Source organism: Amycolatopsis sp. NPDC114478, from assembly GCF_055633805.1.
Genome location: NZ_JBVKDO010000003.1, coordinates 553259 through 661450 on the forward strand (window position 1 = coordinate 553259; position 108192 = coordinate 661450).

Annotated in this window: 113 protein-coding genes and 3 tRNA genes (2 of these 116 only partly in view); 57 read left to right on the top strand and 59 right to left on the bottom strand. The window is 70.5% G+C overall.

Annotated features, from left to right (window positions below):
• The 5 genes from ACZ7OH_RS11660 to ACZ7OH_RS11680 all read right to left on the bottom strand — a co-directional run.
• Window positions 1-429 carry the 5' end (the start) of an ATP-NAD kinase family protein gene (locus ACZ7OH_RS11660; protein WP_470280740.1) on the bottom strand. The gene continues 606 nt to the left of window position 1, outside the view, so 429 of the gene's 1035 nt are visible here — the first part of the coding sequence; it begins with the start codon at window positions 427-429; its stop codon lies beyond the left edge, outside the window.
• Between the two features lie 390 nt (window positions 430-819).
• Window positions 820-1044, bottom strand: coding sequence for a heavy-metal-associated domain-containing protein (locus ACZ7OH_RS11665; protein ID WP_400901236.1), 225 nt, complete (start codon window positions 1042-1044; stop codon window positions 820-822).
• Window positions 1045-1108: 64 nt separating this feature from the next.
• The gene (locus tag ACZ7OH_RS11670) at window positions 1109-1312 is read right to left on the bottom strand and encodes a cold-shock protein (RefSeq protein WP_013222289.1); all 204 of its coding nucleotides are present in this window, start codon (window positions 1310-1312) and stop codon (window positions 1109-1111) included.
• A gap of 206 nt (window positions 1313-1518) precedes the next feature.
• Window positions 1519-1692, bottom strand: coding sequence for a hypothetical protein (locus ACZ7OH_RS11675; RefSeq protein ID WP_400901238.1), 174 nt, complete (start codon window positions 1690-1692; stop codon window positions 1519-1521).
• Between the two features lie 214 nt (window positions 1693-1906).
• Window positions 1907-3565, bottom strand: coding sequence for a thiamine pyrophosphate-binding protein (locus ACZ7OH_RS11680; protein ID WP_470280878.1), 1659 nt, complete (start codon window positions 3563-3565; stop codon window positions 1907-1909).
• 183 nt (window positions 3566-3748) lie between these two features.
• Here ACZ7OH_RS11680 and ACZ7OH_RS11685 point away from each other — a divergent pair, with 183 nt between their 5' ends.
• Both ACZ7OH_RS11685 and ACZ7OH_RS11690 read left to right on the top strand, forming a co-directional pair.
• A complete protein-coding gene (locus tag ACZ7OH_RS11685) occupies window positions 3749-4981 on the top strand; it encodes a hydroxyacid-oxoacid transhydrogenase (RefSeq protein ID WP_470280741.1) in 1233 nt (410 codons plus the stop codon).
• Window positions 4975-5388 carry an acyl-CoA thioesterase gene (locus ACZ7OH_RS11690; protein ID WP_470280742.1) on the top strand — a complete coding sequence of 138 codons (414 nt, stop codon included), beginning with the start codon at window positions 4975-4977 and terminating at the stop codon, window positions 5386-5388. The genes ACZ7OH_RS11685 and ACZ7OH_RS11690 overlap by 7 nt, the downstream gene beginning before the upstream one ends.
• A 234-nt stretch (window positions 5389-5622) precedes the next feature.
• On the opposite strand, the gene ACZ7OH_RS11695 is transcribed toward ACZ7OH_RS11690, so the two are convergent.
• The 4 genes from ACZ7OH_RS11695 to lanKC all read right to left on the bottom strand — a co-directional run bounded on the left by ACZ7OH_RS11695 (window position 5623) and on the right by lanKC (window position 11946).
• Entirely contained in the window at window positions 5623-7428 is a 1806-nt protein-coding gene (locus tag ACZ7OH_RS11695) for an ATP-binding cassette domain-containing protein (RefSeq protein ID WP_470280743.1), read from the bottom strand.
• Window positions 7425-9107 (bottom strand): ABC transporter ATP-binding protein, encoded by a 1683-nt coding sequence (locus tag ACZ7OH_RS11700; protein WP_470280744.1) that lies wholly within the window; start codon window positions 9105-9107, stop codon window positions 7425-7427. The genes ACZ7OH_RS11695 and ACZ7OH_RS11700 overlap by 4 nt, the downstream gene beginning before the upstream one ends.
• 104 nt (window positions 9108-9211) lie before the next feature.
• Window positions 9212-9352 carry a SapB/AmfS family lanthipeptide gene (locus ACZ7OH_RS11705; protein WP_329052875.1) on the bottom strand — a complete coding sequence of 47 codons (141 nt, stop codon included), beginning with the start codon at window positions 9350-9352 and terminating at the stop codon, window positions 9212-9214.
• A 32-nt stretch (window positions 9353-9384) separates the two neighbouring features.
• Complete coding sequence (gene lanKC, locus ACZ7OH_RS11710) at window positions 9385-11946, bottom strand: class III lanthionine synthetase LanKC (protein WP_470280745.1); 2562 nt, start codon at window positions 11944-11946, stop codon at window positions 9385-9387.
• Window positions 11947-12397: 451 nt separating this feature from the next.
• Between lanKC and ACZ7OH_RS11715 the strand changes: the two genes are divergently transcribed.
• Window positions 12398-12763, top strand: coding sequence for a hypothetical protein (locus tag ACZ7OH_RS11715; protein WP_400901252.1), 366 nt, complete (start codon window positions 12398-12400; stop codon window positions 12761-12763).
• A 22-nt stretch (window positions 12764-12785) separates the two neighbouring features.
• Entirely contained in the window at window positions 12786-13157 is a 372-nt protein-coding gene (locus ACZ7OH_RS11720; protein WP_470280879.1) for a hypothetical protein, read from the top strand.
• On the opposite strand, the gene ACZ7OH_RS11725 is transcribed toward ACZ7OH_RS11720, so the two are convergent.
• Entirely contained in the window at window positions 13147-15015 is a 1869-nt protein-coding gene (locus tag ACZ7OH_RS11725; RefSeq protein ID WP_470280746.1) for an ArnT family glycosyltransferase, read from the bottom strand. The genes ACZ7OH_RS11720 and ACZ7OH_RS11725 overlap by 11 nt on opposite strands.
• Before the next feature lie 257 nt (window positions 15016-15272).
• Between ACZ7OH_RS11725 and ACZ7OH_RS11730 the strand changes: the two genes are divergently transcribed.
• The gene (locus tag ACZ7OH_RS11730) at window positions 15273-15989 is read left to right on the top strand and encodes a S1 family peptidase (protein WP_470280747.1); all 717 of its coding nucleotides are present in this window, start codon (window positions 15273-15275) and stop codon (window positions 15987-15989) included.
• Window positions 15990-16034: 45 nt separating this feature from the next.
• On the opposite strand, the gene ACZ7OH_RS11735 is transcribed toward ACZ7OH_RS11730, so the two are convergent.
• The 4 genes from ACZ7OH_RS11735 to ACZ7OH_RS11750 form a co-directional block, all read right to left on the bottom strand.
• On the bottom strand, window positions 16035-17327 hold the full coding sequence (locus tag ACZ7OH_RS11735; RefSeq protein WP_470280748.1) for an alginate lyase family protein: 1293 nt from the start codon (window positions 17325-17327) through the stop codon (window positions 16035-16037).
• A gap of 88 nt (window positions 17328-17415) precedes the next feature.
• Entirely contained in the window at window positions 17416-17916 is a 501-nt protein-coding gene (locus ACZ7OH_RS11740) for a SixA phosphatase family protein (RefSeq protein ID WP_470280749.1), read from the bottom strand.
• A 38-nt stretch (window positions 17917-17954) separates the two neighbouring features.
• Window positions 17955-18030: transfer RNA gene (locus tag ACZ7OH_RS11745), tRNA-Lys, on the bottom strand.
• A 200-nt stretch (window positions 18031-18230) separates the two neighbouring features.
• Window positions 18231-19073, bottom strand: coding sequence for a COG1361 family protein (locus ACZ7OH_RS11750; RefSeq protein WP_470280750.1), 843 nt, complete (start codon window positions 19071-19073; stop codon window positions 18231-18233).
• Between the two features lie 213 nt (window positions 19074-19286).
• Between ACZ7OH_RS11750 and ACZ7OH_RS11755 the strand changes: the two genes are divergently transcribed.
• Window positions 19287-19829: a DinB family protein gene (locus ACZ7OH_RS11755; protein WP_470280751.1), complete on the top strand. Its 543-nt coding sequence runs from the start codon at window positions 19287-19289 to the stop codon at window positions 19827-19829.
• Between the two features lie 4 nt (window positions 19830-19833).
• On the opposite strand, the gene ACZ7OH_RS11760 is transcribed toward ACZ7OH_RS11755, so the two are convergent.
• Window positions 19834-20475, bottom strand: a complete 642-nt coding sequence (locus ACZ7OH_RS11760) for a TMEM175 family protein (protein ID WP_470280752.1) — start codon at window positions 20473-20475, stop codon at window positions 19834-19836.
• A 68-nt stretch (window positions 20476-20543) separates the two neighbouring features.
• On the opposite strand from ACZ7OH_RS11760, the gene ACZ7OH_RS11765 reads away from it, so the two are divergent.
• Window positions 20544-22058, top strand: coding sequence for a lyase family protein (locus ACZ7OH_RS11765; protein ID WP_470280753.1), 1515 nt, complete (start codon window positions 20544-20546; stop codon window positions 22056-22058).
• Between the two features lie 117 nt (window positions 22059-22175).
• Complete coding sequence (locus tag ACZ7OH_RS11770; protein ID WP_470280754.1) at window positions 22176-23168, top strand: SCO0930 family lipoprotein; 993 nt, start codon at window positions 22176-22178, stop codon at window positions 23166-23168.
• Between the two features lie 12 nt (window positions 23169-23180).
• Here ACZ7OH_RS11770 and ACZ7OH_RS11775 read toward each other — a convergent pair whose 3' ends face one another.
• Window positions 23181-23816: a DUF4383 domain-containing protein gene (locus ACZ7OH_RS11775; RefSeq protein ID WP_470280755.1), complete on the bottom strand. Its 636-nt coding sequence runs from the start codon at window positions 23814-23816 to the stop codon at window positions 23181-23183.
• 190 nt (window positions 23817-24006) lie between these two features.
• Between ACZ7OH_RS11775 and ACZ7OH_RS11780 the strand changes: the two genes are divergently transcribed.
• Window positions 24007-24891: a serine hydrolase gene (locus ACZ7OH_RS11780; protein ID WP_470280756.1), complete on the top strand. Its 885-nt coding sequence runs from the start codon at window positions 24007-24009 to the stop codon at window positions 24889-24891.
• Window positions 24892-25083: 192 nt separating this feature from the next.
• On the opposite strand, the gene ACZ7OH_RS11785 is transcribed toward ACZ7OH_RS11780, so the two are convergent.
• Together ACZ7OH_RS11785 and ACZ7OH_RS11790 are read right to left on the bottom strand one after the other, a co-directional pair.
• Window positions 25084-26292, bottom strand: a complete 1209-nt coding sequence (locus tag ACZ7OH_RS11785) for an alpha/beta hydrolase (RefSeq protein ID WP_470280757.1) — start codon at window positions 26290-26292, stop codon at window positions 25084-25086.
• Window positions 26293-26440: 148 nt separating this feature from the next.
• Window positions 26441-27403 (bottom strand): alpha/beta hydrolase, encoded by a 963-nt coding sequence (locus tag ACZ7OH_RS11790; protein WP_470280758.1) that lies wholly within the window; start codon window positions 27401-27403, stop codon window positions 26441-26443.
• Between the two features lie 155 nt (window positions 27404-27558).
• Here ACZ7OH_RS11790 and ACZ7OH_RS11795 point away from each other — a divergent pair, with 155 nt between their 5' ends.
• Together ACZ7OH_RS11795 and ACZ7OH_RS11800 are read left to right on the top strand one after the other, a co-directional pair.
• Entirely contained in the window at window positions 27559-28008 is a 450-nt protein-coding gene (locus ACZ7OH_RS11795; RefSeq protein ID WP_400901290.1) for a MarR family winged helix-turn-helix transcriptional regulator, read from the top strand.
• Window positions 28005-28847, top strand: a complete 843-nt coding sequence (locus tag ACZ7OH_RS11800) for an SAM-dependent methyltransferase (protein WP_470280759.1) — start codon at window positions 28005-28007, stop codon at window positions 28845-28847. Before ACZ7OH_RS11795 ends, ACZ7OH_RS11800 begins: the two co-directional genes overlap by 4 nt.
• Here ACZ7OH_RS11800 and ACZ7OH_RS11805 read toward each other — a convergent pair.
• A complete protein-coding gene (locus ACZ7OH_RS11805) occupies window positions 28844-29782 on the bottom strand; it encodes a patatin-like phospholipase family protein (RefSeq protein WP_470280760.1) in 939 nt (312 codons plus the stop codon). The two genes, ACZ7OH_RS11800 and ACZ7OH_RS11805, sit on opposite strands and share 4 nt — an antisense overlap.
• A 103-nt stretch (window positions 29783-29885) precedes the next feature.
• On the opposite strand from ACZ7OH_RS11805, the gene ACZ7OH_RS11810 reads away from it, so the two are divergent.
• From ACZ7OH_RS11810 to ACZ7OH_RS11820, 3 genes are read left to right on the top strand one after another with little or no spacing between them, the layout of a single operon-like run.
• A complete protein-coding gene (locus ACZ7OH_RS11810; RefSeq protein WP_470280761.1) occupies window positions 29886-30428 on the top strand; it encodes a PadR family transcriptional regulator in 543 nt (180 codons plus the stop codon).
• Window positions 30428-32440 (top strand): FAD-dependent oxidoreductase, encoded by a 2013-nt coding sequence (locus ACZ7OH_RS11815; protein ID WP_470280762.1) that lies wholly within the window; start codon window positions 30428-30430, stop codon window positions 32438-32440. Before ACZ7OH_RS11810 ends, ACZ7OH_RS11815 begins: the two co-directional genes overlap by 1 nt.
• 26 nt (window positions 32441-32466) lie before the next feature.
• A complete protein-coding gene (locus ACZ7OH_RS11820; RefSeq protein WP_470280763.1) occupies window positions 32467-33444 on the top strand; it encodes a prephenate dehydrogenase in 978 nt (325 codons plus the stop codon).
• 3 nt (window positions 33445-33447) lie between these two features.
• Here the strand turns inward: ACZ7OH_RS11820 and ACZ7OH_RS11825 are convergent, their stop codons facing one another.
• Together ACZ7OH_RS11825 and ACZ7OH_RS11830 are read right to left on the bottom strand one after the other, a co-directional pair.
• Window positions 33448-33657, bottom strand: a complete 210-nt coding sequence (locus ACZ7OH_RS11825; protein WP_400901300.1) for an antitoxin — start codon at window positions 33655-33657, stop codon at window positions 33448-33450.
• A gap of 23 nt (window positions 33658-33680) precedes the next feature.
• Window positions 33681-35648, bottom strand: a complete 1968-nt coding sequence (locus ACZ7OH_RS11830; protein ID WP_470280764.1) for an FUSC family protein — start codon at window positions 35646-35648, stop codon at window positions 33681-33683.
• A 68-nt stretch (window positions 35649-35716) separates the two neighbouring features.
• On the opposite strand from ACZ7OH_RS11830, the gene ACZ7OH_RS11835 reads away from it, so the two are divergent.
• Together ACZ7OH_RS11835 and ACZ7OH_RS11840 are read left to right on the top strand one after the other, a co-directional pair.
• Window positions 35717-36154: an SRPBCC family protein gene (locus ACZ7OH_RS11835; RefSeq protein ID WP_372667865.1), complete on the top strand. Its 438-nt coding sequence runs from the start codon at window positions 35717-35719 to the stop codon at window positions 36152-36154.
• A 120-nt stretch (window positions 36155-36274) separates the two neighbouring features.
• The gene (locus tag ACZ7OH_RS11840) at window positions 36275-37021 is read left to right on the top strand and encodes a polysaccharide deacetylase family protein (protein WP_470280880.1); all 747 of its coding nucleotides are present in this window, start codon (window positions 36275-36277) and stop codon (window positions 37019-37021) included.
• On the opposite strand, the gene ACZ7OH_RS11845 is transcribed toward ACZ7OH_RS11840, so the two are convergent.
• The 4 genes from ACZ7OH_RS11845 to ACZ7OH_RS11860 form a co-directional block, all read right to left on the bottom strand.
• Complete coding sequence (locus tag ACZ7OH_RS11845) at window positions 37018-37491, bottom strand: carboxypeptidase regulatory-like domain-containing protein (RefSeq protein WP_470280765.1); 474 nt, start codon at window positions 37489-37491, stop codon at window positions 37018-37020. The two genes, ACZ7OH_RS11840 and ACZ7OH_RS11845, sit on opposite strands and share 4 nt — an antisense overlap.
• Window positions 37488-38093 (bottom strand): RNA polymerase sigma factor, encoded by a 606-nt coding sequence (locus ACZ7OH_RS11850; protein ID WP_086673579.1) that lies wholly within the window; start codon window positions 38091-38093, stop codon window positions 37488-37490. Before ACZ7OH_RS11850 ends, ACZ7OH_RS11845 begins: the two co-directional genes overlap by 4 nt.
• 420 nt (window positions 38094-38513) lie before the next feature.
• A complete protein-coding gene (locus tag ACZ7OH_RS11855; RefSeq protein WP_470280766.1) occupies window positions 38514-39179 on the bottom strand; it encodes an SGNH/GDSL hydrolase family protein in 666 nt (221 codons plus the stop codon).
• A 9-nt stretch (window positions 39180-39188) separates the two neighbouring features.
• Window positions 39189-39797, bottom strand: a complete 609-nt coding sequence (locus ACZ7OH_RS11860) for an NAD(P)-dependent oxidoreductase (protein WP_470280767.1) — start codon at window positions 39795-39797, stop codon at window positions 39189-39191.
• 83 nt (window positions 39798-39880) lie between these two features.
• On the opposite strand from ACZ7OH_RS11860, the gene ACZ7OH_RS11865 reads away from it, so the two are divergent.
• On the top strand, window positions 39881-40444 hold the full coding sequence (locus tag ACZ7OH_RS11865; protein WP_470280768.1) for a TetR/AcrR family transcriptional regulator: 564 nt from the start codon (window positions 39881-39883) through the stop codon (window positions 40442-40444).
• On the opposite strand, the gene ACZ7OH_RS11870 is transcribed toward ACZ7OH_RS11865, so the two are convergent.
• On the bottom strand, window positions 40441-40929 hold the full coding sequence (locus tag ACZ7OH_RS11870; protein WP_400901312.1) for a GbsR/MarR family transcriptional regulator: 489 nt from the start codon (window positions 40927-40929) through the stop codon (window positions 40441-40443). The two genes, ACZ7OH_RS11865 and ACZ7OH_RS11870, sit on opposite strands and share 4 nt — an antisense overlap.
• Window positions 40930-41022: 93 nt before the next feature.
• Between ACZ7OH_RS11870 and ACZ7OH_RS11875 the strand changes: the two genes are divergently transcribed.
• Together ACZ7OH_RS11875 and ACZ7OH_RS11880 are read left to right on the top strand one after the other, a co-directional pair.
• Entirely contained in the window at window positions 41023-41919 is an 897-nt protein-coding gene (locus tag ACZ7OH_RS11875) for an ABC transporter ATP-binding protein (RefSeq protein ID WP_470280769.1), read from the top strand.
• Window positions 41916-43553: an ABC transporter permease gene (locus tag ACZ7OH_RS11880; RefSeq protein WP_470280770.1), complete on the top strand. Its 1638-nt coding sequence runs from the start codon at window positions 41916-41918 to the stop codon at window positions 43551-43553. The genes ACZ7OH_RS11875 and ACZ7OH_RS11880 overlap by 4 nt, the downstream gene beginning before the upstream one ends.
• Here the strand turns inward: ACZ7OH_RS11880 and ACZ7OH_RS11885 are convergent.
• Window positions 43550-43999: a hypothetical protein gene (locus tag ACZ7OH_RS11885; RefSeq protein WP_470280771.1), complete on the bottom strand. Its 450-nt coding sequence runs from the start codon at window positions 43997-43999 to the stop codon at window positions 43550-43552. The two genes, ACZ7OH_RS11880 and ACZ7OH_RS11885, sit on opposite strands and share 4 nt — an antisense overlap.
• A 63-nt stretch (window positions 44000-44062) precedes the next feature.
• Window positions 44063-44392 (bottom strand): hypothetical protein, encoded by a 330-nt coding sequence (locus tag ACZ7OH_RS11890; RefSeq protein ID WP_470280772.1) that lies wholly within the window; start codon window positions 44390-44392, stop codon window positions 44063-44065.
• A 127-nt stretch (window positions 44393-44519) separates the two neighbouring features.
• Here ACZ7OH_RS11890 and ACZ7OH_RS11895 point away from each other — a divergent pair, with 127 nt between their 5' ends.
• Together ACZ7OH_RS11895 and ACZ7OH_RS11900 are read left to right on the top strand one after the other, a co-directional pair.
• Entirely contained in the window at window positions 44520-45752 is a 1233-nt protein-coding gene (locus ACZ7OH_RS11895) for an MFS transporter (protein WP_470280773.1), read from the top strand.
• A 9-nt stretch (window positions 45753-45761) separates the two neighbouring features.
• Complete coding sequence (locus ACZ7OH_RS11900) at window positions 45762-47066, top strand: LuxR C-terminal-related transcriptional regulator (RefSeq protein WP_470280774.1); 1305 nt, start codon at window positions 45762-45764, stop codon at window positions 47064-47066.
• Here ACZ7OH_RS11900 and ACZ7OH_RS11905 read toward each other — a convergent pair.
• A complete protein-coding gene (locus tag ACZ7OH_RS11905; protein WP_470280775.1) occupies window positions 47040-47600 on the bottom strand; it encodes a TetR/AcrR family transcriptional regulator in 561 nt (186 codons plus the stop codon). The two genes, ACZ7OH_RS11900 and ACZ7OH_RS11905, sit on opposite strands and share 27 nt — an antisense overlap.
• Window positions 47601-47696: 96 nt before the next feature.
• On the opposite strand from ACZ7OH_RS11905, the gene ACZ7OH_RS11910 reads away from it, so the two are divergent.
• A complete protein-coding gene (locus ACZ7OH_RS11910; RefSeq protein ID WP_470280776.1) occupies window positions 47697-48467 on the top strand; it encodes a nuclear transport factor 2 family protein in 771 nt (256 codons plus the stop codon).
• On the opposite strand, the gene ACZ7OH_RS11915 is transcribed toward ACZ7OH_RS11910, so the two are convergent.
• From ACZ7OH_RS11915 to ACZ7OH_RS11925, 3 genes are all read right to left on the bottom strand, one after another.
• A complete protein-coding gene (locus ACZ7OH_RS11915; RefSeq protein WP_470280881.1) occupies window positions 48430-49218 on the bottom strand; it encodes a metal-dependent hydrolase in 789 nt (262 codons plus the stop codon). The two genes, ACZ7OH_RS11910 and ACZ7OH_RS11915, sit on opposite strands and share 38 nt — an antisense overlap.
• A 54-nt stretch (window positions 49219-49272) precedes the next feature.
• On the bottom strand, window positions 49273-49626 hold the full coding sequence (locus ACZ7OH_RS11920) for an STAS domain-containing protein (protein ID WP_086673555.1): 354 nt from the start codon (window positions 49624-49626) through the stop codon (window positions 49273-49275).
• A 206-nt stretch (window positions 49627-49832) separates the two neighbouring features.
• A complete protein-coding gene (locus ACZ7OH_RS11925; protein ID WP_372667850.1) occupies window positions 49833-50141 on the bottom strand; it encodes a WhiB family transcriptional regulator in 309 nt (102 codons plus the stop codon).
• 165 nt (window positions 50142-50306) lie between these two features.
• On the opposite strand from ACZ7OH_RS11925, the gene ACZ7OH_RS11930 reads away from it, so the two are divergent.
• The 3 genes from ACZ7OH_RS11930 (at window position 50307) to ACZ7OH_RS11940 (ending at window position 51981) form a co-directional block, all read left to right on the top strand.
• Window positions 50307-50723 (top strand): anti-sigma factor, encoded by a 417-nt coding sequence (locus tag ACZ7OH_RS11930; protein WP_364520680.1) that lies wholly within the window; start codon window positions 50307-50309, stop codon window positions 50721-50723.
• The gene (locus tag ACZ7OH_RS11935; protein ID WP_470280777.1) at window positions 50720-51499 is read left to right on the top strand and encodes a SigB/SigF/SigG family RNA polymerase sigma factor; all 780 of its coding nucleotides are present in this window, start codon (window positions 50720-50722) and stop codon (window positions 51497-51499) included. The genes ACZ7OH_RS11930 and ACZ7OH_RS11935 overlap by 4 nt, the downstream gene beginning before the upstream one ends.
• A 62-nt stretch (window positions 51500-51561) precedes the next feature.
• A complete protein-coding gene (locus ACZ7OH_RS11940) occupies window positions 51562-51981 on the top strand; it encodes an ATP-binding protein (protein ID WP_470280778.1) in 420 nt (139 codons plus the stop codon).
• Here ACZ7OH_RS11940 and ACZ7OH_RS11945 read toward each other — a convergent pair whose 3' ends face one another.
• On the bottom strand, window positions 51982-52467 hold the full coding sequence (locus tag ACZ7OH_RS11945) for a MarR family winged helix-turn-helix transcriptional regulator (protein WP_470280882.1): 486 nt from the start codon (window positions 52465-52467) through the stop codon (window positions 51982-51984).
• 47 nt (window positions 52468-52514) lie between these two features.
• On the opposite strand from ACZ7OH_RS11945, the gene ACZ7OH_RS11950 reads away from it, so the two are divergent.
• Genes ACZ7OH_RS11950 through ACZ7OH_RS11960 form a run of 3 tightly spaced genes read left to right on the top strand, consistent with a single transcriptional unit; the run spans window position 52515 to window position 54694 of the window.
• On the top strand, window positions 52515-53492 hold the full coding sequence (locus ACZ7OH_RS11950; protein ID WP_470280779.1) for an aldo/keto reductase: 978 nt from the start codon (window positions 52515-52517) through the stop codon (window positions 53490-53492).
• Window positions 53493-53510: 18 nt separating this feature from the next.
• On the top strand, window positions 53511-54149 hold the full coding sequence (locus ACZ7OH_RS11955) for a nitroreductase family protein (RefSeq protein WP_470280780.1): 639 nt from the start codon (window positions 53511-53513) through the stop codon (window positions 54147-54149).
• Window positions 54146-54694, top strand: coding sequence for an SMI1/KNR4 family protein (locus ACZ7OH_RS11960; protein WP_470280781.1), 549 nt, complete (start codon window positions 54146-54148; stop codon window positions 54692-54694). Before ACZ7OH_RS11955 ends, ACZ7OH_RS11960 begins: the two co-directional genes overlap by 4 nt.
• A gap of 70 nt (window positions 54695-54764) precedes the next feature.
• Here the strand turns inward: ACZ7OH_RS11960 and ACZ7OH_RS11965 are convergent, their stop codons facing one another.
• The 4 genes from ACZ7OH_RS11965 to ACZ7OH_RS11980 form a co-directional block, all read right to left on the bottom strand.
• Complete coding sequence (locus tag ACZ7OH_RS11965; RefSeq protein ID WP_470280782.1) at window positions 54765-56090, bottom strand: cellulose binding domain-containing protein; 1326 nt, start codon at window positions 56088-56090, stop codon at window positions 54765-54767.
• Window positions 56091-56101: 11 nt separating this feature from the next.
• A complete protein-coding gene (locus ACZ7OH_RS11970) occupies window positions 56102-56845 on the bottom strand; it encodes a 3D domain-containing protein (protein WP_470280783.1) in 744 nt (247 codons plus the stop codon).
• A gap of 149 nt (window positions 56846-56994) precedes the next feature.
• Window positions 56995-57633: an alpha/beta fold hydrolase gene (locus ACZ7OH_RS11975; RefSeq protein WP_470280784.1), complete on the bottom strand. Its 639-nt coding sequence runs from the start codon at window positions 57631-57633 to the stop codon at window positions 56995-56997.
• 10 nt (window positions 57634-57643) lie between these two features.
• Window positions 57644-58324, bottom strand: coding sequence for an HNH endonuclease family protein (locus ACZ7OH_RS11980; protein WP_470280785.1), 681 nt, complete (start codon window positions 58322-58324; stop codon window positions 57644-57646).
• 178 nt (window positions 58325-58502) lie between these two features.
• Here ACZ7OH_RS11980 and ACZ7OH_RS11985 point away from each other — a divergent pair, with 178 nt between their 5' ends.
• The 17 genes from ACZ7OH_RS11985 to hypB all read left to right on the top strand — a co-directional run bounded on the left by ACZ7OH_RS11985 (window position 58503) and on the right by hypB (window position 71009).
• Window positions 58503-59546, top strand: a complete 1044-nt coding sequence (locus ACZ7OH_RS11985; protein ID WP_470280786.1) for a tetratricopeptide repeat protein — start codon at window positions 58503-58505, stop codon at window positions 59544-59546.
• Between the two features lie 79 nt (window positions 59547-59625).
• Window positions 59626-60246: a D-sedoheptulose-7-phosphate isomerase gene (locus ACZ7OH_RS11990; RefSeq protein ID WP_470280787.1), complete on the top strand. Its 621-nt coding sequence runs from the start codon at window positions 59626-59628 to the stop codon at window positions 60244-60246.
• Window positions 60243-60479, top strand: coding sequence for a HypC/HybG/HupF family hydrogenase formation chaperone (locus ACZ7OH_RS11995; protein WP_470280788.1), 237 nt, complete (start codon window positions 60243-60245; stop codon window positions 60477-60479). Before ACZ7OH_RS11990 ends, ACZ7OH_RS11995 begins: the two co-directional genes overlap by 4 nt.
• A 17-nt stretch (window positions 60480-60496) precedes the next feature.
• A complete protein-coding gene (locus ACZ7OH_RS12000; RefSeq protein ID WP_470280789.1) occupies window positions 60497-61183 on the top strand; it encodes a D-sedoheptulose-7-phosphate isomerase in 687 nt (228 codons plus the stop codon).
• Window positions 61180-62235, top strand: coding sequence for an NADH-quinone oxidoreductase subunit B family protein (locus tag ACZ7OH_RS12005; RefSeq protein WP_470280790.1), 1056 nt, complete (start codon window positions 61180-61182; stop codon window positions 62233-62235). Before ACZ7OH_RS12000 ends, ACZ7OH_RS12005 begins: the two co-directional genes overlap by 4 nt.
• Entirely contained in the window at window positions 62232-64004 is a 1773-nt protein-coding gene (locus ACZ7OH_RS12010) for a nickel-dependent hydrogenase large subunit (RefSeq protein ID WP_470280791.1), read from the top strand. The genes ACZ7OH_RS12005 and ACZ7OH_RS12010 overlap by 4 nt, the downstream gene beginning before the upstream one ends.
• On the top strand, window positions 64004-64522 hold the full coding sequence (locus ACZ7OH_RS12015) for a NifU family protein (protein ID WP_470280792.1): 519 nt from the start codon (window positions 64004-64006) through the stop codon (window positions 64520-64522). The genes ACZ7OH_RS12010 and ACZ7OH_RS12015 overlap by 1 nt, the downstream gene beginning before the upstream one ends.
• On the top strand, window positions 64519-65136 hold the full coding sequence (locus ACZ7OH_RS12020) for a DUF5947 family protein (RefSeq protein WP_470280793.1): 618 nt from the start codon (window positions 64519-64521) through the stop codon (window positions 65134-65136). The genes ACZ7OH_RS12015 and ACZ7OH_RS12020 overlap by 4 nt, the downstream gene beginning before the upstream one ends.
• On the top strand, window positions 65129-65758 hold the full coding sequence (locus tag ACZ7OH_RS12025; RefSeq protein ID WP_470280794.1) for a DUF6084 family protein: 630 nt from the start codon (window positions 65129-65131) through the stop codon (window positions 65756-65758). The genes ACZ7OH_RS12020 and ACZ7OH_RS12025 overlap by 8 nt, the downstream gene beginning before the upstream one ends.
• Window positions 65755-66894, top strand: a complete 1140-nt coding sequence (locus ACZ7OH_RS12030) for a hypothetical protein (RefSeq protein ID WP_470280795.1) — start codon at window positions 65755-65757, stop codon at window positions 66892-66894. The genes ACZ7OH_RS12025 and ACZ7OH_RS12030 overlap by 4 nt, the downstream gene beginning before the upstream one ends.
• The gene (locus tag ACZ7OH_RS12035; RefSeq protein WP_470280796.1) at window positions 66891-67388 is read left to right on the top strand and encodes a hydrogenase maturation protease; all 498 of its coding nucleotides are present in this window, start codon (window positions 66891-66893) and stop codon (window positions 67386-67388) included. Before ACZ7OH_RS12030 ends, ACZ7OH_RS12035 begins: the two co-directional genes overlap by 4 nt.
• A 1-nt stretch (window position 67389) precedes the next feature.
• Window positions 67390-67494: a DUF6893 family small protein gene (locus ACZ7OH_RS12040; RefSeq protein WP_470280797.1), complete on the top strand. Its 105-nt coding sequence runs from the start codon at window positions 67390-67392 to the stop codon at window positions 67492-67494.
• A gap of 5 nt (window positions 67495-67499) precedes the next feature.
• On the top strand, window positions 67500-67772 hold the full coding sequence (locus tag ACZ7OH_RS12045) for a HypC/HybG/HupF family hydrogenase formation chaperone (protein WP_400901369.1): 273 nt from the start codon (window positions 67500-67502) through the stop codon (window positions 67770-67772).
• A gap of 8 nt (window positions 67773-67780) precedes the next feature.
• The gene (gene hypD / locus ACZ7OH_RS12050; protein WP_470280798.1) at window positions 67781-68908 is read left to right on the top strand and encodes a hydrogenase formation protein HypD; all 1128 of its coding nucleotides are present in this window, start codon (window positions 67781-67783) and stop codon (window positions 68906-68908) included.
• Window positions 68905-69981: a hydrogenase expression/formation protein HypE gene (hypE, locus tag ACZ7OH_RS12055; protein ID WP_470280799.1), complete on the top strand. Its 1077-nt coding sequence runs from the start codon at window positions 68905-68907 to the stop codon at window positions 69979-69981. Before hypD ends, hypE begins: the two co-directional genes overlap by 4 nt.
• Entirely contained in the window at window positions 69982-70311 is a 330-nt protein-coding gene (locus ACZ7OH_RS12060; protein WP_470280800.1) for a hydrogenase maturation nickel metallochaperone HypA/HybF, read from the top strand.
• A gap of 2 nt (window positions 70312-70313) precedes the next feature.
• Window positions 70314-71009 carry a hydrogenase nickel incorporation protein HypB gene (gene hypB / locus ACZ7OH_RS12065; RefSeq protein ID WP_470280801.1) on the top strand — a complete coding sequence of 232 codons (696 nt, stop codon included), beginning with the start codon at window positions 70314-70316 and terminating at the stop codon, window positions 71007-71009.
• Here hypB and hypF read toward each other — a convergent pair.
• Genes hypF through ACZ7OH_RS12080 form a run of 3 tightly spaced genes read right to left on the bottom strand, consistent with a single transcriptional unit; the run spans window position 70966 to window position 75834 of the window.
• Complete coding sequence (gene hypF, locus ACZ7OH_RS12070; protein ID WP_470280802.1) at window positions 70966-73104, bottom strand: carbamoyltransferase HypF; 2139 nt, start codon at window positions 73102-73104, stop codon at window positions 70966-70968. The two genes, hypB and hypF, sit on opposite strands and share 44 nt — an antisense overlap.
• 49 nt (window positions 73105-73153) lie before the next feature.
• The gene (locus ACZ7OH_RS12075; RefSeq protein WP_470280803.1) at window positions 73154-74317 is read right to left on the bottom strand and encodes a hypothetical protein; all 1164 of its coding nucleotides are present in this window, start codon (window positions 74315-74317) and stop codon (window positions 73154-73156) included.
• 53 nt (window positions 74318-74370) lie between these two features.
• A complete protein-coding gene (locus ACZ7OH_RS12080) occupies window positions 74371-75834 on the bottom strand; it encodes an AAA family ATPase (protein WP_470280804.1) in 1464 nt (487 codons plus the stop codon).
• Window positions 75835-75997: 163 nt separating this feature from the next.
• Between ACZ7OH_RS12080 and ACZ7OH_RS12085 the strand changes: the two genes are divergently transcribed.
• Window positions 75998-77074, top strand: coding sequence for a phosphorothioated DNA-binding restriction endonuclease family protein (locus tag ACZ7OH_RS12085; RefSeq protein ID WP_470280805.1), 1077 nt, complete (start codon window positions 75998-76000; stop codon window positions 77072-77074).
• Window positions 77075-77096: 22 nt separating this feature from the next.
• On the opposite strand, the gene ACZ7OH_RS12090 is transcribed toward ACZ7OH_RS12085, so the two are convergent.
• Window positions 77097-78020 (bottom strand): LysR family transcriptional regulator, encoded by a 924-nt coding sequence (locus ACZ7OH_RS12090; RefSeq protein ID WP_470280806.1) that lies wholly within the window; start codon window positions 78018-78020, stop codon window positions 77097-77099.
• Between the two features lie 87 nt (window positions 78021-78107).
• On the opposite strand from ACZ7OH_RS12090, the gene ACZ7OH_RS12095 reads away from it, so the two are divergent.
• From ACZ7OH_RS12095 to ACZ7OH_RS12105, 3 genes are all read left to right on the top strand, one after another.
• The gene (locus tag ACZ7OH_RS12095; RefSeq protein ID WP_470280807.1) at window positions 78108-79409 is read left to right on the top strand and encodes an aspartate aminotransferase family protein; all 1302 of its coding nucleotides are present in this window, start codon (window positions 78108-78110) and stop codon (window positions 79407-79409) included.
• Between the two features lie 73 nt (window positions 79410-79482).
• On the top strand, window positions 79483-80052 hold the full coding sequence (locus tag ACZ7OH_RS12100; protein ID WP_470280808.1) for a hypothetical protein: 570 nt from the start codon (window positions 79483-79485) through the stop codon (window positions 80050-80052).
• The gene (locus ACZ7OH_RS12105) at window positions 80049-80252 is read left to right on the top strand and encodes a DUF6186 family protein (protein ID WP_400901385.1); all 204 of its coding nucleotides are present in this window, start codon (window positions 80049-80051) and stop codon (window positions 80250-80252) included. Before ACZ7OH_RS12100 ends, ACZ7OH_RS12105 begins: the two co-directional genes overlap by 4 nt.
• A 55-nt stretch (window positions 80253-80307) precedes the next feature.
• Here the strand turns inward: ACZ7OH_RS12105 and ACZ7OH_RS12110 are convergent, their stop codons facing one another.
• The 8 genes from ACZ7OH_RS12110 to ACZ7OH_RS12145 all read right to left on the bottom strand — a co-directional run bounded on the left by ACZ7OH_RS12110 (window position 80308) and on the right by ACZ7OH_RS12145 (window position 89782).
• Window positions 80308-81666 carry a cellulose binding domain-containing protein gene (locus tag ACZ7OH_RS12110; protein WP_470280809.1) on the bottom strand — a complete coding sequence of 453 codons (1359 nt, stop codon included), beginning with the start codon at window positions 81664-81666 and terminating at the stop codon, window positions 80308-80310.
• Window positions 81663-83291, bottom strand: coding sequence for a glycosyl hydrolase family 18 protein (locus tag ACZ7OH_RS12115; RefSeq protein ID WP_470280810.1), 1629 nt, complete (start codon window positions 83289-83291; stop codon window positions 81663-81665). Before ACZ7OH_RS12115 ends, ACZ7OH_RS12110 begins: the two co-directional genes overlap by 4 nt.
• Window positions 83292-83507: 216 nt before the next feature.
• Complete coding sequence (locus ACZ7OH_RS12120) at window positions 83508-84788, bottom strand: T3SS effector HopA1 family protein (protein ID WP_470280811.1); 1281 nt, start codon at window positions 84786-84788, stop codon at window positions 83508-83510.
• A 337-nt stretch (window positions 84789-85125) separates the two neighbouring features.
• Window positions 85126-85199, bottom strand: a tRNA-Arg gene (locus ACZ7OH_RS12125).
• 46 nt (window positions 85200-85245) lie between these two features.
• Window positions 85246-85335 (bottom strand) — tRNA-Ser (locus ACZ7OH_RS12130).
• 65 nt (window positions 85336-85400) lie between these two features.
• The gene (locus tag ACZ7OH_RS12135) at window positions 85401-87116 is read right to left on the bottom strand and encodes a phosphatidylglycerol lysyltransferase domain-containing protein (protein ID WP_470280812.1); all 1716 of its coding nucleotides are present in this window, start codon (window positions 87114-87116) and stop codon (window positions 85401-85403) included.
• Between the two features lie 37 nt (window positions 87117-87153).
• Window positions 87154-89133 carry an acetoacetate--CoA ligase gene (locus tag ACZ7OH_RS12140; RefSeq protein ID WP_470280813.1) on the bottom strand — a complete coding sequence of 660 codons (1980 nt, stop codon included), beginning with the start codon at window positions 89131-89133 and terminating at the stop codon, window positions 87154-87156.
• A gap of 19 nt (window positions 89134-89152) precedes the next feature.
• The gene (locus tag ACZ7OH_RS12145) at window positions 89153-89782 is read right to left on the bottom strand and encodes a dienelactone hydrolase family protein (RefSeq protein WP_470280814.1); all 630 of its coding nucleotides are present in this window, start codon (window positions 89780-89782) and stop codon (window positions 89153-89155) included.
• 146 nt (window positions 89783-89928) lie between these two features.
• Here ACZ7OH_RS12145 and hisC point away from each other — a divergent pair, with 146 nt between their 5' ends.
• A complete protein-coding gene (hisC, locus tag ACZ7OH_RS12150) occupies window positions 89929-90984 on the top strand; it encodes a histidinol-phosphate transaminase (protein WP_470280815.1) in 1056 nt (351 codons plus the stop codon).
• Here hisC and ACZ7OH_RS12155 read toward each other — a convergent pair.
• The 3 genes from ACZ7OH_RS12155 to ACZ7OH_RS12165 all read right to left on the bottom strand — a co-directional run bounded on the left by ACZ7OH_RS12155 (window position 90974) and on the right by ACZ7OH_RS12165 (window position 92800).
• Window positions 90974-91747, bottom strand: coding sequence for a sulfite exporter TauE/SafE family protein (locus ACZ7OH_RS12155; protein WP_400901399.1), 774 nt, complete (start codon window positions 91745-91747; stop codon window positions 90974-90976). The two genes, hisC and ACZ7OH_RS12155, sit on opposite strands and share 11 nt — an antisense overlap.
• 79 nt (window positions 91748-91826) lie before the next feature.
• The gene (locus tag ACZ7OH_RS12160) at window positions 91827-92180 is read right to left on the bottom strand and encodes a VOC family protein (protein ID WP_470280816.1); all 354 of its coding nucleotides are present in this window, start codon (window positions 92178-92180) and stop codon (window positions 91827-91829) included.
• Window positions 92177-92800, bottom strand: coding sequence for a GNAT family N-acetyltransferase (locus tag ACZ7OH_RS12165; RefSeq protein ID WP_470280817.1), 624 nt, complete (start codon window positions 92798-92800; stop codon window positions 92177-92179). Before ACZ7OH_RS12165 ends, ACZ7OH_RS12160 begins: the two co-directional genes overlap by 4 nt.
• A 43-nt stretch (window positions 92801-92843) precedes the next feature.
• Between ACZ7OH_RS12165 and ACZ7OH_RS12170 the strand changes: the two genes are divergently transcribed.
• Window positions 92844-93527 carry a FadR/GntR family transcriptional regulator gene (locus ACZ7OH_RS12170; protein WP_470280818.1) on the top strand — a complete coding sequence of 228 codons (684 nt, stop codon included), beginning with the start codon at window positions 92844-92846 and terminating at the stop codon, window positions 93525-93527.
• Between the two features lie 240 nt (window positions 93528-93767).
• Here the strand turns inward: ACZ7OH_RS12170 and ACZ7OH_RS12175 are convergent, their stop codons facing one another.
• A complete protein-coding gene (locus ACZ7OH_RS12175) occupies window positions 93768-93950 on the bottom strand; it encodes an FBP domain-containing protein (protein ID WP_470280819.1) in 183 nt (60 codons plus the stop codon).
• 39 nt (window positions 93951-93989) lie between these two features.
• Between ACZ7OH_RS12175 and ACZ7OH_RS12180 the strand changes: the two genes are divergently transcribed.
• Window positions 93990-95489 carry an adenylate/guanylate cyclase domain-containing protein gene (locus tag ACZ7OH_RS12180; protein WP_470280820.1) on the top strand — a complete coding sequence of 500 codons (1500 nt, stop codon included), beginning with the start codon at window positions 93990-93992 and terminating at the stop codon, window positions 95487-95489.
• On the opposite strand, the gene ACZ7OH_RS12185 is transcribed toward ACZ7OH_RS12180, so the two are convergent.
• Window positions 95477-96466, bottom strand: a complete 990-nt coding sequence (locus ACZ7OH_RS12185; protein ID WP_400901411.1) for a beta-ketoacyl-ACP synthase III — start codon at window positions 96464-96466, stop codon at window positions 95477-95479. The genes ACZ7OH_RS12180 and ACZ7OH_RS12185 overlap by 13 nt on opposite strands.
• Before the next feature lie 213 nt (window positions 96467-96679).
• Here ACZ7OH_RS12185 and ACZ7OH_RS12190 point away from each other — a divergent pair, with 213 nt between their 5' ends.
• Together ACZ7OH_RS12190 and ACZ7OH_RS12195 are read left to right on the top strand one after the other, a co-directional pair.
• Window positions 96680-97153: an Lrp/AsnC family transcriptional regulator gene (locus ACZ7OH_RS12190; RefSeq protein WP_400901413.1), complete on the top strand. Its 474-nt coding sequence runs from the start codon at window positions 96680-96682 to the stop codon at window positions 97151-97153.
• A 179-nt stretch (window positions 97154-97332) separates the two neighbouring features.
• Entirely contained in the window at window positions 97333-97737 is a 405-nt protein-coding gene (locus ACZ7OH_RS12195; protein ID WP_400901415.1) for an SsgA family sporulation/cell division regulator, read from the top strand.
• Between the two features lie 95 nt (window positions 97738-97832).
• Here the strand turns inward: ACZ7OH_RS12195 and ACZ7OH_RS12200 are convergent, their stop codons facing one another.
• Window positions 97833-98936: a S1 family peptidase gene (locus ACZ7OH_RS12200; protein WP_470280821.1), complete on the bottom strand. Its 1104-nt coding sequence runs from the start codon at window positions 98934-98936 to the stop codon at window positions 97833-97835.
• Between the two features lie 446 nt (window positions 98937-99382).
• Between ACZ7OH_RS12200 and ACZ7OH_RS12205 the strand changes: the two genes are divergently transcribed.
• Both ACZ7OH_RS12205 and ACZ7OH_RS12210 read left to right on the top strand, forming a co-directional pair.
• Window positions 99383-102292, top strand: a complete 2910-nt coding sequence (locus tag ACZ7OH_RS12205; RefSeq protein WP_470280822.1) for an ATP-binding protein — start codon at window positions 99383-99385, stop codon at window positions 102290-102292.
• Between the two features lie 119 nt (window positions 102293-102411).
• Window positions 102412-103020, top strand: coding sequence for a hypothetical protein (locus ACZ7OH_RS12210; RefSeq protein ID WP_470280883.1), 609 nt, complete (start codon window positions 102412-102414; stop codon window positions 103018-103020).
• Window position 103021: 1 nt separating this feature from the next.
• Here the strand turns inward: ACZ7OH_RS12210 and ACZ7OH_RS12215 are convergent, their stop codons facing one another.
• The 4 genes from ACZ7OH_RS12215 to ACZ7OH_RS12230 form a co-directional block, all read right to left on the bottom strand.
• The gene (locus tag ACZ7OH_RS12215) at window positions 103022-103732 is read right to left on the bottom strand and encodes a G1 family glutamic endopeptidase (RefSeq protein WP_470280823.1); all 711 of its coding nucleotides are present in this window, start codon (window positions 103730-103732) and stop codon (window positions 103022-103024) included.
• A 231-nt stretch (window positions 103733-103963) separates the two neighbouring features.
• Entirely contained in the window at window positions 103964-105013 is a 1050-nt protein-coding gene (locus ACZ7OH_RS12220; protein WP_470280824.1) for an ABC transporter substrate-binding protein, read from the bottom strand.
• A 13-nt stretch (window positions 105014-105026) separates the two neighbouring features.
• The gene (locus ACZ7OH_RS12225) at window positions 105027-105911 is read right to left on the bottom strand and encodes an ABC transporter permease (protein ID WP_470280825.1); all 885 of its coding nucleotides are present in this window, start codon (window positions 105909-105911) and stop codon (window positions 105027-105029) included.
• Complete coding sequence (locus ACZ7OH_RS12230; protein WP_470280826.1) at window positions 105901-106707, bottom strand: ABC transporter ATP-binding protein; 807 nt, start codon at window positions 106705-106707, stop codon at window positions 105901-105903. The genes ACZ7OH_RS12225 and ACZ7OH_RS12230 overlap by 11 nt, the downstream gene beginning before the upstream one ends.
• Window positions 106708-106898: 191 nt before the next feature.
• Between ACZ7OH_RS12230 and ACZ7OH_RS12235 the strand changes: the two genes are divergently transcribed.
• Window positions 106899-108192, top strand: the 5' portion of a protein-coding gene (locus ACZ7OH_RS12235; protein ID WP_470280884.1) for a sensor histidine kinase. 290 nt of this gene lie beyond the right edge of the window; only the first 1294 of its 1584 coding nucleotides appear in the window; its start codon is at window positions 106899-106901; its stop codon lies beyond the right edge, outside the window.

Consider the following 108192-nt stretch of genomic DNA (forward strand, 5'->3'; position numbering starts at 1 on the left):
CATCTGCGGGAAGGCGTTGTTGGTCCCGGTGGACAGGGCGAGGATCGGGACGTCCTCGCAGGCAGCGGCGGCAACGCGGGCAGTGCCATCCCCACCGAGGACGACGATGACCCCGGCCCCGGCATCGACCATCCGCCGCACGGCATTGGTCGTATCGGCGGCGGTCCCGGTGAGGGGGTAGTCGTCGCAGAAGTCGACTTCGGGCCAGGTCCCACCCCGCCCGAGCGCCTTGAGGACGGAGGCGGAAATGCCCCCGAGATCGGTGGAGACGAGGACGCGGTCGAGCCCGGTGACGGCGAAGGCGGCCAGCAGCCGCTGCACCATGTTCGCCTTTTCCGCGGTGGGGAACACGGAAGCCTGCGCGACCAGCCGGCGGATGTCCCGCCCCGAAGCCGGATTCGCGACGATCCCCGCCACCTTTTCGCCCACCTGACCTCCTGAGACCGCACGCAGGAGAACAGGAGATCCCGAGACCGGGCGGTAGCGGAAGGGTTGCAGGGCGTTGCAGTGTGCAGGATGAGGAAGCGACCGGGCAGCTCGCGGCGGTCCAGCGCTGGTCGCGCTGAGATCGGAACCACCGCGCCGGTCAAGCCGCGCAGCCACCGCGCCCGGCGCTAGCCACGATGTCCTGCCGCGGCGCCGATGTCAGCCGCACCGCAAACCTCGCGGCAGCGCCCACCATGAGCGCGCTGCGGAGCCAGGTGCGTCTCGCTCGACAGAGCCGAAGGTCACACCGGCGTTTCGCTCTCCATTGGACTGTCCAACCCGGAGCCCAGACGGCCGGAGAACAACCAACCGAGGCCAAGTCCCGGTGAAACGCTACGAGACGAGACTCGCCGTGCCCGCGTAGGTGAAGCCGGCCTCTTCGACCGCACCGCGGACGTCGTCCTCCGCCAGCGCCGCCTCGGCGCGAACGACCACGCGGCCGGTCGCGACGTCGACGTCCACTTCGGTCACTCCCGGCAGGCCGGTGAGTTCTTCGGTGACCGACTGGGCGCAGTGTCCGCAGCTCATCCCGGAGACGGTGTAACCGTGCTCGATCATGGTGCGCAGCATACGAAAAGGGCCGCCACCCCGAACGGGTGACGGCCCTTCCCCAAGATCAAAGTCAGATCACGGTGACCGACGTGGCCTGCGGACCCTTCTGGCCCTGGCCGATCTCGAACTCGACGCGAGCGTTCTCCTCGAGGCTCTTGAAGCCGTTACCCTGGATCTCGCTGTAGTGAACGAAGACGTCGCCGCCACCGTTGTCGGGGGTGATGAAGCCGAACCCCTTCTCGGAGTTGAACCACTTCACAGTGCCCTGAGTCATTAAAAATCTCCATATGCAACACCAAAACAGGAAGCCACTTCGGCGCCCCGGGTCAACACCCGGACGGTTTGCTTCCTCGGCGAGGAGACACTACGCCCGCTGAGTTCTGCGAGCGTGACTCAACACGAACACAAAAATCGAGACCTTCAGTAGTAAAGCACACCTCGAGCGGAGCGGACAAGCCGTCTTCACCCGTGCGGGGTGAGCTATTCGCCACTCGCCGGGCGCAGCCCCTCCGCGCTGAACGGCGACCGCCACGCGGTGTCGTGCTCCGCGGCGACCACGGCGTCGTCGTGGGCCTCGGCACTGGCGCTGAACAGCACCGGCACGACGCCGGAGGACTTCCGCGCTGCTTCGGATGCGTGCTGGTGATCGGTCACGTCGAAACTCCCCTCGTTCCCTACCCGCTTACCTGCGGGTGATGACCGCGATGGTGCCATGCGGCACCGACAGAAACCGGTTGTTTCCCGCCGGGACCCGGCCGGGAACGTTCAGCGGCGAACCACCACCGGAACACCGTCAGATTACCCGAGCCATGGCTGTGCTACCACACAACTTTCCCGGCGTTTCCCGAAGTGAAACCGAGCAAAACCCTTACTGGGCGGGAGGTTGCGGACGCCCCTGCCCGAGCAGGGCCGAAAGCCGCACGTCCGGGGTCACGACGTCCGGGTCCGTGCGCACGTCGATGACGCACGGCCGTTGCCGCACCAGCGCGCTGGCGATGATCGGCTCGAGCTCCTCCCGGTCGTCCACCGTGTACCCCGCCGCGCCGAGTCCACGCGCCCAGGACGCGAAGTCGGTCAGCGGGATGGACACCCCGGACAGCCGCCCGTGCGTGCGGGCCTGGTGCATGGCGAGCGCGCCGTGCACGCCGTTCTGGAAGACGACGACCATCACCGGCGCCCGGTACCGGACGGCCGTTTCGATTTCCTGCCCCGTCATCAACGTACCCGCATCACCGACCATGGCGACGACGGTCCGCCGCGGCTCGGCAAGCTTCGCCGCCACGGCGGCCGGCACGGCGTAGCCCATCGCGGCGTTGCTCGGCCCGAGCTGGCTGCGCGGCGCGGTGAAGCACCAGTACCGGTGCATGAACTGCGCGAAGTTGCCCGCGTCGCTGGTCACGATGGTGTCTTCGGGCGCCAGCTTCCGCAGCGCGCGGACGACGTCGACGGGGTGCACCCGCGTGTTGGCGCTGGTGTCCGGCGGCGTCATGAAGGTGTGGACCGCGGCGTTCGCCGCCGAGGCCCGCCGCGTCCGCGGGGACGCGACTTCCCGCAGCTCCCGCAGGAACGGCTCGACCTCCGAGTCGACCCGGAAGGTGAGGCCGCGCCGTTTCGGGCTGACGTCGATCCCGGTGCCGACCATGACCAGCGTCTGCTGGGCGGTCGGGTAGCGGTAGGCCTGGGTGGTCACCTCGTCGAGCTGCGTGCCGAGCGCGAGCACCAGGTCCGCACGTTCCAAGGCGTCCAGCTGCCGCGCGGGGATGCCGAGCCCGAGGTGACCGGCGTACCGGGCGTGGTTCTCCGGGAAAGCGTCCTGCCGCCGGAAGGCGTTGTAGACGGGCAGCGCGAGCTCGTCGGCGACCGCGATCAGCTCGTCACGCGCGGACCGCGCCCGCCCACCGACGATGACCACGGGGTACTTCGCCTCATCCACCAACTGCGCGACGGCGTCCGCCGAACGGCCCAGCGTCCCCGAAGCAGGCGGCCGCACCCGCGCCATCGGCTTGGCCGCGTCGTAGGGCATGCCCCAGACGTCGCAGGGCACGCCGAGCACGACCGGCCCCGGCCGTCCTTCCTGCGACGTCGTCAGCGCGTGCGCGAGCAGTCCCGGCAGGCTGTCCGGGTCGGTCACCCGCAAAGTCGACTTGGCGATCGACTCGAACATCGCCGTCAGGTCCGACGTCGGCAGCTCCCCGGACCACGACGGCACCGGTTCGGTCGCCGGCGTCTCCAGCAGCACGACCATCGGCGTCTCGTCCTGGTACGCCGTTTGGACGCCGATCGCCAGGCTCGCCGCGCTCGGCCCCCGGCTGGCGAGCAACACGGCGGGCCGTTCGGTGAGCTTGCCTTCGGCTTCTGCCATGAACGCCGCGCCCGCGTCGTGGCGCGCCGAGACCACCGTGATCTCCCGCTCGCGCTGCAGCGCGTCGAGCAGCTCGAGGAAAGACTCACCGACCACCGCGTACACACGGCGGACACGCGCCTCGGTCAGGATCCGCACGGCCGTCTGGGCGACGGTCGCTCCCAGTTGGTATCTAATGAGGAGAGCTTAGGCGGGCACCGTTCAGTGCAGTCAAGTGATCTTCGCCGAAACCCGGTAAGGATGGACTGAATGTCCGCTTTGACCGACTGCTAGCCGATCAAGGGAGCGAGGAACGCAGTCTTGGCCGCGACCGAACATGAAACCGTTTTTACTTATGGCGCACCGGCGTTGAAGTACGGCACCGGCGCCAGCGACGAGATCGGCTACGACCTGACCCAGTACGGCGCGCACCGCGTGCTCGTCGTGACGGATCCGCAAGTCGCCGCGACCGGCTGGCCGCGCCGCATCGCCGACGGCATCGCGGGTTACGGCATCGAGACCGAGATCTTCGACGGCGTACACGTCGAGCCCACCGATGTCAGCATGCAGAAGGCGGTTGACTTCGCGCGCGGAACCGGCCCGTACGACGCCTTCGTCGCCGTCGGCGGCGGATCGGCCATCGACACCGCGAAAGCAGCGAACCTGCTGACCAGCAACGACGGCGAGCTGATGGACTACGTCAACGCGCCGGTCGGCGGCGGCCGCGCGCCGGACCGCCCGCTGAAGCCGCTGGTCGCGGTCCCCACCACCACCGGCACCGGTTCGGAGAGCACCACGGTCTGCGTCCTGGACGTGCTTTCCCTGCGCGTCAAGAGCGGGATCAGCCACCTGCGGCTGCGCCCCACCCTCGCCGTCGTCGACCCGCGGCTCACCGTCAGCCAGCCGGCCGGGGTGACGGCCGCCAGCGGCATGGACATCCTCTGCCACGCCGCGGAGAGCTACACCGCGAAGCCGTACACCGAGTTCGAGCGCAAGCGCCCGGAGCAGCGCGTGCCCTACTGCGGCTCGAACCCGCTGGCCGACATGTTCGCCGAGCAGTCGCTGCGGCTGCTGTCGTGGGCCCTCCCCGCCGCCGTGCGCGACGGCGAAGACCTCAAGGCCCGCGAAGCCATGGCTTTGGCCGCGACGTTCGCCGGGCTCGGCTTCGGCAACGCCGGCGTGCACATCCCGCACGCCAACGCGTACCCGATCGCCGGCCAGGTCCGCGATTTCCACCCGGACGGTTATCCGGGCGAAGAACCCATGGTGCCGCACGGCATGGCCGTGTCGCTGACCGCGCCCGCAGCGTTCCGGTTCACCTTCACCGCGGCGCCGGACCGCCACCTGCGCGTCGCCCGCCTGCTGGCGCCCGACTTCGAGTGGCCCGGCGACTTCGCCGACCACCTGCCCGCGGTGCTGATCGACCTGATGCGGCAGATCGGCATCCCGGACGGCATCGGCGCCGTCGGTTACGCGGAGTCCGATGTGGACTCGCTGGTCGAGGGAACGCTGAAGCAGCAGCGGTTGCTGGCGACCGCACCCCGCGAGGCGTCCGCGGACGACCTGTCCGGCATCCTGCGCGAGTCGGTTTCGCTGTGGTGAACGGGTACCCGCACTGGCAGACGGTTCCGTTGCGCTGGAAGGACAACGACGTATACGGGCACGTCAACAACGTGGTGCACTACTCGCTGATGGACACCGTGATCAACACGTGGCTCATCGAACAGGGCGGCCTCGACATCGAAGCCGGGGAGGTGATCGGGCTGTGCGTCGAGTCGCACTGCGGGTATCACTCATCGGTTTCCTTTCCTGGTGCGTTGCGGGTGGGATTGCGGGTGGCGAATCTGGGGAAGTCCAGCGTGCGCTACGAGATCGGCATGTACGCCGCCGACGAGTCCCTGGTCGCGGAAGGGCACTTCGTGCACGTCTTCGTGGACCGCGAGTCCCGCCGGCCGACGCCGGTCTCCGGCAAACTGCGTGAGGCGCTGGAAGCACTGCGACCCGAATGACGTCCGACCGCCGTCGGTTCACCTCCTCTCTGACGGTGCCGGTTCCGGGGCGGAACTCCCGGTGCCTCCGATGATGCACGACCGCACCGGCAACTCGGGCCGATCGGCCCGAGTTGTCCACAGGGGCCGTGCGGATCGGCGAGTTGTCCACAGATTCGCGGACGGGGCTTCCCCTCGCCGCGGGCGGCGATAATCTGGAACAGCGGTCGAGCACGGTCCACAGTGGACCAGCGATCAGCTCGCCCGCGTGGTCCGGGAAATCCGGCGCCGGCGCACCACGTCGGCGCCGACCGGCACCGCCTCGCCCGCGGGCAACGGTACTTCGGTGGCTGCTTCCCCAGTCACCGGCGCCCACGCCTGCATCAGCTCGGCGTACCGGGCCGACCGGGCGAGCAGCTCGGTATGGCTGCCGAGCACGGTCTCGCGGCCGTCCATGACCAGTACCCGGTGGGCGCGCAGGGCGGAGGACAACCGGTGCGCGATCACCACGAGAACACCGTCCCGTGCGGCGAAGGCCCGCTCCGCACGGGCTTCCGAGGGCGGGTCGAGATGGGAGGTGGCTTCATCGAGGATCACCACGCGCGCCGAAGTCGCGTACACCCGCGCGAGGGCCAGCTGCTGCGCTTCACCGGCGGAGACGCCTTCGCCACCGTGGCCGATCGTGCCGTCCAGCCCGCCGAGCCGGCGGAGCAGGTCGTCGGCGCCGATGGCCGTCACCGCGGCCAGTAGCACGGCGTCGGACGCGCCGGGGGCGAACAGGGCGAGGTTGTCCCGCACGGTGCCGGCGAAGACGTAGGCCTCCTGCGGGATCAGTGCCACCAGCTCGTGCCGGAGCGCCGGGGGCACGTCCCGCACCGGCACCCCGCCGAGCAGCACGCGGCCGTCCTGGGGGGTGAGCATGCCGGTCACCAGCCCGGCGAGTGTCGACTTGCCGATCCCGCTCGGGCCGACCACTGCCAGGTGGTCACCCGGCCGGAGGTCGAGGTCCAGGTCGCGCAGGACGGGCTCGGCCGCGGCACCCCAGCCGAAGGTCAGGCCGCGGAGCCGGACGTCCGCGCCGTCCGGCCGGGCGATGCCGTCCTGGGCCGCCGGGACCCGGGCGGTCTCGGACAGGCGGCGCAGCGCCACGAGGAGGCGGAGGACGACCGTGCTGGCGGTGGCGGCCAGGCCGCGCAGCGCCGGTTGCATGGTGGTGGCGAGGTAGACCAGCGCGCCCAGTGCCGCGCCGGCGGTGAGCTCGCCGCGCGCGACCATGCCGGGTGCCAGCACCAGGGCCAGCAGCAGCGGCACGAACGCGCCGATGGCGATCACCAGCGACCGGAGCGCGCCCGAGCGGGCCACCTGGATCGCGGCGCGAGCCTGGGCGTCGACGGCCTCGTACACGGCCAGCGTCGCGATCGGCTCGCCACCGCAGGCGACGACGTCACGCAGGCCGGACAGCGACGCGCCCGCGGTCGCCGCCATGTGCTCGTCGGCGATGGCCGCCGTGCGCTGGCGGCGGGCCAGTGAGGGCAGGAGGCACGCGAACGCGGTTACCGCGACGACGACCGGGATCGCGACCGGCACAACCAGTCCGCCGGCCACGGTCACCAGGCCGGCGAGCGCGCCGATCGTCGTCACGAGCATGCCGCGGGCCTGGACGAGCAGGCCGCCGGTGGCGTCGCGGACGACCTCGACGTGCTGGGTGATGCGGGCCACGCCGCTGGCGTCCGGCTGGTTGCGGGGCGGCGACTCGTCGTGGAGCACCCCGCGGACCACGGCGGTCACCAGCTCGTCGCGCAGCGGCTCGACGACCTGGCCGAGCTGGTGCCACACCAGGCGCGAGCCCAGCGCGCCGAGCAGGGCGGCGAGGCCGAACAGGCCGAGCCACACCAGCCCGGCCGCGGGGTTCCCGGCCGCGAACCCGCGGTCGACGGCCAGCTCGACCAGGCGTCCCGAGAAGAACGCGGGCACGCCTTCGAGCGCCGAGCACAGCAGCAGGACGAGGCCGCCGCGCCACTGGCCGGCGAGCTTCGCCCAGTACAGCCGTCGCAAGCTCACGGGCTGCCTGCCGTGACGCTGTCCTCGGTGAAGACCGCGCGGTAGGCGGGCTCGCGCCACAGTGCCGCGTGGGGCGCCGTCGCGCGGATCCGGCCGTCCTCGAGCCAGACCACGAGGTCGGCGCGGGCGGCCGTGCTCGCGCGGTGGGTGACGACGATCCGGGTGCGGCCGGGCAACGCCGTCGCCATCGCCTGCTCGACCGCCGCCTCGGTGATCGTGTCGAGGCTGGCGGTTGCGTCGTCGAAGATGAGCACGCGTGGGTTGTGCACGATCGCGCGGGCGAGCCCGAGGCGTTGCGCTTCGCCGCCGGACAGCGGGGTCTCGGCCAGCAGCGTGTGGTAGCCGTGGGGAAGGCGGACGACGACGTCGTCGACCTGCGCGGTCCGGCAGGCGGCGCGCACCGCGGAGTCGCCCGCCCAAGAGCCGTAGCCGACGGCTTCCGCGACCGTCGTGCCCAGCAGCGCCGGGCGTTCGAACGCGTACCCGACGACCGCGCGCAGCTCCTCCGGGCGCAGCCGGTCGAGCGGCCGGCCGTCGAGCAGGACGCTGCCCTCGTCCGGCGTCACCAGCCCGCCGAGGACGCCGGCCAGCGCGGACTTCCCCGAACCGGACCGGCCGACGACGGCGGCGAACGTCCCGCCCACCACCGTCAGGTCGATGTTCTCCAGCGCGCCGGCCACGCGGGCGTGCCGGACGACGAGGGTGCCGTCGCCCGGCAGCAGCCCGAGCCTGCCCGGCTCGGGCACGGGCAGGTCGAGGACCTCGGTCAGGCGCTCGGCGCACGACCGCGCCTTCGAGACCGCGGTGAGCAGCGGGATCTGGGAGACGAGCCGCATGCCGAGGGCGACGTAGCCGAGGGCGGCGAGGACGTCGCCGATGCTGAGCCGGCCCGCCTGCACGCCGAACCCGGCGGCCATCAGCACGGCGAGCTCGACGGCCGGGAAGAGCAGCGCGGCGCGCCAGACCATCCGGGCCTGAGTGCGCCACATGCCGCGGCCCGCCCGGTTGAGCCGGGGCAACGGCCGCAGCACTCGGATGGCTTCGCGGTCCGCGATGCCCGACGCCGCGATGGTGCGGAGGCCGGTGACCGCGTCGACCATGCGGGCCGCCAGCTCGCCCGAGACGCGCTGGTAGGTGAGGACGTCGTCGGCGGTGCGGCGGAGGTGGGCCCGGGCGATGAGCAGTGCGAACGGGACGCTGACGAGGAAGACGACGGCGAGCCGCCAGTCGAGGAGCGCGAGCAGGGCGATCGAACCGGTGGAGATCAGGACGATCGCGACGAGCTGGACCGCCAGCGTGCCGATGGCGCCGGCGCCGGTGCAGTCACCGCTGAGCCGGCTGATCGCGTCGCCTTCGGCGAGGGGTGACCGCGCGCCCAGCGCGAAGAGCCGGCCGGCGAGCTCACGCCGCAGCCAGGCCGTGGCGGAGCTGATCAGCCGGACGGTGAGCAGGCTGCCCGCGATGTCGGCCGCGATCTCGGCCGCGCCGACGGCGAGCAGCCAGAGGACGGCGGGCAGGGCCGGGCGGCCGGAGACCGCCGCGTCGACGGCGGCGGCGAGCGCGCCGGGCAGCAACAGGGCCGCCCCCGTGGCGACGAGCGCGGTGACGCCCAGCGCACAGAGACGGCCTCGGTCCAGCCGGAGCGTCGCGACGAGCAGCCGGTCCGCGGACGCCGTCATCTCACTCCTTCGAACGAGTTCCCGCAGCGACGTGCGGGAGCGCAGAATGAAGGTGCGGGAGCGGCGCACTTGGCCTGTGCCGCTCCCGCACCTTCCTCACCCGACTACGGGCAGGCGACCACGCTGAGGGTGCTGTTGTGGCAGTTGGCCAGCAGGCTCAGGTTCGACTGGCCGCCGCCACCGCCGCCGCCACCCTCGTGACCGTCGAGGGCCTCGAGCGACTGCAACTCCAGAACGAATTCCATGATCTTCCCTTCTTCGTTTCTTCACGCCCCGGTCAGCGACCGGAGATCTGGGGGGACGGCGTTCCGTCGAGGAAGGGCAGCAACGCCCTGCCGTCCAGTACCGCGGCGAGGCCGAGCAGGATGCCCGCGCCGCCGGTGGTGACGTCCATCGACAACCGCAGGAGCAGGTTGCCGGGGAACGCGAGGCCGTCCTTGTAGGGCACGGCGTGCCAAGCCAGCCGGGCCAGGTGCATGTCGACCGCGGCGCGGACGACTTCGTCCGGTTCCGGGTCCATGGCGAGCGCGGCCAGCAGGCCGGTCCGGCCGAAGAGCAGGCCCGGGAAGACGACGAACTCGCCTCGGCAGGCTTCGCGCAGGCCCGGACGGCTCTTCAGCGACTCGGCCTCCGGACGGTGCCGTGCGAGCTGCTCGGCGACCATCAGGATCCCGGCGCTGCCGACGCCGACGTAGGGCAGCGTCCGGCTCTCGCCGTCGCGGACCTGCAGCGATCCGTCGTCCGTGGTGACGCATTCTTCGAGGTCGCGCTGCAGCGCCTGGTCGGCCAGGGAGAGCCACAGCTCCTCGTGGGTCTGCTCGTACAGGCGGACGAACAGCAGTGCGGGCCCGGACCAGCCGTTGAGCAGCCCGGCGCGGCCGGCCTTCCCCGGCGGCGTGGCGGTGTCGAGCGCTTCCGCCAGGCGGACCGCGGTGGCGAGCGCCAGGCGGCCGTACTCGTTGTCGTGCCGTCGCGCCGCGAAGTGCAGCTGCGTCAGCGCGATGCCGGAAAGGCCGCCTTCGAGCGCGTGGTCGGTGGTTTGCGCGACCAGTTGCGCCGACGAGGCCAGCAGCCGGGTCGCGGCGTCGTGGTGGCCGAAGTTCTCCAGCACGTACGCGATGCCGTGCGTGCCGTCGAAGAATCCGGGCCGCGGCGGCGGCTCGCGGCGGACCGAGTCGAGCAGCCACCGCTCGTACTCGGGGAACCGCCCCGCGCCGGACACGTCCAGCGCGTGCAGGACGCCCGCCGCGCCGTTGCCGAAGCACGCGCCGCCCAGCCGGAACTGCTCGATGTCGCCGGGGAACAGCCGGTCGGTCCGCTGCGGGGTCGCCGACGCCAGGATCGCGGCGGTGACCTGCTTGCGGACGAGGGCCCAGTCCGGCCGCGAGGTGTCCAGCTCGGTGGTGGTGATCGCCGGACCCGCCGGCTCCGGGCGCGGAGCGAGTCCGGCGACGATCGCGTCGGCGTACCCCTCGGGGACGTCGAACGTGCGCTGCACGAAGTCGGCGTAGCCGCGCAGCTTCGCCGGCGACAGCTCGAGCAGTGTCGTGAGCGGCAGAAAGAACCACAGCCGGAACGCGGCGAGGGCGTACTCGTCGACCTCGGTGCCCGACCGGTCGGCCGGCGCCCGGAAGCCCGGTGCCCCGAGCGCGGGCCGGTCGCCGCCGTCGGCGTCCGCCGCCAGCTCGAAGTCGATCAGCGAGAGCTCGTCGGTCTCCGGGTCGATCAGGACGTTCTGCGGGTGCAGGTCACCGAAGACGAGCCCGCGGTCGTGCACCGCGGCGAGGATCCGCTCGAGCTTGCCGAGCAGGCCGAGGGCGCGTTCGGTGTAGGCGGTCAGGTCGCCGTCGGTGCGGTTGCGCCGGGTCAGCGGGTAGTTCAGCGCGAGCCAGCCGCCCAGCGGCGTGCCCGGCATGTGCTCCATGGCCAGGTAGTGGTGCTCCCAGACGGTGAACCGCTCGAACGCGCGCGGCACGCCGGGGATGCCGTCCAGCCGCTCCAGGACCTCGTGCTCGCGGCGCAGGCGCTCGACGGCGTCGGTGCGCGTCCGGTCGAGGCCGGCGTGCGGCCTGGCCTCCTTGAGGACGACCTCCTTGCCGTCGCTCTTGCGGGTGGCCAGGTAGACGCCGCCGCCGTTGGAGAAGTGCAGGGAGCTCGTCACCCGGTAGGGGAACTGCGCCGGGTCGCCGGCCTTTCGCGCTGCGATGCTGGCGCTCAGGCAGGCCGGGACCTTCACCCAGTCGGGCACCGAGAACCGGGGCTCCCGATTATCGGGTACGAGCGTTCCGTCCGGTTTGCTGATCGCCAGGACGCGCGTGCCGCCGTGCTCCACCCACCGCTCCGCGAAGCCGCCGTAACGGACATACAATGGACCGCTTCCGTAGCGCAGGTCGCTCAGGATATAAGCGCCGTGCTCACCTTCGAGCCGGTCCGCCAGATCTTCCAGAACACGCTCCAGCTCGTCCTCGTCAGCCGGGTAAATGGTGATCAGCTTGGCGCTGCCGTCACGGGGAGCGTATTTCGAATTCCGGGCGAGCAGGATCATCGGTGAGCGGAGGTGCTTGTAGGAGATCAGGTGCTCGATACAGTACTCGTGCACCTGCACGAGCACGCGCCGCGCGTTGTCCAGGCCGGCGGAGATGTGGATTTTCCACCCCTGGCCGGGAAGTTGACGGCCTTCGGGGCGCAGTGCCCGCCAGACCCCGCGGTCGGCGGTGACCCAGCCCTCGGCCGGCGCCGGCAGCGCTTGGGCGAAAACGTCGACCGGCGCACCGATTTCCTGTTGTTCGTCGTAGAACAACGGGTCGGCGAAGCAAAATGCTTCGTAGCGCAGGTCCATCGGAAGATACCCCTTCGTGTGTTCTCCCGGGGCACCGCGGCTCCGGGACGAGGAATATTCCCCCATGCCGGACGGCCTCGTGCCTATCCGCCAACCCGGGGGTTCAACTGGGCTATCCGAGGTAGGCAAAAAGGTCACTTACCAGTCGGGAGTCGAACCCAGCGTGATTCTTGACTGGTCGCCAACCACCCTGTCGGGGTGTAACACGAAGCTTTTTACGACATTCCCCCAGGTCCGCACAAGGATTACGCGGAATAAACCGGCGAATTGGCAGAATGCCATCAAGCCGATCCGGTGATCAACTTTCGAGGCACTGGCCCACCTCGTCGACGCGGAGGTGTCCATTGTGGAGCAGCCCGGGTGGCCCACACCACGCCCCGGGCACCTCGGCGATCGGACCCACCGGTACCACGGAGTAAGTTGGCGGCCGGCGGACCGGAAGGAGGAACGGGTGATCTTCGGATTCGCCGTGACGGTCGCCGTGGCGGCCACGCTCGTCGCGCTCTGGAGCTTCGTCCAGTCGGCCCGCAACCGGCTGCCGGACAACCCGCTCCTGATCGGGATCGCCGTCGTCGAGGCGCTGCTGGTCGTCCAGCTGGTGATCGGGATCGTGCTGCTCGCCGGCGGCGACCGGCCGGGCAGCCTGGCGACCTACCTGGCCTACCTGATCGGCTGCCTGGTCGTGCTGCCCGTCGGCGCCGCCTGGGCGCTGGCCGAGCGGAGCCGGTCGAGCACCGCCGTGCTCGGTATCGCCTGCCTGGCCATCCCGGTGATGGTGCTGCGACTGAACGAGGTGTGGAGTGGAGCAACAGCGTAGGACGGCCTCCGGCCCCGGACGGGTGCTCGTCGCCGTGTACGCGATCTTCGCGCTGGCCGCGACGTCGCGCGCCGGCGTCCAGATCAGCACGAAGTTCCACGAAGCACCACTGGCCTACCTGCTCTCGGCGTTCGCCGCGGTCGTCTACATCGTCGCGACGATCGCGCTGGCCAAGCGCGGCGACACCTGGTGGCGCGTCGCCCTCACCGCGTGCTCCATCGAGCTGCTCGGCGTGCTGACCATCGGCACGCTCAGCCTGGTCGACGCGGCCGCGTTCCGGCACCCGACCGTCTGGTCGGTCTACGGCGAGGGCTACCTGTTCATCCCGCTGGTGCTGCCGGTGATCGGCCTGTACTGGCTGCGCCGCACCGCCCCGGCCCAGGTCACGGCCTGACCCCGCAGTCGAACAGCACCCCCGCCCCGGCGGCGTCCGGGCCGATCAGCGCCGGCGGCACCGGACGGCAGTGCTTCGCCTCCCACCCGACCCGACGGGGGAGCTCGCCGGCGTCGGTCGCGGCGGCCACCGCCGTCCGCTGCCTCGAGGCGCCGCGGCCGATGTCGACGAAGACCTGCGGCAACAGCACGAACCGCAGCCGTCCGGCCGACACCCACCGCGGCAGGTCGGCCGCCGACGGCGCCGGATCGAAGCCGAGGTAACCGCCCAACGGCGCCACTCGGGCGTCGGTGTTCAGCAGGAACGGGTCCGCGCCGTACGTCCCGCCTTCGACGGCCAGGGTGACCTCCGCGGTGGACGCCTGCGCGTACGCCAGTACCTCCCGCTGCCCCGCGCTGAGCTGGTACGCGCTGTCGATGAACCGGACATATCCCGCCGCCGCGCCCTGGCCGGTGTTGAGGCCGACGATCGTGTGCAACGCGGCCGTCGACGGCGGGCCGGCCTCCGGATCGGCGGTCTCCAGCACGCTGACCGGCCGCACCGCGGTGTCGACGACGAAGGCGGCTGGGCCGGCGACGATGGCCAGCAACCCGAGCATCGCCGTCACGCGCGGAGTCCGCAGAAGCGCCGCGATGACGGTGAGCAGAGCCAGCGCGAGAACGGCGTACCCCAGCCACGGCAGCCAGTCCGGCGTCCGGTCGAGGAGGACATACGCGAGCACCGCCGTCCCGGTTACGGCAGCCGGCAGGAGCAACCGCGGAGACCAGCGATACGCCGTGACCAGCCCGGACGCGGCGAGCGCCGCGATCGCCGGGGCGAGCTCGGCGGTGTAGTACGCGTGGAAGATGCCGCCGGTGAACGAGAAGACCGCGGCGACGACGACCAGCCAGCCACCCCACAACGCCCAGCCGGCCCGCACGCGCGGCGCGGCACCCCGGGCGCGGCACGCGGCGACGACCAGGGACACCAGCGCGAGCGGCAGCAGCCACGCGATCTGCCCGCCGACCTCGGCGTCGAACAGCCGCAGCGGACCCGGGCCGCCGCCGAGCGCCGCGCCGACCGTGGCGCCGTAGCCACCGCCGATCCCGGTCGACCCGCCGACTAGCCGCGTCACGCCGTTGTAGCCGAAGGCGAGCTGCCACACCGAGCCGTCCGTGGTGCTGCCGACGAACGGCTTCGCGCCCGGCCACAGCGTGACGGCGACGGGCCAGGCCAGCGACACGACGAGCGTCACCACGCCGGCCAGACCGATCCACGCGAGCCGTCGGCCTCGCGAGCCGGGCGCCGCGACGAAGTAGGCCAGCGCGAGAGCGGGCAGCACGATCCACGCGGCGAGCATCTTCGTGAGGAATCCGAGCCCGACGAACACCCCGGCCCACACCAGCCACCGCGGGTTCTCGAGCGCGCGGGTGACGCAGTAGGCGGCGAGCAGCAGCAGGAGCACCAGGAGGGTGTCCGGCAGGTTGTCGCGGTTGATCGCCGCGGTGATCGGCGTCAGCGCGAACAGCGCCGCGGCCAGCAGGGCGGTCTGCGGACCGGCCCAGCGGCGCACCACCCGGTGCAGCACGAACACCGCGGCCACACCCTCGATTACCTGGACCAACGCGATCGCCCACGGGTGGAAGCCGAACACGACCGTTCCGAGCGTCTGGGTCCAGAACGCGAGCGGCGGCTTGTCGACCGTGACGACGCCAACCGGGTCGAAGCCCGCGAAGAAGAACGCCGAGACGTCGCGGGACATCGAGTGCACCGCGGCGGCGTAGTACGGCTGAAGCGGCCTCGCCAGCGCCCAGCCCCACAACGCGGCCGCGACCCCCAGCACCATCCCCAGCGCGACCCGCTCGGCCTTCACACTCATGTCTCCCCCTCCGGCTTCCCTCGGAAACGCTAGGGCGGCGCGCCGCCGGAGTCCTCAAGCCGCGGATTGAAGTGGGTGTCCACCCGTGGGTTGAGCGCGGAACAGTACGGGAACAGCACGTAGTCCATTCGGCGAAATAAATACGGACGCCACCGGACTTTCGTCGGTTCCGGACATTCCCCGAAAACTCGGACACTCTTCTCGTTCGGTCCCCACCGGCTTTCCCGTGCGGGTTCTCCGCACGAAAAGGAGTGAGCGTGAAATTCGGCAAGTTCGTGCTGCTGGCCGCGAGTACCGCGCTGGCCGTCGTCGGCCTCGGCGGCCCGGCGGCGGCCCAGACCACCCCGCAGGCCCAGCCGTCGATCATCGGTGGCAGCACCGCCTCGAGCGGTCCTTGGGCGGCCCGGTTGTTCGTCAACGGCCAGCAGAACTGCACCGCGACGATCATCGCGCCGCAGTACATCCTGACCGCGAAGCACTGCGTCAGCAGCTCCGGGACGTACACGTTCCGGATCGGCAGCCTCGACCAGACCAGCGGCGGGACGACGGCCACCGGCTCCACCATCACGCGGTACCCGGGCAGCGCCGACCTGGCGATCGTCCGGCTCACGACCTCGGTGAACGCCACCTATTCGCCGCTCGGCAGCGTCGGTGACGTCTCGGTCGGCCAGAACGTCTCGGTGTACGGCTGGGGTGCGACCAGCCAGTGCGGCTCCGAGATCAACTGCCAGTCGCGGTACCTGAAGGTCGCGACGGTCCGCGTCAATTCGATCAGCTGCAGCGACTACACCGGCGGCGTCGCGGTGTGCGCGAACCGCGTCAACGGCATCACCGCCGGCGGCGACTCGGGCGGCCCGATGTTCGCTTCCGGCCGCCAGGTCGGCGTCGCGTCGACGAGCGACCGGTCGACCAACACGGCGTACACGAACATCACGCGTTATCGCAGCTGGATTTCACAGGTCGCGGGCGTCTGATTCTTTTGGATGAGGGCCCGGCCTGCTGGCCGGGCCCTCACTTGTTCAGGACGTCGAAATGTCGTCGAGCTGTTCCGCGGCGGGCCGGATCGGGTAGAGGTCGCCTCCGGGTTCGACGGGCACGCGCGGCAACGCCGTCCGCGCCGCTTTGTCACCGGCGTCGGCCGCCGCGTGCAGGACGTCGAGCGCGGCGTACGGCCGGAAGTCCAGTTCGGGGTACGGCCACTGCCCGGTCGTCGCGGCCGGGATCAGGAAGTCGACCGCCTTGAAGAGCGTCGCGCCGCTGGGTGCGGTGTAGTGCCACAGGTCCACGCCGACGTGCTTGCCGATCTGGGCGAGCCGCGTCAGCGCGACGAGGTTGAAGTTGGAGTAGTGCCAGCTGCGCGTCCGGCTCGCTTCCGCGGGCTGGTAGCCGTCGGCGTTGACCTGCGGCGCGATGCGGTTCGGCCCGGCGGCTTCGGTGATCGTCTTCGCCAGGTCCCGCTGCCCGGTGCCGAGCGCGAGCGCGGCGGCCAGCATGTCGTAGAAGCTGCCGTGGTTGTTCTGGGCCTTGGCTTCGTCCGTGCCGTTCTTGCTGGTGCGCAGCCAAGTCAGGAACTGCGTGTACCAGCCGGTCATGCCGGCCTGGTCGGTGTTCGTCCAGCCCGGGGCGCCGGTGGCGAGGATCGCGGTGGCGTCGACGACCTGGGAAAGCGTGTAGGAGAACTCGATGATGCCGATGCCACGGCCGTCCACCTTGCACGGGATGCCCTGGGCGTAGTTCATGTTCGGGTTCATCTTCGTGGCGGCGTCGAGGAACCACGTACGCAGGTCTAGAGCCGCGCGCTGGGCGTAGCGCGCGTCGCCGGTGTAGTACCAGGCGAGGGCGAGCCGGTAGATCGCGGCGAAGGCGTCGCCGCGGTAGGCGTGGTCGGTGATCTCGTCGACGATGGGGTTGCGCTGGCCGTCCTTCTGCACGAACGGGCAGCCCCAGGGGTTTTCGGCGGTCGGCTGCGTGGTGGGCCACCAGTAGGGCGCGAGACTGAGGTAGTCGTGCTTGTCGCCGCTGGGCGGGACTTGCTTCTTGGTGGTGACGCTCCAGGGCCCGGTGGTGAGGTCGGTCTTGGCCTGCTTGAGCAGGTTGCCGAGGGCGGTCTTGGAGGTCTTTTCCCCGACGAGGGCGGCAAACTTGGTGCGTAGCAGCTGGGTGCCGTCGAGGACGACGGTTTGCGGCGCGCAGATCGCCCCGATGACCGGGACGGTGCAGCCGTGCTTCGTCGTTGCCTCGGCGGCCGTCGTTGTCGAGGTGAGGACGCCCGCTACGGCGAGCGCGGCCACGACGGTGTGGCGGAGAACCATGTCCGCTCCATTCACAAATATGAACATTCATCCTGTGAGTGAATGGAGGGTACGCATGTGAACATCGCTGAGGCAATGCCTCAAGGGGTCAGTCGCGCGGGCGGAAGAAGGCTTCGAGCTTTGCCGCGCCGAGGCTCGCCCAGGTGTCGGCGGTGCTGAGCACGGCCGCAGCGCAGGTGGGGAACTTGGTTTGGACCAACCGGGTGTCGTCCCCGTAGCCGGCGAGGTCCAGGGTCAGTTCGCTGACACCGGGCTCGTGCCCGACGAGGGCGAGCGTGGTGACTCCGGGCGGAATCCGGCGGACGGCTTTGAGGAACTCTTCGGGGCTGCCGCCGTAGAGATCCTCGTCGTACTCGACCGGCGGCCTCTTCGGGAGCACCTCGCTCACGCGCTCCCAGGTTTCTCGCGTGCGGCGCGCGGTGGAGCAGAGGACGTACTCGGGGATGTACCCGTTCTCGACGAGCCAGCGGCCGAGCTTGGGTGCGTCACGGATCCCGCGCGGGGCCAGCGGACGTTCGTGGTCGGGGAGGTCGTCGGACCAGTCCGACTTGGCGTGCCGGAGCACGATCAGCCGCCTGGTCGTGTTCATGTTCACCGCCTGTCGCCCCGGTCGATCAGGCCGGGGAATGGTGGGCCGCCTGGGGCTCGAACCCAGAACCTACGGATTAAAAGTCCGCAGCTCTACCAATTGAGCTAACGGCCCGCGCCCCAAGTTTAGCCAGGACCCCCGCACCCACCCGCACACCGGGTCCGTCTGACGCCGTCGCCAAGGTCAAGACTGGCTCCGCGCCCGCTCACGCCGCATGGTGCCCGCATGTCCGGTTTGCTGCTGATCCTCACCGGCCCGCCGCAGTACGGCGCCGAGCTCGCTCGGCGCCGTACTCGCTCCGATGTGGACGGACGTCAGCAGGTGACGTACAGCCCCGTGTAGGCCGTGCACTTCTTCGACGCCGAGTCGTTGGCTGCCACCGGGTCGGCCGGGGTGCTGGCCGTCCGCTGGGCCGTTGCCGTGAACGCGCCCCACGCGAAGAAGCCGCCCTCCGACGTGAACTTCGCCGTCGTCGACGCGCCCGAGGCCAGCGTGCCAATCGCGCAGCTCAGGCTCGCGCCCGAGCGGGTGCAGCCCGTCATGGACGTGATCGTGCGGCCCGAGCCGGCGTTGGCCGCCACGCGGACGCCCGTCGCGGTGGCCGGGCCGGTGTTCGACACCGTGATCACGTAGTCGACGCGGGCGACCAGACCGGCGCGCGGGGTGGCGGTCAGCGCGACCTTGACGTCGGCCTTCGCGGGCGGCGTGATCGTGACGGCCGGGCCGTCTTCGACGCCGAACGCGTAGTTGTCGCCCGCGAACTGGTGCTGCAGCGTGAACTCGCCGGCTGCGTCCTCCTTCACGCGGAAGGTGAACGTCACGGTGCGGCTCTCGCCCGCGCCCAGGTCCCCGACGCCGCCGCGGTAGCTGCTGAGGTACTGGTCGCAGCCGATCGTGCCGGCGCACGAGACCAGGTCGACCAGCTCGACGATCGGCTTTTCCTTGGCGTAGACCGCCGCCTTCGCGCCGGTGACGGTGAAGTCCGTCGGGTTGTACAGCTGTTCGGTGACCGTGAAGGTGTCGCCGGGGTGCAGCGCGGTGTCGCTGACGTCGATCGAGCTGGGTGCCGGCGCCGCGGACGCGACAGCGGGGGCCATGAAGAGGGCCGCTGCGGTCAACGCGGCCAGCACGGCGGTTCTTCGACCGGTTCGCTCCATGGTCGTGATCTCCTGATTCCGGACGAAGGGTGCCGCTCCGACCGGGGTGGGGACGGGTGATCGCAGCAGCTGACGAAGATCAGATCGCCCCACCCGGACTTTCGTTACCGGGTTCTTGAAACCGTGTCTGAACTGGGGTTTCACGCCGGTTGCCGGGTCACCGGGCACGGCGGTGGCCCGAAAATTGTCGGACCCCCGTGGCACGCTCCGCACATGACCGAACACACCACGCCAGTCGCCGCCCCGGCCCGCCTGACCGGCGACCGGTCCGACCCGACGCCGGTCGCGGACGAGCGCCAGGCCCTGACCGAAAGCCTCGACTACTACCGGCGCACCTTCGAGATGAAGTGCGAAGGCCTGGACCCGGCCAGGCTGTCCGAACGCTCGGTACCACCGTCGACGTTGACGCTGCACGGCCTGCTGCGGCACCTCACCGGCGTCGAACGGTGGTGGTTCCGGATCCAGTTCGCGGGCGAGGACCTCCCGAACCTCTACTACTCCGACGAAGACCCGGAGCAGGACTTCACGTCGCTCGACGGTGACGTCGGCGAGGCGTTTTCCTTGTGGCACGCCGAATGCGAGCGTTCCCGGGAGATCGTCGCGGCGAGTTCGATGGATCAGACGGGGACGCGGATCAGCACGGGGAAGCCGTTCACGTTGCGCTGGCTCATGCTGCGGATGATCGGCGAGTACGCACGCCACATCGGCCAGGCCGACCTGGTCCGCGAACGGATCGACGGCGCCACCGGCGAATGACGGCTCAGGCTCGCGCCGCCGGGCGGCGAAGCCGGAAAAGGAGGCTGCCCAGGACAGGAATGACGATCCAGCACGCGTAGGCCCACTGCGTGAAGAAGGCGACCGGGATCGAGACGGCGAAGGCGACGAGCATCGTGCCGATGCCGCGGTAGAACTCGCCGAAGAGCTCCGGCGGGGTGCTTTCGCGGTGGAGGTGGTGCCGCCGGATCTGCTGGATCATCACGAGGAACAGCACCAGCGCGATGATCTGGACCAGTGCGTAGAACACGAAGCGGAACTCGAACCCGCCGTCCTCGGAGATCACCTTCGTGGCGAAGGGCATGAGCACCATCATCAGCAGCCAGCCGAAGGTGACCCTCAGGAGCCCGCCGCGCACGGTCGTGACGAAGTGGAACAGGCGGTGGTGGGCGCGCCAGTGCGCGGCGATGACGGCGAAGCTGATCAGGAAGGAGATGTATCCGGACCGATGATGCCCGAGTGAACGCAGCAGTTCGGCGCTGGTGGGGCCCTCCGGCAGCGGCAGCTCGAGCGCGAGCAGGGTGATCGCGATGGCGACCACGGCGTCGGAGAAGAAGGTGAGGCGCTCGGCGGCGAAACCGCGGGCTTCGGAAGCTGCGATGTCCTGGTCGGACGTGGCGCTACTCATGGCGGGAGAGCCTGCCAGACGCGGCTGCGGGAAGGCAGCCTCGGCTGGGTGCGTGCGATGCTGACGGCATGAGCGTCGACCCCGATTCCGGACTCCTGTCCCCGGTCCGGGCCGGTACGCCGGCCGAAGCGTCGACCGGCGACGAGGCCTGGTTGCGCGCCATGCTCGACGCCGAGGCCGCGCTCGCCCGGGCGCAAGCGCGGCTCGGGACGGTGCCGAGCGAGGCCGCGGACGCGATCACGGAGGCCGCGCGCGGCGCGCGGATCGACGTCGTCGAGCTGGCTCGGGGGTCGCGGGCGACCGCGAACCCGGTGGTCGGGCTGGTGAAGGCGCTGACGACGGCCGTCGGCGCGATCGCGCCCGAGGCTGCCGAGTACGTGCACCGCGGCTCGACAAGCCAGGACATCTTCGACACGGCGATGATGCTGGTCGCCGACCGGACGCTGCGGCCGCTCGTCGCCGACCTCGACGCGACGGCGGCGGCGCTGGCCGGGCTGGCGCGCGAGCACCGCGACACGGTGATGGCCGGCCGGACGCTGACGGCGCACGCGGTCCCGACGACGTTCGGGCTCAAGGCCGCGGGCTGGCGGCAGCTGGTGCTGGACGCGGCCGTCCGGCTCCGGCGCGTGCTGGACGGCGGGCTACCGGTGTCACTGGGCGGCGCGGCCGGGACGCTGGCGGCGTACGTCGAGTACGCCCGCCTGGCGGACGCCGCGCAGGAGGGGCAGGTGGCGCGGGCCGCGGACGCTGGGCGGGCAGGGGAGCGGGAGGGCGGGGGCGGGGGCGGGGGCCAGGATCTCCCCGACGCACCCGCCGAAGCCGCCACCGCCGGCGGCGGCTATGCCGAACGGCTCGTCGCCGCGTTCGCCGAAGAGACCGGGCTGGCCGCACCCGTCCTGCCGTGGCATTCGCTGCGCACGCCGGTTGCCGACCTCGCCGGCGCGCTCGCGTTCGCCGCGGGGGCGCTGGGGAAGCTGGCCGTCGACGTCACGACGCTCACCCGGACCGAGCTCGGCGAGGTCGTCGAGCCGGCCGCCGATGGGCGGGGTGGCTCCTCGGCGATGCCGCACAAGCGGAACCCCGTGCTCGCGACGCTGATCCGTTCGGCCGCGCTGCAGGTGCCCGTGCTGGCCGCGGGCGTCACGCAGTCGATGCTGACCGAAGACGAACGCTCGGCCGGCGTCTGGCACGCCGAGTGGCAGCTGGTCCGCGAATGCCTCCGGCTGACCGGGGGCGCCGCGCACACCGCCCTCGAACTGGCACGCGGGCTCAGCGCGAGGCCTGAGCGGATGCGGGCGAACGTGGCGTCGACGCACGGGCTGATCGTCTCCGAGCGGCTCTCCGCCGTGCTCGCGCCGCTGCTCGGCAAAGCGAAGGCCAAGGAGCTGCTCGGCGAGGAATCCCAACGCGCCGTCCGCGACGAGCGGCCGCTGCGGGAGGTGCTCGACGAGCTGCCCGCGATCACCGACGTTCTCACGCCGGCCGCGCTGGACGCCCTGCTCGACCCGGCGACGTACACCGGCGCCGCCGGGACGCTCGTCGACCGGGCGCTGGGCGGGCCGCCGGAAACGGCGGGTTTCTGACCTGGGGCGAAGCGGGAGCGAAAATTCTTTGAACCGCCTCCGGCAGGGGTCCGTGTAGTGGGTATCAAGCAGCCGCACCGAGCGGCGGGAAATCCAACGGACACAAGGAGAACTTCCATGCTTCGCACGCGCATCGCCGTCTCCGTCGCCGCGGCGGCAGCCGGGCTGGCAGTGCTCACCGCTTGCTCGGGTGCCGAAACTGCTCAGCCGGTCATCGCCCCCGCAGCGGCCGGTGGCACCGGCGGCGGCCAGATCGCCAACGGGCAGGTCGGCAACGCCGCCCCCGCGTCGAACGAGTCGAAACTCGTCGTCGCGGACGTCGCGAGCGTCGGCCAGGTGATCACCGACCAGAACGGCATGACCCTCTACCGGTTCGACAAGGACACGGCCAAGCCGCCGAAGTCCAATTGCGACGGTGACTGCGCCAAGGCCTGGCCACCCGTGCTGTCCACCGGGGACGTTCAGGTGCAGGGCGTCGACAAGAACCTCGTCGGGAAGGTGACGCGCTCCGACGGCACCGAGCAGATCACCGTCGGCGGGTGGGCGCTCTACCGCTACGCCAAGGACACCAAGGCCGGCGACGCGAACGGCCAGGGCGTCGGCGGCGCCTGGTACGCCGCCAACGCCAAGGGCGGCAAGGCCGGCCAGGCCGCGAGCGAAGCCGGCGTCGTCAAGCTGAGCGCCAGCAACATCGACGGGCTCGGCGAAGCCATCGTCGACCAGAACGGCATGACCCTCTACCTCTTCACGAAGGACACCAAGAAGGCCAAGACGTCCACCTGCAACGGCGACTGCGCCAAGACCTGGCCGCCGGTCCTCTCCAACGGCAAGGTCGAGCTGCAGGGCATCGAGTCGAAGCTCCTCGGCAGCATCAAGCGTTCCGACGGCACCGAGCAGGTCACCATCGGCGGCTGGCCGGTCTACACCTTCTCGAAGGACCTGAAGCCGGGCGACGCGAACGGCATGGGCGTCAACGGCACCTGGTTCGTCATCGAGCCCAACGGCTGCAAGGTCGGTACCACCCCCAGCTCCACCGCCAACCAGGCTCCGGCGGCTAACAGTGGCGCTGGGAGCAGCAACAACTCCGGCTCCGGTGGTACCACCTACTGAGCCACGGACTCCCTAGTGGGCGAGGCCCGGCGGACGCTCTTCGCGAGCGACCTCCGGGCCTCCTTCGTCGTGGCCACGACGAAGGAACGAACGGCGGCGCGGGCGCTCGTCGGTGGTGACGACGCGGTCGGTGTCCGCGGTGCGGTCGGTGCGCTGTTCGACGACGGTCGGCTCGTCGACCACCTCTTCGTCTTCCGGGATGAGGATGGTGCGGCGGGCCGGCAGAACCGCGATCAGCAGACCGAGCGCGGCGACACCGAGGTGCAGCCACGTGTCGGCGCGGCCGAGGTCCATCGGGTTGCCGGCGTTGGCGAACGGGTTGGTCGTGATCAGGCCGTCGATCATCAGGCCCCACACGAACAGGGCGCCGTAGAAGATGAAGAGCAGCCAGCCGAACGTCCGGGCGCGGCCCGAACCGAACGCCAGCAGCAGGCCGACGACGCCGGTCACGACGCGGACCAGGCTCATGAGCGGGTTGCCGGAGAACCGCCAGAACCCGGCGTCGTGGTGGCCGGAGAAGTTCCCGACCCCGGTCCTGGTGAACCCGATGATGCCGACGACGAGGAACGCGATCCCGGCCAACCCGGCCAGCACCTGCGCCGGCTGCAGGCCGCGAACCCGGATGCGTGCGCCTTTCGCGTGAGTCATGACTCCAGTCCTTCCCAGAGTGTGGTGACGATCGTCACCGCACACAGGTACCCCGCGAACACGGGCAGCGAAACGACGGCGCTTGCCCGCAGGCCCCGGTCCCGTTCCCGGATCCGGGTCGCTTCGAGACCTATCCCACAAAGTCACCCGATTCGGGGAACGCCGCGGCGCGCTTCCGGCAATCCGGATCATGCGCAAGCTGAGCGGCATCTTCCTGGTGGGACTGTGCGTGGGGGCGATCGGCGCGGTCGCGGTGACGGTCGGTCACGGTGCCGTTCAGCCGCCCAGAGCGATCGCCGTCACACAAGCGGTGACAACGATGTCGGAATCGGCCGATCCGACGCCGACACCCACGCCGACGCCCAGTCCGTCGCCCTCCCCGTCCGCGACGCCCAAGGCCGCGCCGCCGTCCAAGCTGGACGCCGCCGAGCTCGACCGGATCGTCGGGAGCGGGAACGTCAGCGCCGTCGTGTTCGACCGGCAGCGCGGGACGACGACCGTCTCGCTGCACGCCGACCGCGGATATACGTCGGCGTCGCTCGTGAAGCTGCTGATCGCGTTGTCGGGGCTGGAGCAGGGCGGTCCCACGGCGGACGTGCAGCGGATGCTGTCGCGCAGCGACGACGACCTCGCGAGCCGGTTCTGGGCGGCCTACGGCGGGCCGTCGATCGTGACGGGCTGGGCCAAGAAGATCGGCCTCACCGGGACGAAGGCGCCCGAGGATCCGGGGCGGTGGGGCGACACGCGGATCACGGCGAAGGACGTGGTGAAGATCTACCAGTACCTGCTGGCGCACGGGCCCGGCGCGATCATGACCGCGCTGCGCGCCGCGACCGAGCGGGGATCCGACGGCTTCCGGCAGTACTTCGGCATCCCGGACGCCGCCGGCGACCGGCCGTGGGCGGTGAAGCAGGGCTGGTCGTGCTGCCGGCCGACGCGGATGCTGCACACCTCGGGCGTGGTGGGCGAGGACGGCCGGTACATCGTGGTGGTGCTGAGCGAGCACCCGGCCTCGGTGGACTACGCGACGGCTTCGAAGCGGGTGACGGCGGTGGTTTCGGCCTTGCTGGGCTGAGCGCCCGGCGACAAAGAAGGCGGCGCGGCATCGCGACAGCTCGGCGCGGCGGCGGGGGCCGGGGGGCGACGCGCTCCCGGCTCCGCGCTCGGCATTCGGCTCGGCGCGGCAACTTGGGCGGCGGCCCACGGCGCCGCGCTCGGCCTGACTCGCGGCTCGGCGGCTAAGCGGCTCGCGGCGCGACCCGCGTCCCTACTGGTCCGTTTCCGCCAATGCCCCACGCGCTCCCGACTTCGGCAGCGGCCACGGCAGCACTCCGCCGGTGGTCTCGACCTGTCGCCCAGCCGACGCCGGGGCCAACGTGTGCGCTCCGATCCACGCCAGCACGTCCGGGATCTGGGACTTGAACGTGTTCATGTTGTGCCCCGCGTCCCGGACTCGCCACGACGAAAACTGCACCGGGGGCCGGGCCGCCGCGCGGATCTGGTCGATCGCGAAACTCTCGTAGTTCTCCTTCTCCCCCGAAATCGCCAGGATCTCGACCGGGGACGGGTGGAGGCGGACGTTCACCCGGACGTTGTTGGCGTCGTTGATGTCCTGGCGGCCGTGGAACAGGTCTTCTGTCTCCGCGTCGACCTGGGCCTTGTCGTAGCCGCTCACGCTGACCGCCTGGGCGTACCACTGGGGGTGGCGCGTCACCAGGTTCATCGCGCAGTAGCCGCCCGAGGACCAGCCCGCGATCGTCCACGCGCGGCGGCTCGCGGACACGCCCAGCTTCTGCAGGGCCCAGTCGCGCAGGTCCGCCGTCAAGTACGTGTCGTTGGCCGTTCCGCCGACCTCGTCGACGCATTCCGTGTCGTGGCCGACCTTCGGGACGCCCGTCGGGTCCGGGACGATCACCACCGTCGGCGGCAGAACCTTCTTGGCGATCGCCGTGTCCAGCTGCTCCGGCATGTGGTAGCCGCTCGTGAAGACCTCGGGGCCGGACGGGTAGTTCGGGATCCACTCGATCGCCGGGAACCGCAGTTCCTTGTACGCCGCGTCGAAGTACTGCGGGGGCAGGTAGACCGTGACGTCGCGGGTCAGCTTGGTGCGCCGGCCGGTCACCTTCATGTGGACGACCGTGCCCTTGCCCTCCTTCGCGTGCGCCACCCCCGTGTCGCGCAGCTTTTCGAGGTCTTCGCCGTTCTGCGACGCCTCCGCGTCCGTGCCCTGGCCGGCGTAGGAGCCGGTGCCGAGCAGCGAGCCGACCGTCGGGAAGAAGCCGCCGATCAGGTTGCCCGCCATGCCGGTCGTCACCACCAGGAGCACGACCGCGAGCAGGATCGTGGCGCTGCGCCACAAGCGCTTGCGCTTCCAGCGGTCCCAGTACCACGGGACCGCGATGATCGCGAGCAGCGTCAACACGACCATCACGGTCATGTTGACCGGCGAATCGAGCCGGATGCTGCTCAGGTTCATGGGGATCGGTCCTTCCGGGCGGGCGGTGAATGCGCACCCGGAACCCCCCGGACTCGCGTATATATCACGTTTGAGCATGCATGCACGTTGCGGCCCTGTGAGTTGCGTCATAGGGCCGCAACGTGCGGGGCGCTCAGCGTTTTCTCAGTTATTTCCCCAAAGCGCGGGTCAGGACGGTGATGGCCTGTGTGATGGCGGCCTCAGCCGCGTGGGTCTCGCGGAGCGCGTTGACCATCACGAAATCGTGGATGATCCCCTGGTACCGGACGGCCGTGACGGCAACGCCGGCCTGACGCAGCTTCGCCGCGTACGCCTCACCTTCGTCACGAAGCACGTCCGCCTCGCCGGTGATCACGAGCGCCGGCGGCAGCCCGGCCAGCTCGTCGAGCGACGCGCGCAGCGGCGACGCCGTGATCTCCGCGCGCTGGGCGGGGTCGGTCGTGTACTGGTCCCAGAACCACTTCATGCCCTCGCGGCCGAGGAAGTAGCCCTCGGCGAACTTCGTGTACGACTCGGTGTCGAAGTTCGCGTCGGTGACCGGGTAGAAGAGCACCTGCTGCTTGAAGGTGACGTCGCCGCGCTGCTTGGCCAGGATGGTCAGCGCCGCGGTCATGTTCCCGCCGACGGAGTCGCCGGCGATCGCGATGCGCGAAGGGTCCAGACCCTGCGAAGCGCCGTTCGAAGCGACCCACTTCGCGACGGCGTAGCTCTGCTCGATCGCGACCGGGTAGCGCGCCTCCGGCGAGCGGTCGTACTCGGGGAACACGACGGCCGCGCCGACGCCGGCCGCGAGCTCGCGCACCAGCCGCTCGTGGGTGTGGAAGTCGCCGAACACCCAGCCGGCGCCGTGGATGTAGATGATCACCGGGAGCGGGCCGTCGACCCCCGCCGGCTTGACGATCCGGGTCTCGACCTCACCGGTCGGGCCGCCCGGCACCGTCAGCACCTCGATCGACGCGTCGGCCATGGCGACGTCGCCGTCCTGGACGCCGTCGACGGCCTTGCGCCCTTCGGCCGGCGGCAGCTGGAACAGGTACGGCGGCTGGTCGGTGGCCTCGGCGAACGCCTGCGCGGCCGGTTCGAGGGCCAGGTTGTGCGGGTTGGCGGTCATGTCGTCCTCCTCGGGGTGAAGCAAGCTGACGCCATGAAGATAGCTCGCAACTCAGTTGTGCACAACTGAATGACGTCCAATGAGATGTAGCGCACTTAAGTTGCCGCGCAGCACGATGTCGGGAACCATGGAGTGTTACGAGAGAGGAGGACGCCATGGCATCGCTGCGGCTGGACGACCAGCTCTGCTTCGGGCTGTACTCGGCGTCGCGCGCGGTGACGTCGCTGTACCGGGTCGTCCTGGAAGACCTCGACCTGACCTACCCCCAGTACCTGGTCATGCTGGCGCTCTGGGAGCGGGACCACCGCCTGGTGAAGGAGCTCGGCGCCGAGCTGAACCTCGATTCGGGCACGCTTTCGCCGCTGCTCAAGCGGCTGCAGACCGCCGGCCTGGTGCTCCGGAACCGCCAGGCCGACGACGAACGCTCGGTCCGCGTCAGCCTGAGCGACGCCGGGAAAGCGTTGCGCGAGAAGGCCGAAGGCATCCCCGACGTGATCGGCACGGCGATGAGCCTCGACGACGCCGGGGTGGCCCGGCTGCGCGCGGAACTGGACCGCCTGACAGAGTCGGTGAACGCCTACCGGGAGGCAGTGGCACCGGCATGATCAACCACGACGACGCGCTGAAGGCCGTCGAAAGCAGCCTCGACCGGCCGTCCGCGGCGCGGATCTACGACTACTTCATCGGCGGGCACACCAACTACGCGATCGATCGCGACTTCGCCGAGAAGGTCCGCGCGCGCCTGCCGCTGATGGGCGAGTACTGCAAGACGAGCCGGCAGTTCCTCGGCCGCGCGGTGCGGCAGTGCGTCCGCGAGGGGATCCGGCAGTTCATCGACATCGGCTCCGGCCTGCCGACCGCCGGCAACGTGCACGAGGTCGCAGATGACACCAGTGCGCAGCTCGACACCCGGGTGCTCTACATCGACAACGAGCCCATCGCGCTCGCGCACTCGACGCTGCTGCTCGCCGACACCGCCGATCCCGAACGCCACCACGCCATCGCCGCGGACTTCCTGCAGCCCGAGGACCTCTGGGACCGCGTCACCGCATCCGACGTCATCGACGTGCGCGAGCCGGTCGCGCTGGTGATCAACGCGGTCATGCACTTCATCAAGGACGAGCAGGAGCCGGACGAGCTGCTGGCGTACTACCGCGACCGGCTGCCGTCGGGCTCGCTGCTGGTGCTCTCGCAGATGACGAACGAGAACCCGGTCAGCGAAGACGAGCGGCAGGCGCTGGTCGACCTGCTCGAGTACTACGAGACCACGACGAACCCGGGTTTCCTGCGCCCGATGGCCGAGTTCGAACGCTTCTTCGGCGGCTGGCCGATGCTCGAACCCGGGCTCGTCTACGCGCCGGCGTGGCACCCGGACGACGACACCGTGTTCGCCGGCTCGCCGTCGGAGTCCCGGGTCATCGGCGGCGTCGCGCGCAAGCCCTAGGACGCTTCGCGCAGGCCTTCCAGCACGTCGAGCACCGCGCTTTTGCCCAGGTCGACCGCCTTGCGCAGCACCGCGGGATCGCGCTCCAGCACCGCCACGTCCGGTGACCCGTTCGGCGGCCGGACGGTCAGGATCCGCGGGTCCGACGCCAGGACCTCCTCGTCCTCGACGTCGCGGCGGTATGTGTCGCGCCACGCCGGGATCGCGCCCGGGGCTTGGCGGCGCAGGAAACGCGGGACGACGACGTCGTAGGCGCGCGGCGGCGGCAGCGGCAGTTCGTCGGCGCGGCGGGTGCGCAGCACCAGGACGTCCGTCGCGTCCTGGGCCAGCGCCGTCCGGTACGGGATCGGCTCGGCGACACCCGCGTCGACGAACCGGCGGCCGGCCATCGGGATCGGCGGGCCGGCCAGCACCGGCATGCACGACGACGCCGCGAGCGCGACCTTGATCGCGTCCACGTCGTCGAGAAAGGGGTGCAGGTCGGTCGACTCCCCCGTGTCGGCGTCGGTGGCCAGCGGGTGGAACGTCACCGGGTTGGCCAGGATCGCCGGGAAGTCCATCGGTTCCAGCACCGAATAGACCTGGTGGACGAGGTATTCGAGGTCGATCACCGCGCGGCCGCGCAGGGTGTGCAGCGGGTTGATGATCCGGCGCATGACGACCGGGTTCCACCACGTGCGGACGCCGGTCGACGAGCGGCCGCAGAGCAGCCACGCGCCGTTCAGCGCGCCGGCCGAGGAGCCGTAGACCGCGTCGAACGCGGGGGTCACGCCCAGTTCGTCCAGCGCGAGGACCATGCCGCTGGAGTACGTGCCGCGGCTGCTGCCGCCTTCGACGGCGAGCGCGAGGCGCCTGCCGTCGGTGCGTTCGCCCGGGACACTGCCGGTCGCCATCCGTTCGGAGATCAGTTCGAGTACCGGGTGCACCCTCTCCATCCTGGTCTTTTCGCCGGTGAAGTCGACCCGATTTATCCCCCTCAGGGGGTGAAGTGATGCGCGCCTCGTTGCACTGCAACTCGTTGCATAGGACCCTCGGACCATGGCACTGGAGCACGCGATCCTCGTCTCGCTGTCCGAGCGCGCCGGCTCGGGCTACGAGCTCACGCGCCGGTTCGAGAAGTCGATCGGGCTCTTCTGGAGCGCCACCCACCAGCAGATCTACCGCGTGCTGAAGCGGATGGAAGAGGCCGGCTGGGTCGCCGTCGACGTCGTCGCGCAGTCTGGGCGGCCGGACAAGAAGGTCTACACGGTCAGCGACGGCGGCCGCGCCGAACTCGTCCGCTGGCTCGCCGAGCCGGACCCGTCGGCCGGCCCCGTGGAACTGGCCGTGAAGATCCGCGGCGCCTCCTTCGGCGACCCGGCCAAAGTCGCCGAAGAGATCGTCCGGCACCGGGCCGCGCACGCCGAACGCCTCGACGTCTACCGCCAGATCGAGAGGCGCGACTTCCCCGCGCCCGCGGGCCTGCACGGCCAGCACCTGCACCAGTACCTGGTCCTGCGCGGCGGCATCCGCGTCGAAGAGGGCCAGGTCGAGTGGTTCGACGAAGTCCTCGCCGCCCTCCACCACCCCAAGGACGCCTGATGACCCCGTACCCGAACTTGCTGTCGCCGCTCGACCTCGGCTTCACGACGCTGCGCAACCGCGTCCTGATGGGGTCGATGCACACCGGTCTCGAAGACAAGGCCGCGCACTTCCCCGAACTGGCCGAGTACTACGCCGAACGCGCCCGCGGCGGCGTCGGGCTCATTGTCACCGGCGGGTTCGCGCCGAACAAGACCGGCTGGCTGCTGCCGCTCGCGTCCAAGCTGACGACGTCGGCCGAAGCGAAGCAGCACCGGCAGCTCACCGCGCCGGTGCACGGGGCCGGCGGCAAGATCGCGTTGCAGGTGCTGCACGCGGGCCGGTACGCCTACCACCCGCTGAGCGTGTCGGCGTCGAGCATCAAGGCGCCGATCAACCCGTTCCGGCCGCGCGCGCTGACCGGCTACGGCGTGCGTCAGCAGATCCGCGCCTTCGCCGACTGCGCCGCTCTCGCACGCGAAGCGGGCTACGACGGCGTCGAGATCATGGGCTCCGAGGGCTACCTGATCAACCAGTTCCTGGCCGAGCGCACCAACAAGCGCACCGACGCCTGGGGTGGCACGCCGGAGAAGCGCCGCCGGTTCGCCGTCGAAATCGTCAAGCGCACCAGGGAAAAGGTCGGCGACGACTTCATCATCATCTACCGGCTGTCGATGCTGGACCTCGTGCCGGGCGGTCAGCGCTGGGAAGACGTCGTCGCGCTCGCTCAGGAAGTCGAGTCGGCCGGCGCGACGATCATCAACACCGGCATCGGCTGGCACGAGGCCCGGGTGCCGACGATCGTGACGTCGGTGCCGCGTGCCGCGTTCACCTGGGTGACCGGGAAGCTCAAGCCGCACGTGGGGATCCCGGTCGTCACGTCGAACCGGATCAACATGCCGCAGGTCGCCGAGGAAGCGCTGAGCAGCGGCGACGCGGACCTCGTGTCGATGGCGCGGCCGTTCCTCGCCGACCCCGAGTGGATCCGCAAGGCCGAGACCGGCCGCGAGGACGAGATCAACACCTGCATCGCCTGCAACCAGGCCTGCCTCGACCACGCCTTCAAGCGCAAGCTCGTGTCCTGCATGGTGAACCCGCGCGCCGGCCACGAAACCACGCTGACCCTCGCCCCGACACGGCGGTCGAAGCACGTCGCCGTCGTCGGCGCCGGTCCCGCCGGGTTGTCCGCCGCGACCGCGCTGGCCGAACGCGGGCACAGCGTCGAGCTGTTCGAAGCCGACGACGAGATCGGCGGCCAGTTCGGCATCGCGCGGAAGATCCCGGGCAAGGAGGAGTTCGCCGAGACGATCCGCTACTACCGGCGGCGCCTCGAGGTCACCGGCGTGAAGCTGCACCTCGGAAAGCGCGTGTCCGCGGGTGAACTGACCGGCTTCGACGAGGTCGTGCTGGCCACCGGCGTCGCGCCGCGCGTGCCGGCGCTGCCCGGGATCGACCACCCCAAGGTGCTTTCGTACGTCGACGTCGTCCGGCACGGCAAGCCGGTCGGCGAGCGGGTCGCCGTGATCGGGGCGGGCGGGATCGGCGTCGACGTCAGCGAATTCCTCACGCACGCGGACTCGCCCGCGCTCGACCGCGACGCGTGGATGGCCGAGTGGGGGGTCACCGACCCGGAACAGGCGCCCGGCGGTCTCGCGACGCCGAAGCCCGAGCCCTCGCCGCGGCAGGTGTTCCTGCTGCAGCGCAAGAAGTCCGGGATCGGTTCCGGGCTCGGCAAGACGTCGGGCTGGGTGCACCGCGCCGCGCTCAAGGCGAAACGCGTCGAGCAGATCCCGGGCGTCACCTACGACCGCGTCGACGACGCCGGCCTGCACATCGCCGTCGACGGCACCCCGCGGCTGCTCGAAGTCGACACGGTCGTCGTCTGCGCCGGTCAGGAGCCCGTGCGGGACCTCGCCGACGAGCTGCGCGCCGCGGGCCTGCCGGTGCACCTCATCGGCGGCGCCGACGTCGCCGCCGAACTCGACGCGAAACGCGCGATCGACCAGGGAACGCGGCTCGCCGCCGTGCTGTAGCCCGTGAAGCGTCCGGCACTGGCAGGATGGGCGCCGTGCGAGACGTATGCGTGATCGGGCTCGGGCTGATCGGCGGGTCGCTGCTGCGCGCCGCGGCCGCCAGCGGCCGCACGGCGTTCGGCGCCGCGGTTTCCGAAGTGGACGCCGACGCGGCCAGCAGAGCGGGTTACGACGTCACGACGGACGTCGAAGCCGCGCTGCACCGGGCCGCCGCCGACGACGCGATGGTCGTGCTGGCCGTGCCGCTGCCCGCGGTCGAAGACCTGCTGCGCCTGGTGTCCCAGCACGCGTCGCACTGCCTGCTCACCGACGTGACCAGCGTGAAAGCGCCGGTCCTGGACGCCGTCCGCCGCCGCGTGCCGTACACGCGGTACGTCGGCGGGCACCCGATGGCCGGGACGTCGAGCTCGGGCTGGCTGGCCGGGGACGCCGCGCTGTTCCAAGGCGCCGCCTGGGTCGTCGCGGTCGAAGACGACACCGACCTCGAAGCCTGGGCCGAGGTCGCGGGGTTCGTGCTGGACGTCGGGGCGCACGTCGTCCCGCTGCCCGCGGAGTCGCACGACGAAGCCGTCGCCCGGATCTCGCACCTGCCGCACCTGTTCGCCGCGATCCTCGCCACGATCGGCGCCGAGGGCGGGCCACTGGCCATGTCGCTGGCCGCCGGGTCCTACCGCGACGGCACGCGGGTCGCGGGTTCGAACCCGCACCTCGTGCGCGCGATGACCGAAGGCAACCGGGACGCGCTGCTGCCGATCGTCGACGAAGCCCTCGGCCGGCTCGGCGCCGCGCGCGGCTCGCTCGCGTCGACCGGCGGGCTGGCGGCCACGATCAACGCCGGTTACGAAGGCGCGCAAGCGCTCGCCGCCAGCCTCGACGTCGACCGCGCCGGCGTCCGGATCAGCCTTTCGGCACCGGACGCGCGGCAGGGCCTGATCGCGCTCGGCGAGCGCGGCGGCCGGATCACCGGCCTCGCGGACGGGATCGCGACCGGCGAAGTCCAGTAGCTGCTACTGGGCCGGCGGGTTGTCCGGCTTGTCGTCGAACTTGTCGAGGAAGCTCTTCGCCTTCTCGATGCCGCTGTCGATCTGCTCGTCGTGCCCGGCGAACTTCGACTTGGCGAACTCACCCGCCTTGTCGAGGCCGTCCTCGATCTTGTCGCCGTGCTCCCGCAGGGCCTCTTCGGCCTTGCCCTTCAACGCATCGAAGTCGATTCCCATGGCGCAATTGAACAGCACGGACGTCAGGTGCGCCGGTGGTAGGGCAGGAACCGCCGGACCAGCCGCAACGGCGTGCGTTCCACCAGGTCGGGCCCGCGGACGGCGTCGAACGCCGACTCCAGCTGGTCGACCACGCCGGCCAGCTGCGGGCCGTCCGGCAGCGGCATCGACCGCGGCTCGCGCTGCTCGCGGATCGCCGACGCCAGCTCGTCCAGAGCGGCGGTGAGCAGCTCGACGTCGCCGGACGCGGGCGGTGCGGCGCCCCGGCCGATCGTCACGCCGACTTCGGTGACGGCGTCCGCGACACGTTCCTGCGCGGCGATGACCGGCCACCACGCCACCGCCTGGCGGCCGTTCGCCGACGGCTCGACGACGACCTGCTGGAACGCCGTCCGCAGGTCGGCCAGCGCCCGGTAGGCGCCGCGACGGGCCCGCGACCGCGCCAGCCGGGCGTCCCCGGACGAGGCCTCGACCAGCGCGCGCGAGACGTACTTCGCGACCGCGTCCAGCCCGTCCGCCAGCCGGCCGCCGACCTGCGGACGGCGGCTGCCCGGCCAGAGCAGGTAGCCGAACACGAGCACGATCGCGCAACCCAGGACGGTGTCGACCAGCCGCGCGAGCACGACGTTCCAGCTGCCGGTGTTCGCCAGGTCCATCTGCAGGATGATCAACGGCGTCACGAACGCGCTGAGGATGCCGTAGTTGCGCACCTTCCCGACCGCGACGCCGCCGGCGAAGATCGCGATCAGCGCGACCAGCAGCCAGCCGTGCCCGCCGACGCCGAGCACGACGGCACCCACCCCGACACCGACGACCGTGCCGATCCCGCGCAGCACCGCGCGGCCGAAGACCGAGCCGAAGTCCGGCTTGAGGACGATCCCGACGGTCAGGGTCAGCCAGTACGACCGCTCCAGCGGCACCAGCAACCCGACGACTTCGGCGATCGCGACGCACAACGTCAGCCGCAGCGCGGCGATCCACGTCAGCGGGCCGGACGCGAGCGAGCCCGCCCACGTCCGCAGTCGCCGGTACCAGGGCGTCGGCTCGCGGCGCTTGCGGTCGTCGCCCTGGCCGATCCGGACGAGACCCGCGTACAACGCGGCGAGCAGCGGGTCACCTTCGTCGTCCGGCATCGGCGGCGGTTCCGGTAGCGGCTGGCTGGCCAGCACCGATGCCGACAAAGCGACGAAGTGGTCGATGACGTCCTGGGGCGGGCGGCGGCCGGCGTTGACCATCGCCACCGATGCCTCGACCGCGGGTGTCGTCGCCGAGAGCAGGTTGAGCAGCTGGCGGTACGCGGCGTCGCGGCCGGACAGCCACGAACGCGCGGTGAGAAGCTGGTCGTAGGCGGTGTTCATGGCCGTGGTCAGCCGGTGCCGGGCGACGCGCGAGACGGCTTCGTCGGTCGCCGAGAGCATCGCGGCCAGCTCGACGTAGACGTGCGCGACAGCGGTGCGTTCGGGGCTGGTCGCCCGGAACGTCCAGCTCGCGAGCGCCACCGCCAGGCTCCACACGGCACCGAGGCAGAAGAAGCCGAACAGGACCTCGACGCGCACGCCGGTCGCGTGCTGGCCGGTGCCGATGACGCAGAACACGAACATCTGCAGCCCGGCGACCGAGGCGTTGCTGCCGGCCGCGCTGATCAGCGCGGACACCGCCGCGACCAGGATCACCGCGGGCACGGACAGCGCGGGCGTACCGCCGGTGAGCAGGCCGACGACGTACCCGGCCGTCGCCGCGAGGGTCGCGCCGCCCAGGCGTCGCGCGCGGTAGCGGTACGGACCGGCGGATTCGGACAGCACGGCGGGCAGCGCGCCGGTCGAGATCAGCGCGCCGACAGCGATGTCCCCGGCCGCGTACGCGACGGCGAGCGGCACGGCCAGCGCGATCACCGCGCGGGCGACCATGTTCCACGGCACCGGGACCGGCTTGCTGCGCAGGAGCTGGGTCAGCCAGTGCGGCGCGGCGATGTCGGGACGCGGCGTGCTCACGCCCCCATCTTGACCTACGCTGCCGGGAACGCTTAATTATCAATCTGTCAACAACGTGGGAGGTTCCGGTGGGCCGCAAGTTCTCCTTCGAGGTCAACCGCACGAGCACGGCTCCGCCGGAGGCGTTGTTCGCACGCGAGGCCGAAGGCCCGCGCTGGGCGGAGTGGGGAAAGCCACTCATCGTCCAGGCTCGCTGGAAGCGGCCCGGCCCCGGCGTCGGCGCCGTCCGCGAGGTCGGCCTCTGGCCCGTGCTGATCCGCGAGGAGACGGTCGAGTACGAACCCGGCCGCAAGCACGTCTACACGTTCTTCGGTGCCAACCCGATCAAGGACTACCGGGCCGAGGTGCTGCTCACGCCGACCGCCGACGGCGGCACGCACCTGCGGTGGACCGGGTCGTTCACCGAGCCGGTCAAGGGCAGCGGCCCGATCCTCGCCGCTGGACTCGAACGGGTGATCAGGCTCTTCTCCGGCAAGCTGGTCAAGGCGGCGGAAACAGGACGCTGACCTGGGTGGTCCCGGCCACACAAGATCGGTCAACGCAACTTCACCCCACCCTCCGACGTCACTCTTTCGGGTAGTCTTTACTACGCGAAAGGGGGACGCGGGATGAAGCGCGTCGCAGCCGTGGTCATCGCCGCGGCATTGGCATTGACCGCCTGTTCGACGAGCGGGCCGACCCAGAAGGGGTCCGGCACCAGCGAACCCAACCCGGCGCCGGGCGGCGGCCCCGGGGGCACGACCTCGGCGCCGTACCCGTTCGGCACGGTCCAGCAGAAGGCACCGGCAGTCGCGAACGGCCAAGTCCCGGTGGTCCGCCGGATCACCACCGACAAGCCGTACGTCTTCCTGACCATGGACGACGGCGCGGTCAAGGACCCGGACGCCCTCAAGCTGATGCAGCAGAACGGCACCCACCCCGTGCTGTTCCTGAACGAGAAGTACGTGAAGGGCCACGAGGCCTACTTCAAGCAGATCCTCGACGCGACCGGCGCGACCCTCGGCGACCACACGGTCGACCACCCGAACCTCAAGGGCAAGCCCTTCGAGTTCCAGCGCAAGGAGATCTGCGACGACGCCGACGACTTCGCCAAGAGCCTCGGCGTGCGGCCGTCGCTGTTCCGGCCGCCGTTCGGCAGCTACGACCAGAACACGCTGCGCGCGGCGGCGGCGTGCGGGATGCGCGTCTCGGTGCTGTGGACGGCCGCGGTCAACGACGGGCACGTCCAGTTCCAGTCCGGCGACAAGCTCAAGCCGGGCGACGTCGTGCTCATGCACTTCCGCAAGACCTTCAAAGAGGACTACACGGCGTTCGTCGAGCAGGCGAAGAAGGACGGGTTGACGCCCGTCCCCCTCGCCGACTTCCTGGGTTAAAGCACCACCGTCGGCGTCACGACCGTCCGGCGGCACGACACGTCACCGAGGTGCACGAGGATCTGCGTCGTCCCGCGCGGCACGTTGTCCAGGACGAACCGGCCGCCTTCGTCGGCGGTCGTGGACGTCGTGCCGTGCTCGGCGACGCGCACCTCGACGCCGTACTGGCCGGCGGGCACCAGCCAGCCGTCGATGCGGTGCAGCTTGCCCATCTTGGTCAGGTTGATCATCACGGTCAGGTCGCTGACGGTGAAGGTGATCGTCCCGGTGCCGCCGCCGCGCACGCCGGCGAGGTTGTCCAGCCGCTCCCACCGCGCGACCTCGACGTCGAGGTCTTCGAGGGCGAGCGCGAACTGGACCCGCTGCACCAGGTCACCCGGTGGCGGGTCCAGTTCGTCGAGGAAGCGGCCGATGCCGGCCAGGATCAGGTCATCGGAATAGGCCTCGCCCGGCGCTCCGAGGTCGTTCATCGGCTTCCCCCTTCACTGGCGAGGAGATCGCGCATCTGGTCGAGGCAGCGCCCCCTGGTCGGTCCGACGCTGCCGCGTGGCATGCGCAGCGCCTCGGCGACGAGCTGGTACTCCGCGCGACCCGCGAGGACGGTCAGCCGGAGCAGTTCCTGACAGCGTTGGGGCAGCCGGACGAAGGCGCGCCAGACCCGGCGGTCGCGGTCGGCGCGGACGGCTTCGTCTTCAGGTGCCGGTTGGGTGCTCGGCATGGCCTCGGCGACTTCGTCGCTCAAGGGCACCGGCTGGATGCGGCGGCCGAAGGGGTGGGTGGCTTCGCGCCGGGTGGTCGTGATGAGCCAGGCGGCGAGGGCTTTGGGGTCGCGGAGCTTGCCGAGCTGGCTGAACAACGCCAGCCACACGGTCTGGACGACGTCCTCGGCGACCGAGCGGTCGAGACCGTTGGCGCGGGCGACGTGCCAGACCAGCGGGGTCAGCTCGGCGACCAGGCGGTCCATCGCCCGGCGGTCGCCGTCGCGGGCCGCGCGCATGCACGCGGCGTGCAGCTCGGCGCCGGTCAAGCCCTCCCACGGCGGGTCTACCTCTGTGGTCTGCACGTCGGTCACGGTATCTGCCCCTCTTCGGAAAAGTCTTCGAGTCGGCAACGGCAGTATCGCGGGTCCTTCGGGGGGAAGGAGCGTGCAGGTGGATCTCGGATACATCAAGTCACTTACTTCGTCGGTCGCGCTCGCGGTCACGTGGCTGCGGGAGGTACCGGCCGACGCGAGCGGGTGAACCCGCGCCGACCGGTACTCCCCTCCCTCAAGGACCCGCTCCCCAACGGGCCCCGCCGGATGTCCCCTCCCCCGAAGGGCACCCGGCCTACGGTGTCCGGTAGCCCCCTCGGCTCCCGGGCACCGCGCATTTCCGAACTCGGCACCCCCTGCCTCGTTCCCATCTCCGTGCTTGGCTGCCCCACAGGACGCGGTGGCGGCACCGCCAGATACCCGAATCTCGAACTTTTTCCGAAGATCGACGCAGCGCGGCTAACTGATCACGGGGAGTGCGAGATTTCGCGCCCAGCGGGCGTACCCGGCGGGTCCCGGGTGAAAGCGGTCGGACGCGAAGGCGGCCGGGTCGAGCAGGGCGGGGTCCATCGGCACGTGCCGGACGCCGGGGAGCTTCGCGAGGGCCGCGGCGGCCCTGTCGAGGGCGGTCGAGCGGGCGGCGAGGACGTCCCGCAGCGGCCGCGGCAGCGCCGGGAAGCGGGACATCGGCGGGACGCCGGCCAGCAGGACGTCGACCGGGCCGAGCCGCCGCCGCAGCTCGACGACCAGTTCCAGCAGGTCACGGCGGTACGCCGGGGCCGTCCGGAGCTCGATGGTGTCGTTGACGCCGAGGGCGACCACGACCAGGTCGGCCGGGTGGACCAGGGGGACCAGCTCGGTGCGGACGACCCGCGCGTTGGCGCCGGTCTGCCCGACCGCCTGCCACCGCACCGCGCGGCCGCCGCGCGCGAGCTCGCGGGCGAGGCAGCCGGTGAGCGCTTCCTCGTGGTTCGCCGCGCCGACGCCGTCCACAGTGGACTCACCGAGCACGGCGAGCCGGAAGGGTTCGCCGTCGCCCGGCACGAGCCCCTCGGTCGGTCCCGCGGCTCCCGGGAGCCGCGGGGTCGTGCGCTTGACGTACAGGGCTTGAGCCAGGATCACCATCCTTCGAAGTTAGCCGTGGGCGATCGAAACCTTCGCCCTGCTCAGCGTGGGGTCCGCCACGGCGTCGAGCAGGTACGCCGCGACGTCGGCGCGCCGGATCGTGAAGGTGCGGACGTTCCCGTCGAGCCGGCTCGCGACCTTGCCCGTGCGGGGGCCGTCGAGCAGCATCGGCGGGCGGACCACCGTCCAGTCCACGCCGGACGCCGTCACGACGTCCTCCATCGCGAGCATGTCGGCCCAGCCGTGCTTGAGGAAGGTGTTGAGCAGCGGTTTCACCAGCGTGCGGGTGAAGAAGCCGTCCCCCTCGGTGTGCATGCCGCTGGCGCTGACGACCAGCAGGCGCTTCGCGCCGGCCTCGATCGCCGCGCGGGCACCGTCCGCGCAGACGGTCGTCGGCCCGCGGTCGCGGGACCCCACGGCGGAGATCACCGCGTCGCGCCCCTCGATCGCGGCCGCCAGTTTGTCGTGGTCGTTCAGGCCGGCGACGACGACGTGGGCCGGCTGCGTGAACCGGGCCGCGTCGCGGACGACGGCCGTGACGTCCCAGCCCCGCTCCAGGGCCTGCTTGACGACCTCGCCGCCGACGCCGCCGGTCGCCCCCAGGACAGTGATCCGCATGGTGTCTCCTCGATGGTTAGTAAACACTCACCAGGTAGGGTGAGTGTTTACTAACCGAGCTGAGAACGCACTCAGGAGCCGCCATGGGAAGCCGTGAGGAGATCGTCGCCGCGGCCGCGAAGGTGATGCGCGAGCAGGGCTACGCTCACGCGACGACGAAGGTCATCGCGCGGACCGCGGGCTACTCGGAGGCGATGCTCTACAAGCACTTCCGCGACAAGACCGACCTGTTCCTCAGCGTGCTCTCCGACGAGCTGCCCGCGCTGGGCGCCACCCTGGCCGAGCTGACCGCCGACCCCGGGCGGGCTCCGCTGCGGGACAACCTCGTCCGCGTCGCACGGCTCGGCCTGGCGTTCTACACCGACAGCTTCCCGATCGCCATCTCGATGTTCTCGTCCCGGGAGCTGCTGCGCTCGCACCGGGACCGCGTGGGCGGCGCCGGGCCGCGCATCCCGCTGAAGGGCGTCGAGGACTACCTGCGCGCCGAGGTGGCGCTGGGGAGACTCAACGCGGACACCGACGTCGAGGCGGTTGCGGCCCTGCTCCTCGGCGCGTGCTTCCAGCAGGCGTTCCTGGCCACCTTCGAGGAGACCGAGCCGGACGACCTCGCCGGCCGGCTCGCGGACACCCTGCTCGCGGCTCTCTAGGCGTTCTTCTCTTCGCGGAGCTTGTGCCAGCGCTCGTACATGCCGTTCAGCTCGACCAGCATGAACGACAGGAAGTCCCGCATCTCGGCGAGCCGCTTCCCGGCGGGCGAGTCCTCGCCGAGCGCCTCGATGCCGTTCTCGGCCGCGTCGCGCCACATGATGATCATGCGGTCGCGCTTGAGGAACGTGGCGTACCAGAGGTCGTCGTAGAGGCGGTAGTGGTCGCGGCGCTCGCCGGGCTCGCGCTCCTTGGCGACCAGGCCGATCTGTTCGAGGTAGCGCACGGCGCCGGAGACGGCCGCCGGGCTCACCGACAGCTGCGACGCCAGGTCCGCGGCGGTCAGCCGGGCGTCGTCGGTGGTCATCAGCGCGGCGAACACCCGCGCGGGCATGCGCTGCATCCCGATCTGCGAGAGCACGAGCCCGAGGCTCTCGACGTAACGACGGACGGCGTCTTCGTCTCTCTTCGTGTCAGGCGTCGTCATCGGCCCATCCTCCCGTACCCCTCCCCCAAGATCACTCAATCTAGACACTTTCTTAACTTCACAACTTTGTGAAGCAAGTGTAGCTTCCGAAGCATGGAAAATGCCATTTCGGTCGTCGACCTGCACAAGTCGTTCGGCCGGACGAAGGCCCTCGACGGCCTCGACCTGCAGGTACCCGCTGGGGAGGTGCACGGCTTCCTCGGCCCGAACGGCTCCGGGAAGTCGACGACCGTCCGGGTCCTGCTCGGCCTGCTCCACGCGGACTCCGGGGACGTCCGGCTGCTCGGCGGCGACCCCTGGAAGGACGCGGCGAGCCTGCACCGCCGCCTGGCCTACGTGCCCGGCGACGTCAACCTCTGGCCCAACCTCTCGGGCGGCGAGGTGATCGACCTGCTCGGCCGCCTGCGCGGCGGGCTCGACGAAAAGCGCCGCGCCGACCTCATCGAGCGGTTCGACCTCGACCCGAAGAAGAAGGGGCGGACGTACTCGAAGGGCAACCGGCAGAAGGTCGCCATCGTCGCCGCGCTCGCGTCGCGCGTGGACCTGCTGATCCTCGACGAGCCGACGTCCGGCCTCGACCCGCTGATGGAGGCGATGTTCCAGGACGCCATCCAGGAGGAGCGCGAGCAGGGCCGGACCGTGCTGCTCTCCAGCCACATCCTCGCCGAGGTCGAGGCGCTGTGCGACAAGGTCAGCATCATCCGCAACGGGAAGACCGTCGAGTCCGGCACCCTCGCCGAGCTGCGCCACCTGACCCGGACGTCGATCACCGCCGAGCTGGCCGGCCCGCCGAACGGGCTGACGAAGCTGGCCAACATCCACGACCTCAAGGTCGAGGGCAACCGCGTCCGCTTCGACGTCGAGACGCGCTCGCTCGACGAAGCCCTGCGCCGGCTCACCGAAGTGGGCGTCCGCAGCCTCGTCAGCCAGCCGCCGACGCTGGAGGAGCTGTTCCTGCGGCACTACACCACCGAAGCGAGCGCGAAATGACCGGGACGCTCTCCCGCGCCGAAGCCGAGGTCGCGCCCGCCCACGAACTGGCCGGCACCTGGCACCTCACCCGGCTCGCGCTGCGCCGCGACCGCGTGGTCCTGCCGATCTGGATCGTGCTGCTGAGCATCGTCCCGGCGAGCACGGTCAACACGTTCACGCAGTTCTACCCGACGGTCGCCGACCGGCTGGCCCTGCAGGCCGGCGCGAACACCAACCCGTCGTACGCGCTGCTCTACGGGCCGCCGTTCGACCTGACCACCGCCGGCGGGTTCATCGCCTGGCGCATGGCCGGTTTCCTGGCGCTGCTGACCGGGCTGATGGTGGTCTTCACGGTCACCCGGCACACCCGCGCCGAGGAGGACACCGGGCGCGCTGAGCTGCTCGCGTCCGCGGTCGTCGGCCGGTACGCGGCGCTGACGGCGGCGCTGCTGGTGGCGGGCGGCGCGAGCGTGCTGATCGGGCTCGTCCAGGCGGTCAGCATGATCGGCGCCGGCCTGCCCGCCGCCGGTTCGGTCGCCTTCGGCGCGTCGGAAGCGTTGGCGGGCCTGGTGTTCACCGCGGTCGCGGCGGTCGCCGTCCAGCTCGCGGAGTACTCCCGCACGGCCAACGGGATCGGCACCGCCGTCGTCGGCGCGGCGTTCCTGCTGCGCGGCGCCGGGGATTCCACTGTGGACGCCCGCTGGCTGTCGTGGCTGTCGCCGATCGGCTGGGTGCAGCAGGTCCGCGCGTTCGCCGGCGAACGCTGGTGGGTGCTCCTGCTGCCGGTGGCGTTCGCGCTGGTCGTCGGCGCGGCGGGCTACTGGCTGCTCCCCCGGCGCGACGTCGGGGTCGGCATCCTGCCGCAGCGCCCGGGTCCGGCCCGGGCGGCGGCGAGCCTGCGGTCGCCGCTGGCGCTGGCCTGGCGGCTGCACCGCGGGCCGCTGCTCGGCTGGACGATCGGCACAGCCGTGGTCGGCGCGGTGTTCGGCTCGATCGCCAGCGGCATCGGCGACCTCGTCGGGTCGAGCCCGCAGGCGCAGCAGATCTTCGAACGGCTCGGCGGCAGCCACGCGCTGACGCAGGCGTTCCTGGCCGCGATGGCCGGGATGTTCGCCATGGTCGCGTCGCTGTACGGGGTCCAGGCGGTGCTGCGGATGCGCGGCGAGGAGACGGCGATCCGGCTCGAGCCGGTGCTGGCCACGAGCGTCGGCAAGCTGCGCTGGGCGGGCGGCCACCTGGTGTTCGCGTTCCTCGGGACGGCGTTGCTGCTGCTCAGCGGCGGCCTGTTCATGGGGCTGGCCAACGGGTTGCGCACCGGCGACGTCGGCGGCTCGATCGGCGACACGCTCGCCGGGATGCTCGTCCAGCTGCCGGCGGCCTGGGTCGTCGTCGCGCTGGCGGTGGCGATCTTCGGGCTGGTGCCGGAGTTTTCCGCCGCAGCCTGGGCGGTGGGCGCGCTGGCGCTGCTGCTCAGCCTGTTCGGCCCGGTCGTCAACCTGCCGCAGGCGGTCCTGGACGTGTCGCCGTTCCAGCACCCGCCGAAGCTCCCCGGCCAGGAGTTCGTCGCGACGCCGCTGGTCTGGCTGCTGGCGGTCGCGGCCGTCGCGCTGGCGGCCGGCCTGGTGGGCTGGCGCCGCCGCGACGTCGGCTAACGCGGTTTCAGCTCGTGGCCGGCGCCGGCCACGAGCTGGGCCTGCGGGCCGCCCTGCCCGCAGGCGGGGCCGCCCGGGTGCAGGAAGCCGGGCGTGACGGTGACGGTGTGCGGGCGGCGGCCGTCGTCGAACCGGACGGTCACCTTGACCGGCTCGGCGGGCAGGCCGGGGATGTCGGCGAAGCCCTGGAGGCCGCCGGTCGGGACCATCGAGGCGCCGCAGGCGGCGTCCGGGCTGGTTCCGGTGCAGGACGTGGGACCGGCGGCCGTCTCCGGTTGCAGGTCGACCGGGCGCGTGACGCAGTGGTCGCCCCAGCAGGCGTCGAGCGTCGCGCGCGTGACGCCGGCGGGGTCCGGGACGATGAGGCCGATGCCGACCCGGGTGCCGATGTCCGGGCAGGCGACTCCGCCGCTGCCCGCCTGGCCGCAGCCGGCGACGAGAAGCACCGCGATCCACGGAATCCTTCGCATGCGGTCTGGACGGAGCCGCGGCCGCGCGGGTTGCACGGGTCAGTCACGCCACCCGCTGGTCAGCGGAAGCGCGGACGACGTCGAGGTCGGCGTGGTGGCCGTCGTCGGCGGCGTCGGCACGACGGTCACCTGGACGAGGCTCGTGGTCGTGGTCGGCGGAGACGTCTCCACCGAGGTGACGGTGGCGGGCGGCACCGACGCGGTGATGGTGACGGGGAGAGCCGAGACGGTGGTGGGCGGCGGAGTGGTGAGCTCGACGGGCTTGGGCGCCGCCCGGCCGGCGATGAGCAGCGCGGCCACGAGCAACCCGGCGGAGAAACCCGCCAGCCCGGTGACCGCGGCGGAGCCCCAGGTAGGTCGTCCGTTCATCCGGGCACCCCCTCGCCACGCGCAGCGCAGGTACGAGGACCAACTCGCGTCGATCTTAGCTCTTGTTACACAACGTGCACCTTGAGTCGACTTGACTCAACTTTGCTGAGCGTGCCACGTTGGGTTCATGGGGGCACTGGCGAACCGCGACTTCCGCCGGCTGTGGCTCGCCGATCTCGTGAGCCAGCTCGGGAGCCGGGTCGACGTGCTGGCGGTGCCGCTGCTGGCGGTCACCGCGCTCGGCGCGTCGGTCTTCGAGGTCTCGCTGCTGCGGACGGCGGAGAGCCTGCCGTACCTGCTGCTCGGCCTGCAGGTCGGAGCGTGGTGCGATCGGATGCGCCACCGGCCATTGCTGATCGCGGCCGACGTGGGGCGCGCGGTGCTGATCGCGTCGATCCCGATCGCCGCGCTGTTCGGCGTGCTCGGGTTGCCCCACCTGCTGGTCGTGGTGTTCGGGGTCGGACTGCTCGGCGTGTTCTTCGACATCGCGCACCAGACCTACGTCCCGCGGCTGGTCAAGCGAGAACAGCTGCCGGACGCGAACTCCCGGCTCCAGACGAACCTGTCGATGGCCGCGGTCGCGGGTCCCGGCCTGGCCGGGCTGGTCGTGCAGGCGCTCGGCAACGCCGCGGCTTTGGCCGTCGACGCCGTCAGCTACCTGTGGTCGGCGTGGTGGCTGCGTCGGATCGAGACTCCCGACGTGCGGCCCGAACCCCGGCCGCGGCGGCTGCTCCGCGAGATCGGTGACGGACTCCGCGTCGTCCGCGGCGACCGGATCCTCCTGGCCATCAGCGTGCACGGGGCCGTGTCGAGCTTCTTCCAGTCGGTGCACCTGGCGATCGTCATCGTGTTCCTCGCTCGCGACGTCGGGCTTTCGCCGTGGGCGATCGGGCTGCTCGGCACGGCGACGCTGACCGGCGCCCTCACCGCCGGGCTCACCGCGCGGCGGATCGGCGAGCGGATCGGTGGCGCGCGGGCACTCTGGGGCGCGGCGGTGCTGTACGGCCTGGCCTACCAGCTGTACCCGTTCACCGGCCCCGGCTGGGGCCTCACTTGCTACGTCGTCGCCGGGTTCTTCGCCAGCTTCGGCGTCATCGTGCTGAACGTGTTCGGCATGAGCTTCCAGCAGGCCGTCGCGCCACCGGAGCTGCTCGGCCGGGTCAACTCGATCACGCACACGCTGGTCTTCGGGGTCGTCCCGCTCGGCAGCCTCCTCGGCGGCGCCCTGGCGAGCGCGTTCGGGATGCGGGTGACGCTGCACATCGCGGCGGCCGGCGTGCTGGCGTCGGCCGTGGTCCTGCTCTGGTCGCCGCTGCGGAAGATGCGGGACCTGAACGGTGTCTCAGCCCGGCACCCCTAGCTTCGAAGCATGGACGCCCACGGCCTTTGCGAAGCCGCCCACTCCGCGTGGAAAGCCGGGGATCCCGCGCGGGCCCGGCGGCTGCTCGAGGTCATGGCCGCCGAGGTGCCCGAGCCCGTTGCCCGGCCGCTCACCGGGCGATTGCGCGGGCTGATCGAGCTCTACAGCGGGAACCTCGCCGCCGCGCAGGAGCACCTCACCGCCGTCGCCGGGCGGACCGATCCCAGCCACGCCGCCCGGCTGCTGTTCCTCGCCATCGACGCCGCGCACCACCGCGACCGCTGGGACGACGTCGTCGCGCTGGCGCGGCGGATCACCACCCTGCCGTGCGAGCCCGGCTTCCACGTCTTGGCCGAACTGCTCATCGGCGACGGCGAGACGCCGGATCCGTGGCAGATCGTCGACGCCGTGCCGGACACGCTCACCGAGCGGCACGCGCACCGCTGGCTCGTCACGATGGCGATCAGCCGCCGCGGCCCGCACTGGCAGGCGACGCGCGAGTTCGGGCTCGTCGCCGCGGAACGCTTGCGCGCCAACGGAATCCTCGCGCTCTACGCGGTCCTGCTGGTCTGGCTGGCCGAGCTCGAACTCGACCTGGGCCGCTGGGCCGACGCCCAGGCACACGCGGACGAGGCGCTGCGGACCGCGGCCGAGCAACGCGTCACGGTGGCCGACGCCCACGCCGTCCTCGCGCGTCTCGCCGCCCTGCGCGGAGACGCCGCCGAGTGTCGCCGGTACGCGGAGCTGGTGCTGCGCGAGGCGCCGGCCCAGGACAACGCCCTCGCGGCGGCCCAGGCTCGGTGGGCACTGGGCGCGCTGCACCTTCCCCGCGGCGAGTTCGCCGAGGCGGCGGAACGGCTTTCGGCGCTCGGGCACCGGGACGTCGTCGCGGCGGCCGCGCTCGATCGCGCCGAAGCGGTGTCGGAGTGGGTCGCCGTTCCGGACCTGCCGTTCGAGCGGGCGCGCGGCCGGCTTCGGCTCGGCCAGCGGCTGCGGCGGGAGCGGCGGATCACCGAGGCGAAGGTCGAACTGCGGGCGGCGCTCGAGACGTTCGAAAGCCTCGGCGCGGCCGAGTGGGCCGCCACGGCCGGACGGGAACTGCGGGCGGCCGGGTCGTCCGCGCCGGGCGCCGGACGGCTGACCGCGCAGGAGCGTCAGGTCGCGGAACTGGCCGCGGCCGGGCTGTCCAACCGCGAGATCGGCGCGCGGCTGTTCCTCAGCCCGCGGACCGTCGGCTACCACCTCTACAAGCTGTTCCCGAAGCTCGGCGTCGCCAGCCGGGCGCAGCTACGCGACGTCGCTCTCCCCGGCTGACGCCCGCAGCCCGTCGACGACGATCCGGACGAGGTGCCGGCTGCCCGGTGAGTACCGCTCGACGGCGAGGCAGCCGACGATCAGCGCCCGCAGGTCGTCACCGTCGATGTCGCGGCGGACGGCACCGACGTCCTGGGCGCGTTTCAGCAGTTCGCCGAGCGCCGAGCGGAAGTCTTCGCCCGCGCCGGCCTTGAAGGCGTGCCCGCCGGACTCGGCGAGGGCGTCGCAGATGGCCCGGTTGAGCGAGGCCTGCTTGATGACGCGGACGAAGTAGTCGAGGAAGACTTCACCGGGGTCGTCGGCGGCGGCGAGCCCCCGGGCCTCTTCGGCGAACTGCTCGATCCGCTCGAGGACGACGGCCTGGAAGAGCGCCTCCTTGCTGGGAAAATGCCGGTAGACGGTGCCGGCGCCCACGCCGGCCAGCCGCGCGATGTCGTCGAGCGGCACGGCGAGCCCGTCCGCGGCGAACGCCTCCTCGGCGGCAGCCAGGACCTTGGCCCGGTTGCGCCGCGCGTCCGCGCGCATCTTCTCCATGTTCGTCTCCTCGTTGACAACCGGAGCGCAGGCTCCGTATTGTCGTAAGCGGGTGCACCGTTCCGATTCAACGTCCAGTCTTCCAGGAGAATTCCGATGCCAAGCACCGTGCCCGAAATCGCCGCCCGCGTCCGCGAAGGGATGTCCGCACTGGACACCGCGCCGTTCGCGGACCTGTTCGCCGCCGACGCGGTGTACGAGCTGCCGTTCCTCGGCCAGCGCACCGAGGGCCGGGACGCGATCGTCGCCGCGCTCGACGCGGGTGGCGCCCGTGCGCGGGCGCTGGGCATAAGCGAGGCCCAAGTCGCGGCTCAGGTCACCGAGACGGGATTCGTCCTCGAGCTCGCGGTGGCCGGGCGCCCATCGTCGGTCGGGGTGGTCACGGTGGCGGGCGGGGAGATCACGGCGTACCGCGACTACCCGAACCTGTCCCTCGCCTCACTGCGCACGCGCGAGGTGTTCGACCGCTTCCTGGCCGCTTCGGTCGAGAACCGCTGGGACGACCTCGCCGACCTCTACGCCGAAGACGTCACCGTCGACATGCCGTTCACCCCGGCCGGCGTCCCCCGGCTGACCCACGGCCGCGAAGAGCTCCGCCGCCGGTTCCACGCGGCCGCCGGGGTCCGGCGGGTCACCGGCGCCGACAACGTCGTCGTCCACGAGACGAACGACCCGTCGGTGCTCGTCGCGGAGTTCGACCTGCACCAGGAACTCGGCGGGGAAACCTTCGTGGCGTCGTACGTGATGGTCATGACGATCAAGGACGGCCTGATCTCGCACACCCGCGACTACGCGGACACCGCCGCCTCGGCGGAGCGGATCAAGCGGTTCAGGGCGTTGTCGCCTGCTGACTCGCCGGCGGGATGAACAGCCGCTCGAACGTGCTCACCGACCAGTCCCACACCCCGGGCACCAGCAGCACGGCGAGCACCACGAACACCGGGAAGACCAGCCGCTTCTCGACCTTCTTGCCCGTCTTGAACCGGAGGACCTTCGGGGGCCCGAGCTCGTACCAGGTCTCGCCCGCGATCGGGAGCGGGAAGAGGAACGGGCAGCCGGACTCGGTCAGCGCGTCGCCGAGGCAGTGGGTCAGGCAGCCCGCGGCCACGGCGATGCCCAGCCAGCCGGTGATGGACTCGAGCTCGCCGGCCCGGTCGGGCGGCGCGGTGAAGAACCACCAGGCCACCGCCGCGCCGCTCACCGGCAGCAGCCAGTCGCCCAGCGCGCCTTCCGCCAGCATCAAGCCGAAGATGACCACGCCGACGACCGCCCACGGGCCGCCGGCTTCGGTGCCCCACGACGTCAGCAAGCCCAGGCCGGCCGCGAACAGGATCGTGTGGGAGAGGTGGCGGTGCTGGCCCGTCACCTTCTCGTCGCGGGGGCCCTTCGTCAGCGCGTAGAACGCCGCCGACACGCGGCGCAGCAGCCACGACAGCGCGCCCGTCAGCCAGCCGAGCAGCCGGGACGCGCTCGCGCCGGGGTGGTCGAGGTCGGGCAGCAGGGCGAAACCCGCCGTGGTGGCCGCGAAGACCACCGCCTGGTGCACCGAACCCGCCCCGACCGCGGGCGCCAGGGCCAAGCCCGCGCACCAGCCGGTCAGGGCATGCGTCCGCCCCATCATCGCGCCGCCCCCAGGATCCGCGGAACCAGTCCGCAGGAACCTAGCGGGCGGTCAGGCTTGGGGGTCCTCCGACACGCTCAGGTGTTCGGCCACGCCGGTGAGCTCGATCACGCGGCTCACGGCGGGGCTCGGGACGACCTCGAGCTCGACTTCCTGCTCGCCGGCCTGGCGTTGTGCGCGGAGCACCACGTTCAGCGCGGAGGAGTCGAAGAAGGTCACCCCGGTCAGATCGGCCACGACCCGCTGCGCGCGCTTGTCCGCTATCAGCCCCGCCAGGGCCTCCTGCAGCTGCGGGCTGGTGAGCAGATCGAGCTCACCGGTGACCACCACCCGGGGCTCCGTCGCGTCGGTGTCCAGCGTGATGCCGAACCCGGGCGGGGTGGCGTTCTGGTCGGCTGCGGGCATGCAGTTTCTCCTCGTCAGGCGCTGCTCCTGCGCCGGGTACGCGCCTGCTGTCTCAAGCGGCAACCGTGTCACCGTGCCTTTCTGAAGCTCGCGCCGGCACGGTCAAAGGCAACTCCGGGGCCAACCCTAACCCAGGAAGCGACCGAGCCCGCCACGGCCGCCGCCCTTTCGCGTGGACTGTTCACTCGCGATCGGATCCTGCCTGGTCAGTGCGCGCCGACGGCCTTGCGAGCCGCCCTGCGCTGGCGCAGGAACAGCTGCCGCCGTTCGATCTCGCCGAGGCCGCCCCAGATGCCGTACGGCTCCTGCACGGTCATCGCGTGCTGCCGGCACTGGGCCAGCACCGGGCACGTCTGGCAGATGGCCTTGGCCCGCGACTCGCGCCGCTCGCGCGCCGAACCCCGCTCGTTGTCCGTGTGGAAGAACAGGCTGCTGTCCGCGCCGCGGCAAGAACCGCGCAGCTGCCATTCCCACTCTTCAGCAACCACGTTGGGCAGCCGGCTGACGTCAGCCATGTCGTCCCTGCCTTTCCCACAATGAGCATGTCGACCGCTACATGCCCGCCGGTGGAGCGGATCAAACGCGGGTTTGGTTTGCTCACCCCACGGGCATCTCGCGACCGGGCGTGAAGAGGACACCGCCGACCCCGTTGGAGCGCGAGTGCGGAGAAAGGAACAAACGTGGAGGACAACGCCCCGCTCGTGCCGGAAGGCGCGCAGGTCATCGAGGTGCGGACGGCAGCGATCCCGCACGTCGTGCCGACGCTGCGGACCATCGTGGCGGACATCGCCATGCGCCAGGACTTCGACCTCGACGCCGTCGAGGACCTCCGGATGGCGGTGGACGAAGCGTGCTCACTGCTGCTCCCCGCCAGCTCGGACGGCCGCCTGACCTGCGTCTTCTCGTGGAGCGGGCCGCGCATCGAGGTTTCGGTGTCGGTGCTTTCGGACACGCCCGATCACGAGGACGACTCCGGTCTGTCGTGGCAGCTGCTGACCGCGCTCGCGACGTCGGCCGAGCGCACCGTGACCCCCGAGGACGGCCGTTACCTGTCCCGGGTCGACCTCGTCCGGGAGAGCCAGGCGGCGGACTCGTGACCGACCCCGCCGGGGGCAGCGGGGACGACCTCGACGTCGGCGCGCTGTTCACCCAACTCGCCGCGCTGCCGGCGAACTCCCCGGAGCGGGAGCGCATCCGCGACACGCTGGTGCGCACGCACCTGGAGCTCGCCCGCAACCTGGCCCGGAAGTTCCGCAACCGCGACGAGGCGATGGAGGACCTGGTCCAGATCGCCACCGTCGGGCTGATCCACGCCGTCGACCGGTTCGACCCCGAACAGGGGACGGACTTCCTGGCCTTCGCCGTGCCCACCATCTCCGGGGAGCTGCGCCACCACTTCCGCGACAACAGCTGGTCGGTGCGGGTGCCGCGGCGGCTCAAGGAGCTGAACGCGAACATCTCCGCCGCGCGCGAAGAGCTCACGGTGCAGCTGTCGCGCGCGCCGAAGCCCAGTGAGATCGCGTCACGGCTCGGCGTGCCGATCGAGGACGTCTACGAGGGCCTGCGCGCCGGTCAGGGCCGCTACGGCGCTTCGCTGGACCACCTGCTGGAGAACGCCGCGCACACGCGGTTCGGGGCGCCGGACGCCGAGCTCAGCCAGGCCGAGCTGCGGGAGGCGCTGCGGCCGATGCTGGACAGCCTGCCCGAGCGGGAGCGCAAGATCGTCGCGCTGCGGTTCGGGTCCGGGATGAGCCAGTCGGACATCGCGCGCCGCGTCGGGGTCTCCCAGATGCAGGTGTCGCGGTTGCTGGCCGCGACCTTGAAGAAGCTGCGTTCGGGCCTGGACGAATCCGAGCTCGCCGACGGCACCTGATTAGCCGCTCACCCGCTTGGGTACCAAACGGACGGTACCGGAACTCACTGGGAGGGGGACCCATGACGACGTCGGAGCTGCCGCAGCGCACCGCTGTCCAGGCCGCGCCGCTGACCGTGCCCCTCCCGGACGACGTGACGGCCCCGGCCCGCGCGCGGCACGAGGTGCGCTCGTTCCTGCTCGCGGCCGGGCTGTGCGAGGCGCAGCTGGACGACGTCCTGCTGGCGACGTCCGAGCTGGTCACCAACGCCTTCGAACACGGTGAGCGGCCGCGGTACCTCGAGCTGGCCTACACCGACGAGCGGCTGACGCTGCGGGTGCACGACGCCGGGAGCCTGCTGCCGGAGCTGCGGGCGCCGTCGCCGGCCGAGGCGCGCAGCCGCGGTCTCGTGCTGGTCCAGGCGCTGTCGGAGGACTGGGGCTTCGAGCGCTGCCCCGGCGGCAAGTTCGTCTGGGCTGTCTTCCGCCTCCCCCGCGGCTGATCAGGGTTCCAGCAGCTCCCGCGCGGCGGGGGTCTCCCCGATCCGCTGCCGGAACGGCTTCCGCTCCAGCGCCTCGACGATCGCCGCCAGCACCCCGCGCAGCGGGTAGGGCAGCTCGGCCTCCAGCGCTTCCGACGCCTCGGTCGTCGCCGTCCACTCCGCCTCGATCAGCGGCAGCAGGCCGCGCGTCTTCTCGGTGAGCGACACGATCCGCTGGCGGGCGTCCGCGCCCGGTTCGAGGCTGACGAGGCCGGCGCGGTTCATCTGCGCGACGGTCTGGCTGGCCGCCGAGTGCGTCACGCCCATCTCGGCGGCGAGGTCGCGGATGGCCAGCGGGCCGCGCGCGAGCAGCGCCCGCACCACTCCCGAGTACCGCGGGCGGTAGTCGCCGAGGCCGATGTCGGTCAGGAACCGCGCGACATCGCCCTCGAGGATCTCGAGGACGTGCCGCATCCGGGTCCCCAGTCCGTCCGGACCCGATGTCATGGCCATGACGGCCGATCATAGGCGGGGCCGTGTGCTTGGATCGCGGCATGGAGAACCGGAAGATCGCCCGGCTGGGCCGCGAGGTGTCCGTCGTCGGGCTCGGCTGCTGGCAGCTCGGCGCGGACTGGGGCGAAGTCGACGAAAAGGACGCGCTGGCGGTGCTGGACGCGGCGGCCGACGCCGGCGTCACCTTCTTCGACACCGCGGACGTCTACGGCGACGGGCGCAGCGAGCGGCTGGTCGGCGAGTTCGCGGCCGGGCGGGACGGCGTCTTCGTCGCGACGAAGATGGGCCGCCGGGTCGAGCAGGTGCCGGAGAACTACGTCGCCGCGAACTTCCGCGAGTGGAACGACCGGTCGCGCCGCAACCTCGGCGTCGACACGCTCGACCTGGTCCAGCTGCACTGCCCGCCGACCGCGGTGTACTCGTCCGACGCGGTGTACGACGCCCTGGACGAGCTGGTTTCCGAGGGCCGGATCAAGGCGTACGGGGTGAGCGTCGAGACGTGTGATGAGGCGTTGACGGCGTTGGCGCGGCCTCACGTCGCTTCGGTGCAGATCATCCTGAACTGCCTGCGCCTCAAGCCGCTGGAGCGCGTGCTGCCCGCGGCGGCCGAGGCGGGCGCGGGGGTCATCGCGCGGGTGCCGCTGGCGTCCGGGCTGCTGTCCGGGCGCTACACGGCGTCCACGACGTTCGCCGCCGACGACCACCGGAACTTCAACCGCCACGGCGAGGCGTTCGACGTCGGCGAGACGTTCTCGGGCGTGCCGTACGAGGTCGGGCTGGAGGCGGTCGAGCGGCTGCGCGGGCTGGTGCCCGAGGGCCAGACGCTGGCGCAGTTCGCGCTGCGCTGGATCATCGACCAGCCGGGCGTGAGCACGGTGATCCCGGGCGCGCGCAACGCTTCGCAGGCCACGGCGAACACCGCGGCCGCCGCGTTGCCGCCGTTGTCCGAAGAGGCCTTGGCGGGCGTGCGCGAGACGTACGACGAGCTGGTGCGTCCGCTCGTGCACGATCGCTGGTAGTCCCGGCATGATGGGCCGATGATGACGCCCGAAGAGCTCCTGACGACCACCAGGACCGTCCGCAAGAGGCTCGATCTCGCCCGGCCCGTGCCGCTCGACCTGGTGAAACACTGCGTGCAGGTGGCGCTGCAGGCGCCGAGCGGCTCGAACACCCAGCGCTGGCAGTGGCTGGTCGTCACGGACGCGGACCAGCGGGCGGCGCTCGGGAGCATCTACAGCCGGGCGTGCCGCGAGTACCTGGCTTCCGACCGCGCGGCCGGGAAGCTGTTCGCGGACGACCCTTCGCGGGCCGCGGTGCAGCAGCGGGTCGGCAGCAGCGTCGAGTACCTGGCCGACCGGATGGGTGACGTGCCGGTGCTGGTGGTCCCGTGCCTGGAGACGCCGTCGGCGGAGCTGCCGGCGGGCAACCAGGCGGGGATGTGGGCCTCCCTGCTGCCGGCGGTGTGGAGCTACATGCTGGCGGCCCGCTCGGTGACGCTGGGAACGGCGTGGACGACGCTGCACCTGGCGTACGAGCAGGAGGCGGCGGAGGTCTTGGGGTTGCCGAAGAACGTCCACCAGGCGGCGCTGATCCCGACGGCGTTCTACACGGGCGAGACGTTCAAACCCGCGGCGCGGCAGCCGTTGGAGGAGGTCCTGCACCTCGACCGGTGGTGAGCTGGGAGGGAGTCCGGGAGCGGCTGGCCGAGCTGGCCGCCGCCGACCCGGACCTCGAGCGGTTCGGCGCGAGCGAGCACGAGTACCGGCTCGGCCCGCCGGTGCCGGAGGCGGAACTCGAGGAGTTCGAAGCCCGGCACGGCGTGACGCTGCCGGCGGACTACCGCGACTTCCTGCTGACCGTCGGCGAGAACGGCGCCGGGCCGTACTACGGCTTGTACTTGCTCAGCGCGCCGGAATGCCGCTTCGAGGACGAGTGGCGGCCCGGCTTCCTGTCGACGCCGTTCCCGCACACGAGCGCGTGGAACCGCGCCGAGCACCACCCGGTCGACAACGAGATCCCGGACGAGCTGTACGAGGATCAGCGCTGGATCACCGGCTCGCTGAAGCTGTGCCACTTCGGGTGCGGCGCGTACTTCCGGCTCGTGGTGACGGGGCCGGAGCGGGGGCGGCTGTGGTTCGACGACCGCGGCTCGGACGGCGGCGTCTCCCCCGTCGGAACGGGCTTCCGCGAGTGGTACCTGAAGTGGCTGAACCACCCGTGAAGGCCTCCTTGCCGGGGCGTTTGGGGACGTCGGCAAGGAGGCCGGCACGGCCTTGCGGCCGTCTGGTGGCTCAGCCCGTGTACGCCTTGAAGATGTTCGTGAACTCGTACAGCGACTGGGAAATCCCCGAGCACGTCGCCACCGCGCCGCCGCCCGGACAGCCTCCGTTGTCTCGCCCCGCCGACCAGAAGCCGATGCTCGCCACGTGGTTCGCCTGGGCGTACGACAGCAGCTGGCGCGCGGCCGCCTGGTCCGTCACCGAGCCCGTGTCGTTGCGGCCGATCATCGGGGTCAAGCCGAGCGAGGCCTTCACTTCAGCGTCCGACTTCGCCGGCCAGATCGTCTTCATCTGGCCGAGCGTCGCGTTGGCCGCCGACACCAGTGCGTCGCCCCACGCGCCGCTGTAGCCGAAGTCCATCAGCATCGGGTTGACCACCACGTTCAGCCCGCGCGATGCCGCGTCCTGCAGGATCGACACCGAGAACGGGTCCATCCCGTAGTCCTGGCCCTGGATCCGCATCGTGTAGCTGATGTGGGTCCCGCGCTGCTGCTGGAGCCGCAGCAGGGCCTGGTTGACCATCGCCGTCGGGATCGACGCCTCCACGTCGACGTCCAGGCTGTTGCTGCCCACCGCGTCCAGCGTCTTCACGTACGCGTTGTACAGCGCGTCCACCGAGCCGCAGACGTTCTCCAGGTACGGGCCCAGCGCCCCACCCGACGCCACCGTCACGCCGCCGCCGAGCGAGCGCAACGCGTTGACGTCGTCGATGATCCGCGAATCCAGCAGCGGGACCGTGCCGCCCCACTGCGGGTCGCACCCGAGGCTGCTGCCCAGCGCGAACGCCAGCGTGAAGTTCTTCTGGCCCGTCGCGTTCGCCACCGAGACCAGCGACGGCGTCGCCATCGTGATGTCGATGTACGGCGACACGCGCGCGCTGCCGCCGGTGGGCGGCGTCGTGGTGGTGGTCGGCGGAGTGGTGGGCGTGGTCGTCGGAGTGGTCGTCGGTGACGTCCCTCCGGCGCACGGCTGGCCGTTCAGCTTGCAGTTCGCGGGCAGGCCGCTGCCGCTGACCAGGAACCCGAAGCTCGTCGACGCGCCGGCGGCGACCGAGCCGTTGTACTCGCGGTTGGCGAACGAGTGGTGCGTGCCGGAGGGCGTGTCGAGCGCGTCCCAATAGGACCCGAGCGACGAGCCGGCAGGCAGGTCGAACTCCAGCTTCCAGCCCGTCAGCGCGGACGTGCCCGCGCTGATCGTGTACTTCGCCTGGTAGCCGGAGCCCCAGTCGGAGTCCTTGGTGAACGCCGCCGACGGCGCGGTGGCCGCCGTCGCCGGCGAGACGACCAGCACTGTCGCCGCCGAAAGGAGCGTCGCGGCGAGAGCGAGCTTGGCTTTCATGGCGGACCCTTTCAGCGCACGGTCAGCGTGAGCCGCTGGATGCCCCAGGCGTCGGCCTGCGAGCCGGGCAGCCAGACGTCGACGATGTCGTCCTTGATCCAGCTGCCGATGTCGGCCGCGTAGCACTCGCCGTAGCCCGGCACGGAGAACCGCGTGCCCCACGGGATGTTCCGGGCGTCGACCGCGCAGAAGCCCGGCCCGGCGTTGTAGCCCAACGCCGTCTGGGCGACGTCGTTGTAGGACGTGACGCGGTAGTTCAGCGTGGTGCCGGCCGGGATGCGGTAGGCGGCGAGGTGGTTGCCGCCGTCGAGGCGGTAGGCCGTGGAGATCTGGCCGAGCGAATCGGGCGAGTTGTCCTCGGCCGTCATCGCGTAGAGCTGGTAGTTCGCGTTCTGGCACGGGCTCGCGTCGGTGACGGTCAGCGTCGGCTGGCCCCAGTCGCTGATCCACTGCAGGGCCTGGCCGTTGCGGAACGCGCGGTAGGCCTTCGCGCCGGAGACGCGGGCGAAGGTGAACGTGACCTTGCCGTCCGCGCCGAGGCCGCCGCTGACCGAGCCGGGCGCGGGCAGGCGGTTGGTGACGTCGACCGCGCCGACGAGCGTGCCGGGGCCGTGGCCGCCGGTGACCGGGCGGTCCGGGATGGTGCCTTGGTAGAAGTGCTGGCAGGCCGGGAGGGTGGCCGCGGACGCGGCGGGGGCGACGAGCACGCTGCCGGCGGCGAAGGCCGCCAGCGCGAGGACCCTGACCAATCGCATGACGAGGAGACCTCCAGGGTGGGGACCGGGGTGGAGGTGACGCAGGTGGGGAGGTGCGGGTTCGCCGCGGAACCGACGTTAAGTGGCCTGGACCACACAGTCAATAGGTCTAGACCTTTAAGGTTTGCCGCTCCCCCGAACGGCCCAGGCTAGAGGTAGCCGACCAAGCGGTCGGCGATCTGCGCGGGGTGGCTCAGCGGTGCGCAGTGCGGGCCGTCGACCTCGTCCGGCTCGATGCCCAGCCGCTCGCGCGCCACCCGGCGCTGGAAGTCCGGCGTGAAGAACCGGTCGTCGCGGCACAGCAGGACCCGGGTCGGGACGTCCGGGTGGGCCGGGAGCGGCCACGGCTCGTCCCACTCCTTGCTCACCTGGTCGCGCCCGTGCGCCTGGCACTCCTCGGCGAGCGCCGACGGGACGCCGTTGAAGAACTGCTCGGTCTCGCTCAACCCCTCGGGCGAGGAAAAGCCCGTGGCGGACCACCACTGCCCCGGCGGCTCCCCCGGCGCCGGGATCATCCCGGCCAGGTAGACCAGCAGCCGCGCCCGCAGCTTCGCCGCGACCAGCGACGCCGTGAACCCACCGTACGAATGCCCGACGACGGCGACGTCCGAAGCGTCGCCCAACGCCGCCAAGACCGTGTCGACGAAAGCGGACAACCCGGCCGACGGGTCCGTGATCGGCAGGTCCGGCGCGACGAAGCCGTGGCCGCGCGCCTCCAGCTCCGGGCCGAGCAGGTGGAAGTCCCACCCGCTGCCGCCGCCCCCGTGGATCAGCGCGAAGGTCGTCATGCCGGTCAGCTCAGCAGCGGCGCAGCATGTCCGTCAAGGCGGTTTTCTCCCCTTCGGTGACCGTCAGGCCGTAGTAGTGCTTCACCACGATCCAGTCGGTCGCGTAGGTGCACCAGAACGCCACCAGCGGCGGCTTCCACTGGTCCGGTGCCTTGTCGCTCTTCTGCTGGTTGAGGTTGTCGGTGACGGCGAACAGCTGCGGCCGGGTCAGGTCGTTGGCGAACTGCTCGCGCTTCTCGGTCGTCCACGTCTTCGCGCCGCTGGCCCAGGCCTGCCCGAGCGGGACCATGTGGTCGATGTCGAGGTCGGTCGCCTTGGTCCACGTCTCGTCGTCGTAGACGCTGGTCCACGTCCCGGACGTCGCCTTGCAGTCCTTGTCGGTCTTGACGTCCTTGCCGGCCCGCTTGAGGACGACCTCGCGGGTGTCACACCCCGACCCCTGGCTGTCCCAGTGCGGGAACTTCTCCCGCGAGTAGCCGTCCATGGAGGTCCGCGCGGCGATGGTCAGCTCGCCGAGCTGCTTCTGCGCGTCCGCCGCGCTGACCGGAACCGGTGCCGATGACGTCGAAGGCGGCGGGGTCGCGCCCGAGCTTCTGCTAGTCGCCCAGTACCCGAAGAAGGCGATCGCGAGGATCGCGACTACCAGCAGAGATCGTTGGGTCACGCTGAGCCGAAAGCCGCGGGCCGCCACGAATTTCTCCTCTCGAATTCACCTGAGCGCGGCGTAGTCTCACCCCTGCCGGCCTGGGAAAACCGCGCCGACACGACGACCTGGCGCGAATGTGACCTCGCCCACCCACGGCAGGGGTGTCACACCGAGCCGATCATCTGCGACTACCGGAGCAGGACCCATCCGGAGGGAGCAGCCGATGCCCGGCCGGCTCAAGAAGTTCGACGAGTTCTTCCAGCGCAAAGCCGCGGAAGGCGGCAACGTCATCGCCATGGCGAGGATGGGCTCGGCCATGCGCGAGCAGGGGAACCTCGCCGAGGCCGAGTCGTGGTTCCGCAAGGCCGCGATGGGCGGCGACCGCGTCTCGATGACGTCGCTGGCGCACCTGCTGGCCGAGCGCGGCGCGCAGGAAGAGGCCGAACGCTGGTACCACGAGGCCGCCCTGGCCGGCGAGCCGCACGGGATGCTCAAGCTCGCCCGCTCCTACGAGCGGCGCGGCAAGCGCGAGGACGCCCAGCACTGGTACGCCGAGGCCGCCCGCACCGGGGACCTGCCCTCGATCGCCGCGCTCGGGCACATGCTGCGTGAGCAGGGGCGGACCGAAGAGGCCGAGTCGTGGCTGCGGCAGGCCGCCGACGCCGGGGTCACGAGCGCGATGATCGACCTGGGCGTCGTGCTGCGCGACCGCGGCCAGGCCGCCGAAGCGTCCCGCTGGTGGCGCTCGGCCGTGCAGGCCGGCGACCTCGCCGCCACCTGCCAGCTGGGCCGGCAGGCCGAACGGCTCGGCCGGCCCGCCGACGCCGAGTCGTGGTACCGCCAGGGCGCGGCCGGCGGGCACGGCGAGGCGATCGTCCGGCTCGGGCTGCTGCTGCACCGCCGCGGCGACCTCGAAGAAGCCGAGAACTGGTACCTCGACGCGGCCGAGCGCGGCGACCCGGCCGCGATGACCAACCTGGGCGTGCTGGCCCGCAACCGCGGCGACGAGGGCGAGGCCGCGGCCTGGTACCGCAAGGCCGCCGAGCACGGCAGCGTCCCCGCGCTCACCAACCTCGGGCACCTCGCCGAGCACCGGGACGACCTCGGCGAGGCCGAGCGGTGGTTCCGGCGGGCCGCCGACACCGGCGACGTCCAGGGCATGCTCAGTCTGGCCCGGATGCTGCGGTCGCGCGGTGCCGCGCAAGAGGCGCAGCAGTGGCTCGCCCGTGCGGAGCACCTCCAAGACGACCGAGAGCACCACTTCTGACCGTTCGATCTATTGTGTGATCCAACTCACAGTTCTAGCCTGGTGTGCGGCTCACTCCACTGAGCGAGGAAGTGCCGCGATGCCGTGGTCACCGAATCAGCCGGATTCCGTCGACGCGCTCTTCGAGCGCCGCAAGGCCCCAGTGCTCGCCCTGGCCGACGACGCCAGGACGGTAGCCGAGGCGTGCCACGGCATGGCCCGGCGCTTCCACCGGGGCGGCAAGCTCGTCGTCTTCGGCAACGGCGGCCCCAGCACCGACGCCCAGCACGTGGCGGTCGAGTTCGTCCATCCGGTGATCGTCGGCAAGCGCGCGCTGCCGGCGCTCTCGCTGACCGCCGACGTCGCGACGGTCACCGGCGTCGCCAACCGCGTCGGCCTCGAAGACGTCTTCGCCCACCAGCTGCGGATCATCGGCGAACCCGCCGACATCGCGCTGGGCATCTCCACCGACGGCGACTGCGCCAACGTCCGCCGCGCCCTCGAAACCGCCCGCGACCTCGGCATGCTCACCGTGGCCCTGACCGGCGGCGACGGCGGCGCGATCGCGCGAACACCCGGCCTCGACCACGTCCTGGTCGCCCGGTCGAGCGACCCGCGGATCGTCAAGGAGGTCCACGTGACCACCTACCACGTGCTGTGGGAGCTGGTGCACGTCTTCTTCGAGCAACCCGGCGTGCTGACCCCGGAGGTGGCGTCGTGAGCGCCCGTGACGCCGACAGACCAGGCGGCCCCGTCTGCCACGACGGGGTGTGCATCACCTGCTCCGACACCGCGGTCGAGGTGACCGTGGTCGAGCTCCTCGAAGACGAGCTCGCTGTCGTGGACACCGGGTCCACGCGGGAAGAGGTCAGTGTCGCGCTGGTCGAGGCCGGCGTCGGCGACCGCATCCTGGTGCACGCCGGAGAAGCCATCGCACGCTTGGAGAAGTCCTAAGCCGCGGGAGATTCGGAATGACGCGGGAACACCCCGTCACCGACGGTCTCGAAGCGCTGTACCCGTTCCTGTATTCGGGTGCGAGCGACCTCGACGCCGTCCTCAACCAGGTCGAACAGTCCACTGTGGACAAGGTGCGCGAGATCGTCGCCCTGCGCGGCGACGTGCTCGCGGCCGACCGCGACCGCTTGTTCGCGTGCGCCCAGGACGTGGCGCGCGCGTTCCGCGGTGGTGGCCGGCTGCTCGCCTTCGGCAACGGCGGCAGCTCGACCGACGCCCAGGACCTCGCGAGCCTGTTCCTCAGCCCGGCCGGCGACGCGCAGCCGTTGCCCGCCTTCGGGCTGACGAACGACATCGCGGTGGTGACCGCCCTGTCCAACGACATCGGGTTCGACGTCGTGTTCGCCCGCCAGATCGGTGCATTCGGGCGTCCCGGCGACATCGCGGTGGGCCTGTCCACCAGCGGGAACTCCGCGAACCTGTTGCGCGCCTTCGATGAAGCCGCCCGGCGCGGCATGGTGACGGTCGGCATCGCCGGCTACGACGGCGGGAAGATGGCCGAGCTCGACAGCATCGACCACCTCTTCGTCGTCCCGTCGCCGTCCGTGCACCGCATCCAGGAAGCCCAGACGACCCTCTACCACGCGCTGTGGGAGCTCACCCTCGGCGCGCTCGACGACTTCGCCAAGGGTGATCAGCCGTGACGCACGCTGAAGAAACCGAAGAGCAGCCCATCCACATCCTCTGGATCAACGCCGGCCTGTCCTGCGACGGCGACTCCGTCGCGTTGACCGCCGCCACGCAACCGAGCATCGAGGAAATCGTCCTCGGCGCTTTGCCCGGCTTGCCCAAGATCGCGGTCCACTGGCCGCTGATCGACTTCGAATGCGGCCCCGACAAGGGGGCCGACACGTTCATCGAGTGGTTCTACAAAGCCGATCGCGGCGAGCTGGAACCGTTCGTGCTGGTCATCGAGGGCTCGATCCCGAACGAGGCGATCAAGGAAGAGGGCTACTGGTGCGGGTTCGGGAACAACCCCGAGACCGGCCAGCCGATGACGACCAGCGAGTGGCTCGACCGCCTGACACCCAAGGCGCTGGCGGTCATGGCCGTCGGGACCTGCGCCACCTACGGCGGCATCCACGCGATGGAGGGCAACCCGACCGGCGCGATGGGCGTGCCCGACTACCTCGGCTGGGACTGGAAGTCCGGCGCCGGCATCCCGATCGTCTGCGTGCCCGGCTGCCCGACCCACCCGGACAACCTGTCCGAGACCATCACCTACCTGCTCTACCAGGCCGCCGGGCAGGCGCCGATGATCCCGCTCGACGACCACCTGCGGCCGCAGTGGCTCTTCGGCGCGACCGTGCACGAGGGCTGCGACCGCGGCGGCTACTACGAGCAGGGCGAGTTCGCCACCGAGTACGGCTCCCCGAAGTGCCTGGTGAAGCTGGGCTGCTGGGGGCCGGTCGTGAAGTGCAACGTGCCGAAGCGCGGCTGGATCAACGGCGTCGGCGGCTGCCCGAACGTCGGCGGGATCTGCATCGGCTGCACCATGCCGGGCTTCCCGGACAAGTTCATGCCGTTCATGGACGAGCCGCCCGGCGCGCAAGTGTCTTCGCTGGCCAGCGGGGCGTACGGGTCGGTGATCCGCCGGCTGCGGAAGATCACCGAGCGCAAGGCCGACACGGAACCGAAGTGGCGGCACAAGGGCACCAAGCTCGACACCGGCTACCAGGCAGGGGCGCGGTCATGACGGACATGAAGGAAAAGACCGACCTCGTCGAGATGGCGTGGGACCCGATCACCCGGATCGTCGGCAGCCTCGGGATCTACACGAAGATCGACTGGGCGCAGAAGAAGGTCGTCGAGTGCCACAGCACGTCGTCGGTCTTCCGCGGCTACAGCATCTTCATGAAGGGCAAGGACCCGCGCGACGCGCACTTCATCACCAGCCGGATCTGCGGGATCTGCGGCGACAACCACGCGACGTGCTCGGTCTACAACCAGAACATGGCCTACGGCGTCCGCCCGCCGCACCTCGGCGAGTGGATCATCAACCTCGGCGAGGCCGCCGAGTACATGTTCGACCACAACATCTTCCAGGAGAACCTGGTCGGGGTCGACTACTGCGAGAAGATGGTCGCCGAGACCAACCCCGGCGTGCTGGAGCTGGCCAACCGCACCGAAGCACCGCACGCGGGCGACCACGGCTACCGCACCATCGGCGACATCATGCGCTCGCTGAACCCGCTCGAAGGCGAGTTCTACCGCGAGGCCCTTCAGGTGTCCCGCAGCACGCGCGAGATGTTCTGCCTGATGGAGGGCCGGCACGTCCACCCGTCCACGTTGTACCCCGGCGGCGTCGGCACGGTCGCCACCGTGCAGCTGTTCACCGACTACCTGACCCGGCTGATGCGCTACGTCGAGTTCATGAAGCGCTGCCTGCCGATGCACGACGACCTCTTCGACTTCTTCTACGAAGCCATCCCCGGCTACGAAGAGGTCGGGCGGCGCCGGATCCTGCTCGGCTGCTGGGGCAGCCTCAACGACCCCGAGTACTGCGACTTCACCTACGAGAACATGGAGTCCTGGGGCCGCAAGATGTTCGTGACGCCGGGCGTGGTCGTCGACGGCGAGCTCGTCACGACGAGCCTCGTCGACATCAACCTCGGCATCCGGATCCTGCTCGGCAGCTCGTTCTACGAGGACTGGGTCGACCAGCCGATGTTCGTCACGCAGGACCCGCTGGGCAACCCGGTCGACCAGCGCCACCCGTGGAACCAGCACACCATCCCGCGCCCGGCCAAGCGCGACTTCGACAGCAAGTACTCGTGGACGATGTCGCCGCGCTGGTTCGACGGCAAGGACCACCTCGCCCTCGACACCGGCGGCGGCCCGATCGCCCGGCTGTGGGTGACCGCGCTCGCCGGGCTCGTCGACACGCCGTACCTGAAGTCGACCGGCCACAGCGTCAAGATCACGCTGCCGCGCACGGCGACCAAGCCGGAAGTCGAATTCGAGTGGAAGATCCCGCGCTGGAGCAACGCGCTCGAGCGCAACCGCGCGCGGACGTACTTCCAGGCGTACTCGGCCGCGCTGGCGCTGCACTTCGCCGACCAGGCCCTGGGTGAGGTCCGCAAGGGCAACACCAAGACGTGGGAGCCGTTCAAGGTCCCGGACGAGGGCGTGAGCTGCGGCTTCACCGAAGCCGTCCGCGGCGTGCTCTCGCACCACATGGTGATCAAGGGCGGCAAGATCGCGAACTACCACCCGTACCCGCCGACGCCGTGGAACGGCAGCGTCCGCGACAGCTTCGGCACGCCGGGGCCGTACGAGGACGCCGTGCAGAACACGCCGATCTTCGAGGAGAACACGCAGGAGAACTTCAAGGGCATCGACATCATGCGCGCGGTCCGCAGCTTCGACCCGTGCCTGCCCTGCGGCGTCCACATGTACACCGGCAAGGGCAAGGTCCTGGAACGGCTGCACACCCCGCACGCGTTCGGCGGGGAGCTCGGCTGATGACGGAGGTCGACCGCGTCGGCGAGCGCATCGAGCGGCTGCTGGGCGAGTTCTCCGGCGCGGACGCCGAGCTCGCCGAGGAGCTCGTCCACACGCTGCTCGAGTTCTACGGCGCCGGCTTGGCCCGGATCGTCGAAGCCGTCGACCCGCCGTTGCTGGACCGCCTCCTCGAGGACGACCACGTCCGCGGCCTGCTCGTGCTGCACGACCTGCACCCGCGGTCGACGCACGAGCGGGTCGCCGAGGCGCTCGACAAGGTCCGGCCGTACCTGGGTTCGCACGCCGGCGACGTCGAGTTCGTCGGGATCGACGACGGCGTCGTGCGGCTCCGGCTCCAGGGCAGCTGCGACGGCTGCCCGTCGTCGACCGTCACCGCGAAGTACGCGATCGAGCGCGTGGTGCGGGAGGTGGCGCCGGAGATCTCCGACGTCGTCGTCGAAGGGGTCGTGCCGGAGGAAACCGGTCCCGGCGGCCGGCCGCTGCTGCCGCTGGTCCCGTGTCCCGTGGAGGTCCCGTGACGGGCGGTCTGCGCAGGTTCCGCGCTCCCGTCCGGCGCGCCGCGCCGGGCGAGAAGTGCGAGATGTGCGCGGAACCGATCAGCGGGGAACACGGGCACGTCATCGACCTCGAATCCCGGACGATCCTGTGCACCTGCCGGGGCTGCTACCTGCTCTTCACCCACCGCGGGGCGGGCGGGAAGCGGCACCGGGCGGTGCCGGACCGCTTCCGGCACGCGCCGCGCTTCGGGCCGGGGACGGCGTTGTGGGAGTCGGCGGGCATCCCGGTGAAGACGGCGTTCCTGTTCCGCAACTCGGTGCAGGACCGGCCAGTCGCGTTCTACCCGAGCCCGGCGGGTGCGACCGAGTCGCTGCTGCCGCTGGGCACCTGGGACGAGCTGCTGGCGGACACTCCGGAGTTCGCCGACATCGCCGACGACGTCGAAGCGCTGCTGCTGAACAAGCTCGACCTCGGCTTCGAGTGCTTCCTGGTGCCGATCGACGTCTGCTACGAGCTGGTCGGGCTCGTCCGCTCCACCTGGCGCGGCTTCGACGGCGGCACCGAGGCGCACGAAGCCATCGACGGGTTCTTCACGCGCCTGCGGGAGCGCAGCGAGGTCGTGTTCGATGACTGAGCTGACCTTCGACTGCATCGGCGTCCGGCCGCTGAAGTACGCCGCGTCCCCGACGCTGGCGTTCCGGCTGCGGATCTCCGAGCTGACCGGGCAGCCCGTGCACGCGATGGTGCTGCGCGTCCAGATCCGCATCGAGCCGCAGCGGCGCCGGTATAGCGACGACGAGTCGGAGCTGCTCACCCACCTCTTCGGCGACCGCTCCCGGTGGGGCGAGACGCTCAAGCCGTTCCAGTTCACGACGGTGTCGGTGACCGTGCCGGGGTTCACCGGCGCCACCGAGGTCGACGCCGAGGTGCCGTGCACCTACGACCTCGAAGTCGCCGCGGGCAAGTACTTCCACGCGCTGTCCGACGGCGTCGTGCCGATGGTGCTGCTGTTCAGCGGGACCGTGTTCGGCAAGGGCGGCCCGGGGTTCTGGGTCGAGCAGGTGCCGTGGCACACGCAGGCGGAGTGCCGGATGCCGGTGACCGTCTGGGACGAGCTGATGTCCCGCTACTTCCCGGACGTCGCGTGGATCAAGCTACCGCGGGAGTCGGTGGACGCGCTGCTCAAGTACAAGGCGCGGCACGCGATCCCGACCTGGGAAGCCGCGGTCGAGCAGCTGCTGGCGGGTGGGTCGTGAACGTCCTCGACCAGGCCCGCGCGGTGGGCGACGCCGTGCTCTACGAGGGCTACCTGCTCTACCCGTACCGGGCGTCGGCGGGGAAGAACCGCGTGCGCTGGCAGTGGGGCGTGCTGGTGCCGCCGTCGTACGCGTCGGCGGAGATCGGCGAGCACGCCTCCGCCCGCGTCGAATGCGTCCTGGAACCCCTGGAACGCACGATCCTGCGCATCAAGCTGCGGTTCCTGCGGGCCCGGACGCGGCTCGTCGACGAAACGGCGTGGGACGAAGGCGTCGAGCAGGAGATCGACTTCGAGCTGCCACTTTCGGAACTCCCGGTCGAGAAGCCGTTCCACGTGGACGAACTGACCGGCGTCCTCACCGCGCGGATCGACCCGCTCGACGGGCCGTTCGGCGGCGCCCGGCTGCGCGTCGAGGTGCACAACACGACGTCGTGGCCCTCCGACGGCGTCCGCGAGCACGCCCTGCGGCACGCGCTGCTCGCCGCCCACCTGGTGCTCAGCGTCGACACCGGGCACTTCCTGTCCATGCTGGACCCGCCGGAGTGGGCGAAACCGGCCGTCGAAGCCTGCCGGCAGGAACGGCTCTGGCCGGTGCTGATCGGCGACACCTCGCGCAGCACGGTGGTGCTCGCGTCGCCGATCATCCTCTACGACGATCCGGCGATCGCCCCGGAAAGCCCGGGCGACCTCTTCGACGGCACCGAGATCGACGAGATCCTGACCCTGCGCACAATGACGCTGACCGACGAGGAGAAGCGCGAGGCCCGGGCCACCGACCCGCGCGCGGCGGCCATCGTCGACCGCGTCGACGCGATGCCGCCCGAACTCCTGGAGCGGCTGCACGGCGCGGTCCGGTCCGTGCGGCCGGTCAAGCCTTCGGTGGTCGTCGCCGGGGTCCGCGTCGCCGAGGGGTCGCGCGTCCGGCTGCGGCCGAACCTGCGCGGGACCGACGCCCAGGACATGTTCCTGGTCGGCAAGACGGCCACCGTGCGGGTCGTGCTGTCCGATGTGGACGGTGTCTCGTACCTGGCGGTGACCCTCGACGACGACCCGGCCGCGGATCTGCAGCACGCGCACGGCCGGTACCGGTACTTCTCCCCCGACGAGATCGAACCCCTGGAGGTCGCGGAATGAGGCCACGAGTCCTGGTCGCCGGCATCGGCAACATCTTCCTGAGCGACGACGGCTTCGGCGTGGAGGTCATCAAGGAGCTGGAGCAGGCCGAACTGCCGCCCTGGGTGCAGATCGCCGACTACGGGATCGCCGGCATGCACCTCGCCTACGACCTGATGGGCGGCTACGACACGACGATCCTGCTCGACGCGACCCCGCACGGCCGGCCGGCCGGCACACTCTCGCTCATCGAGGCCGACACCGAGGACCTCGCGACCGCGGCGTCGATCGACGCCCACGGCATGCGGCCGGACGCGGTGTTCCGGCTGCTGCGCCTGCTCGGCGGCGACGCCGGGCGCGTGCTGCTCGTCGGCTGCGAACCGGCCTGCCTCGACGAAGGGATCGGGCTGTCCCCCGAAGTGACGGCGGCGATCCCGGCCGCGGTCCGCGCCGTCACCGAGCTCGCCTGGGGAACCAGTCCCGAGCTGCCGCTCAAGGAGAAGACGGAGGTTTGAGATGAAGCGTCTGCTGCTGCTGGCCCTGCTGCTCGGCGGGGTGACCTGGCTCGCGAAGCAGGTCGAACCCGATATCCGGCGGTACCTCGAGATGAGCCGGATGTAACGGCCGTGTGCCTCGGCATCCCGGGCGAGATCATCGAAATCAGCGAGGAGCGCCCGGACCTCGCGAAAGTCTCGGTCAGCGGCGTCAAGCGGACCATCAACATCGGCCTGCTCGAAGACGACCCGCCGAAGCCCGGCGAGTGGATCCTCATCCACGTCGGCTTCGCACTGTCCAAAATAGACGAAGCGGAGGCCGCGGCCGCGCTGGAGTTCCTCGAGAGCATCGGCAAGGCGTACGAGGACGAGATGGCCGCGCTCTTGGAATCCCGGATCGAATAGGAGTCGTCATGCGTTTCGTCGACGAGTTCCGCGACGCGGAGAAGGCGCGGGCGCTGTCCGCCAAGATCACGTCGTTGTGCGAGCCGGGCCGCCACTACAAGTTCATGGAGGTCTGCGGCGGCCACACGCACACCATCTACAAGCACGGCCTCGAGGACTACCTGCCCGAGAGCATCACGCTGGTGCACGGGCCGGGCTGCCCGGTGTGCGTGATCCCGATGGGCCGCATCGACGACGCCATCCACATCGCCCGGCAGCCCGGCGTGCTCATGACGTCGTTCGGCGACATGATGCGCGTGCCCGGGTCCGGCGGGAACTTCTTCGACTCCAACGCCGAGGGCACCAACATCCGGATGGTCTACTCGCCGCTCGACTCGCTGAAGATCGCGCGGCAGAATCCGGACCTGCGCGTGGTGTTCATGGCGATCGGGTTCGAGACGACCACGCCGTCCACCGCGATGACGCTGCTGCGCGCGGCCGCCGAAGGCATCGAAAACTTCTCGGTGTTCGGCAACCACGTCACCATCATCCCGGCGATCAAGGCCATCCTCGACTCCCCCGACCTGCGGCTCGACGGCTTCATCGGCCCGGGGCACGTCTCGACGGTGATCGGCTGCCGGCCGTACGAGTTCATCGCGCGCGACTACGGCAAGCCCGTCGTCGTCGCTGGGTTCGAGCCCCTGGACATCCTGCAGTCGATCTACATGCTGATGGTCCAGCTGTCCGAGAAGCGGTCGGAAGTCGAGAACCAGTACTCGCGCGTGGTGCCGTGGGACGGCAACATCGTCGCGTTGAAGGCCATCAACGAGGTCATGGAGCTGCGGCCGTACTTCGAGTGGCGCGGCCTCGGGTTCATCACGCACTCGGCGATGGCGATCCGCGCGAAGTACGCGAAGTTCGACGCCGAACGCATCTTCGAGATCCCCGGCCTGCGCGTCGCCGACCCGAAGGCGTGCCAGTGCGGCGAGGTGCTCAAGGGCGTGCTGAAGCCGTGGGAGTGCAAGGTGTTCGGCACCGCGTGCACCCCGGAGACGCCGATCGGGACGTGCATGGTCTCGCCCGAAGGCGCCTGCGCGGCGTACTACAACTTCGGCCGGTTCAGCCGCCAGCGCGTCCGGGAGGCGAGCCGCGCATGACGACCACCGAACGCGAGCAGCAGGTCCTGGACCGCATCGAACGGGCGCGGCGCCGGCGCGCGAAGGTGCGCGAAGAGCGCATCACGCTGTCGCACGGCGCGGGCGGCAAGTCGACGCACACGCTGATCGAGGCCGTGTTCCTCGACGCGTTCCGCAACCCGCTGCTGGAACCCCTCGAAGACTCGGCGTCGTTGACGATCGGGGACGCGCGCCTGGCCCTGACCACGGACTCCTACGTCGTCTCGCCGCTGTTCTTCCCCGGCGGGAACATCGGCGACCTGGCCGTGAACGGCACGGTCAACGACCTCGCCGTCTCCGGCGCGCGGCCGCTGTACCTGACCGCGGGGTTCATCCTCGAAGAGGGCTTTCCGGTCGAGGACCTGCTGAAAATCGTCGAGTCCATGAAGGACGCCGCTTTGGCGGCCGGTGTGCAGATCGTCACCGGGGACACCAAGGTCGTCCAGCGCGGCAAGGCCGACGGCGTATACGTCAACACGGCCGGGGTCGGGGTGCTCACCCGCACGGGCCTCGGCGTGGCCACCGTGAAGCCCGGAGACGCCGTCCTCGTCTCCGGGCCGATCGGTGACCACGGCGTCACGATCATGCTGGCCCGCGGCGAGCTGGACATCGACGCCGACCTCGCGTCCGACACCGCGCCGGTGCACGAGCTGGTGGCCGGGCTGCTGGCCGCGGTCCCCGGCGTGCGCGCGATGCGGGACGCGACCCGCGGCGGCGTCGCGACGATCCTCAACGAGATCGCGAAGGCCGCGGAAGTCGCCGTGGTCGTCGACGAGAACGCCGTCCCGGTCCGCGACGAGGTCCGCGGCGCGTCCGAGCTGCTGGGCATCGACCCGCTGTACGTCGCCTGCGAAGGCCGGATCGTGGTCGTCGTGGACGGTTCGCAGGCCTCCGACGCGCTCGCCGCGTTGCGCGCGCACCCGCTCGGCGCCGAGGCCGCGGTGATCGGCCGCGTCGCGGACGACCCGCCCGGGATTGTGCTGCTGAACACCGCGTTCGGCGGCACCCGGATCGTGGACCTGCTGGTCGGGGACCCGCTGCCGAGGATCTGCTGAATGCACGAAATGGCGGTCACGCAGTCGGTCGTCGACGCGATCGTCGCCCGCCTCGGCGACGCGGCGGTGTCGTGCGTCCGGCTCGAGATCGGCCGGCTGTCCGGGGTGGTGCCGGACAGCGTCCGGTTCTGCTTCGACGTCCTGTGCACCGGGACGTCCCTGGAAGGCGCCCGGCTGGACATCGCCGAGCCGGCGGGCCGGGCCCGCTGCCACGACTGCGGTGAAGAGTTCGGCCTCGACGACTTCATCGTGCTGTGCCCCTGCGGCAGCGCCAACGCGGCGGTGCTGGCGGGACGGGAACTGCGGATTACCTCGGTGGAGGTGGCTTAGCCATGTGCGACACCTGCGGCTGCTCGGACTCGGAAGTCCGGATCACCGACCACGCCCACACGGTGGTCATGGAGCAGGACATCCTGGCGAAGAACGACGAACTCGCGTCGCACAACCGGACGCACCTGCATGCGTCGGACGTCTTCGCGATCAACCTGATGAGTTCGCCCGGCGCGGGCAAGACGACGTTGCTGGAGCGCACGATCCGGGTCCTCGACACGCCGTGCGCGGTGATCGAGGGTGATCAGGAGACGCTGCTCGACGCCGAGCGCATCAAGGCGACGGGCGCGCCGGTCGTCCAGATCAACACCGGCGCCGGCTGCCACCTGGACGCGTCGATGCTGCACCGGGCCCTGCATTCGCTCGCCCCCGCCCGGGGTTCGACGTTGTTCATCGAGAACGTCGGCAACCTGGTCTGCCCGGCGCTGTTCGACCTCGGTGAGGCGGCGCGCGTGGTGATCCTGTCGGTGACCGAAGGGCCCGGAAAGCCGGTGAAGTACCCGCACATGTTCGCCGCCACGGACCTGGTGCTGCTGAACAAGGTCGATTTGCTGCCGTACGTGGACTTCGACGTCGCCGAGTTCGAACGCGACGTCCGCCGCGTGAACCCGACGGCGGCGTTGCTGCAGGTCAGCGCGACCCGCGGGGACGGGCTCACCGAGTGGTACGACTGGCTACGGCGACCTGACCGAAGCTGATCCCGCCGTCGTTCGTCGGCACGCTCCGGTGGGTCAGGACGCGGAAGCCCCGGTTTTCGAGGCCTTCGACGGTCCGGTCGAGCAGCAGGACGTTCTGGAACACGCCGCCGGAGAGCGCCACGGTGTCGCTGTGGTCCCGGAAGCGGTCGCAGGTTCGCACGATCGCGTCGGCGACGCCGTTGTGGAACCGGGCGGCTCGCTTGGGCTTGCTGGCCGGGTCGTCGAGGAGCGCGGCGATGAGGTCCTCACCGTGGATCACGTCGTCGATCCGCGCGCGGTAGGCCGTCATTTCGGCCGGATCGGCCAGCTGTTCCAGCTCGATGGCGGCCTGGCCTTCGTAGTTGACGGTGTCTCGGACGCCGAGCAGCGACGCGGCGGCGTCGAAGAGCCGTCCGGCGCTGGACGTCAACGGCGAGTTGAGGCCGCTGCGCTTGAGCTTGACGACGTCTTCGCGCGCCGGCCGTCCCAGTTCGTCCACATAGGACGCGGCCATCCGCCACGGCTGACGGATGGCTTGTGCTCCCCCGGGCATGGCGACGGTGCGCAGGTGGCTGAGCCGCCGGTAGCTCGTCAGGTCGGCGAGGAGGACCTCACCGCCCCAGATGGTGCCGTCGGGCCCGAACCCGGTCCCGTCGAAGGCGACCCCGAGCACCGGTTCGCGGTGGTCGTTGTCGGCCAGGCAGGCGGCGATGTGGGCGTGGTGGTGCTGCACGCCCAGCAGCTCGACGTGCTGGTCGAGGGCGTACTTCGTGGAGAGGTACTCGGGGTGCAGGTCGTGCGCGACCAGCACGGGATCGACGTCGAAGAGGTGCTTGAAGTGCTCGATGCCCTCGGTGAAGGCCTTGAAGGTCTCGTAGTTCTCGAGGTCGCCGATGTGGTGCGAGACGAAGGCGTGGTGGCCCTTGGCGAGGCAGAAGGTGTTCTTCAGCTCGGCGCCGCAGCCGAGGAGGTGCCTTTTCGTTTCGAGCCGGACGGGTTCGGGCGCGTAGCCGCGTGAACGCCGTTGCAGCTGGGGCTTTCCCCGAGTGATCCGCACGACGGAGTCGTCGGTCCGGACGTGGATCGGCCGGTCGTGGGTGAGGAAGGCGTCGGCGATGCCCTGGAGGCGGCCGAGGTCGTCGTCGCGGTGGACGATGGGCTCGTCGGAGACGTTCGCGCTGGTCAGCACGATCGGGCCGGTCTGTTCCAGTAGCAGGTGGTGCAGCGGCGTGTAGGGCAGCATGAGCCCGATCCGCCGGTTCCCGGGCGCGACGGCTTCCGCCAGGCCACCTTTGGCGGGCAGCAGCACGATGGGCCGCAGTCGGCTGCAGAGCACTTCTTCGGCGTCCGCGTCGACTTCGGCGAGTTCCTTCGCCTGCCGCAGGTCGGCGACCATGACGGCGAAGGGCTTGTCCTCCCGGTGCTTTCGCTCCCGCAGTTTCTTCGCGGCGGCTTCGTGCCGCGCGCCGACGGCGAGGTGATACCCACCAAGCCCTTTGACGGCGACCACGGAACCAGCCCGGATGGCTTCCGTGGCGGCTTCGACCGGGTCGCCGGCGCCGGGCTCGAACTGGAGCGTGGGCCCGCAGGCGGGACAGCAGACGGGCTGGGCGTGAAACCGCCGGTCGGCGGGGTCTTCGTACTCCTGCTTGCAGTCGGCGCACATCGCGAAGGCGGCCATGGTGGTCAACGGCCGGTCGTAAGGCACGCCGCGGACGATCGTGAAGCGCGGGCCGCAGTTGGTGCAGTTGACGAAGGGGTACCGAAACCGCCGGTCGCCGGGGTCGCGCAGCTCGCGCAGGCAGTCGTCGCAGGTGGCGGAGTCAGCCGAGACCAACGTGTCGGCGGCGCCGTGCGAACTTTCGACAATCCGGAACCCGGTCTCCCCCCGCGCGGGGATCTCGCGCACCCGAACGTCATCGAGCACCGCCAGCGGCGGAGGTTCCTTCAGCGCGTCGACGAACGCGGTGATCTGCGCGAGTGTGCCCTCGACCTCGATGAAGACACCGTGCCCATCGTTCCCGACAAAGCCCCCGAGCCCCCGCGCGAGCCGATGGACGAAGGGCCGGAACCCGACGCCCTGCACCACCCCGGTGACGCTGATCGCCACACGCACCCGCTCAGTCTGCGCCCCGGTCGACCACCCGTCGAGATCTCCATCGGAGCTATTTCTGCAGCTGAGCGAACGCTCTTTCGAGTTCGGCCTTGAGGTGTTCCGGCGCACAGAACGTCACCGGTCCGGAGTGGGTGAACCCGGTGCTGGCCGTCGAGACCATCTCGCTCGGCGCTACGACAAACGCTTCGCCGGCGTCGATCATGGTTGTCCGGGCTTCCGTGAGGTACGTCAGCACCTGCTCGTACCCCTCCCTGATGTAGTCACCTTTCTCGCTGTACTTGCATTCGATGATGAGAGCCCGGCGCCGCGTCCGGTTGAGCAGGAGAATGTCAGGACTCTTGGTCCGACCTGGGTTGTTGAGGCCACGGACCGCCTCGACGTAGGGCTCGACTTGGCCGTACTCGGCCCAGAGATCAGCAGCTTCGAACCAGAGGTGCCACGTTTGCCCGTCCGTGGTCACCTCGTACGCTGCGCCCTTGGCTCCCCCGAGGATCGGCCGCAAACTGACCGGGTTGTGCCCGCCCGCTCGCAACAAGCCCAAGACGACCCCGAAGACACCGAGGTGGAAGAGGGCCGACCCCATCTTGGGGTCAGGCGCGATCTGCGCCTTGGCCAGCGCAACGAGATCCCGGGTTTCTTCTCGCCGAAGGACGTCCGCCAACTCGGCGACCACCCGCCAACGCGCTCCCGACCGCTGGAGGTCTTTGATCATGGCGGCATCCGGGACGACCGGGTCGACCTGCTGCAATTCCGGCCGCTCCACGAGTTCGTCGAGTGCAGCCAACTGCCGGGCGACCGATTTCCCGCCGCGATAACGGACATAACGCGAATCCCGGTAGACCAAAAGCATGCGCTCCACTGTCCACCTCAGCACGCTGAGCAACGTCTCATCGGAACTGCGCTGGCGCGCTCGACCCGTGAACTGAGTGGGCGGCCACCCGCTACGACGAGTAGCAGCCCAGTCGATCCGCCCCTGCGGTGCCGGGCTCGTGACCTGCGCGACCTGCGAATGGACCGGGATGACAGCCAGCCAATCCCGCGTGCGGACGGGCATGCGCTGCAGGCTCGACAAGCAGTTCTCGAAGAGCACACGATGCGCTCGGCGTTCGACGTCCTGCGGAGTCCAGCGCTGGAATTCGTCGTTCCCGAGCACCGCGGCCAGTCCGGCGAACAGATCGCCCTTCCCGGACCAGCTGTGGAAGAGCTCGCGCATCCCCTCCCAGGGAATGGACAACTTGGCCTCGCGGCGTCGACCTGCCGAAGCCATCACTGCAACTCAAGGAGCCGCCGGCGAATCCAACCCCATTCCTCACCAAGTACGTCTTGCTGCCCCAACTCCGCTCCGATGGAGTTGATTTCGTCATCGAGGCCGGCCAGCCAGGTACCCATGCTCGCCAAATAAGCTTCGGCGACGAGTTGCTCCAGTGGAACGCGCTCAGCGTGCTGTCTTCCAGCCGCAACGTACTCGGGGATCGACAACAACGCAGCGGGCCCCATTGCCTCACTGGTACGCACGTGAGCGCCGTGAATGCGCGAAAGGATCGACGTGAGCCGCACCTTTTCGGGATCGTCGAGCGCTGGCGTCAGGTCGTCCAGGCGTACCTGTAGCGCTTGGACGAACGCGCCGGCGTCCGGGACGGGCATCGGGATGTGGTCGAACCTGCGTCCCAGCGCCTGCCCGAAGCGGAACACCCGCTGCGCGTCAACTGCGTTGTAGGTGCCGAGGAGCCGCCAGTCGGTCCCAGCCAGGTAGTGGATCGGCCCACCGGTCGAGCCATTGCGCAGGCGGTGGGCGCCGATGACCTTGCTCTCCGGGGTGTCCGCCCAGCCCAAGATGATCTGGCTCGCCCCCGGGTCGCCGCTGACCCGGCCGACCTCCACGGACTGTCCGGACAGCCAGGTGAACAGCCCGGCGAAGATCCGATCGAGGTCGGCCCGGTTGGCCTCGTCCAAGATCAGCCACCGGTCACGGTGGATCGCCTCCAGCACGTGGCCGGGGCTGAACCGGAGCCGCCCGTGGTCGTCGACCGTGTCACCACCGACCAGTTCCCGCGCCGTCCAAGACTCATCCGGAGTGACGAGCATCGGCCTTCGGAGTCGGGTAAGCCCGTGGGCACTGGGGTTCTGCGCGATCTCGGCGGTCAGCTCCGCGAGCAGGTGCGTCTTCCCGGTACCGGGTGGCCCAACGAGCATGACTGCGGATCGCGACCGGACCGAAAGCCGGAGCATTCGCCGAATGCGCTCGTCGAGTTCGAGTGAGTACTTCGGCGGGAGAATGGGTGCAGCCTCTTCAGGCTCGATTCCGAGGAATTCACCGAGCGCCGACGCCGTGCGCTCCCCACCAGGAGAATGCCCCAGCCAGACGGCTTCCCAACCGCTCGACTTCAGACCGAACACCAGTCCGACGGCGAGGTGCTCCGAGGACGAAGTCACCAGGAGGTCCCAGAACTCCTCGGTGAGGGTCCCTACCTTGGTGTCATCCGCCCGCAGGTCGACCAGGACCACGCCGAGCGTCGTCTCCTCGAGCCGCCCTGTCTTCCGGAACTGCTCAACGAGTCCGCTGGCATCGGTGACGCGGATAGCAGCGACCTCGTTGATGGGCAGTGCTCCGGCGGCCGTCGCGACCAACACTTCCAGCCGACGAAGTTCTTGACCGGACTCACCCCGGTCACCATCAGCGACCCCGTGGAGCGCGAGTTCGTCCGCCAGTTGCGGGGGCAGTTCGGTCATGCCTGTCGACGGTACTGCCCCTCGGCACACAATCGAGGCAGACACGCTATGTCACTGTTTCGGCTCACGGTCGCGGCTAGGTTGTCCACTTAGACCGCGCGAAGCATGCGTACGCCCGCTTCGCGCGGCTACACTCGGTCGCCGAGGAACACGGAGGGGTGACTTGGACAAGCAGCAGCTCTTAGCTGAGCTGAGCGGGCTTCGCGTAGCCAAGGTCGGAAGCCGGCCGGCTTCCCACAAGCCCCTCCTGGTGCTCTGGCTCGTGAAACGCTTCGTCGAGGAGCGCAAGTGGAAGACGGCGTACGACGAGGCAGAAGACCCAGTCGGCAAGCTCATCAGGAAGTACGCCCCAGGTGCAGCCTCCGCCTCGGATGTCGCAGCAGCCCCGTTCGTCCACCTGGAACGCTCGCTATGGGACCTGTCGGACTCGACGGGGGCCGCAATCGCCAGCAGCCCTTCACGAAGTGGCGGGTGGCTCAAGGCACGCGGCGCGCACGGCGCGTTGAACTCCGAATTCGTTCGACTTCTGCACGACCCCGGAACCCTGCTGGACGCGATCGAAACTCTGCTGACGAATTACTTCGAATCGGAAATCATCGACGAAGTCCGCACAGAGCTGCGACTGGATCTGAACTTTTCTTTGTCCAGTTCACCCCTGCGCCGCACTACCCGGACCGTAACTCGGCGAGTTGACGTTCCGCCCGACGAGAGCGCGGCGCCCCAGCAGCTTGTCCCGCCTCCGGACGCCGAAGACGTGGACTTCGACACCCGCCTGCGGTGGCAAGCGTTCGCTTGGCTCGAGCAGATGGGCAAGAACCACCACAACCGGATACCGTCGAGCCAGTTGGGACTCTTCAAATTCGAGGGAAACCGGATCGCCTTGGCCGATCAACAACAAGGTATCCGCAAGCCCAAAGAATTGAAGGCCGCTCTGTCGATCAAGACCGTTTACCGGCGACCGAGCGAGGAACGACCGTACCAAGACGAAGAGAGCAAGGACGGACTCATCCGTTACAAGTACCGTGGTACTGACCCAGGACACTTCGTCAACGTCGCTCTTCGTCGAGCCTTCGAAGAAAAACGACCGTTGATCTGGTTCGTGGGAGTGGAAAGCGGCGTCTACGAGGCACGTTTCCCCCTCTGGATTGTCGCTGACGAGCCCGCCAACCTTCAAGTCGTCGCCAGCTTCGAGCCTCCGCCCGGCATCAACCCGGTCTGGCGACCACTGGTTCGACGCTGAAAGTCGGGACTGGGCTGAGTACTCAGCCGGGGTCTGCGCCCCGGTCAACCCACGCGGCCAGTCCTGGCAGGTCCGGTGGCTGCCGGAGGGCGTCGAGGACCACGTTCACCCCCGCTCGCAACGGGGTTCCCCTGCGGACCACCGCCGCGATCGTGCGCGTTACCGGCGTCGCCAGTTCGCGCGTTGTCACCCGGTAGCGGCGGTCGACCGCCAGCAGGGGCAGCAACGCGATCGACAAACCCGCCTCGACGTGCTGCAACGTCATCAAGTAGTTGCTGAACCGGCACACCACCCGCGGCTCGAAGCCCGACTCGCGGCACAACCGCAGCGTCAGGTCCGCCATGTACGACCGCGGTGTGTCCAGCGCCCACGGCGAGTCCGCGTACGCCGAGAGCGAGACGGGTCCGCGCGGCACCTCGCCGGCGGAAACCAGGACTATCGGGTCCGTCGCCAGCGGGACGATGTCCAGGTCGGGGCCCAGGGGCAGCTGGACGAAGTCGGTCGTCGTGATGATCACGTCCGCGTCGCCGCCGCGCAGGGCCGGGATGCTCTCGTGCGGCTCCAGCTCCAGCAGCTCGACCTCCAGGTGCGGGTACGCGCCGGCCAGCCGGGTCACCGCCGGGACCGCCATCGTGTGGATCGCGCTCTGGAACGCGCCGAGCCGGACCAGGCCGACCGGCTCCTCGCCGAGGCTGCGCAGCTCCGCCTCGACCGTGTCCATGTGGTCGAGGATCGCCCGCGCGCGCCGCGCCAGCATCAGGCCCGCCGGCGTCAGCCGGACCCGGCGGCCGGTGCGTTCCAGCAGCTGGGTGCGGGTTTCCGCTTCGAGCACGGCCAGCTGCTGCGACACGCTCGACGCGCTCAGGTTCGCGTCCTGCGCCACCGCGCGGACCGTGCCCAGCGTGTCGAGCCGGCTCAGCAGCCGCAGGCGCCACGGGTTCAGCATGACCCCATTGTTGTGCGGAAGAACCAAACAAGAAAGCCGGAATCGTGAGATGGACGTGACGCTCGGTGCGGACTTACCGTCGATGCCATGGCTGCTTCCTTTTGGTCCGACGTCGACAAGCACCTCATCCGCTACGGCGGCACCTTCACCCACGAGATCATCGACCGCGCCGAAGGCAGTTTCGTCTTCACCGAAGACGGCCGCCGCATCCTCGACTTCACCTCCGGCCAGATGAGTGCGATCCTCGGGCACTCGCACCCGGAGATCGTCGAGACGGTCCAGCGTCAGGCCGCGAAGCTCGACCACCTGTTCAGCGGCATGCTGAGCCGCCCGGTCGTCGACCTCGCCCGGCGCCTCGCCGAGACGCTGCCGGCGCCGCTGGAGAAGGCCCTGCTGCTGACCACAGGCGCGGAGTCCAACGAAGCCGCCATCCGGATGGCGAAGCTCGTCACCGGCAAGCACGAGATCGTGTCGTTCGCCCGGTCGTGGCACGGCATGACGCAGGCCGCGGCGAGCGCGACGTACAGCGCCGGCCGCAAGGGGTACGGGCCCGCCGCGCCCGGCAACTTCGCCATCCCGGCGCCGAACGCGTACCGCCCCGACTTCACCGACGCCGACGGCGAGCTCGACTGGCGGCGTCAGCTCGACTTCGGGTTCGACCTGATCGACGCCCAGTCGGTCGGCAGCCTCGCGGCGTGCATCGTCGAGCCGATCTTGAGTTCCGGCGGCATCATCGAGCCGCCGCCCGGCTACTTCGCCGCGCTGGCCGAGAAGTGCCGTGAACGCGGCATGCTGCTGATCCTGGACGAAGCCCAGACGGGCTTGTGCCGCACGGGGAACTGGTACGCGTTCGAGCGCGACGGCGTCGTCCCGGACATCCTGACGCTGTCCAAGACGCTCGGCGCCGGCCTGCCCCTCGCGGCCGTGCTGACGAGCGCGGAGATCGAACAGGAGGCCCACGAGCGCGGCTTCCTGTTCTTCACGACGCACGTGGCGGACCCGCTCCCGGCGGCGGTCGGCAACACGGTCTTGGACGTGCTGACCCGCGACCACCTCGACGCGCGGGCGCTTTCGCTGGGCGCGTTGCTGCGCCGGGGGCTGGAGGGGATCGCCGAGCGCCACGAGGTGGTCGGCGACATCCGCGGCCGCGGCCTGCTGGCCGGGCTGGAGCTGGTGGTGGACCGTGAGACCAAGCGCAGTTCGGACGAGCTGGGCGCCCGGGTCACGCAGCGCTGCCTCGAGCTGGGGCTGCACATGAACATCGTGCAGCTGCCGGGGATGGGCGGGGTGTTCCGCATCGCCCCGCCGCTGACGGCGTCCGAAGAGGAGATTTCGCTGGGCGTTTCGATCCTCGACCAGGCGATCGGCGACGCCGTCAAGCTGCTCTAGGGACGGAATGCGGTAGCCGAGCGGCCGGTTTTTTGTTAGCAATGACAATGACCTGTCGCGAAGGAGCTACGCCATGGCTCTCGGCTTCCGCAGTCACCCGCTGACCGTCGACCTCCCGGTCATCGCGCTCACCCTCGCGGCGATCGCGCACTGGATCCGCGGCGCCCCCGCGGACGCGCTGATCTTCCTGGTGGTCACGCTCGTCCTCCTGGTCACCGAACGGCCGCGCGAGGAGGTCGCGGAGATCGGGGAGCCGTTCCACGTGCCGGGGTTCGCGGTGGTCGCGGCCGGGCTGCTGGTGCTGGCCTTCGGCCGCGACAGCGTCCCGGTGGCGGTCGCGGTCTCGGCGATCGGCCTGGTCGCGCTGTTCGCCGAGTGGCGTGACCCGTCGCTGCCGGCGGACCGCCCGGTGCCGCCCCGGGCGTGGCTGTGGTCGGCGGTCGCGCTGAGCTGGTGCGGCTGGGAGCTGCTGTCGTTCGTCTACGAGCAGGCGGCGGGAGGGCTGTCGCTGACCCACCCGACGATGAGCGACCTGGTCGACCCGCTGCTGGTGAACCGCTGGGTCCAGGCGCTGGCGATCACGGGCTGGCTGGCGGCGGGCCTGGCGATGCTGCGCGCGGCGGCCACGGCGAGGCGCTCGTGAACGCCCGGGAGCTGACGGAGCTGGGGTTCGGCCTGATCGTCCTCGCGGCGATCGGGCTGGGCGTGGCGAGCCACGTGTGGCCGAAGCGCGTCCCGAAGCTGACGAGCGTCCTGGCGGTGGTGATGCGACGGCGCAGCGCGCGGATCGCGTTCGTGCTGGCCTGGTGGTGGGTCGGCTGGCACTTCTTCGTGGGGCAGTGAAAAAGCCTCCTTGCCGGCCCGGGGAGCCGACAAGGAGGCTTCTTTCACGACGACGTCAGAAACCCGCCGTCACCTTGGTGAAGTCCCAGTCGTTTTGGGCGATGCCGCTGCACGCCGACTGGACGCCGCCGCCGGGGCAGCCGCGGTCGCGGTTGACCGACCAGAACGCCAGGCGGGCGATCTTGTTCGACTTCGCCCAGTTCGTGATCTGGGTCCAGGTCGACAAGTCGGTCAGCTCCTGCTGGTCGGACAGCCCGTTCATGCCCGAGATGCCCAGGTGCGCGTACGCCGTGGCGTCGCTCCAGCCGAACGTCGACTTGAGCTTGTCCCGCAGGCCGTTCGCCGCGCTGACCGTGCTGTTGTACATGTTCGCGCCGCCGCCGAAGTCGAACGGCATGATCGTGAACACGTCCACGTTCGCGCCCAGCGCCTTCGACTGGTCGATGAGCCGGTTGCCGTAGTAGTTCGGGCCGGTCGTCGACGTGCCGAACGTCAGGATCGTCTGGATCCCCGGGTTGTTCTGCTTGACGATCTTCAGCGCGCCCAGGATGCGGTCCTGCACGGCCTCGTTCTCGAACTCGTCGGAGTTCTCGATGTCGATGTCGATCGCCTTCAGCCCGTAGGCGCTGATCACCTGCTGGTACGCACCGGCCAACGCGGCCGGGGTCGAGCAGTTCGGGCCCAGCTTGTTCCCGCTCCAGCCGCCGAATGACGGGATGACCTGGCCGCCCGCCGCCTTGATCTGCGAGATCGCGGTGGCGTCGGCGCTGCCCGAGAGCGGGCGGCTGCTGTCCCACGCCGGGTTGCAGCCACCGGAGGCGTTGATGAACGCCATGGTGAACCACTTGACCCCGGTCGCGTTCATCACCGTCTGCGGGTTCGGCGGGCTGCCCCAGCCCAGGTACAGGTAGGGCGCGCCCCGGCCACCCGCCGGCGGCGGGGTGGTCGTCGGCGGGGTGGTCGTCACAGGCGGCGGCGTAGTGGGCGGTGTTGTTGTCGGGGGTGTGCCCCCGGCCGCACACGACCCACCGTTGAGCTTGCAGTTCGACGGCGCGACGTACGAACCCGAGTACGCCACGTTGAAGCCGAAGCTCGCGCTACCGCCGTTGGCGACGTCGCCGTTCCACGTGTTCTTCACCGTGACGTGCTGGCCGGACGCCGTGTAGCTGCCGTCCCACAGCGACGAGATCTTCGCCCCGCTGGGCAGGTCGAACTCGACCGTCCAAGTGGCGAGCGTCGAGCCCGAGCCGTTGGCGATCGTGTACTTGCCTTCGTACCCGGTGCCCCAGTCGGAGCCCTTCGAGAAGGTCGCGGACACGCCGCCCGCCGCGTTCGCCGGAGCGATCACGAACATCGCGCCGATCGTGGCGGCCGCGGCCGCCAGCCCGAGTGCGGGCAACCACCGGCGCGTCACGACAGGCCGTTCTTCATCGCGGAGATGAGCTCGCCGCCCGTGGTGTCACCGGTCAGCTCCCAGAAGAAGGCGCCGCCGAGACCCTGCTGCTTGGCGTAGGACATCTTGCCGCCGATGGTCGCCGGGGTGTCGTAGCTCCACCAGTTGCTGCCGCACTTGGCGTACGCGGTGCCGGCGAACGTGCCGGTCGACGGGCAGGTGTTCTTCAGGACCTTGTAGTCCTCGATGCCCTGCTCGTACGTGCCCGGCGCGGGGCCGGTCGCCGTGCCGCCCGGCGTCGACTGCGTGACGCCGGTCCAGCCGCGGCCGTAGAAACCGATGCCCAGCAACAGCTTGCTCGACGGGACGCCCTTGCTCTTCAGCTTCTGGATCGCGGCGTCGGAGTAGAAGCCCGGCGTCGGGATGCCGCTGAAGTTGGTCAACGGCGAGTGCGGGGCCGTCGGGCCCTGCGCCGCCCAGGCGCCGAAGTAGTCGTAGGTCATCACGTTGTACCAGTCGACGTACTGCGAGGCGCCGCCGTAGTCGGCGACGTCGAGCTTGCCGCCGTTGCTGCCGTCGGCCGTGATCGCCGAGGTGATCAGGAACGACGAGCCGAACTTCGAACGCAGCGCGCCCATCAGGTTCTTGTAGGCCGCGGCACCGCTGGTGTCACAGGAAAGGCCGCACGCGTTGGGGTACTCCCAGTCGATGTCGATGCCGTCCCAGATGTCCGCCCAGCGCGGGTCCTTCAGCAGGTTGTAGCAGGACTGCGCGAACGCGGCGGCGTTCTGCGACGCCTGGCCGAAGCCGCCGGAGTAGGTCCAGCCGCCGAACGACCAGATCACCTTGAGGCCCGGGTGCAGCTTCTTCAGCTTGCGCAGCTGGTTGAAGTTGCCCGCGACCGGCTGGTCCCAGGTGTCGGCGACCCCGTCGACGCTGCCCGCGGCGTCATAGGTCTTCTGGTAGTCGGCGTACGGGTCGTCGTTCGCTGTGCACTGCCCGTTCGTCACGTTGCCGAAGGCGTAGTTGATGTGCGTGAGCTTGCTGGCCGAACCCGACGTCTCGATGTTCTTGACGTGGTAGTTGCGGCCGTAGACGCCCCACTGCACGAAGTAGCCGACGTTCTTCAGGCCACCCGGCGGGGGCGGCGTGGTGGTGGTCGTCGGCGGCGGCGTGGTCGGCGTCGTCGGGGTGGTGGTCGGCTGCGTCGGGGTGGTCGGCGTGGTGGTCGGGGTGCCGCCGCCGGCGTCGCAGGATCCGCCGTTCAGCTTGCAGTTCGCCGGCGCCGAGTAGGTGCCGGAGTAGGCGACGTTGAAGCCGAAGCTGGCGCTGGCGCCGTTGCCGACGTTGCCGTTCCAGGTGTTCTTGACGGTGACGTGCTGGCCGGCCGCGGTGTAGCTGCCGTCCCAGAGCGACGCGATCTTCGCGCCGGACGGGAGGTCGAACTCGACCGTCCAGGCGGCCAGCGTCGAGCCGGAGCCGTTGTTGATCGTGTACTTGCCTTCATAACCGGTGCCCCAGTCGGAGCCCTTGGTGAAGCTGGCGCCAACGCCACCGGCAGCGCTCGCCGGCACGGTCACGAGACCGACCGCGAGCGCGCCGACCGCGGTGAACAAACCGAGGAGGTGCCATCTCTTTCTGGACATCGCTCTCCCTTGAGCCAGGTACGGGGAACGGCGGGACACCGCGGGGGACCGAGGCGGTGTATTCGCACCGTTTGCGAAGACATTACGTGGTCCAGACCAATTAAGGAAGAACAACCACGGAGAGTGCCGAGCGGGGGCTGACCAGCCGGGACGAAAGTCAGTTCACTGGTCCAGTCCAGTTACGGAAAGCAGTGATCGTCGCGGTCGGGAGTGTTCCTACTTCCCGTACAAGCCGAGCAACGGCACGACGCTCGGATCCGGCTTCCCCTGCCGCGCCGGGTCGGCGGGATCGATGCCCGCGCGGACGAAGTAGTCCACGACGAGCGACTGGAACTTCTCCACTTCGCCGCCCGCGTCCTTTGCGGCCCGCTCGACCAGCTGGGAGCGGTACATGGAGAATGAAAAATTGGCAGGCTCGCTCCAGAGCTCTTGCCGCTCATCGAAGCTCATGCGCCCGAGGTGCTCGTCGAGCAGGACCGTCAGGTTCTGGTTGGGCGGCTCAGCACCGACGCCGACGCCCTTCAGGCGGCGGCTCGTCAGGCGGGGCACCTCGTCGACGAAGTGACCGGCGGCGGTCCTCTGGTAATCCGAGAGGAGGCCGATCACGGTCTCCTCGGTGCCCTCGTGTTCGCGCGCGGACGAGATGTAGACGATGATGACGTCCCGCACCGTCATGGCCCGCGCGTGGTCGGCGAGCTTGACCCAGATGACCCCGGGCAGCGGGTGGACCTTGTCCTTGACGAACCGGTGCACGTCCACGACGTGGCGGGGGTGCGGGTTCAGGTAGACCCGGCTGCGCGGCGAGCCCCCTTTGTTCGCGAGTTCGAGCGGGTAGCCGGTGCCCGAGTCCGTGGCTGCCTGCTCCGAGGTGGAGCCGAGCAGGCCTTTGGCGGCGAGCGCGGCGACGTAGTCGCCCGCCGGGGGAACGTCCATGTCGGCCTTCACCGCGGACCGCTTGTAGACGTCTTCGTAGAAGTTCTTGGCCTTCCCCGCCTGCCATTCTTTCCACATTTCCATCAACTCACGCCGGTCGGGCTCGGGAAAGGTGGCCCACACCGCCGGTGGTTTCTTCTTCTCCTCGGGTCGCTTGACGAGGTTTGCGCGGGCCGTGTTGACGGAATCGAGTGAGGGGGCGAAGCCGACAGCACCCGGCGGGAGAAAGCGCGGAGCCACCTCCTGCTTGCCGGGCTTTTCCGCCGGCGCCATGGTTTCGCCGTACTTCCGGTCCAGCCGCTGACGGATGTCGAAGAGGTCGTCGAACCGATCTCCCCGGCCTAGTGCGTGGTACAGCGCAGCGAAGTACTCCTTGCGCTCCCGCTCGGGCACCTTCGTGCCGACCGGAAAGCTGGTCAGCATGTTCCAGAGTCCCCCCTGGCCATCGGTGAACGCCTTGATCCGCACCTCGACCTCGGCGGCGAGCTTCTTGTCCTTCAGCTTCTTGATCCGCTTGCGATCGGCTTCGGAGAGTTCGAACCGCTGCACGACGAGGGACGCCACAGCCGCGTTCCCGGCGAGGTGGTTGAGCCGCAGCAGCCGCGCGGCGTCGGGCGGGGGCGCGGGCTGGGATCGCCGGCCCCGGGCGAGTACTCGCTCACGCTCATCGGGCCGGTGGGCTTTCACGGCGACCCGCCTCCCGTCGCACCCGGGTCCGCGTTTTCACACCGACACCGAAGCCGGTGAACGTTCAACGGTGGCACGAGGCGCTCAGCCGGTCCACCGGCGCGCGGGCAATCCCACGGGCAGCGCCGGTTGCCCTCGCGAGCGGGAAAACAAGCAGGGCCTCGTCTCCAACCGGAAACGAGGCCCTGCTCGGTACTGCTGTCTCAACCAGACGTGCGCCCGAAGGGATTCGAACCCCTGACCTTCTGATCCGTAGTCAGATGCTCTATCCAGCTGAGCTACGGGCGCGTGTTCAGTTGTTCTCTAACCTAGCACCCGGCGAACCGGGCACCAGCGGAGGCTCCGGGATTTGAACCCGGGAGGGGGGGTTACCCCCAACCGCATTAGCAGTGCGGCGCCATAGACCAGACTAGGCGAAGCCTCCTGGGCCCAACGACCACTGCTCAGATAGGTTACACACCCCCGGATCACCCCTGAACAGGACCCCCCTCACGCTCGTTGCAGCAGCCTGAGCAGGCGCGGAGACCGCCCGCCCAGGCCCTCCGCCTCGAACGTCGCGATGCCCACCCGGGGCAGCTCGCGGACGCCCGGATACACCAAGTACCTGGGCACCCAGCGGGGCTGGAATTTCGCGTTGAACTTGTACAGCGTCTCGATCTGGATCCACCGGGAAAAGAAGTGCAGGACCTTCGCGGACATGCGCGCCACCGGGCCGGCGCCGATGCGCTGGCCCTGTTCCATCAGCGCGCGGAACGCCGCGAAGTTCAGGGACACCTGCGAAACGCCGTGGCGGCGGGCCGCCAGCAGGAGCTCCGAGATCATCAGCTCGTTGACGCCGTTGTCGGCCGACCGGTCGCGGCGCATGACGTCCAGCGACAGGCCAGTCGAACCCCACGGGACGAACTGGAGCACGCCCCGCACGCGGCCGCCCTGCTCGGCCGTCACCAGGACCGATCCCGGGTCGCCCATGCGGCCGAGCGCCATCGAGAAGCCGCGCTCGGTGTCCGTGCCGCGCCAGTTGGCCGCCAGGGTCTCCAGTTCGGCCAGCTCGCCCGGGCGCAGGTCTTCCGCGCGGCGCACCAGCACCTTGTAGCCCGCGCGCTTCGTGCGGGCCGCGGCCTGGCGGACGCCGCGCATCACGCGTCCGTCCAAGGTGAACTCGTCGACGTCGACGACCGCCTCGTCGCCGATCTCCAGGACCTCCAGGCCGAACCGGGCCCAGACCGTCGCGCCGAGCTCCGAGACGCCCATCGCCGCCGGGACCCAGCCGTTGCGACGGCAGACCTCCAGGTACTCCTCGATCGCGCCCGGCCACGCCTCGTGGTCGCCGAGCGGGTCGGCCGAGCACAGCGCGACCCCGGCGATCACGCGGTAGGTGACCGCGGCCTTGCCTGTCTTCGAAAACACCGCGAACTTGTCGCGCCGCAGTGCGAAGTAGCCGAGCGAATCGCGCTCGCCGTGCTCGTCGAGCAGCTTGCGCAGGCGGGCGACCTCCTCGTCGGCCAGCCGCGGCGCCGGCTCGGCCGAGCGCAGCAGGAAGTACGCCGACACCAGGACCGCGGCGAGGCCGAACAGCAGGCCGACGGCCGCCGTCATGTCCTCCAGCCACATCTGGTGGAACACCGCAGGCCCGCTGACCCCGACGAGCGCGAGCGCGGACTCCGCCAGGCGGTCCGGGAAGCTCATCGGCTCCAGCACCGCGTGCGAGGCCACCGACAGCAGGATGGCGTTGATCACCAGCCCGGCCAGCGCCAGCTGCAGGAACACGCGCACCGCGCGCCAGCGCCCGACCACCGGGTCCGGCTTGGCGACGAAGTAGCGCCGGCTCGCGATCAGGCCGACCAGCAGCACGACGGACACCATCCCGGCGCCGAAGACATGCCGGAGCCCGATGTGCGACGCCGTGAGCAGCACCGTCGCGCCGACGGCCAGCTGCCAGGCCCGCCGCTTGCGGCGCCGCAGGCCCGCGGCCAGCAGCACCAGCAGCACGCCCGTGACCAGCGCGACCGTCGCCGCCGCGACCGTGGCCTCCTGCGGCAGCTCCAGCCACTCGGACATGTGCCCGCGCAGGTTCCGGCGCCCGGCCGGCACCAGAACGGCGACGAGTGTCGTCAGTCCGGCCAGCCGGGTCACCCAGGTGATCACCCCCACGGTGGTGGCTCCCGCCACCCGCCAGGTGGTCTGCGCGCGTGTTCCCGTCACCACCTGTACAACCCGTTGTGGACGATCATGCTTCCCCCATCTACCCCCCGGCGAGCTCCACGAACGGCGTCAACGCCGCCGGGTTCGCCAGCGCGTCGCGGCTGACGGCCCGGTCCGGAGCCACACCGGCGAGAATCCTCTTCACCGGTACCTCACACTTCTTACCGTTCAAGGTACGAGGAATCTCCGAAACCACGACGAACCGATCGGGTACGTGCCGCGGTGACAGTGCGCTACGAAGCTCCTTCTTCAGCCGCGGCTCGACTTCTTCGAGCGAAGCGCCGTCGGCGAGGACGACGAAACAGATCAGCTGGCCGTCCTCGTTGCCGGCCGCCGAGGTGTCCACGACCAGGGAGTCCGCGATCTCGTCGTAGCCCTCGACGACCCGGTAGAACTCCGCCGTGCCCATCCGGACGCCGCCGCGGTTGAGCGTCGAGTCGCTGCGGCCGTAGATCACCGCCGAGCCGCGGTTCGTGACCCGGATCCAGTCGCCGTGGCGCCACAACCCCGGGTACATCTCGAAGTAGGCCTCACGCAGGCGCGAGCCGTCGGGGTCGTTCCAGAAGAACACCGGCATCGACGGCATCGGCTTCGTGATGACCAGCTCGCCGACCTCCTCGACGACGGCGTTGCCGGCCTCGTCGAACGCGTTGACCGCGGCGCCCAGCGCCGGGCAGGACAGCTCCCCCAGCCAGACCGGGACGTCGGGCGCCGACGCGACGAACGCCGCGCACAGGTCGGTGCCACCCGAGACCGAGCAGATCTGGACGCCCTTCCCGACCTCGTTCACGATCCACCGGAAGCCCTCGACGCTCAGCGGCGCCCCGGTGGAGCCGAGCGCGCGCAACGCCGTGAGGTCGTAGCGTTCGGCCGGCTTGATGCCCGCCTTCAGGCAGCTCTGGATGAACGGCGCCGACGTCCCGAAGTACGTGACGCGGTGCTGCTCGGCCAGGTGCCAGAGCGCGTTGAGGTCCGGGTGGCCGGGGCTGCCGTCGTAGAGCACGATCGTCGTCCCGACCAGCAGGCCGGAGATGAGGAAGTTCCACATCATCCAGCCGGTGGTGCTGAACCAGAAGAACCGGTCGCCCGGCCCGAGGTCCGTCTGCAGCGCGAGGGCCTTGAGGTGCTCGAGGGTGATGCCGCCGTGGCCGTGCACGATGCCCTTCGGCAGGCCGGTGGTCCCCGACGAGTAGAGCACCCACAGCGGGTGCGCGAACTCGACCGGCTCGAACAGCAGCGGCGCGCCCTCATGCTTCGCGAGCAGGCCGTCCCAATCGAGGGCGCCGTCCATCCGGCCTTCGCCGACGTACTGGACGAGCACGGTCGCGGCCAGCGACGGCAGCTTCGCCTGCAGGTCGGTGACCGTGCCCCGGATGTCGAACTGACAGCCGTTGTACGCGTACGCGTTGACGGCGAAGAGCACCTTCGGCTCGATCTGGACGAACCGGTCCGCGACCGCGCGGACCCCGAAGTCCGGCGAGCACGACGACCAGATCGCCCCGATGCTCGCCGTGGCGAGGAACGCGACCAGCGTCTGCGGGCAGTTCGGGGCCAGCGCGGCGACGCGGTCGCCCTTGCCGACGCCCAGCTCGAGCAGCGCCGCCCGCGCGGCGCCGACCTGGGCGCGAAGCTGCCCGTACGTGAGGTGGTCGGCGAAGCCGTCTTCGCGGTGGAAGATCACCGCGAGCTCGTCGTCGCCCTTCGTGGCCCCCGCGACGCCAGGAGTGAGCGCGTGCTCGGCGTAGTTCAGCGTGGCGCCGTCGAACCAGACCGCGTTCGGCATCTCACCGGAGAGCACTTCGCCGGGCTGGTCGTGCCAGCGGACGCCGAGGAAGTCCGCGACCGCCGTCCAGAAGTCCGGGCCGCGTTCGACGGAGAACTCCCAGAGCGAGCGGTAGTCGTCCACCTCGACGCCGCGTTCGGCACGCAGCCACTGGCGGAAGGCTTCGATCTTGGTGTCGGCAACGTGGCTCGGCTCAGGGCGCCAGAGCACTTCGGGGGCGTCGGCGGTGTGCGTCACGTCACGAGCGTAATCCCGCCTACCGCAGGTGCGCGTCGAACCAGTTCAGGGTGCGTTGCCACGCCTCGGCGGCCGCACCGGGGTCGGCGTCGAAGCGGTGGTTAGCGCCCGGGTAGTGGACGACGTTGGTGGCGACCTTCGCCGACGCCGCCGCGTCACGCAGCCGCTCGACTTCGGCGCCGCCCGCCTCGTCGCCGGCGTCGCCGTACATGCCGAGCCACGGGCTGGTGAGCTTCCCGGCGATCTCGACCAGCGCGGGCAGTTCGGCGGCCTGCTGCCCGCCGACGCTGACGGCAGCGCCCAGCCGGCGGTGCGAAGCGACGACGAGGGTCGCGGTGCCGCCCATGTCGAAGCCCATCACGCCGAGCAGGTCGGCCTGGACGCCGCGGTCGACGAGCCAGGCGAGTGTGATGTCCGTCGCGTCGAGCAGGTCCTGCTGCGTCAGCTCCGCGTTCTCGAGGTGCGGGGTGACGGTCAGCCAGCCCTCGAGCGCGAGGCTGGCGAGCAGCAGCTTGACGCCGTCGGTGACGCCGTCCGCCTCGTGCAGGACCACCAAACCGCCGCGCAGCGACCCCTCGGGTTCCGAAAAGGTCAGCGTCAGGGCCCGGCCGTCGGTGCGCTGGTAGTCCACGGTGCTGGTCGACGTCATTGCGTCACTCAATCACTTGGAGGTGAACGGGAGGAACCCAGTTAAGCAGCTCCTCCGGTCACATACCGCCTGAAGGGAGTCGCGGGGCGGCGGGCGGAAAAGATACGGTGACGGGGTTGTCCCGTTCAATCGGAGGAGCGCCGAAGATGTCGTCCGTGTCCCCCCGTGCCGATCTCGAATCGTTGCCGAAATACATCCCCGGCCGGACGATCGAAGGCGCGATCAAGCTGGCGAGCAACGAGGTGCCCGGCGGCGCGCTGCCGAGCGTCGCGCGGGCGATCGCCGAGGCCGCGGCCGGTATCAACCGCTACCCGGACACCGGCTCGCAGGTGCTGCGCGAGCGGCTGGCGCGCGAGCTGGACGTGCCGGTGGAGCGCGTCGCGATCGGCTGCGGCTCGGTGTCGCTGTGCCAGCAGACGATCCAGGCGGCCTGCGCCCCCGGTGACGAGGTGCTCTTCGGCTGGCGGTCGTTCGAGGCCTACCCGATCGTGACGCAGGTGGCGCACGCGAAGCCGGTGCTGGTCCCGATCACCGAGGGCCAGGAGCTGGACCTCGACGCGATGCTCGCGGCGATCACCGAGCGGACGCGCGTGGTCTTCGTCTGCAACCCCAACAACCCCACCGGCACGGCGATCCGGCGCGCGGAGCTCGAGCGGTTCCTCGACGCGGTCCCGCAGCGCGTGCTGGTGGTGCTGGACGAGGCCTACAAGGAGTTCGTCACCGACGCGCAGGTCCCCGACGGCGTCGAATACACGCGGACGCGGTCGAACGTCATGGTGCTGCGCACGTTCTCGAAGGCGTACGGCCTCGCGGGCCTGCGCGTCGGTTACGCCGTCGCGCCGGAGCCGATCGCGGACGCGCTTCGCCAGGTGTACGTCGCTTTCTCGGTGAACATGCTGGCCCAGGTGGCCGCGCTGGCGTCCCTGGACGCGGCCGACGAGCTGCTCGCGCGCTGCCAGGAGATCGTCGCGGAGCGGGGCCGGGTGCGCGACGCGCTGCTCGAGGCCGGCTACCAGGTGCCCGAGACGCAGGCGAACTTCGTCTGGCTGCCGCTGGGTGACCAGGCGGTGCCGTTCGCCGAGCACGCGCTGGACCGCAAGCTCGTGGTGCGCCCGTTCGCCGGCGACGGCGTGCGCGTGACGATCGGGACCCGCGAGGAGAACGACCTCTTCCTGGCCGCGGCGCGCGACTTCAGCCGCTGAACTGCTTGACGACCAGCTGGACGACGGCGGCGAGGCCGATCACCACGATCACGCCGCGCAGCACCGCCGGCGGCAGCTTCCGGCCGATCTTCGCGCCGAGGAAGCCGCCGGCGGTCGAGCCGACGGCCAGCCACAGCACGACGGGCCAGCTGATCGGCGCGACGAACGCGTAGATCACGCCGGCGACGACGTTCACCACGGCGGCGAGGACGTTCTTGACGCCGTTGAGCTTCTGCAGCGGTTCGGACAGCAGCATGCCCATGACCGCCATCAGCATCACGCCCTGCGCGGCGGTGAAGTAGCCGCCGTAGATGCCGATGAGGAAGATGAAGAACATCAGCAGCGGGCCGGCTTTGTGCTCTTCGCCGTTCTCTTCGCGGCGCTTCGCAACCCACTTCGAGACGCGCGGCTGCACGATCACGAGGATCACGGCGAGGCCGACGAGCACGGGCACCACGGCTTCGAAGGCGTCCTTCGGCAGCGACAGCAGCAGGATGGTGCCGCCGATGGCGCCCAGGAACGACGCGACGGCGAACTTCGCGACCTGCGGCCAGTAGCCGGTGAGCTCGTGCCGGTAGCCCCAGGCACCGCTGAGGGTGCCGGGTGCGAGGCCGATGGCGTTGGACGTCGTCGCGGTCACGGGCGGGTAGCCCAGCGCGACGAGGACGGGGAAGGTCACGAGGGTCCCCGACCCGACGACGGCGTTGATGGTGCCCGCCCAGATCCCGGCGACCACGATGATCACCGCGTGCCACCACGTCATTTAGCACTCACGTGCGGAGCCTAAGCATCTCGGCGCGGGGCCGCGAAGTGGAGGGGCCGAGATGTGGCAGGCGAGACAGTCAGCGTGGCGTGAAGACGCAGAATTCGTTCCCTTCCGGGTCGGCCAGCACGTCCCATTCGATGTCGGTGTCGCGTTCCCGGACCAGGGTCGCGCCGAGCGCCAGCAGCTCGGCCTTGTCGCCGAAGACGTCCAGGTGCATGCGATTCTTGGTCGTCTTCGGTTCCGGGACCGGGTTGATCCAGATCAGCGGCCCGCCGCCCGCCGGGTCGACGATCGGGACCGGCCAGTCGGCCGGCCGTTCGTCGCCGGTCAGGGAGTCTCGGCGGACGTACCCCATCGCGCGGCACCACCAGTCCGCCAGGGCCTGGTGGTCGGCCGCGTCGAGGGCGAGGTCCTTGAACCGCGCGGTCATCGCGCTCCTTCCGGTACGTGGGCGGGCACCACTTCGGAAGTCACCCGCCAGCCGAGCGCGGTGTACAGCCCGCGCCCGGCCTCCGAAGCCAGCAACGCACTCGTTCGCGCGCCGGCCGCGACGCCGAGGCGGTGCATCACCACCCGGCCGAGCCCGCGCCGCCGGTGGGCGGGCTCGGTGATGATCCGGTCGAACACCGCCACGCCGTCGGCCACGGCGACCCAGCCGCGGGCCGCCGGCTCGCCCCCGGACGTCACCGACACGGACCACAACGGCTCCTCACCGCTCACCGCCACCTCGTACGGCGCCGAGACCTCGGCGGGTGGGACGACGCCGTCGAAGGTCATCAGGTACTCCGTGTTCCCCGCCTTCCACTCGGGTGTCAGGCCCGCGAGCACCTCGTCCAGCGCGCCGCACGTCTTCAGCCACGTGCCCGGCTCGGCGACCGCCCGCGCCCGCGTGGCCACCGCCGACGGTGACCGCAGCAGGTAGCGGACGCGGTGGCCGGGCAGGCCGACGTCGACGCGGAAGCCGTCCGGCTCCGCGACCGGCTCCGGTACCGCCCGCGAGACCGCCCAGCCGCGTGCCCACGCCCCCAGGATGTCCATGGCCGTGATCATGACAGGCACCCCCGACAGTTTCCGGAGCTGAGAGGATGGCGGCGTGGACACCGAGCAGGTCTGGAGCGCGACCGTCGACCGGCTGCGGTCGCTGATCGACTCCGGGAAGCTGCCGCCGGGCTCGCGGCTGCCCGCCGAACGCGTCCTGTGCGAGGACCTCGGCATCAGCCGCGGGTCGCTGCGGCAGGCCCTGCGCGTCCTCGACTCGATCGGGTACGTCCGGATCCGCGCGGGCTCCGGCACCTACGTGCGCGAGCAGCAGGAACAGCCGCTGCGGACGTGGTTCACCGAGCACGACCAGCTCGTCGAAAAGCTCTTCGACCTGCGCGCGACCGTCGAGCCGACGCTCGCCGAACGGCTGGCCAGGCAGGCGACCGCGAAGACGGTGAGCCGCCTGGAGGACAACGTCGCCGAGATGGCGCAGGCGGCCGAGGAGGGCGACATGCTGCACGTCATCGCCGCCGACGCCGAGTTCCACCGGGTGATCGCGCAGAACGCGGGCAACGACGACGTCGCCGGGCTGCTGCGCTCGGTCCTCGCCCTGGTCGGCGAGGAGCGCCGGGCGGCGCTGCGGCTGCCGGGCCAGATCCGCAAGGCGGTCGACGACCACCGAGCGATCCTCGACGCGATCCGCCGCGCCGACCCGGCCGCCGCCCGCGAGCTGACGCTGAAGCACCTGGTGGACGCCAAGACGTACGCGCACGACTTCGCCGCGGAGGAACGCTGACGGAGAAGGCCACCATGCCGGCCACGCTCTACGACCCTCGGTGACCGCGCGACCGACGAGCTGGAGCGCTACCGCTTGACGCTGGTGTCCTCTTTGGACGCGGCCCACCGGTCGTGCGGTACCGCTTCTAGCGCGACTCCAACACCCGCGCCACGAACTTGTGCAGCTTCTCCTCCAGCCGCGCGAGGCGTTCGTCCAGGGTGAGCGTCTCGTACGGCTGGGGCACGTCGGACTTCAGCTCTAGGCGCGCGAAGGCGCCTTCGGGTCGCGCCAGCCGAGGAACTCCCGCCGCTCCCAGGGGATTTCCGAAGGCCGGGCGGGCAGCGTCACGCCCTTGGCTTCGCCGCGGTGCAGTTGACGAACGAGGCCCGGACCTCGTCCTGGCCGAGTGGGTCCATGATCCGCACCGTAACGACCGGCCACCGGCGGTGGCCACGCATTTTCGGCCGTACGATCGACGCCGTGCGCAAGATCGCCGTGAAGAACTTCCGGGTCGTGTTGCGCACCAGCCTGGGCTTCGCCGGGCTCGGGATCGGCTCCAGCGTCGCCGGTTCCGGCGTTGTCGCGCTGCTTCTCCTCCTGCAAGGCCTGCCCGAGGACGTCGGGGACCGCGGCTGGGTCCTGGGCCTGACCGCCGCCGCCATCGTGGCCGGGTCGCTGCTCGCCGGGACGCTCTGGACCGCCTGGCTGCAACGGCGGACCGCCATCTGGTTCGTGCTCGGCCGCCCTCCCTCGGAAAGCGAGGCACGCCGGGCCCTGCGGCTGCCCGTCGACATGGCCGTCGTCAGCGGGACGCTCTGGCTGATCGGGACCGTCGTCCTCAGCGTGCTCGCCGGGGTGCTCGGCTCCGGTGCGGACGCCGTCGGCATGGCGACCGTCATCGGGCTCGGCGGCCTCACCACCGTCGGGCTCACCTACCTCGCCGCCGAATGGGTCGCGCGGCCGGTGATGACCATCGCCCTCGACGTCCTGCCGCCGCGGGGGTCGCTGCCCGTCACCGTGCTCACCCGGCTGGTCGTCACCTGGGCGCTGGCCAGCGGCGTCCCCTTCGTCGGCGTCCTGCTCGTCGCCACGCCGCCCGACCTCGGCTCCGGCAACCACACGGCGAGCCTGATCATGCTGTCGGTCATCGGCCTCGGGGTCGGCGCCATCGGGACCGCGCTGCTGGCCCGGGCCGTCGCCGCGCCGCTGCACCGGCTGCGCGTGGCCCTCGACCGGATCGCCCGCGGCGACAACGACGTCATGGTCGACGTCGACGACTCCAGCGAGATCGGCCTGCTCCAGACGTCGGTCAACCAGCTCGCCGCCGGGCTGCGCGAGCAGGCGCGGATGCGGGACCTCTTCGGCCGGCACGTCGGCGCCGACGTCGCCCGGCACGCGCTGGAGTACGGCGCGTCCCTGTCCGGCGACGTCCGCGAGGTCACGGCGTTGTTCGTCGACGTCGTCGACTCGACCGCGCTCGCCTACCGCACCCCGCCCGAAGAGCTGGTGCGGAAGCTGAACCGGCTGTTCGCCGCGGTCGTCTCCGCGGTCAACGCCCGCGGCGGGCTCGTCAACAAGTTCCAGGGCGACGCCGCGCTGTGCATCTTCGGCGCCCCGACCCGGCTCGCGGACGCCCCGACCGCCGCCCTCGCCGCGGCCCGCGCGATCCGGGACGAGGTGTGCGCGGACGGCGAGCTCGACCTCGGCATCGGCGTCTCCAGCGGCCCGGTCTTCGCCGGGCAGCTCGGCACCAGCAGCCGGCTCGAGTACACCGTGATCGGCGACGCCGTCAACGAGGCCGCGCGGCTGACCGAGCTGGCCAAGGCTGTGCCGTCACGCATCCTCGCCAGCGACGCCGTCGTCTCGGCCGCGCTGCCGAGCGAACGCGCGAACTGGGAGAAGCACGGCGAGCTGGAGCTGCGCGGCCGCCAGGAGGCGACGCCGACCTGGACGGCCGGCCCGGAACCTCAGGACAGCTGACCCAGATCCGGCCAGCGCAGCACCGTCGAGCCCCAGGTCAGGCCCGCGCCGAACGCGCTGAGCAGCACGCGGTGGCCGGGCGCGAGGGTGCCGTCGGCGCGGGCGTCGGCCAGGGCGAGCGGGATCGACGCGGCGCTGGTGTTGCCGACGCGGTCGATGTTGGCGACGACGGCGTCGGCCGGCATGCCGAGCTGCTTCGCCGTCGCCTGCAGGATCCGGATGTTCGCCTGGTGCCCGACGAAGCGGTCGACGTCGCCGACCATCCAGCCCGCGCGGTCCAGGACGGTCCGCGACGACTCGGCCATCCGCGCGCAGGCGTGCCGGAACACCGCAGTGCCCTGCATCGCGAGGAAGCGGTCGCTCGGCTGGTCGGACAGCCGCCGCCGCGCGCCGCCGGCCTCGACCCACAGCAGGTCGGCGTGCTCGCCCTCGCTGTGCAGGTCGAACGGGCCGAACGCGCCGGGCTCATCGGGCTCGCCCGCGCGCAGCAGGACCGCGCCCGCGCCGTCGCCGAAGATCGGGACGGTCGTGCGGTCCGCGGGGTCGATGAGCGTGGTGAAGGTGTCGGCGCCGATCACCAGGACGCGCTCGGCGAGGCCGCCCGCGATGAAGCCGGCGGCCGTGGCCAGCGCGTAGACGAAGCCGCTGCAGACGGCGTTGACGTCGAAGGCCGCGGCCGTGCCGAGCCCGAGCCGGGCGGCGACCTGCGGCGCGCTCGCCGGGCAAGGCTGGTCCGGCGTCGACGTCGCCAGGACGACGACGTCGGCGGAGCCACCCGCGAGCGCTTCGCGGCCCGCCCCGACCGCGAGGTCCACAGTGGACTCATCCGGCCCCGCGACGCGGCGTTCGCGGATGCCGGTGCGGGTCCGGATCCACTCGTCCGTGGTGTCGAGCCGGGCGGCGATCTCGTGGTTGTCCAGGACTTTCGTCGGCAACCACGAACCGAGGCCGGTCAGCACGGCGGCAGGTGCGGGCACGGGAGAGCCTCCCCACGCCGGCGGGTAGGCGGAGCGACCGGCTGGTCTTCCACTTCTATGGGCTACCCCCTGGTAGACCGGTCAGTTGTGTTCCAGGTCACGAAAAAAGTTGTTTCACTTTCCCCTCGGACGGAGTAGTGAGCGGCGTCACGGTGGAGTGAGCCGGGAGCGAACTCGCCGCAAATCGTCGGGGGTGCCGGTTAGCCTGCTGGAGTGCAGACACCCGACCTCGACCAGCTGGACATCGCCATCCTCGCCTGCCTCCAGGAGGACGCCCGCACCATCGCCGAGACGATCGGCGCGAAGGTCGGCCTCTCCGCCGCGGCGGTGCAACGGCGGATCAAGCGGCTGCGCGAGGCGGGCGTCATCGAGCGCGAGGTCGCGGTGCTGTCGCCGGAGGCGCTCGGGCTGAGCATGACGTTCGTGGTCATGGTCGAGCTGGAGCGGGAGAACCTCGCGGTCCTGGACGCGTTCCGCCGCCAGGTCCTGGCCGACGACTGCGTCCAGCAGTGCTACTACGTCACCGGCAACGCCGACTTCGTGCTGGTCGTGACGTGCCCGGACATGGCGGGCTTCGAGGCGTTCACGCGCCGGATGTTCTTCGACAACCCGAACGTCCGGCACTTCACGACGAGCGTGGCGATGGACCGGGTGAAGGTCGGGCTCAGCCTGCCGCTCGGCCCCTGAGGCGTCACCACGCGTCGCCGTTCGAGCGCAAGGTGTACGTGCCCGGCGTTACACCACAATGGACGGATGCAACCGATCAAGTGAACGTGAGAGTTTCTTCGTCATGACCGTCGGGCCTGGTCATCTCCTCCTCGAACAGTTCGCGCCGCGCGAACCGCCACCGGACTCCAGGAGGGGCCATGCAGACCGACGCCGTTCACCAGAGCCAGTTCGTGGTGCTGAACGAAAGCACCACGCCCGTCCTGTCCCGCCTGTCCTACCACGCCGACGAGCCGTTCGCGGTCACCGTCGCGTTCCGGACCGAGCGCGGCCGGTGGATCGAGTGGACCTTCGCGCGTGACCTCCTGGTGGACGGCCTCGACGAGCCGGCCGGCCTCGGGGACGTCCGGATCCGCCCGGATCTGTCCGAAGACGAAGACTTCCTGACCCTGGAAATCGAGTCACCGGACGGCTATGCGTCGTTCGAGCTCGAAGTCGAGGACGTCCGCACGTTCCTCGACGCGTCCTACGAACTGGTGCCGCTCGGCGAGGAGAGCGCGCACTTCGACGTCGACGGGCTGATCGAGGAGATCAGCAACGTCTGACCCCTGACCTCCCAATCCCGCGGCGAGGACGAAGGGCGGGTTTCGAGTGCGCTGGAGGCACTCGAAACCCGCCCTTTCGCTGTTCCAACCGAAAGTCAGCTGGTCTTCAGGGTGGTGCCGGTGCCGGAAAGCGCGCCGGCGATCGGGTAGAAGTACGTCACGCTGGTGTTGCCGCCGGACAGGACGCCCTGCGCGTAGTTGCCGGCGATGAAGCCGCCGCCGGAGTCACCGGCCGCCGAGTGGACGTTGGTCGCGGTCATGCCGTTGACCGTGCCCTCGGAGTAGCGGACGCTCTGGTTCTTCGCGCCGATGGTGCCGCAGGTCCAGCCGGTGGTCGAGCCGGCCTTGCAGACCGACGAGCCGGTCGCCGCGTTCGACGACCCGCGCACCGCGGTCCCGTTGTTCATCTGCGCGACCGGGGTCCAGCTGCTGTTGGTCCGGACCGCCGCGTAGTCGACACCCGGGAAGCGGTAGGTGATCCAGCTGCCGAGCGCGGCGCCGTTCGACCCCGTCAGCGAGCCGCCGCCGGTGAGCGCGCCGCAGTGGCCGGCGGTGACGAAGCCGGTCGTGGTCGCGAAACCGACCGAGCAGCGCGCCGAGCCGCCGATGTAGTAGGCGTCCCCACCGCGGATGTTGGCGTGCAGCGTCGGCTTCGCGGTCGCGTCGAGGATCGTGACCGACGACTTGTCCACACCGGACCGCGCGAGGAACGCGTCGGCCGCGGCGCGCTGGCCCTGCAGGACGGAAAGCGTGACGCGGTTGGTGACGGAGTCCACGCCCCAGCCGGTGATCGCGTACGGCGCCGTGGCGTCGAGCGCCTTGAACCTGTCCACAGTGGAGTCGAGCTGGCGGGCGCTGAACTTCACGACCTCCGCCTCGGCGCCGGACGCCTGGATCTTGCCGACCGACGCGGCGTCCGTCGTCTGGATGCGCGCCTTGCCCGTGGCGGCGTTGTAGGTGGCGCCGCCGAAGGCGTCGCCGAGCGTCGCGCTGACGGCCTCGGTGACCTTGTTCGCGACGTCTTCGCTCTTCAGCCGCGTCAGCACCTGGTCGTGGGTCAGGCCCAGGTCGCGCTGCATGGCGGGCACGATGTCCGGGTTCAGCAGGTCCTGGCCCGACGCGGGGACGGCGATGGAGACGAGCGCGCCCGTCATCATCACCGCGGCGGCAGCGGCACCGAAGAGTCTGGCGATCTTCATGCTTCTCCCTAGGTGGTTACGCGCGGCTCTGCACCGGCCACGCAGTGGTACTCCCCCGGGTGAGGGTCCCCGCAGTGGGCGTTACGGTGCAATCCGGACGCCCGGCGAATGGGTATACGCATTCACCCCGGACGAATCCCCTGCTCCAAGCGGTCCCGAACGGCGGCTGTCACCCGGTCGGACAGGTCCTTAAGTAGGGTTTCCGTGAACTACTTTCAGTAGCCGACACACCGCCCGGAACGTGTTAAGCACCGCCGTAACGTGCTGATCGCCGAAGTTTCGTACGCGCGGTGACCCCGGACCGGTGGATCCCGCGGCAAACCGGTGACAGCGGGTAGGCGGACGTGTGACGGCGGTACCGACCACCTATTCGGTTAATGGTTTACGGAGCGTCGAGCGCTGCTTAGGCTCCCGCGCACACCCCGGTAGGCGTCGAGGAGGTCCGTATGTGGCTCACGGCTCCCCGCCCCACCTCGGTGAGCGTCCGGTCGGGACCCGCCCGGCTGACCGGCCGCGACCCCGAGCTCGACGCCATCGTCGACGTGCTCAAGCGGCGCCCGGCCGCCGTGCTCATCGAGGGCGAGCCCGGCATGGGCCGCACCCGGTTGCTCACGGAGATCGGGCGCCGCAAGGAGTTCGACGGCGGCCGCGTGCTCACCGGCGCCTGCCAGCCGCTGCGGGAACCGTTCCCCTACGGGCCCGTCTTGGAAGCGCTTCGCTCGGTCGGCGACGCGCCGCTGGGGCCGCTCAGCCCCGTCGCCGGCGTGCTGCGGCCGTTGCTGCCGGAGCTCGCGGAAGCGCTTCCTCCGCGGCCCGAACCCCTCCCCGACCCGGTCGCCGAACGCCACCGCGTCTTCCGCGCGGTGCGAGAGCTCCTCCAGGCCTGCGGACCGACGCTCGTCCTGATCGACGACCTCCAGTGGGCCGACGAAGACACCCGTGACCTCATGCGGTTCCTGGCCGGCTCGATGCCGCCGGAACTGGCCGTGGTGGCCACCTTCCGGTCGGCGACCGACGCTGGGGCTGTGACGTGGAGTGCGCCCTTCCGGACCGACCCGGCCGTCCACTCCGCGCGGGTCGCGCTCGGCGCGCTCGACGTCACCGCCGTGCGCGCGCTCGCGGCCGAAATCCTCGAACTGCCCCGCGTCACCGACGAGTTCGCGGCGAAGCTGCACGAGTGCACCGCCGGGATCCCGTTCGTGGCCGAGGAAACCCTGCGGGCCCTGCGCGAAGCGGCCGAGCGGCTGCCGGTCGGCGAGGTCCTCTCCGACCGGATGCTGGAGAACCTCGAAGTGCCGGTGCTGCTGCGGGAAGCCGTCACCGAACGGCTGGCCGCGCTGCCGGCGCCGGCGGTGCAGCTGGCCGGCGCGGCCGCGGTGCTGGGCGTCGGCGCCGAAGCCGCCGTGCTCGGCGAACTCGCCGGCCTGTCCGGCGACGCCCTCCGCACCGCGCTGCTCGCCGCGTTGTCCGGCGGGGTGCTCGGCGAGGTCGGCGACAGCAAGTACGGCTTCCGGCACCCGTTGGCGCGCAAGGCGGTCTACGACACGGTGACCGGACCCGAACGCGCGTTGTTGCACGCGCAGGCGATCCGCGTGCTCGCCGCGCAGCCGTCCCCGCCGCTCACGCTGCTGGCCCGCCACTCCCGCGCGGCCGGCCGCGTCGACCAGTGGCGGCACTACGCCGAAGCCGCCGCGGACGAGGCCGTCACCCGCGGCGAGACGTCCCGCGCGATCGACCTCCTGCAGTCGGTGCTCGCCGAGCCCGGCCCGGCGCAGTCGGACACCGGGCGCGTCGCCGGCAAGCTGAGCCAGGTCGCGTTGCGCGGCTTCCGCCCCGACGTGATCGGCACGCTGCAGCGCGTCCTCGAAGAGGTGACGCTGCCGCCGTCGGTCCGGGGCTCGATCCGGCTGAGCCTCGGCATGCTGCAGGTCCGGACCATCGGCGGGCTCGGCCGCGGCCGCCTCGAGGTGGAACGCGCGATCGGCGAGCTGACCGACCGGCCCGACCTCGCCGCCCGCGGGATCACGCTGCTCGCCCAGCCGATCGACGGGCTGACGCCGGTGTCGTGGCACGAGTCCTGGCGCGCCCGCGCGGGTGAGGTCTACGACCGGCTCGACGACCCCGAGCTGCGGCTCGCGCTGACCGCCGACCGCATCGCGGCGGCGTCGCACGTCGGCGACGGCTCGGCGTGGGCGGAGTTCGAGGCCCTGCCGGACACCGTCGGCACGGTCGCCGAGCGCGTCCAGCTGGCCCGGCTGTGGTGCAACCTCGCCGACGGCCAGTCGTGGGCGGGTCACCTCGACCGCGCGGAACGGCTGGTGACCGAGGGCGTCCGGCGCGCGACCGACGCGGGCGCGCTGTACGCGATCGGCCTGATCCAGGGCACCCGCGTCCGGCTGGACTGGGTGCGCGGGCGCTGGACCGGGCTCGCCGAAGCCGCCGAGCAGCTGCGGGACAGCTACCCGGAGCTGGGCCCGATCGTCATGGAGTCGTCGCTGGTGCTCGGCGGGCTCGCGGCCGTGCGCGGGGAGTTCGCCGCCGCGCAGCGGCACCTGACCGCGGCGAGCGTGCACGCGCCGGACCGCGGGCCGATCCCGGTGGTGCTGTCGGCCGCCGGGGTGCTGATCTCGGTGCTGCTGGCGACCGACGACGTCGACGGCGCGTGCGCGGTGGCCGACACGGCGGTGGCCGCGGCCGGGCGCAAGGGCGTCTGGATCTGGGCGGCGGCGCTGGTTCCGGCGGCGGCGCAGGCGTACGCGCGGGCCGGGCGCTGGCCCGAGGCCGACAGCGTGGTCGAGGCGTTCGCCCGCGGGATCGAGGGCCGGGACGCGCCGGTGGCCTCGGCCGCGTTGGTGGCCGGCCGAGCGGTGCTACTGGAAGCGCGCGGCAAGCACCTGGCCGCGGCGACGCTGTTCGACGAGGCCGCGTCCGGGTACGCGGCGCTGCCGATGCCGTACCCGGCGACGGCCATGCGGGAGCGGGCGGCGATGTGCCGGCTCGCCGCGGGCAACCGGGACGCCGTCGAAGAGCTGACCGCGGCGGCCGAGGCGTATGAGCAGCTGGGCGCCACCCGCGACGCCGGACGCTGCCGGCATCAGCTGCGCGAGCACGGCGCGTGGGCGCCATCGCAACGCGGGCGGCGCGGGTACGGCAGCGAGTTGTCGCCGCGGGAACGCGAAGTCGCACGGATGCTCGCCGAAGGCCGGACGAACCGGGAAATCGCCGACGGGCTGTTCCTCTCGCCGCGCACGGTCGAGCAGCACGTCGCCAAGGTGCTGCGGAAACTCGGCGCCCGCTCCCGGACGGACGTGGCGCGGAAGCTGCCCGGCGAAGTGACGACCGCCCCGGCTTCCTGACAACACGCTGAGTGCGGAGCGTGGCGGCCGGAGCACCGCCGCCCTACGTTGAGCGCGTGACAGAAGAGGCACTTCCCGCCTGGCGCCGGCGGACCTCCGGGGAGACGCGCTGGCCCGCGATGGGTGTCGTCGTCGCCACCCTCGTGCTGCAGGTCGTCCTGCCCGGCGACATGGCGCTGCACCCGCGCTGGCTGCTGCCCGCCGTCTCCGGACTGCTCGTCGTCGCGCTGCTGCTCGCCAACCCGGGCCGGATGACGCAGTTCAGCGCCGTCGAACGGGTCATCTCGCTGCTGCTCGTCGCCGCCGTGACGGCCGTGAACGGATTTTCCGCGGTGACGCTCGTCTACGCCATCGCGACCGGCTCGATCGGCGATCGCGCCGGCGCCGTGCTGGTCACCGGCGGGATCGTCTACTGGACGAACGTCGTCGCCTTCTCGCTCTGGTACTGGGAATTCGACCGGGGCGGCCCGGGCCGGCGGGCCGCAGGCCGGGCGGAGTTCCCCGACCTGCAGTTCCCGCAGATGGCCGACCCGGACCTGGCGCACCAGGACTGGGAACCGTCCTACCTGGACTACCTCTACTTCTCGTTCACCAACGCCGCCGCCTTCAGCCCCACCGACGTCATGCCGCTGCGGATCTGGGCGAAGATGACGATGATGCTGCAGGCCGTCATCTCGCTCATCCTGGCGTTGATGGTGGTCTCGTGGGCGATCAACAACCTGAAGTGAGTCAGTGGCGGGAGATGGTGAAGCTCTGGCCGTCCGAGCCGGTCGCGCCCGGAATCCAGGTGTTCGTGCCGCGGTCGTCCGCGTTCAGCGCGGACGGGCCGGTCGAGGCCAGGTTCGTCCCGTTGAACTTGACGCCGGTGAACGTGACGCCGCCGGAGATCGTCGGGTAGGAGTCGGTCGGCGACTCGATGATCGCCTCCGCCGACGCGTGCCTCGACGTCAGCGACTTCGTGGTGGACTTGGACCAGCCCTTGGTCGTGTCGGACAGGTCCAGCCGGTAGGTGTTCGTGGCCGTGCGCGTCACGGTCGCGGTGATGTGGTCGCCCGCGCTGACCGACACGTTGTAGTACACCGGCGCGGCCGGGTACATCTCGTACCAGGCGGAGTACACCGGACGGCCGCTGGAGCAGTCCGTCTCGACGCCGGTCTGTTCCACTGTGGACGATCCGTCGCCGTCGATGCCGACCCAGGGCGCGAACAGGTCGTTGGTCGACCGGCAGCTCACCGACGGCTCGGTCCAGCTCGCCGTCGCCGTCGTGAAGCTGCCGAAGCTGACGTAACCGCCCCAGTTGCCGCCGGAGAACTGGTGGCCATGGAAGTGCGAGCCGTACTCGACCGCGGCGTGGGCGGTGCCGGAGACGGCGAGGCCGGCGGCGGCCGCGGCGACCGCCGTGAGGACGCGGGCAGCACGCGACGAAAGGATTCGGGACATGCGGGGACTCCGTTCACCGATGGGGACCGGGAAAACCGTGTCCCCAAGTGTTGGATCCGCACCGCCGGGAAGGTAGCTACTTTCGAAGGGTCTTCACATTCCGGGAAATAGTCACCAGTTTGCCGGAATTGCACGGGAATGAACGAAAAGACCCGTGAAGGCCTCCGCGGGGGAAGAGGCCTTCACGGGTCCATGACGCTCACCTACCGCCCGGTCAGGTGAGCGGGGCTGCTAGCCCTGTTTCGCGGCCGCGTCGACGAACTCGGTCGTGTAGGTCTTCGACAGGTCGATCGAGTCCTTCTTCGGCTGCACGTTCTTCGAAAAGCTCGAAAGCACCTCGAGCACGTTCTTCGCGCCGGCGGCGTCCATCTTGCCGTCGCCGTTGAACATCCCGATGCTGTCCTTGACGGACTTGATGTACAGCGCCTTGTCACCGCCGCTGTAGGACGGCGGCATCTTCGCCGCGATCTCCTCCGGGCTGTGCTGGTCGATCCACTTCAGCGTGGCCACGAAGGCGTTGGCCAGCTTCTGCACGGCGTCCTTGTTCCGGTCCACGAAGTCGCAGCTCATGTACAGCGACGACGCGGGGTACAGCCCGCCCAGCGCGGCCTTCGTGCCCTCTTCCGTCCGCAGGTCGTACAGCACCTTCGCCTTGCCCGTGTTGGTCAGCTGCGCGATCGTCGGGTCGGTCGTCATGCCGCCGTCGATGCCGCCGTTGTCCAGGCTCGCGATGAACGTCTGCCCGGCGCCGACCTTCACCGGCGTGTACTGGTCGGCCCCGACGCCCGCCTTCGCCGCCAGCGCCTTCGTGAGGAAGTCGGTGGACGACCCGAGCGAGGTGACGCCCAGCTTCTTGCCCTTGAAGTCGGCCGAGCTCTTGATCGCGTCGGCGTGCGCGGTGCCGACAACCTCGGCCTCGCCCGGGATGTTGGCCAGCTGGACCACGCTCTTGATGCACTGGTCCTTGGCCTGCAGGTCGATCGTGTGGTCGTAGAACCCGACCACGCCCTGCACCTGCCCGGCGACGAGCGCGGTCTCGGCGTTGGCGCCCGACTGCTCGCTCTGCAGCTCGACGTCGATGCCCTGCGCGGCGAAGTTGCCGAGCTGCTGGGTGAGCATCGCGGGCAGGTAGATGACCTTCTCCAGGCCACCGACCATGATCGTGACCTTCGGCTTGCCCCCCTCGCCCGTCGCGGCGGTGCGGGAGTCCTGGCAGGCGGTGGTCAGCGCCGCCACCACGGTCAGCGCGGTGAGCGCGCCGGCGATTCGGCGAATCCTCATCGATTCGGTCCTTTCAGATGACGGTCTGGCTGGAGGTGGACATCGAGGGCCGCCACCGCAGCAGCCGGTTCTCGAGGTTTCCGATGCCCCACTCGGCGACCAGTGCGACGACGGTGATGATGATCATGGCGGCGTAGATGCCCGCCGAATCGAACGTGCCCTGCGCGTTCGAGATGAGGAAGCCGATGCCCGCCTTGGACCCGGCGTACTCGCCGACGACCGCGCCGATCAGCGCGAAGCCGAACGCGGTGTGCAGCGAAGACAGGATCCACGACGTCGCGCTCGGCAGCACGATCGCCTTGATCACCTGCATCCGGCCGGCGCCGAGGATCCGCGCGTTGTCGATCAGGTTGCGGTCCACTTCGCGAGCGCCGGTGAAGGCGTTGAAGAACACCACGAAGAACACCAGCACGACGACGGTGGCGACCTTCGACGCCAGCCCGAGGCCGAACCAGATGACGAACAGCGAGGCGAGCACGATGCGCGGGACCGCGTTGGCGGCCTTGATGAACGGCGCGAGCACGTCGGCCAGGTACCGGCTGCGGCCCAGGACCACGCCGAAGATCACGCCGGCGACCGCACCGATGGCGAAGCCGACCAAGGCCTCCTCGACGGTGACCCACAGCTGGTACCAGAGCGAGCCGAAGTCGGTGCCGCTGGTGACCCACTCGACCAGCCGCAGCCAGATGCGCGACGGCTTCGAGTAGAAGAACGGGTCGATCCAGTAGGTGGCGGTCAGCTCCCAGCTGCCGAGCCAGGCGACCACCAGCGCCAGCCGCAGCAGCCAGGTGTTGCGCCGGCGGCGGGACGTCGCTCGCTTGGCCCTCGTGAGGATGTCCTGCTCGGTTTCCAGCACCGGCAGCGAAGTGGCCGGGGCCGCGGGGGTCTCAAGCGACATTGGTCGCTCCCTTCTGGCGGGCCTTGTCGACCTCGCTGCGCAGCGATTCCCAGATGTCGGCGTAGAGCTTGCGGAACTCGTCGGTGAGCCGGAGGTCCTCGACCTTCCGCGGCCGCTCCAGGGGAATCTCGAAAACGTCCTTCACGGTGGCCGGCGACGACGTCAGCACGACGACCTTGTCCGACAGCGCGATCGCCTCGTCGAGGTCGTGCGTCACGAAGATGACCGCCGCACCCGAGCCGGACCACAGCCGCAGCAGCTCGTCCTGCATCAGCGCCCGCGTCTGGACGTCCAGTGCCGAGAACGGCTCGTCCATCAGCATGATCTTCGGCTTGGTGACCAGCGTCTGGGCCAACGCGACGCGCTTGCGCATGCCGCCGGAGAGCTGGTGCGGGTAGTACTTCTCGAACCCGGCGAGCCCGACGCGGGCGATCCAGTCGACGGCCTGCGCGCGGGCCTCGGCCTTCGGCACGCCGCGGAAGCGCGGGCCGGAAGCGACGTTGTCGAGCACCGAACGCCACGGCATCACCGCGTCGGTCTGGAACATGTAGCCGACACCGTCCGGAATGGACTTCACGTCCTCGCCGTTCACCTGCACCCGGCCGGCGGACGGCGGCTGCAGGCCGGAGACCAACGAGAGCGTCGTCGACTTGCCGCACCCCGTGGGTCCGACGACGGCGACGAACTCGCCGGGCTGCACGGTCATGGTCAGGTCGCGGACGGCCGTGTGCACGGAACCGGACCCGCTCGGGAACCGTTTGGTGGCTCCGGTGAGTTCGATCAGTGGGGGAACCATGGGGAGTGACTCCTTCGTCACGTGGTGGGGCTCACGTTGGGAAGGGACGTTAAGTACGTGTGGCGCCCGCGTGAAGCTTGTCGACGTTCTGCGTGGCAAGTGCGCGTTCTGAATGTTTTGCTCATTTAGCGCACCGCGCTGACCAGGGGGTATGGTTCCGAGCCATGCCAAAGTGGGCGCTCTTCCCGCGGATGCGGTTCAGCAGGCAGGTGCTGCTGCTGCAGATCGGCGTGGTCGTGCTCGTCGTCGGGATCGGCGTCGCGCTCGTCAGCGCGCTCCTGCGCAGCACGCTGACCGACCAGTACGGCCAACGGGCGCTGGCGATCGCGAAGTCGGTGGCGGTGGACCCGGTCGTGGTGGCGAACGCGGCGGCGAAGATGCCGGGCGGCGCGCTGGAAGACCGGGCGCTGGCCGTGACGAACGTCAACGACGCGTTGTTCGTGGTGATCACCGACGACAACGGCATCCGGCTCGCCCACCCGACGGAAAGTCTTATCGGGCAGAAAGTCAGCACGTCGGCGGAACGGGCACTCGCCGGGTTCGACGAGGTCAGCGCCGTGCAGGGCGGCACGCTCGGACTTTCCGTCCGCAGCAAGACGCCGATCTGGACGCCGGACCACCGGCGGGTCGTCGGCGAGGTCAGCGTCGGCTTCGACGTGGCCGACCCAGCCGATGTCTTCACTGAGCTCCTGGTGATCACGCTCTGGTTCGCGGGCGGCGCGCTGCTGCTCGGCGCGGGCGCGTCGGCGCTGCTGAACCGGCGGCTGCGGCGCGTCACGCACGGCCTCGAACCGCACGAACTCACCGAGCTGCTCTACGAACGCGAAGCCGTGCTGCACGGGATCGGCGAAGGCGTCCTCGCCGTCGACGAGGCGAACCGCGTCTCGGTGCGCAACGACGAGGCCGAACGCCTGCTCGGCACCGAACTCCCGCTCGGCGCGGCGATGGCCGACCTCGAGCTTTCCCCGCGGCTGCACAAGGCCGTCGCCGAGGGGCGGCCGGTCGACAACCTCCTCGCGGTAGCCGGAAACCGCGTGCTCGTCATCAACTCGCGCGCGGTTCGCCGGGACGAGCGGGACATCGGCACCGTGCTGACCTTCCGCGACCGCACCGACCTCGACACGCTCACCCGCGAGCTCGACGGCATCCGCGCCCTGTCCGACGGCCTGCGCGCCCAGCGGCACGAGTTCGCCAACCGGCTCCACACCCTCCACGGGCTGCTCCAGCTCGGCCACCACACCGAGGCCGTCGAGTACCTGCAGACGCTGACGGACTCGCCGTCGGCGCGGCCGAGCGAGCTGGGCGACGCCGTCGCCGACCCGTACCTGCAGGCGCTGCTCGTCGCGAAAACCGAGCAGGCGCAGGAAAAGGGGCTCACGCTCAAGCTCGCCGACGACACCTGGGTGCCCACGGCCGTGACCGACCCGATCGCCGCGAACACCGTGATCGGCAACCTCGTCGACAACGCGCTGCACGCGGCCAGGA

Excerpts from the sequence above, each read along its gene's own strand:
- ACZ7OH_RS11665 (WP_400901236.1), bottom strand. The coding sequence starts at position 1,044 with ATGATCGAGCACGGTTACACCGTCTCCGGGATGAGCTGCGGACACTGC.
- ACZ7OH_RS11670 (WP_013222289.1), bottom strand. The coding sequence starts at position 1,312 with ATGACTCAGGGCACTGTGAAGTGGTTCAACTCCGAGAAGGGGTTCGGC.
- ACZ7OH_RS11700 (WP_470280744.1), bottom strand. The coding sequence starts at position 9,107 with ATGACGGCGTCCGCGGACCGGCTGCTCGTCGCGACGCTCCGGCTGGAC.
- ACZ7OH_RS11705 (WP_329052875.1), bottom strand. The coding sequence starts at position 9,352 with ATGGAATTCGTTCTGGAGTTGCAGTCGCTCGAGGCCCTCGACGGTCAC.
- lanKC (WP_470280745.1), bottom strand. The coding sequence starts at position 11,946 with ATGGACCTGCGCTACGAAGCATTTTGCTTCGCCGACCCGTTGTTCTAC.
- ACZ7OH_RS11725 (WP_470280746.1), bottom strand. The coding sequence starts at position 15,015 with ATGAGTGTGAAGGCCGAGCGGGTCGCGCTGGGGATGGTGCTGGGGGTC.
- ACZ7OH_RS11735 (WP_470280748.1), bottom strand. The coding sequence starts at position 17,327 with ATGGTTCTCCGCCACACCGTCGTGGCCGCGCTCGCCGTAGCGGGCGTC.
- ACZ7OH_RS11740 (WP_470280749.1), bottom strand. The coding sequence starts at position 17,916 with ATGAACACGACCAGGCGGCTGATCGTGCTCCGGCACGCCAAGTCGGAC.
- ACZ7OH_RS11750 (WP_470280750.1), bottom strand. The coding sequence starts at position 19,073 with ATGGAGCGAACCGGTCGAAGAACCGCCGTGCTGGCCGCGTTGACCGCA.
- ACZ7OH_RS11755 (WP_470280751.1), top strand. The coding sequence starts at position 19,287 with ATGACCGAACACACCACGCCAGTCGCCGCCCCGGCCCGCCTGACCGGC.
- ACZ7OH_RS11760 (WP_470280752.1), bottom strand. The coding sequence starts at position 20,475 with ATGAGTAGCGCCACGTCCGACCAGGACATCGCAGCTTCCGAAGCCCGC.
- ACZ7OH_RS11765 (WP_470280753.1), top strand. The coding sequence starts at position 20,544 with ATGAGCGTCGACCCCGATTCCGGACTCCTGTCCCCGGTCCGGGCCGGT.
- ACZ7OH_RS11770 (WP_470280754.1), top strand. The coding sequence starts at position 22,176 with ATGCTTCGCACGCGCATCGCCGTCTCCGTCGCCGCGGCGGCAGCCGGG.
- ACZ7OH_RS11775 (WP_470280755.1), bottom strand. The coding sequence starts at position 23,816 with ATGACTCACGCGAAAGGCGCACGCATCCGGGTTCGCGGCCTGCAGCCG.
- ACZ7OH_RS11780 (WP_470280756.1), top strand. The coding sequence starts at position 24,007 with ATGCGCAAGCTGAGCGGCATCTTCCTGGTGGGACTGTGCGTGGGGGCG.
- ACZ7OH_RS11785 (WP_470280757.1), bottom strand. The coding sequence starts at position 26,292 with ATGAACCTGAGCAGCATCCGGCTCGATTCGCCGGTCAACATGACCGTG.
- ACZ7OH_RS11790 (WP_470280758.1), bottom strand. The coding sequence starts at position 27,403 with ATGACCGCCAACCCGCACAACCTGGCCCTCGAACCGGCCGCGCAGGCG.
- ACZ7OH_RS11795 (WP_400901290.1), top strand. The coding sequence starts at position 27,559 with ATGGCATCGCTGCGGCTGGACGACCAGCTCTGCTTCGGGCTGTACTCG.
- ACZ7OH_RS11800 (WP_470280759.1), top strand. The coding sequence starts at position 28,005 with ATGATCAACCACGACGACGCGCTGAAGGCCGTCGAAAGCAGCCTCGAC.
- ACZ7OH_RS11805 (WP_470280760.1), bottom strand. The coding sequence starts at position 29,782 with ATGGAGAGGGTGCACCCGGTACTCGAACTGATCTCCGAACGGATGGCG.
- ACZ7OH_RS11810 (WP_470280761.1), top strand. The coding sequence starts at position 29,886 with ATGGCACTGGAGCACGCGATCCTCGTCTCGCTGTCCGAGCGCGCCGGC.
- ACZ7OH_RS11815 (WP_470280762.1), top strand. The coding sequence starts at position 30,428 with ATGACCCCGTACCCGAACTTGCTGTCGCCGCTCGACCTCGGCTTCACG.
- ACZ7OH_RS11820 (WP_470280763.1), top strand. The coding sequence starts at position 32,467 with ATGGGCGCCGTGCGAGACGTATGCGTGATCGGGCTCGGGCTGATCGGC.
- ACZ7OH_RS11825 (WP_400901300.1), bottom strand. The coding sequence starts at position 33,657 with ATGGGAATCGACTTCGATGCGTTGAAGGGCAAGGCCGAAGAGGCCCTG.
- ACZ7OH_RS11845 (WP_470280765.1), bottom strand. The coding sequence starts at position 37,491 with ATGAACGACCTCGGAGCGCCGGGCGAGGCCTATTCCGATGACCTGATC.
- ACZ7OH_RS11855 (WP_470280766.1), bottom strand. The coding sequence starts at position 39,179 with ATGGTGATCCTGGCTCAAGCCCTGTACGTCAAGCGCACGACCCCGCGG.
- ACZ7OH_RS11860 (WP_470280767.1), bottom strand. The coding sequence starts at position 39,797 with ATGCGGATCACTGTCCTGGGGGCGACCGGCGGCGTCGGCGGCGAGGTC.
- ACZ7OH_RS11865 (WP_470280768.1), top strand. The coding sequence starts at position 39,881 with ATGGGAAGCCGTGAGGAGATCGTCGCCGCGGCCGCGAAGGTGATGCGC.
- ACZ7OH_RS11870 (WP_400901312.1), bottom strand. The coding sequence starts at position 40,929 with ATGACGACGCCTGACACGAAGAGAGACGAAGACGCCGTCCGTCGTTAC.
- ACZ7OH_RS11875 (WP_470280769.1), top strand. The coding sequence starts at position 41,023 with ATGGAAAATGCCATTTCGGTCGTCGACCTGCACAAGTCGTTCGGCCGG.
- ACZ7OH_RS11880 (WP_470280770.1), top strand. The coding sequence starts at position 41,916 with ATGACCGGGACGCTCTCCCGCGCCGAAGCCGAGGTCGCGCCCGCCCAC.
- ACZ7OH_RS11890 (WP_470280772.1), bottom strand. The coding sequence starts at position 44,392 with ATGAACGGACGACCTACCTGGGGCTCCGCCGCGGTCACCGGGCTGGCG.
- ACZ7OH_RS11895 (WP_470280773.1), top strand. The coding sequence starts at position 44,520 with ATGGGGGCACTGGCGAACCGCGACTTCCGCCGGCTGTGGCTCGCCGAT.
- ACZ7OH_RS11900 (WP_470280774.1), top strand. The coding sequence starts at position 45,762 with ATGGACGCCCACGGCCTTTGCGAAGCCGCCCACTCCGCGTGGAAAGCC.
- ACZ7OH_RS11905 (WP_470280775.1), bottom strand. The coding sequence starts at position 47,600 with ATGGAGAAGATGCGCGCGGACGCGCGGCGCAACCGGGCCAAGGTCCTG.
- ACZ7OH_RS11910 (WP_470280776.1), top strand. The coding sequence starts at position 47,697 with ATGCCAAGCACCGTGCCCGAAATCGCCGCCCGCGTCCGCGAAGGGATG.
- ACZ7OH_RS11915 (WP_470280881.1), bottom strand. The coding sequence starts at position 49,218 with ATGGGGCGGACGCATGCCCTGACCGGCTGGTGCGCGGGCTTGGCCCTG.
- ACZ7OH_RS11920 (WP_086673555.1), bottom strand. The coding sequence starts at position 49,626 with ATGCCCGCAGCCGACCAGAACGCCACCCCGCCCGGGTTCGGCATCACG.
- ACZ7OH_RS11925 (WP_372667850.1), bottom strand. The coding sequence starts at position 50,141 with ATGGCTGACGTCAGCCGGCTGCCCAACGTGGTTGCTGAAGAGTGGGAA.
- ACZ7OH_RS11940 (WP_470280778.1), top strand. The coding sequence starts at position 51,562 with ATGACGACGTCGGAGCTGCCGCAGCGCACCGCTGTCCAGGCCGCGCCG.
- ACZ7OH_RS11945 (WP_470280882.1), bottom strand. The coding sequence starts at position 52,467 with ATGACATCGGGTCCGGACGGACTGGGGACCCGGATGCGGCACGTCCTC.
- ACZ7OH_RS11950 (WP_470280779.1), top strand. The coding sequence starts at position 52,515 with ATGGAGAACCGGAAGATCGCCCGGCTGGGCCGCGAGGTGTCCGTCGTC.
- ACZ7OH_RS11955 (WP_470280780.1), top strand. The coding sequence starts at position 53,511 with ATGATGACGCCCGAAGAGCTCCTGACGACCACCAGGACCGTCCGCAAG.
- ACZ7OH_RS11965 (WP_470280782.1), bottom strand. The coding sequence starts at position 56,090 with ATGAAAGCCAAGCTCGCTCTCGCCGCGACGCTCCTTTCGGCGGCGACA.
- ACZ7OH_RS11970 (WP_470280783.1), bottom strand. The coding sequence starts at position 56,845 with ATGCGATTGGTCAGGGTCCTCGCGCTGGCGGCCTTCGCCGCCGGCAGC.
- ACZ7OH_RS11975 (WP_470280784.1), bottom strand. The coding sequence starts at position 57,633 with ATGACGACCTTCGCGCTGATCCACGGGGGCGGCGGCAGCGGGTGGGAC.
- ACZ7OH_RS11985 (WP_470280786.1), top strand. The coding sequence starts at position 58,503 with ATGCCCGGCCGGCTCAAGAAGTTCGACGAGTTCTTCCAGCGCAAAGCC.
- ACZ7OH_RS11990 (WP_470280787.1), top strand. The coding sequence starts at position 59,626 with ATGCCGTGGTCACCGAATCAGCCGGATTCCGTCGACGCGCTCTTCGAG.
- ACZ7OH_RS12000 (WP_470280789.1), top strand. The coding sequence starts at position 60,497 with ATGACGCGGGAACACCCCGTCACCGACGGTCTCGAAGCGCTGTACCCG.
- ACZ7OH_RS12010 (WP_470280791.1), top strand. The coding sequence starts at position 62,232 with ATGACGGACATGAAGGAAAAGACCGACCTCGTCGAGATGGCGTGGGAC.
- ACZ7OH_RS12015 (WP_470280792.1), top strand. The coding sequence starts at position 64,004 with ATGACGGAGGTCGACCGCGTCGGCGAGCGCATCGAGCGGCTGCTGGGC.
- ACZ7OH_RS12025 (WP_470280794.1), top strand. The coding sequence starts at position 65,129 with ATGACTGAGCTGACCTTCGACTGCATCGGCGTCCGGCCGCTGAAGTAC.
- ACZ7OH_RS12035 (WP_470280796.1), top strand. The coding sequence starts at position 66,891 with ATGAGGCCACGAGTCCTGGTCGCCGGCATCGGCAACATCTTCCTGAGC.
- ACZ7OH_RS12040 (WP_470280797.1), top strand. The coding sequence starts at position 67,390 with ATGAAGCGTCTGCTGCTGCTGGCCCTGCTGCTCGGCGGGGTGACCTGG.
- hypD (WP_470280798.1), top strand. The coding sequence starts at position 67,781 with ATGCGTTTCGTCGACGAGTTCCGCGACGCGGAGAAGGCGCGGGCGCTG.
- hypE (WP_470280799.1), top strand. The coding sequence starts at position 68,905 with ATGACGACCACCGAACGCGAGCAGCAGGTCCTGGACCGCATCGAACGG.
- ACZ7OH_RS12060 (WP_470280800.1), top strand. The coding sequence starts at position 69,982 with ATGCACGAAATGGCGGTCACGCAGTCGGTCGTCGACGCGATCGTCGCC.
- hypB (WP_470280801.1), top strand. The coding sequence starts at position 70,314 with ATGTGCGACACCTGCGGCTGCTCGGACTCGGAAGTCCGGATCACCGAC.
- ACZ7OH_RS12075 (WP_470280803.1), bottom strand. The coding sequence starts at position 74,317 with ATGCGCGAGCTCTTCCACAGCTGGTCCGGGAAGGGCGATCTGTTCGCC.
- ACZ7OH_RS12080 (WP_470280804.1), bottom strand. The coding sequence starts at position 75,834 with ATGACCGAACTGCCCCCGCAACTGGCGGACGAACTCGCGCTCCACGGG.
- ACZ7OH_RS12090 (WP_470280806.1), bottom strand. The coding sequence starts at position 78,020 with ATGCTGAACCCGTGGCGCCTGCGGCTGCTGAGCCGGCTCGACACGCTG.
- ACZ7OH_RS12095 (WP_470280807.1), top strand. The coding sequence starts at position 78,108 with ATGGCTGCTTCCTTTTGGTCCGACGTCGACAAGCACCTCATCCGCTAC.
- ACZ7OH_RS12100 (WP_470280808.1), top strand. The coding sequence starts at position 79,483 with ATGGCTCTCGGCTTCCGCAGTCACCCGCTGACCGTCGACCTCCCGGTC.
- ACZ7OH_RS12115 (WP_470280810.1), bottom strand. The coding sequence starts at position 83,291 with ATGTCCAGAAAGAGATGGCACCTCCTCGGTTTGTTCACCGCGGTCGGC.
- ACZ7OH_RS12145 (WP_470280814.1), bottom strand. The coding sequence starts at position 89,782 with ATGACGTCGACCAGCACCGTGGACTACCAGCGCACCGACGGCCGGGCC.
- hisC (WP_470280815.1), top strand. The coding sequence starts at position 89,929 with ATGTCGTCCGTGTCCCCCCGTGCCGATCTCGAATCGTTGCCGAAATAC.
- ACZ7OH_RS12155 (WP_400901399.1), bottom strand. The coding sequence starts at position 91,747 with ATGACGTGGTGGCACGCGGTGATCATCGTGGTCGCCGGGATCTGGGCG.
- ACZ7OH_RS12160 (WP_470280816.1), bottom strand. The coding sequence starts at position 92,180 with ATGACCGCGCGGTTCAAGGACCTCGCCCTCGACGCGGCCGACCACCAG.
- ACZ7OH_RS12165 (WP_470280817.1), bottom strand. The coding sequence starts at position 92,800 with ATGATCACGGCCATGGACATCCTGGGGGCGTGGGCACGCGGCTGGGCG.
- ACZ7OH_RS12195 (WP_400901415.1), top strand. The coding sequence starts at position 97,333 with ATGCAGACCGACGCCGTTCACCAGAGCCAGTTCGTGGTGCTGAACGAA.
- ACZ7OH_RS12200 (WP_470280821.1), bottom strand. The coding sequence starts at position 98,936 with ATGAAGATCGCCAGACTCTTCGGTGCCGCTGCCGCCGCGGTGATGATG.
- ACZ7OH_RS12205 (WP_470280822.1), top strand. The coding sequence starts at position 99,383 with ATGTGGCTCACGGCTCCCCGCCCCACCTCGGTGAGCGTCCGGTCGGGA.
- ACZ7OH_RS12210 (WP_470280883.1), top strand. The coding sequence starts at position 102,412 with ATGGGTGTCGTCGTCGCCACCCTCGTGCTGCAGGTCGTCCTGCCCGGC.
- ACZ7OH_RS12215 (WP_470280823.1), bottom strand. The coding sequence starts at position 103,732 with ATGTCCCGAATCCTTTCGTCGCGTGCTGCCCGCGTCCTCACGGCGGTC.
- ACZ7OH_RS12220 (WP_470280824.1), bottom strand. The coding sequence starts at position 105,013 with ATGAGGATTCGCCGAATCGCCGGCGCGCTCACCGCGCTGACCGTGGTG.
- ACZ7OH_RS12225 (WP_470280825.1), bottom strand. The coding sequence starts at position 105,911 with ATGTCGCTTGAGACCCCCGCGGCCCCGGCCACTTCGCTGCCGGTGCTG.
- ACZ7OH_RS12230 (WP_470280826.1), bottom strand. The coding sequence starts at position 106,707 with ATGGTTCCCCCACTGATCGAACTCACCGGAGCCACCAAACGGTTCCCG.